This window comes from Desulfofustis glycolicus DSM 9705, assembly GCF_900130015.1.
In the GTDB taxonomy this organism is placed as follows: Bacteria; Desulfobacterota; Desulfobulbia; order Desulfobulbales; family Desulfocapsaceae; genus Desulfofustis; species Desulfofustis glycolicus.
The window spans coordinates 56,621-171,963 of the sequence record NZ_FQXS01000003.1; the positions used below are offsets into that span (position 1 = coordinate 56,621).

The following is a 115,343-nucleotide window of genomic DNA, read 5'->3' on the forward strand; positions in this document are numbered from 1 at the left end:
TTGCCGGAGCCGAGCATGATAATATGCCCACCCTGCAGATCGTCCCGGCGATAGAGGTTGGCGTACCATGCCGGCGGCTGCGTCGCGACAAAATTGGTCTGCAATCGGTCCGGTTCATCGTCGCTCAAAGTCGAGCCGACGATCTGTTTGACAGCACCATCATGCAAATCGATGCAGGGTCGAAATCTCATTGCTCCCCCTTAACGAAAAAAAGCGGGTCGCCCCGACCGGGACCACCCGCTTTCTGATCTTTTCTACCGCCCGGCCGGGCGGTACAATCGGTCAGCCTACGCCTTTTTGATCAACATGGTGGATGGATCGAGTGTCAGCGTCGTGCCGGGTTCGACCTGGCAATAGGCGCACTTGAGAATGTCCAGATGGATGTGATCGCCGTGCGGCTTGATGACCAGCACCACCTCGAACAGATCGTCGATCGCATGGCAGGGGGCCGGAACACCGTCCGCGGAAACGCGCTCATCCTCACGATGGCACACTGCCGAAAACCAGATAACGGCAATGCCGAGATCGGCCATCAGCACCTTCAAGTCCTCCATCGCCTGGCGGCCGTTGCCGTCGAAATCGTAGCCGTCGATGATCAGGCAGTCGGGCTGAAAGATCTCCTGCTGAATCAGGTCTTTCAATCGCTCCTCCAGCATCGGCCGGCTGAACACGTTCTCTTTGAACGTCATGATCATTCGCCGCCGGGCCACCTCGGTCCGCGCTTCTTCGGACAACCCCTCGACCATCAGCGACAGGATCTCGTCATACCGGTCACGGGTCTTCTCGATCGACTCGCCGATGGACACGTGCAGGACCCGATTGCCCCGCAGCATCGAATCCAGAGCAATCTGTACGAGAATTGCCGTCTTGCCGAGGCCGGCCCTGGCCATGACCAAGCCGAGGCTCTGCCTGCCCTCTTCCGCTTTATTGTCCAGCCCCAACACCCGCAGCGGATTGCTGGTGATCAGATCTTCTCTATCCATGGCGCTCAACTCCTCTCTGTTAACAACGGGACGAACCTGTCGCCGACTCTTCACTCAGTGAACGAAGCGGCGTGACACAAGTCAACACCACGTTTCAATTATTTTTCTTTTCCTGCTCGTATTTCTTGATCAACTCTTCGCCGACGCTTTTCGGCACCTGCTTGAAGGTGGCAAACTCCATGGTAAACTCTGCCTTGCCCTGGGTTAGAGAACGCAAGATCGTGGAATAACCGAACATCTCGGAGAGCGGCACCTCTGCCTCGACCACCGTGTAGTTGCCTTCTTCAACGGTACCGATAATCATGCCGCGCCGCTGGTTGAGACTGCCCATCACCGCACCCTGGAACTCGGTCGGCCCTTCCACGGCGACCTTCATGATCGGCTCCATGATCACCGGATGGGCCTTGCGATACGCTTCCTTGAACGCCCCGATAGCGGCCAGTTGGAAGGCAACGTCCGAGGAGTCCACCGAGTGCGAGGCACCATCGTTGATGACCGCCCGAACCCCGGTAATGGCGGCGCCGCAGAGGATGCCTTTTTCCATGCTTTTCTGAAACCCCTTGTCGCAGGACGGGATATATTCGCGGGGAATGGTACCGCCGACGATGGAGTCGACGAACTCGTAGTCGCCTTCTTCCAGCGGTTCGAGATAGCCGGCCACCCGCCCGTACTGGCCCGAGCCGCCGGTCTGCTTCTTATGGGTGTAGTCGAAATCGGCGCGGGCGGTGATGGTTTCGCGATAGGCGACCTGCGGTGCCCCGGCGGTGACCTCGGCCTTGTATTCGCGCTTCATCCGCTCGATATAGACGTCGAGGTGCAACTCGCCCATGCCGGATATAATAGTTTCTCCGGTCTCATGATCGACAAAGGTCCGAAAGGTCGGGTCTTCCTTGGTGAACCGGTTGAGCGCCTTGGACATATTGGTCTGTGCCTTGTTGTCCACCGGAATAATGGCCAACGAGATGACCGGTTCGGGGATATGCATGGAACTCATGGAGGCATCTATCCCTTCTACGGTAAAGGTGTCGCCGGAGGCGCAATCGACGCCGAACAGGGCGACGATATCGCCGGGACCGCAGCCGTCAATCTCCTCCATTTCATCAGCGTGCATCCGCACCAATCGACCGATCTTGACCTTTTTACCGGTCCGACTGTTATAGACGGTATCACCTTTATTCAAGTTGCCCTGATACGTCCGAACGTAGGTCAACTGACCATACCGCCCGTCTTCGAGTTTAAAGGCGAGCATGATCAGCGGGTCGTCCGGGCTGTTGGTCACCGCAAATTCTTCCTCGTTCTTGCGCAGGTCAAGGGCGAAGTTCTGGACATCGGTCGGGCAGGGCAGATAGGCGTCCACCGCGTCGAGCAATGGCTGGATGCCTTTGTTCTTGTAGGCGGAACCGATAAACACCGGGGTAAATTCAAGCGACAGCGTCCCTTTGCGGACCGCGTCGTAAACCAGCTGGGTGTCGATCTCTCCCCCTTCCAGCAGAGCCTCCATCAATTCCTCGGAGTACATCGACAATTCCTCGAGCAACTCCTGGTGACGCTCCTGCGCCTCGGCCTGCATCTCAACCGGAATCACGGATTCACGAATCTGCTCACCACTCTTTCCCTCAAAATAGAGCGCTTTCATGGTGATCAGGTCGACAATGCCGGAAAACTCAGCCTCAAGACCGATCGGCAACTGCATCAACCGCGCGTTGAGATCAAGTTTGTCGCGTAATTGTCCGGCCACCCGCTCGGGGTTGGCCCCGGTGCGGTCGCACTTATTGACAAAAGCGATCCGCGGCACCCGGTATCTGCTCATCTGCCGGTTCACGGTAATCGACTGGGACTGGACCCCACCGACCGAGCAGAGCACCAGGATGGCCCCATCGAGCACGCGCAACGCCCGCTCCACCTCGATGGTAAAATCGACATGACCGGGGGTGTCGATAATATTGATCTCAATATCCTTCCACGAAGCGTAGGTGGCGGCGGACTGGATGGTTATGCCACGCTCCTTCTCTAGCTCCATGGAGTCCATCTTGGCACCGACGCCGTCTTTCCCGCGAACCTCGTGGATGGCATGAATCCTGTTGGTATAAAACAGAATCCGCTCGGTCAGGGTGGTTTTTCCCGAATCAATATGGGCGCTGATACCGATATTGCGAACCTTCGATAAATCTCTAGCCATGGTTATTATCCTCTACCATTTACCTGCACACCGACGTAAAAAGCATTTCTCCCGTCGCCTTGCCGGGAGAAAAGAAAAAAAAGAAAGGAGTTACAGACGCTGCAACCCCTTGCAATGCTCAGTCAAAATTCCCGCTTGAATCTATATTCGGATGGGATCCCGTTGGTCGAGTCGCGCTTTCCCCAACCAATCAATTATGAAAAACCTGTTATTATAGCACTGCCGATCAATATTTCAATAAAAAAGAACGAGCATGCCGGTCAGCACTACCAGATAAATGACGGTCATACCGGTTCCGGCCCGCACGTAATCGATAGTCTGGTAGCCGCCCGGCCGCATCACCAACGCGTTGACCTGGTGGGTCGGCAGCACGAAGGTGTTGGAGGCCGCCAGCGCAACCACCATCGCCGCCAGCCGCGGATCACTGCCGACCTCGACGGCCATCGCCATGCAGAGCGGCACCAGGAGCACCGTTGCCCCGACGTTGGAGATGACGAGCGTGAAAAACGAGGTGAGCACCCCGACGATAAGCAAAAATACGACTTGCGGCACCTCGCCGACCAGGTTGATGATCGTTACCGCCACCCATTCAGCGGCACCGGTTTTCTGAAAGGCCAGGCCGAGCGGGATCAACCCGGCCAGTAGGAAGACCGTCATCCAGTCGATGGAGCGATAGGCCTCGTCGATGGTCAACACCCTGGTCAGGATCATACCAAGGGCTCCAACCAGCAAGGAAATCGACAGGGACAGCTTGATCGGGACGCCGAGCGCGGCACTCGCCGGCTCGAGCCACAGGACCAGGGCCGCCGCGATAATCAGCCAGGCCACCGCCAAGCCGGCCCGTTCGCTCCTGATTTCGTCCCCTTTGATCTCGGTGGTGAAGGTGAAACAATTGCGCTTCTGCAACTCCCGGAATTTTTCCCAGCGCCCGAACATCAGCAGCGCATCGCCGGGTTTGATCACTTCTCTGGTAATCTGGTCGAACTGACAGACCCCCTCGCGGCAGAGCACCACCGGCACTACCCCGTTGGTCTTACGAAATCGCCGCTCACGCATGGTGTGCCCGGCCAGCAGCGAGCGCGGGGTGACGATTCCTTCGACAATGCCGGCATTATTGACGGAGAAGTCCTCGGCAAAGACATCGAGTTCTCCCTTGTAGATCAGCCCGAAATCCTCGGCGCAACGGCGTACATGTTCCTCGTTGCCGACCATGGCCAGCGTCTCTCCGGAACGAATCAGCTCGTCGCGGGTCGGCGCATAGTTTTTCTGTTTTTTCTCCGGCATATAGACACCGGCGATGGTCACGTGGTAGCGGTCTCGGACATGTAGCTCCTCAAGCGTGAAGGAGCCGAAGGTGTCCGGTACCTCGACCTCGTAGACTCCGGCCACCTCCTGGTAGGTATCGACCAGCGTGGACGGCATCAGATGGTTGTCATCCCGTTCGTCGGCCCGCCGCGGCATGATCAGATTGCCGAAAACAATAAAATAGGCAATTGCCGAGACCACCAGGGCGATGCCGATCGGGGTCTGGGTAAACAGGCCAAGCGGTTCGACCTTGACCGGCAGGATACCGATATCATTGGCCTGCGCAATGAGGTCATTGAGCAAAATGGTCGGACTCGCCCCGACCAGAGACATGGTACCACCGATAATCGCACAAAAAGCCATCGGCATCAGGATTCGAGACGCCGGTATACCGGTCTGCCGGCCGATTCGAATGACTGCCGGCATGAACAATGCGGCCGCCCCGATATTTTGCATAAAGCTGGAAATAAATGCCACCGTGGCCGAAATCAGCGTCTTGATACGGTTTTCCGACTTACCGGCGACCTTCAGTAGGTTCCTGGCCAGGACGTTCATGCAGCCGGTCTTATCCAGACCCGCTCCGATGATGATCACCGCGATAATGGCCACGACCGCGTTGCTCGACAAGCCGCTGATCGCTTCCTGCGGCGATACCAGGCCGAGCAACGGCAGGATCACCATCATGATGATGCCGACCACATCAACACGCACCCACTCAAAAACGAACAGCAACACAGCCAGCAGCAGGACACCGAAAACCAACCCCATCTCCAGGGTGAACGCAATCTCCTTGGAATGCTCCTCCGCCGCTCCCGCCGAGACTGGAGCAAAGATAAACAAGAACAAAAAGATGCAATTGACCGCCAGCGATAGAAATGTCATTCTCATGCCGCGTCGCTCCTCGTGGTCATTCACTGTCTTCTCACCAACCGCAGCAACGCCGCACCTGGTCCGCACCTGCTGCTTTTAGCGAAGATTATAGAAGGTGTTGACGTAATCATCCTTGCCGGTCAATGGCTGCTCGAACCGGACAGACTCAATACCATCAAAAGACAAGGCCTGTTTCGTGAACCGCTCACGCAACTCCGTACTGCTCTTCAACGTGTCGCCCGTCGAGGCCACTACCAGGATCGAACCTTCCAGACGGCAGGTTGCCGTCGGCGCGTGATCGGCAAGAGCCGCCTCCAGTTCGGCAAGCTTCGCCAGGAGCTGCAGTTTCGCGAGCGATTCCGGGGTCGTCTGAAACACCGGCTTGGAGGACAGATCGGCAAGGATATCGACCGCATCATCGATCGTCACAGACTTGATATTGATGACCATGTCGTACAGGCGACTGTCCCAGGTGTCCACCCCGTAGACTTGTCGGCCCCACTTGCGTCGCTCTTCGTCATCTTTTACGAGCAGTTGGCGCGCCTCCTGCTCACCGATATTCTCGCGAGCCATCTCCTCTGCGACGCGCTCCTTCATATCGGCAATGATCCGAACCTTGATGACATGCGAGATATCCTGCAGAAAAAAGTGCCCGGCCAAACCGTGATAGACGATATTGTCCCGGAGCATGTGCGACAGCAGTGCACTCCGAAAGTATTTCAGATAGCGGTCCTTGCCGTGCCGAAACTTCTCGAGAATGGTCGGTGAATCGTGCAGCGCTCTGATCAGTTTGATCTCCGGGATATTGAATTCCTTGGATGCCTCCAACAGGATATCCCGCGATGCGCACTGGTAACCAAGACGCTCTGCCAATTTTTCTGCGACATGCTTGCCGCGGCTGTAGGAACCGCGGGAAATGGTAATGATCGGCACTTCTGCCTCCTTGTGTTGATGTGATCAGGGGTATCTGCAACTAATTCTCGTTTCCTTGTCTGGAACTTTCAGGGAAGCATACTGACAATAAGACATCAATCGGGAGAAAGATAGTTCAGAAATTAAGCATATAATTAAACGACTAGCGCATTCCTTTACCACGCGCAACAAGAAAGTGGCGGGTCCAGAAAATTTCTCTGCAGCCACCACTCCAGAACAGCATCACCCGCCGGTGGCGCACCTCACTTGAAGAAGGCCAGCAACGCGGACAATGTGGTCAGTGGATGAGGCGGGCAACCGGGGATATAGAGGTCGACCGGAATAATGCTGTTGAGATCGCCGACGATTTCAGGGCTCCCCCAGAACGGTCCGCCGGAAATTGAGCAGGCGCCGCTGGCGATAACCACCTTGGGCGACGGTACCGCCTCGTAGGTGGCGAGCAGGGCCGCCCGCATGTTCTTTGTAATCGGACCGGTGACATGGATGCCATCGGCATGACGCGGTGAAGCGACAAAATCGATTCCGAACCGGGAGAGATCGAAAAACGGGGTATTGAGCACGTTGGTGTCGGCCTCACAGGCATTGCAGCCACCGGCGGATACCTGGCGCAATTGCAACGAACGGCCGAAGAGTTTTTTGAAGTGGGTTTTCGCATGACCGGCCAGATCGGGCAGGTTGCCATCGGTTATCAGATCCTCACGGGATACGGCCCCCATGTCGAAATCCTGGCTGAAGTTGACAAAAGCCCCGTCGGCAACGGTCTCACACTGCCCGCAGAAGGTGCAGCGCCCCAGGTCGATGCACCGCTCCCCGGCACGGATCGCCTCCTGCGGGCAGCACGCGGCACAGGCCTCAACCACCGCCATCGGGCAGTCCTCGTTCACCACCGGACGGCCCCGGTACCGGTGATAGAGATTGATCGGCACACGGGGGTACTTCGAGGTCTTGCATCCCTGCTCTATCCTGTTCTTGATTACTTTCCACATGATCAAACCTTATCAAAGCAAAGATGCCGGATCACCGTTGAGAGCCGGCACTACGGTTTCACTCCGTCACAGATCAAAGCCGCAATAGGACAAATTGAAGCTCTTGTTGCATAACGGAAAATCGGAAATTTCCTGGTTGCGCAGGGCCATGGCCAATCCGGTCCAGTTGTGAAACGACGGATCCTTGATCTTGTAGCGTTCGATCTCCCCTGTCGCCCCGGTCAGCAGGCAATGGGACACCTCGCCCCGCCAGCCTTCGTTAATGGTCACCACCATCGCATTCGGGGCCAACGTCCGCTCCTGCATCAGCACCGGACCGGCCGCATCCACGCCGTCGCTGAGCATGGTTCGGATCACCGAGATCGAGTGCATGATCTCTTCCCGGCGCACCTGGGCCCGGCTGTAGACGTCACCGTTGGTCATCTCGTTGCGGCAGGCCGGAACCTCAGCGTAACATTCGGTCGGAAACTGCACCCGGGCATCATAGGCGATCCCGGAAGCCCGGCCGGCATAGCCCACCAGACCGAGTCGTCCGGCCACTTCGGCAGAGACGGTACCGGTATGCTCGAAGCGGGCCTGTACTGAGTGGGCGGTAAAGAGCAGGTCGCAGACATGGCGGATTTCCGGTTCGGCTTCAGCCAGCTTGTCGGCGATTATCCGCCGCTGCTCGTCGGTCATCACCTGGGAGACGCCACCCGGCCGTACCAAGCTCTTGCCGAATCGATTGCCGCAGAGGGTCAGCAACAGGTTCAAGAATTCGCCTCTGATCCTGCCGAAATAAGCGGCCGGCGGATTGAAGGCGACATCGCCGCTGAGCGCACCGAGATCACCGACATGGTTACAAATCCGCTCCAACTCCAGCGCGATGGTACGCACGACACGAGCGCCGCGGTCGACGCTGAGACCGGCGAGCGCTTCGATGGCCTGGCAGCAACAGAGATTATGGCCGATGGCGGTGTCTCCGGCAATCGCTTCGCAGATGATCGGCAATCGCTTGAGTGGCACCCCGGTCAGCAGCTTTTCGGCACCGCGATGCTGATAGCCGAGTTGAATTTCCAGGGAAAGAACCTCTTCGCCGGCGCACTGAAAGCGAAAATGTCCCGGCTCGATAATGCCGGCATGCACCGGACCGACGGCAACCTCGTGGATGGCCGATCCGTCGACCTGAAAATAGGGGTAATTCCCCGGGGTCTCCTGGCGGTAGTCATTGCCGAAGGCATCGGGCAGACCGGTCTCATTGGCGTGATAGCGTACCATTTTCAGCCAGGGATGGCCGAGCGGAATAATACCGAACTGTTCGGCAATCTCACGCTCGAAGAGATGGAATTTTTCGCTGGTGGCGGCGGTCAGCGACGGAAAGTTCCGCTCGACCACGGTGCCAAGGGCATAGAGACCGTCGTTGCGAACGATCGCCAGCAACCTGGTCTCGCTTCCCTGCCGATGTCCAAACAGCTGAACGATGGAGCCGCCGTCACCGATAAAAGAGGACATCTCGGCAGAAAACCGGGCCAGGGGCACGCAGGGGATCTGTTCTCTCCCGATCGCCTCGCCATGACGTATGGCCAGCAGGTTATCCATGGATCGTCCCCCCGATCACGCTGATAGTGTTGATAATAGTCTGGTAGATCTCGTCGGGCAGCCAGACGCACAAAATGATGGAGGCGGCCAGCAGCACATAGGGCGGCATGACCCGAAAAAACCCTTCGCCGACAAGGATCTCGACCTGGTCACCGCCGCCGAACGACATATCGGTAACAATTTGGGCCATTCCGGCTACAATCAACACCAGGCTGGCGATAAAAACGATGGCCGCCAGATAGTGCCCGGCCTGAAACGCCCCGAAAATGATGCACAACTCACTGATAAACAGGCCAAAGGGCGGCAGTCCGGAAATACCGACAAAACCTGCGAGAAACGACACCGCGGTCTTCGGCAGAAAACGGGTCAGACCGCCGACCAGCGCGACCAGCTTGCTGCCGAAGCCAAGCAGAATGTTGCCGCTCGACAGAAACAGCGACGACTTGAGCAGAGAGTGATGGATCAGGTGCAATAGCGCGCCGTACAGGGCAATCCCGCCGATGCCGACACCGAAGGCTATAATCCCCATGTTCTCGATGGAGGAATAGGCCAGCATCCGCTTGTAATCGGGTTGGCGTAGGATGAAAATACCGGCGACCACCATCGAGACCAGGCCGAATCCGATCAGCAGATTACTGGAAAACGATCCGAGTCCGGCAAGGTGCATTAGGGTGTGAAATTTATAGACCCCGAGGAAGGCACAGTTAAGCAGCGCCCCGGAAAGCAGCGCGGAAGCCGGGCTCGGGGCTTCACTGTGGGCATCGGGCAGCCAGGTATGCATCGGCGCCAACCCCATCTTGGTGCCATAGCCGATAATGATGAAGATGAAACCGAAGCTCAGCCAGAACGGATCGAGGCGCTCGGCCACCGCATTGAGCGAGGTGAAGGTGAGCGGCACGTTGATCGCAGCAACATCCATAGACAGGGTCACGAAAAAGCACCCGAGCAGGGCCAGGGCGATGCCGACCGAACAGATCAGCACATATTTCCAGGTCGCCTCCAGGGCCCGTTTCGAACGGTTGATAAAAATCAGCGGAGCGCTGACCAGAGTGGTCGCCTCAATGGCGATCCACAGAACGATCAGATGATCGGCCAGCGCGACCATGCTCATCGTACCGAGGAAGAGGAGCATGCAGCCGATAAAGATCGGCTCGCTCTGCATCGACGTCTCTGCCATATAGGAAACAGCGTACATGGCGATAAAAAGGAAGATAAAGGAGGTGACCAGCAGCACCAGCATCCCCTCCGGCGACCGCCCGAAAAAGGCGCCGAAGATCGGCTCAAGTTTACCCATCCAGCCCATCACACAGACCTGGAGATGCAGCAGGGCGGTAACAACCAGCACCCCCCGGCCCAGATTCACCGGCAGGAAGAGCGCGATGATACCGGTCATCATCGGCAGCAGGAAGATAAATTCAATCATCGGTTCAGTCCTTTAAACGTCGCATCAGGGTAGTGTCGACATCGTCGAAGGCATGGTTGATGTTATGCAGGATGATGCCCATGATCATCACGCCGACCAGCAGATCGAGCAGCACCCCGAACTCGACCACATAGAGGGTGTGCGATTGTTTGGTAAGCGCGGTGCCGATCAGGTAGATGCCGTTTTCCAGCATCAGGTAGCCGATCACCTGGGTGATCGCCTTCGTCCGGCCCATCATCAGGAACAATCCGGCGGCCAGGGTGGTGATCGCCGTAATGAGTAACAACTCATGGCCGGCCGGCAGGGACACCTGCAGCCGGGAGGTGATGTAGCCGGACAGCAGAATACACACCAACCCGAAGAACAGGGAAGCGTGGTAGCCGATCAGCGGCTCGATCTCGCGGGTGATCGAGACCTTGCGCACCGCCATGAACAACAGACCGGGAATGAGCAACCCCTTGATCAAGATCATGATCTGAAAAAAAATCAGCCCGCCGCTGCCGAGATTGCTGTGATGTTCGAGAAACAGCGGGGTGAGCGACACCATGACTCCCTGCAGGGCCATGATCCTGACCAGGGCAGACAGCCGGTTGGACGCCAGCGACAACAATACCGACAGCAGGATGATGACGAGAATGGTGTTGGTCATGTTGATCATTGGCTTATCCCCATAGACAGGATCACCGCAAAAAACGCCAGGGTAAAAGACGTCAGTATATATTTGGGCACCAGATTCATCTTCAGCCGGGCCATGATCGATTCGGTAATACCGATTGCCACGTAGACCAGGGCGACCGCTCCATAGAACAGGGCCATCGCGAGGACTGGGCCGAACTGGTGGAACGGGTAGATGAGCATGGCGACAAAGGAGGCATAAAACAGCAGCTTGCAAAACGAGCCGTATTCGATCAGAGCCAAGTCCGGACCGCTGTGGTCGAGAATCATCACCTCGTGGATCATCGTCAATTCCAGGTGGGTGGCCGGATCGTCCACCGGGACCCGGGAGTTCTCGGCGAGCAGGACCATAAACAAGGCAACGATCACCAGCAGCAGTAACGCGCCGGCCGGGGCCGTCTGGGAAATCGCTTCCGGTCCGGTGAAATAGCCGGCCAGACTGAGAGAGCCGTTCATCCGGTAGAACAGGATGAGCATGGTAAAGATACTCGCTTCGGCCAGGGTACCGAAAAAAGCCTCACGGGCGGCACCCATGCCCTCGAAGGGTGACGCCGTATCAAGCGCGGCAATCACCATGAAAAAGCGGCCCAGCCCCATCACGTAGAACAGGACGATCACGTCACCCTGGAAAAAAAGCAATGGCGCCACACCGCCGAACGGAAAAAACAGCAGTGCCATCAGCGCCGTCGCACAGACGACGATCGGTCCCATGCGGAAGACCAGACTGGTGCTGGTGCTGTAGACAAATCCTTTGCGCAGCAGCTTGACCAGCGTGTAATACTTGATCAACAACGGCGGCCCCTTCTTACCGGCAAAAAAAGCCTTGACCTTGAGTATGATACCCGGGAACAGTGGTGCGACCAGCAGCGCCACCCCGAAGGAAAGAATGGACTCCATGCGTTACCTCGACAGAAAAAGAACAATCAATGTCATCACCGGTTTGATCAAAGAAAGAAGATCAGCAGCAAGACGGCAATGGTGCCGATGATATAGCCGATATAGAGCTGAATATGGCCGTGCTGTATCCAGCGCAATTTCCCGAGGACAAAGGCCACTGGAGATACAAGAAAGCGGTGGAGCGCGATCTCGGCGATATCGTCTACCCGTGACGCGTAGGCAGCCTGTTTCGGGAAGATGGTATCGATTCCCGACCAGATCGTCCTGATCCGGGCGAACGGCCGATAAAACGAGACGATGCTCAGCGCATAACTGGTCCCGCTATACTGCATCCTGACCGTCGGCCGGGTAAAGCCGCATCCCCAGGTCGGACCACGGGCGACCTCCTTTCGCAGCGAAAAGGCTTTTCTGACCGCCATGATCAGCAGCACCATAAGCAGCAGCAGCCGGGAAGCCCAGGCCAGGTTGGTTCCGACCGTGGCGACCAGGACATGATCGACGGTCAGAGCCGGCACCATCTGGGCCACCGTGCGGAAGACCGCGTTGATGAACGGCTCGGGAAACACGCCGATGACCAGACAGAAGCTGGCCAGCAGCAGCATCGGTAGACTCATCCAGCTGCCGGCCTCACCGACCGACCGCAGCTCCTCGTGCCTCGGCTCGCCGAGAAAAACGATGCCGACCACTTTGGTAAAACAGGCTGCGGCAAGACCGCCGATAACCGCCAGCGAAATAATGGCCAGCATCACCAGGATCAGGTTCGCCCCGGTTTCCGACAACCCGTGAAAAGCGGCAAAATAGATCAGGAATTCGCTGATGAAGCCATTACCCGGCGGCAATCCGGAAATCGAAACCGAACCGGCGATAAAACTCCGGCCGGTCACCGGCATCTGTTTGATCAGGCCGCCCAGATCATCGACGTGGAGCAGTCCGGTCGCCTTGACCACCGCCCCCGCCCCCATGAAGAGCAGGGATTTGAAGATGGAATGGTTGAACACGTGGAGCAGGCCGCCGGCGAAACCGAAGCCGGCCATGACCGGGTTCCCCAGGGTCGCGCCGAGCATGCCGAGACCGAGCCCGATCATGATGATGCCGATATTCTCGACGCTATGATAGGCGAGCAGTCGCTTGATATCATGTTTGCCCAGGGCATAGAGGACGCCGAGCACCCCCGAGGCCATGCCAAGCACCAGAACCGCCTGGCCGATCAGCGGATCTTGGCTGCCGAGCAGCAGATAGGTCCGGACGATCCCGTAAATCCCCATCTTGATCATCACGCCGGACAGCACCGCCGAGATATGGCTCGGTGCAGCCGGGTGGGCGTGCGGCAGCCAGATATGCAGCGGGAAGACACCGGCCTTCGAACCGAACCCGGCACAGGCCAGAAAAAACACGAGCAGCTTGATATCAGCGGGCAAGGTCGCGGCACCGGCGAACAGGAAACTGCCGGTGCTGCCGAAAATGATGGCAAAAGCGGCACTGATCAACAACACGCCGGCCTGGGAGAAGACGAGGTAGAGGTACGCCGCCTTTCTTGTCGTCTCCTTTTTAAAATCATAGAGCACCAGAAAAAAAGACGACAGGGACATCACTTCCCAGGCCAACAGGAGGGTGAGCAGATTGCCCGCGACCACGACCAAGGCCATAGCCACCAGCAACAGATTGAGAAAGAACACGCCGACCATTGTTTTCAGAGACGCTCCGGCGTCATCCTGATAGCCGATGTTATAGACCGCCGCCAGCGGGCAAATCAGGAAAATCGGCACCAGGAAAAAGGCGGAGAGGCTGTCGACGCTGCAGGACAGGGGAAAAATCTGCAGCCAGGTCAAAGACCAATCGGCCGCCGGCCCATCTGACGGCAGGGCCAGCGAGGCGAGGCCGAGGGCGCAGCCAGCCACCGTCAACAGCAAGGAGAATCCTTTGGCGAACAGGAACTGTCGATGAAAGATCAGCGCAGCAACGCCACCTGTTAAAACCAGGCCCAGGGCCGCAAAAAAATAGTTCATGTCAAACCGGTCCAGCTATCGTTGAATGAATGCGGCTCGCGCTGCACCCGGCGATCGCCGGACCGCTGCCTTCCGCTGTTGCTCGTAATTACCAGGACGTTTGGGGAGCTTGGAAAATTCGGAATTTCGTTCAATCTCCCCTTTTGCTCTCGCCGTCACTGCGGCGTACGGATATCATGCAGCGGAGAGTTGAGCATCCTGCCGATCTGTTCCTTGATATCAGCCATATCGACGTTCTCCTTGCTTTGCGCCATCAGCATCGCAAATAATTCGTCCTGTTCGAGCGGGTGCAGAAACTCTTGCCGGGCCTTTTCGCGTAGCTGGATATGAGCGGCCCAGGGGACGAAATAAGTGGTTTCCGGGTTGCCGTCGAAGGCTGAAATATCGATATTAAGCCCGGCCAGATAGATCAGATTCTTTCCTTCATACGCTCCGCCCTGGCGAATTGACTCGACAGTGCGGGCAAACTCCATCTGGATATTGATCTGTGCCGCTTTGAGCTGCGGACTCTTATGGGTAACAATCTGCGGCATGAACTCGATGAGATTGCGTTCGAGATGAATGGATTCATCGGTGCCATGCAGTTCTTCACGGAAAGAGAACAGATCCGCGGCCAGATGGTTGCCGATCGGCTCGCCGCTTCCCTCCTGCCACTGATAGCCGGCGGCATACAGGCGGTTCCTGAAGTGTTCGGAAACCTCGTAGGAGTGCGAGGTGGTGTGGGTCGCCGCCGGCACGATGCGATTGTTCTCGTCGGCCTTGACGATACGATCGAGCCGCAGCACCAGGCCGTCAGTAATCGGTTTGGAGGAAAAATCGATCAGCGAGTCGCGGGCCTTGATCAAGTATTGTCCTTTCTCACTGCGCCGCAGGAAGATCCGCTGCTGGGCAAACTGATACTGCCGCAGGTAGGGTTCGATGACCAGCGTGATTTTACCACAGGACGGGGAGATCACGTTGCGCTCGAGCAGGGGGCGTTTATAGGTGCCGTAGAGGCCGGTAGTGGGATCGTAACCGACATGACTGGCCTGCAGGATCAGCGAATCTTCACCGTGATGGGCATGGGGCCCGTGCCGATCGACGGCCATGATCCCGCCGACCCGACCATGATCGAAGGGAAAGACACCAAAATGCTTGCTCAGCAGGATAATCGGAAAGCCCTGGTTTTCATCGGAACAGAATGCCCGGGAGGGCATTACGAAGTGCCGCTTAAAGCCCAAGGAGAGGCAGAGGTTGTAGAGACGCGGAACAAATTCCGGATAAGGAATCGCCAGCCCTCTCACTTTAAAGGGGGCGACATCACGTTCGATACAGGCAGTCGATGGCGTATTCGTCATGGCATACCTCAGTTGAAAGTGAGTCGACAACGGCTCATATTCCCGGTGGCGACTTATCCTGGACGGAGAGCGCCCGCCCCTTGTGTTTGCCGACAATTCGCCGGAAACGGCAGATACTGGAGCGGTTCGGTCGTTTCATCGAACTCCGGCCTGCCGGCGCAGCGGCAGTTCTTCGACTTCGATGGTAAAACCATACCACGGGCCACCATCCGTCCGCTCGTCAGGAATGGCGACGACCTCACATTCGGCGATCCTTGCGGTCAGGTAGTCCATCCACGATAAGGCCTGATTTTTTGAAAAAAACGGCCCGGTTTCCGTAACGACGGAACGATCGGCTGCCCGGCGTCGGTACAGCTCGTCCGCATCGTCCTGATTTTGATAGATTCCGATAATGATCTTCATGGGCTCCCTTCGCTGAAGGTTGATTCAGAGCGAACACTGTCTGCAAAGCATAATACGTGCCAACAAGTCGCACCATCCGACTCTGTTCGGCTAACAGTCCGGCCGGTCAGGCGAACAGCAATAAATCGCTCCGGGAATCAGCGGCAGGCAGCGGGAAAACCGGCGACACGTTGCACAGTTCGCCGGGGCACAATGGTGCAGCGGGGCATATTGCCCCAGCGCAGGGGAACTCAACTACTCAACTCGATTTGTTTAAACGCCGGTAGAGTGTTTTTCGGTCAATCTCGAGGATCTGGGCGGCCAGGCTTTGGTTCCCTTCGGTGACACCAAGGATATAGTTGATATAACGATTGGTCATCTCTTCAAGAGACACCAGATCGGCGGGATGATACACCGATTCGAGGAGGTGGTGTTGGGATGTTATCTTTTCCGGCAGATCCTCCGGGGTGATCAGCTGATGGTCGGCCAGGGCGACAGCGTGTTCCATCGCATTGCGCAACTCACGGACATTGCCCGGCCACGAGTAATTGAGGATTTTTTTTGCCGCCGCCTTGTCGATGCCGGTTACCTGTTTGCCCTGCCTGGCACTACAATCGCTGATGAACCGGGCGGCCAGCAGCAACCGGTCCGCCCCACGCTCACGCAAGGGCGGAACCTGTGCGGTGATCACGTTGAGCCGATAGAACAGGTCCTCACGAAATTCCCCTGCCGCGACGGCAGCTTCGATATCCCTGTTGGTCGCGGCCAGGATTCTCACGTCGAAGGGATACTCGCTATTGGTGCCGATCGGTCGTACCCGGCGCTCCTCAATAACACGCAGGAGCTTTGGTTGCAGGGATAGTGGGAAATCGGCGATCTCGTCGAGAAACAGGGTACCGCCATCGGCCTCCTGGAACAGTCCCTTGCGATCACTGCAGGCGTCGGTGAACGCCCCTTTGACATGGCCGAACAATTCACTTTCCAGCAAGGTTTCCGTCAACGTCGAGCAATTGATGGCGACAAACGGCTGCTGCTTCCGGCGGCTCAGGTTGTGCAGGGCGCGCGCGGCCACTTCCTTGCCGGCACCGCTCTCTCCGGTGATCAATACGGAAATACCGGTATCGGCGATTTTCGTCAGACGTTGAAACAACTCCCGCATTACCTGACTTTCCCCGATCATACAGTCCAGATTGGGGGCCGTCTCTGCAGCGCGGCTCAGGACGGTCAGCTGCTTGTGCAGCATCCGGTACTGAACGGCTCGATCCAGCGCCAGAGCAAGCATATCCATGTCCACCGGCTTGGTGATAAAATCGTACGCTCCGGCCCGGATGGCCTCGATCGCCATGTCCATGTTGCCAAAAGCGGTCATGACCACCACCGGCAGGTCCGGTGTGTCGGCCGAAACCCGCTGGCACACCTCCATGCCGTTGATATCCGGCAAGTTGATATCAACCAGGATAACGTCCGGCTGCCCGCTGTCGATCGCCGCCAGACCGGACATCCCGCTCTGGTAGGCAACGGCAGAAAAACCGCGACGCCCCAAGGCGACAGATAGCATATCACACATGTCACGATCGTCTTCGATGATCAGGATCGATGCCTTCATGCCGATGGCTCCGCGCAACAAGGGAGGATGAACCAAAAGCAGGCACCCCTCTCCGGCCGAGTACAGGCCTCCAGCCAGCCTCCCTGTTCTTCCGCCAGTTCCCGGGCGATGGAAAGGCCGAGCCCGGTGCCGGAACCGGTTTGTTTCGTGGTGAAAAACGGCTCAAACAGATGCTCACGATGATGTTCGGCAATCCCCGGCCCGTCGTCGACAACGGCAATTTTCAGTACCCGCTTTCGTCTTCCGTCGGTCCGCTCGACCGAACAGACTTCCTCGTTGGCTACTGCAATCGTTATGCTTCCGGGCTCGGTCATGGCCTGCAGCGCATTGACGACCAGGTTCGTGACGATCTGCTGCACCTGTCCGCCATCGACGCAGACCAGCGAATCGGTGCCTGGTTCGACGGCCAGGGTCAGGGTGGCGTGTTGACGGTCGGCCAGCGGCTGCAACAATCCGACGACCTGGCGCAGGATCACCTCTGCGCTCTGGAGGGCCTTCTGCGTCGTTCCCCGCCGGGAAAAATCCAGTAATTGTCTGATAATCGTCGACATTTTTTCGGCCTGCTGCCTGATGATCCGGGCATATTCCCGGGTTTCCCGACGATCAAGGTCCTCTTTGACGATCATCGCCGCCCGTCCGTCAACGACATTCAGCGGAGTCCCGAGCTCATGGGCGATACCGGCCGTAATCCGGCCGATCGTCGACAGTTTTTCACTGTGCCGCAGCTGTTCCAAGGTCTTGATTCTCGCCTCGTGTTCGAAGTGGATCTTTCCTTTGGCGATCAACAACCGGGTGCACATGTCATTCATGGTTCTGGCCAGATCAGCCAGTTCGTCACTGCCTTTGACCGGCAGGTCCGGATCAATATCGCCTTTGCCGATACGGACCGCCTTGGCCGACAGCCGCTCCAGCGGTCCGCGAATCTTGACATGGATAAACACGTAGAGGATGATGCCACTGATGGTGGCCAGCAGCGCCGTTATCACCAGAGAACGAATCAACATCTTCCTGGTGTAGTCGGCCAGTGGCGCCAGCGACTGGGTCAACTCCAGGACTCCCCGCCGTCCTGACGGGACGTCGGTCGGTACATAGGTCACCCGGTAGCGCTCTTTCTGTTGCGTCGTTTCGATCAACGAAACGATTCCTCTGCCGGAATCGGCTGTTGCCTCCGCTCGTGCAGCGATGACCGTGCGCCGCTCAGCCGGCAGGTCGTCCAGGAAAAACCAGCGAAATCTGATCCGTTTATTGGCCGCGTTGGCGTTTTCGATCAATCTCATCGCCCGGTGCTCACCGTTTTCCTGCCAGGTTTCCGTAATCATGCCGGTAACGATGAGACCAATCTGCTCGGCTTGATCGGCCATGTCGGCATCAAACTGCCTGATCGCCGTCTCGTAACTGATATTGCCGTCGATGGCAAGCAGGATGACGATGCTGATCAACAACCAGCTATAGAGGGCCAGGAACAGCTTCATGGTCGGATTCTGCGCAGAAAAGCAAAGGAGCCGGCCCCCTGCCCGCCGGAGCGAGCAGACCGGCCGGCCCCGGTCTGGTCCAGTCCCGACCACATGTGGGGCGGGATCTGTTCGCCCGGCCGGCACCATGCGCCGAGCCGGGCGGAACCGTTGCTACGTCAACCGTGCCTTCTTGATGTTTTCCTGATCTTCAAGCGGCAGATATTGCGTTAACGGGCAATTATCACAGCCCCCTTCGGGCAAATCCGTCCCGCGATGAATTTTCTCGACCAAGTCAGCGGTGGCTGTCTGGCTGTCGGCGTAGATATTATCCTTACCGATCTCATCATACAGGCCGGTCCGGTCCATTACGTCGATAACTTGACCTTTGAGGCCGCAAATGGCAAAGCCGAGGCCGGCGCTACGCACTCGTTTTACCATCATTGCCAGAGCTTCCTCGCCAGAGGCATCCATGTCGTTGACTCCGCGTGCATCGAGCAAGATATACCGCAAATCAGGCCTATCGTTACGAAACTTCAAAACCTGCTCATCGAGATAGCTGGCATTGGCAAAAAACAGTGCGCCGTCAAAGCGGACAACGGAAATATGCCGACAGCCCTTGAGCCGATAGTAATCGGCCGACTTCAGCACCTTCTCCTCACTCATGGACAGGCTGGCAACCACCGGCCGCATCGATTTGTAGAGGAAAATCACCATCGACAAAGCAACACCGATCATAATTCCTTTGTCGAGATGCGGTGCGAAATAAAGCGTGACGGCAAAGGTGATCACCGAGATCGCCCCGTCATACCACTGTGCTTTCCAGGCATGGACAAACCCTTTCACATTGAGCAGTCCGATCACCGCCATCATGATGACCGCGGCCAGAACCGCCTGCGGCAGATGATAGAGCAACGGCGTAAAAAACAGCAGAGTGATGACCACCATCAATGACGTAACAACGGCAGAAATCCCCGTCAGCGCCCCGGCCTGGAGGTTGACAGCGGAGCGGGAAAACGAACCGGAGACAGCATAACTGGAGCCGATGGAGCCGATCATGTTGGCCAGGCCCTGGCCGATCAGCTCCTGGTTGGGATCGAGCTTCTGACCGGTCTGGGCGGCCATCGCCTTGGCGATGGCAATTGCTTCCATAAAACCGAGCAATGAGATGATAACCGCCATCGGCAGCAATTTAAAAAACGTCTTCCCATTTAACTCAGGAATAGTGAATGTTGGGAGACCTTCAGGAATTTTACCGACAATTGCGCCACCACCGATCATCCTCAGACTATCCTGATCAAGTTGCTTATTGCCGACCGCAAGTCGCCAGGTCTTGCCAACTGTTTCCACTCCCACCGGCGCGGCTCCCCTGTTATAAAAAGCGAAGGTGCCGCCGCCAACGGCTGCAGTAAACTTCATACTTCGCAGTTCCTGACGAGCATCCTCCACGTGTTGCTTGGCTTCTGCAAGGTGGATACTGATGATCTCGATTCGGCTGCGCAGTTCAACCGATTCGACGGATTCACCGCCATGTCCGCCACGCTCCTGTTCAGCAGCGTGGACATCTTCCAGTTGCAGCCCAATCTTTGCCCGCTCATCCCCGAGTCTGTTTACCTCGGCGAACGCGTCATTGAACTCCTTCACTTTCTCGGCAACACCGGGGGTCTGCAATGCCGATACATCGACATATTCGTCCTTGTTGAACCCCGTGAAATAGGAGATCAGCGTGGTAACCGCCACGGCTATCAGCACATTGGGGATGCGTGGATTGATCTTACGCAGAGTTACCATGATTGCGACTGCTCCGACACCGAAGAGCAGCGTTGGGAAATGTGTATAGTCGATGGCAGCCTGCGTCACTCTGATCATGGTCTCATAGTGATGAGGGGCACTATCGACATAGACGCCAAAAAATTTGGAGAACTGGGAGGTGGCGATAATGATCGCGGCGGCATTGGTAAAACCGTTGACCACCGGGTGTGACAGGAAATTGACCACCAGACCGAGCCGCAAAACGCCAAGCAGAAACTGAAAGAGACCAACGGTTAAAGCCAGCGCGATCGAATAGGCGATGAATTCCGCAGAACCTGCCGTCGCCAGGGGTTCCAGGGAAGCCGCAGACATCAGGGAAACCACGGCCACCGGCCCGGTTGCCAACTGCCGGCTGGAACCGAACAGCGAGGCGATCATCGGCGGCAGAAACGCCGCATAGAGGCCGTAATAAGCGGGCAGGCCGGCCAGTTGCGCATAAGCCATGGACTGCGGGATTAAGACCAGCGCCACCGTAATACCGGCCAACAGGTCAACCCGAAACTTGCCGATACTGTAATCTTTGAACCATTCGAAAAATGGAAGAAATTTATAAATCATGAGAGATCTCTTTGCCGTTGCTTCACGTTCAATTGTTGGAAGTATCCTCGAGAACGACCACTTTGCCGCTGCCAAGATCGTAGTACATGGCAATCACCTTGACCGTGCCGTCCTTGACATGGTCGGCGATGATCGGTTCCGATTCGGCGATGCGGCGTGCGATCAGTTTGGCTACTTCACGGGATGTGTTGTTGACCAGATCACCGCTCTTGTCTTTGACCATTTTAGCGGCAGCCTGAATCGGCGGGGCGAGCGTGGCGATGTGACCGTCGAGCTTCTTGCCGCCCATCACGGCAGAAACAGCTCCGCAGGAGGAATGCCCCATGACGACGACCAGCGGCGTCTGCAAAATGGATACGGCATATTCGATACTGCCGAGAGTGTGGTCGCCGATGATGTTGCCGGCGACACGGACGACAAACAGATCACCGATACCCTGGTCGAAAATATCGACCGGGGGGACACGAGAATCTGCACAGGTCAGGATGGTGGCAATCGGGGTCTGGCCGTCGACCGTCAGTTGCCGGCTCTCTTCACAATGATTCGGATGCAGCAGTTGCCCCGTGACGAACCGCTGATTGCCTTCGAGCAGTTTCGCCAGGACCATTTCGGCGGTGGGGCGTGGATGTGATTCTCGTCCCATTGGTAACTCTCCATAGTCTGATAAAAATTACACATCAAATTCAATACGCATCTGCATATGTTGTTGGCGTGCGGCAATGAATGCCCATTCAGTTTTCAACGTGCCTAATCAACGTTTTTTTTGGGAAAAAGTCAAGCTCAAATTACATCTCTGCAATCCGCGAGAGCCCTCGTGAAAGGCGGACGAATAATCGGTCCTGTCCGTGTTGCCCCCCCAGGTTTACAGCTTGACCGGCTAATCGGTGCTCACGGCAAAGAAGATCTCGACAGCAGGCACTAATCGGGCTACCCTCTCGACTACCATGAAAGCCGTTCTCACAGCCCCCGCTCTCTTCATCATCCTCGCCGTTTTACTGCTCTGTGCGTTTTTCCTGCCGGACCTGCTCGGGCCGATAGCCGGCACGGGGATCAGCGCGGTGATCGTTCTTTTGGCCCTGCTCGTTTACCAACGGTGGTGTCGGCAGGACGAAGCGGCTACCGCCGATGACCAAGAGGCAAAGAAAGACAAGCCGTCGACCTGATCTGCGCCCACCTGATCACGACTCACGGGTCCCTTAGAGGCAGCGACGGTCTTGTCATCGAACCGACAATGATTAATGTGAGCCGGAATATCCCGACCAGAAACAAGCTCTGATCAACTAAATTAAAGGGGAGCTTGAAAAATTCGGAATTTCGTTCAAGATCGAGGCGCGCAAGAAAATTTTACCGCAGGCATAGATGATATTCCGAGGATAAAATTTGATTGCGCAACGATGAGATTGGACGAAATGACAATTTTTCAAGTTTCCCTAAAGACAGGGGGAATTGCCATGTTTATCGATCTGTTGCGTTCACGAAGAAGCATCCGTCAATTTGAGAAACGACCGGTCGATCAGGAAAAAATCGACATGTTGATCGAAGCAGCCCTGCGCGCACCGACCTCGCGCGGTCTCAATCCCTGGGAGTTCATTTTCGTCACCGAGCCGGACACACTGGAAAAACTGGCCGGTGCCAAAGCGCACGGTTCTTCATTTGTCAAAAACGGTGCGCTGGCCGTGGTCGTCTGCGCCCATCCCGAAAAATCCGATGTCTGGGTAGAAGACACGGCGATCGCTTCGATCATCCTGCACCTGGCCGCCGCCGACCTCGGCCTGGGCAGCTGCTGGGTCCAGATCCGCAAACGCGACCATGACGACCAGACAACTGCCGAAGATTACGTCAAAAATCTGCTCTGCTTGGACCCGTCACTGGTCGTCGAAGCAGTGATCGCCATCGGCTATCCGGCCGAAACGAAAGGTGGGCACGATCGCACGAAATTGCTTGACGAACGGATTTCGTTTGAGCGATACGGAGAAAAACGGTAGGGACCCGATCAAGATGTCTTGTCAATCTGCTGCATATCCGAGATGATATCGGATATGTCTTTCTTCTTTTTGTGGAAGATGCGGGCCAACTCGTCGGCACTGGAGGGCAGTTCCCCTTCGGTCTGGTAAATTTCCAGCAACTCGTTGTAATACTTGTAAAAGAAGAGAAACAGATCCTGACTGCAGGGCTCCGAGAACTGGTTGGTGACGACTTTTTTCAGCTTACCATCCTTGTCCATGATCATCTTGGTTATCTGGAACGGTTCGATGGCGCGTTGATACAGTTTGGTGACCTGTTCCACATCATTTGATCCCTGCAAGTCGAAGAACTCCTCTTGAAAGACCGAAATGGCCGAATAGGCGAAACGGGTGATCTTGTTCTGGTCAAAGACTTTTTCCGCCTTGGTCAAGGCACTTTCAAAAAACCCTCTGGCGGTGGTGCTGTCTTTGAGGATCTGGTCACGCAGTTCACTGATTCGTTTGCGGATAATTCGCTCGATATCCTGTTCACGATCGCGCACCTCCGCTTCCCGCTTTTCCATATCGCGGATCTGGCGGAGCAGATCTTCATTGAAATCACGAAGCGCCAGTTTCATGATGGTGACATCGAAGTAGCGCTGCAATTCCTGGCCGATCTGCATTATCGTCCGGATTTCTTCAGCCTGGTCCATATCCAACTCGGATATGAACTCCCCGTCGAGGTGATCGGTAACATCGGATACCCGTTCACGATCGTTGATCAGGGCCTGCGCCGCCTGTTTGGCGGCAGCGGTGACATTGTAGGCCACCATGCCGACGATCTTTTTCAGCCGATCGTTACCGGCCGCCAGATATTTGCTGACCGTTTCTGCTCCGGGCAGTTGTTCGGGATGCTCCATAACACGTTACACTCGATTAATCCGCAGGACCGCTCTTGTGGCTTCTTGTCGGCGATCGGACCGATTGCCGCCGCCTTTCGGCCCCTTTAATACCGGAAAATGATGGTCGATAAACGACGGTATGTCAAGACAATACAGACCCGGGCAGTTGCGATAACCACCCTGTCCGGTCAGGTGATCTTGGCCCCGGGACCGGCAGGGCTGGCCGGTTGTCGAGACGCCAGCATCCCGGGAACCGGGGGGAAGGGAGAACCGGGCTCGAAGGAAGTGATTTTCGTATAAATCAGGTTGACATATTCGCGATGGTATGGGAATAAAATCGGTACGATCCGAACATAGTCATGCCTCAACGACGACATCATCACCTCGCTTTACTCACTTTTCTTCATGGAGGGAACGGCACTATGACTGCAGAAATCATCAGCGGAACCGAGATCAGCAAGGCCATCCTCGCGGAAATCAAACAGGAAGTCGCAGAGATGAAAGCAAAGACCGGCAAGGTCCCCGGCCTGGTCACCATCCTGGTAGGCGAAAACCCGGCGTCGATCAGTTATGTCACCCTGAAGGTGCGCACGGCGCTCGATCTCGGCTTCAACGAAATCCAGGACAACCAGCCGGCCGATATTTCCGAAGCAGACCTGCTCGCCCTGATCGACAGATACAACAACGATCCGGAAATCCACGGTATCCTCGTGCAGTTGCCGCTACCCAAGCACGTCGACGAGAAGAAAGTTCTCAACGCGATCAACCCCGACAAAGATGTCGACGCTTTCCATCCGGTCAACGTCGGACGCCTGATGATCGGCGGCGATGAAGTACGCTTCCTGCCCTGCACGCCGGCCGGTATCCAGGAATTGATCGTCCGTTCCGGCACCGAGACCAAAGGGGCGGAAGTGGTGGTCGTCGGACGTTCCAACATCGTCGGCAAGCCGATTGCGATGATGATGGCCCAGAAAGGCGTCGGCGCCAACAGCACGGTGACCATTGTCCATACCGGCACCAAGAACCTGGCGGCCCACTGCAAACGGGCCGATATTCTGATCGTTGCCGCCGGTGTGCCGAACCTGGTCAAACCGGAATGGATCAAGCCCGGCTCAACAGTTATCGACGTCGGCGTCAACCGAGTCGGCAAAAACGAGCAGACCGGCAAAGCAATCCTCAAGGGCGACGTCGACTTCGATAAAGCCAAAGAAATCGCCGGTAAAATCACCCCGGTACCAGGCGGTGTGGGACCGATGACAATCTGCATGCTGATGCGTAACACCCTGCGCTCTGCGCAGAAGAGTATCTGATCTTTATCCGATAACAAACCCGGCCGGCGCCTACGCCGGCCGGGCCTTCACGGCACCGGCGTCCATCTGCAGCCGGTCTGCCTGAACCGGTTCGCCTATGTTTGCGCTGATCAAATACCTGCTCTACCTGTCGTTATGGTTGGTTTCGGCAACCATCGCCGGCTTCTTCGTTTATTTCACGCTCACGCAGGCAACCGATTACCGCCTCCTGCTCGACCGACCGGACCTGGTTACCCCCGAACAGATCATCGCGGCGGCCGTACTGGTCATCATCCCGGTGGCCCTGATACTGCTGTTTGCCCCGCTCTTCCAGATCACCCCGAAACGAAACTGGTTCTCCTCGTTTCTCCGCCTGCTGCTGGTCATGCTCATGGCGGGTTTTATCGGCTACCAATTGCTCGATGGGCGCAAGGTGTACCAGCTCTATACGCAAAAAGACCTGATCGTCAGGCAACCGGAAGCGGGCAAAGCGTCGTTTCTGCTGACATCACTGCATAACGGTTCGCTTGGTCCGATACCCACCACCGCGCCGATGGAGGAAGCGAATTACGCCCGGCAGATCGAAACCCACCGGCGGGACATCGAGACATCATGGCAGACGATTGCGCCCTATCGGCTGGTTATCGATCAATTGGCCGAACTGTCTGTCCTGCCCTACCCCGCGCAACCGATTGAGATCGTCACCTCGGCAGGCGGCGCCGGCAACCTGGACAACCTTTGTCGCATCTACCTGGCCCACGCCGTCCTGCAGATCAGGCTCGGCAACCGGGAACAGGGCTTCGAAGAATTACTGACGATCCACCGGGTCGCCAGAAACGGGCTGGCCGGCGCAAATCGGATCAATGATAAAATGACCTGGACGATGGCGCTGCACAACACCATCCGCACCGCTTATCGAATCGTTCTTGATGAGGAGCCGCGTTACGAGGAGATGCGACAACTCGCCCAGGCGTCCCCGCGACTGACCCGTCAGGAAACTTCGTTGCGCGCCGTCTGGCTGAGCCAGTATCTTGACGGCATTGACCGCCTCGACCATCCGGCCAACGAGGTCCTGGCCGATTTCCTTGCCAGGAGAAGCCCTCAAAAACCGCTGTTGCTGCTGATGGCTCCACCCTGGCTGTTCGAGGCGACTTACCGCTTTACCTGCCAGAAAAACCGTACAGCAGCCGACCTCAGATCATTCTGGGAACCGGTCATCGAGCAGGCGCCGGCCAATCCAGCCGCCTTCCGGCAGGCCTGGGCCTCACGCACCGCTTTTGGCGACGGACCGCCACTGCGCAACCTCGGCGGCTGGTATTTCCATCGCCCCCCCGACCTGCGGTCAGAAGAGAAGCTGGTCAACGACCTCTACCGGATAAGCGATATTTTTGCTGCTTTTCTAACCAACAAACTGGAGTTCGGGCAAGATATCGGCGCCCATCTCGAGGGTGGACACCGGCCGGTTGCCACAGAGAATCAGAGGATCATCGGTGCCGGGGCAGACGGAGCCCTCGGCACGCCCGACGACATCGTGCTGGAACCGATATTCTAACGGGTCCAGCCTGTCTCCTACCGTCACCCAAAAAGCGGTAACGGGTTTCGCTGATCAATAATAGGGGTCGACCCGGATCTCCCGCTGGTCGATGTCGTCGATCCCGGCGATATTCTGCTCGATCCGCGCCCTGATAGCCGCTTCCTGCTCCTCCGGCGCTTTGACGTTGATATAAACCGTGCCGCCGATGACGGTAACGCCGGCCTGGGGAAAGTCGAACAAGGCTGCTCTGACCTCGGCAGCCAGAGACAGATCCCTGACTTTGGCCAGCGATTTTTCCGTTGCCTGGTAACAGGGCAGTTGTACGGCCTGGCATATTAATTGCGTGGCATCATCGACACTCATGGCGCTGACGTTGATCACCATATCATAAATGCTTGGATCGATGATATCGATACCGTAGAGAAACAGCGCCCATTTCTGCCGTTCCTCATCGTCATGCTTGAGTTGCAGCCGGACCTGATCGGCGGGAATATTCTGCCGCGTAGCCTCGGCGTCGACCCGTTCTTCAAGATCGGCGATGATACGCACCTTCAGCAGATGGCGAACATCGTAGAAAAAAAACTGTCCGGCAATACCGTGATAAACATAGTTATCCTGTTTGAGATGGCGCAGAATTGCCGAGGAGATGTAATTGACATACCGTTCGCGGCCAAAGGAGTAGCGCTCCAGGATCTGCGTGGCATGCTGGATATTGCGCATCAATTTGATTTCCGGAATGTCAAATTCCTCACTCGAGGCCAGCAGGGAATCCCGGGAAATGCAGCCGTAACCGAGCGTATCGGCAACCTTCTGGGCTACCTCCCGCCCTCGATAATAGCTTCCGCGTGAAATGCAGATAATCGACATGAGATACTCCTTTTTGACACCAGGTAACGGTTATCAATCACCCTCCGACACTCGAGCATCACCTTGATTCCCTATCACAAAAAGGTATGACAGGCATATAATTTTGCCGAAAAAAACAACCCCGTTTCGTGAATTTTCCTGTCATCGCAGATTAGGATGTCTATACTATCAGCTATGATGGTCAACGGATGGTAGTACCTTAAGATTAACATCGAGGAGCAAAACAACCGAAGTGCCATGGGAAGATGCAAAAACCACCCCGACCGGGAAACGTCCTATGGTTGCCTCAAGCATGGCTATTTCCTGTGCGAAGATTGTCTGGCCTGCGGCGACCCGAAACTCTACTGCACACATCGCCCATCCTGTATCATTCACTTTCTGACCAGAAAGAAACGCAAGGACGGTGACGGCACCGACCCTGAATCGGTGTCTCATCAATCGGCGTCTAACCTGTAAACGAGGAGGATCACATGACCGATCAGCATTGCCCCGGTTTCGAAGCCAACAAATCCATCACCGAGGTCACGGTAAAATGCCCCGAGTGCGGGCAAAAAAAAGAGATCTTTTCCGACGAGATGGACAAGAAAGTTACCTGCAGCAGCTGCGGCAAGGCCTTCGACCCGATGCAGAACAAGGTGGAATAATCCGACACCAGGCCGGAGCCCGTCCTGATCATCCGGGCATCACGGGCTCCGGAATTTCAATCTGCCTGATGCGCCGCAACGGCGCATCAATGTTCTGCCAGGCCTATCGACAAATCAGTCGAATCGCACGTCAATGGTGGTGATGCCCATCGCCGTGGTGATGATGATGGTGTGCATGATCAGCCACCGGTCCACCCGACTCGTCAAGCGCCTGCTGCAGCGTTTCGCTGACCGCGTCCATCTGCGCGGCCGCCCGGTCAAGAGCCGCGACGAGTCGATCCTGATGCTCGTCGGCCATCGTTGCCCGCCATTTATTGAATTCGGCGACGTGGCCGCCGTTGTGTTCGATCCAATGCTGGAGAAGAACTCGCAGCTTTTCTCTGTTTTTCATTGCCGTTTCCTCAAGAGTCAGGCCCAGAAGGCCGGTCAGCCGTTTTGCTGTACCAGTACCAAACCGCCCATGAAATCAATCGACCTGATCGCCGCGTTCTTGACTTCCGCCGCCTCGGCAAAGAGCGTTGCAATCCGGATCGTTGAACCATCGACACTGAGGCTGGACACATCTTCGAAACGCTGTTGTTCCGCGCCCTGCTTCTCGACAACCACTTTCATCTGACACATTCCACGCTCCATTTTTCCACAGGCATGATGCCGACATTATTCACGCCGGCATCAGCCGGTTATTTTTCAAGCCGCACTGCGCATACCTTGGCTTCCATAATCTTACTTATGGGGTCCATGGCATCAATGGTCAAGCGATTCGCCGCTGCTTCTTTGTAATGAAAGGGAATAAAAACCACCCGCGGGGGGACGATACCTGAGACTCGGGCCTTCAGCCTGATCGATCCTCGCCTGGAAGTTACGGTCAACAGCCCCGTATCCTCTATGCCAAGACTCGCAGCATCTTCCGGATTAAGCTCGATATAGGGGGCGGGGGAAATTTTGTCCAGACCGGTCGACCGCCTCGTCATCGTTCCGGTATGGTAGTGAAATAGTTGTCTGCCCGTGGTCAGCACAAATGGGTACTGCTCATCGGGCAATTCCTTGGACAACACGTGAGGGACAACGGTGAACAAAGCCTTGCCGCCTTCACGGGCAAACGATTCCCGGTGCAGATAGGGTGTCCCTGGATGATCGTCAGTAGGGCAAGGCCATTGCAGCCCTTCCGTTTCGAGTCGCTCGTAACTCATACCGGCCATTGCCGGCCACAGTGCGGTCAATTCATTGAAAACCGACTCGGCAGTAGCATTCTCAGACACTCCTTCAGGGTCGATTCGCCGATAAACCTGTTTGATGATGGCGAGGTCAGATTGAGCCTGACCAGGCGGATCCAGAGCAATTCTAACCCGCTGCACACGCCGTTCCGAATTGGTAAAGGTCCCTTCCTTTTCGGCAAAGGACGCGCTCGGCAACACAACATCGGCCAATTCGGCAGTTTCGGTCAGGAAAATGTCCTGTACGACTAACAGGTCAAGGTTCTCAAATGCCTTGATGGAATGGTTCATGTTCGGATCAGACAGGGCAGGGTTCTCACCGAAAATGTAAAGGCCTTTCAATGTTCCGGCCAGCATCTTCTCGGTCATCTCCGAAGCGGTCAAACCCGGTTCGGAAGAAAGCGTCCGTCCCCATGCCTTGCCGAACTTCTCGCGGACTTTCGCATCTGCTACTTTCTGATACCCCGGCAGATCGGTGGGCAGGCACCCCACGTCACAGCAGCCTTGAACATTATTCTGACCGCGCAACGGGTTTACCCCGGCGCCATGCTTGCCAAGGTTTCCGGTCACCATCGCCAAGTTTCCGACAGCATGAACATTATTGGTTCCAAAAGAGTGCTGGGTAATGCCCATGGCATAATAAATACCGGCATTTTCCGCAGTGGCATAAATCCGTGCGGCGGAAACGATGTCATCAGCCGGCACGCCGGTTATATTTTCGGCAAATTCGGGCGTGAATTGTTTCAAGCCTTCGGCAAAAGCATCAAACCCTTCGGTGCGTTTTTCGATGAACGTACGATCCTCCCATCCTTCTCTTATAATGACATGCATCAAAGCATTAAGCAGGACTGAGTCGGTACCCGGCATGTGCCGGAGCCATAGAGTGGCAAACTTGACGAGCGGAATGCGGCGCGGATCGGCAACGATGAGCTGTGCCCCGTTGCGCACTGCCTCTTTCATGCGCAAACCGATTATCGGATGATTCTCTGTGGTATTGGAACCGATAACGAGCAGTGCCTTATTATCGGAAATTTCAGCAACCGAGTTGGTCATTGCCCCGGAACCGAATTTTGCGGCCAGCCCGGCCACGGTAGCACTGTGTCAGTAGCGAGCGCAATGATCCACATTGTTGGTGCCGATCCCCGCCCGAAACATTTTCTGAAACAGATAGCCCTCTTCGTTGGTGCAGCGAGCCGAAGCCAGTCCACCGACCGCATCAGGCCCATGTTTACTTTTGATATCGAGCAAACGCGAGGCTACCAGATCTAGAGCCTCTTCCCAAGAAGCCGGCTCTAGACTGCCGCCCTTCTGCCGTCTGATAAGCGGTGTCGTTAAACGCTCGTTGCTGGTTACGAATTCATAACCAAAACGGCCCTTGACGCACAACCACCCCCGATTATGATTATCCTGCCGCGAGGTAACCTTGGCAATACTTTTGCCGTAGGTGTGCAGCGTCAGATTGCAACCACACCCGCAATAGGAACATGTCGTTTCCGTTTTCTCCAAGCCTTGCTGACGCGGATAACCGACCCAGAGCTTGCCGGACAATGCACCGGTCGGGCAAACGGCAATACATTGCCCGCAGAATTCGCACGACAATTCCTTTTCGAACGGTGGTGTGATTTTTGACTCGAAACCCCGATTGGCATAACCGATGGCCCCTACCCCCTGGATTTCTTCGCATACCCTGACACAAAGGCCGCAGAGCACACATTTGTTCTGATCTCGCTGGACAAAGGGGTTCTCATCAATCCGGTCATGAGCCCGCATCTTGCCACGGAATCTGCTGCCCCGCAGATTAAAACGATAGGCCAGCTCCTGCAGTTTGCAGTCGCCGGAACCGATACAGATCATGCAATCATTGGGGTGATCCGACAACAGCAATTCAACGGTCGTTTTACGCAACCGGTTGAGATGCGCACTCTGTGTGGTAACCACCATCTTTTCAGTTGCCGGTGTCGTACAGGATGTAACCGGTTTCGGCATGCCGGCAATCTCGACGATGCAGAGCCGGCAGGCACCATGCGGTTTCAGGCGCGAATCATGGCAAAGGGTCGGAATATCGATTCTCAGTTTTCTGGCTGCTTCGAGAACCGTTGCACCGGCTTCGACCTCGACCGGCTGATTATCAATCGTCAAGCTAATCATAACCGCTACTCCTTTATAACCGCGTTGAATTTGCAGGCATCAAAACAAGACCCGCATTTGATGCACAACGCCTGGTCGACCTGGTGAACCTGTTTCAGTTCTCCGGAAATCGCTTTCACCGCACACGCCTTTTTGCAGGCGCCGCATCCGACACAATGGTCAGGACGAATATAGAAGGTCAGCAGCTTGCTGCATACCTTTGCGGGACATTTCTTCTGGAAAATATGGGCTTCATATTCGTGACGAAAATACTTGAGGGTGCTCAGGACCGGATTGGGCGCCGACATACCCAATCCGCACAGGCTCGCATCGCGAACATCTTCCGCCAACTCCTGGAGCAAGTCGAGATCCGAAGGTTTCCCTTCCCCTTCGGTAATGCGGGTTAGGATCTCCAACAGCCGTTTGGTGCCGATCCGACAAGGAACGCATTTGCCGCAGGATTCTTCCTGGGTGAACGTCAGGAAAAACTTGGCGATATTGACCATACAATCGGTCTCATCCAGGACGACCATACCACCTGAACCCATCATGGAACCGACTGATTTCAAGCCTTCATAATCAACCGGCAGATCAATATGCTGCTGAGGAATACAGCCACCCGACGGTCCTCCGGTCTGCACTGCTTTGAATAAGCGGTCGCCTTCAATACCTCCTCCGATATCATAGATGATTTTCTTTAACGGCATGCCCATCGGGATCTCAATCAGACCGGTGTTACGGATTTTCCCGGTCAAGGCGATAACCTTGGTCCCCTTGCTCTTTTCGGAGCCGATCGAGGTAAACCATTCAGCCCCTCTGTTGATAATCGGTGGAATATTTGCCAGTGTCTCGACATTATTGATAATTGTCGGTTTTCCCCACAACCCTTTATTGGCAGGGAACGGCGGTTTCGCACGAGGCATCCCCCGTTCTCCCTCGATAGACGCAATCAACGCCGTTTCCTCGCCACAGACGAAAGCGCCGGCGCCCAGCTTAATCTTCAGGTCAAGATCAAAAGAAGAACCGCAGATCCCCTTACCGAGGAATCCACGCTCCTTGGCTGCTGCCAAGGCGATTTTCAGTCGCTGCACGGCAAGCGGATATTCGGCACGAATATAAATATATCCTGTGTCGGCACCGATAGCATAGGCCCCAATAATCATGCCCTCGATCACGGCATGAGGGTTTCCCTCGATCACCGATCGATCCATAAAAGCACCGGGATCACCTTCGTCGGCATTACAGATTATGTAGCGCCGATCCGCCTGGTTGGCGGCACAAAAACTCCATTTCAGACCGGTTGGGAAACCGGCCCCTCCGCGTCCTCGAAGACCTGATCTCTTGATCTCTTCGATGGTGTCCTGCGGAGTCATCGTTGCCAGCACCTTTTCAGCTGCCTTATAGCCACCGATTCCAATGTACTCATCGATGGACTCGGGATCGATGTGACCGAGGACTCCGAGAATGATTTTCTCCTGATTGTCATGGAAGGTGTGATAGTCATCTCCGACCAGCCATTGCTCTACCGGCTTGTTGTCGAGGATATGCTCGGCGACCAAGCGTTTGACCATCTTCTCATCAACATATTGATACGTCCAGGATTGATCATCGATGGCGATATCGACGAGAACGTCTCGGGCGCAAAAGCCCCGACAGCCAACCTTGTGAAGCCGACACTTCTCAACTACCCGGGCATTATCAACACCGACCTCCGCAAACTCCTGGCGAAACGCCTCCATCACCGTAGATCCGCCAGCGGCGATACCACCGGTTCCCATACAGACGTTCACTGTTATTTTTCGACTCACGGCTCTATTCCTTGTAAGCTTTTAAATTCTTCAGCATTTTGTCAGGAGACATTTTACCATAGACCTTCTCGTTGACAATCACTACGGGGGCGATGCTGCAGGCACCAACACAATTGACATTTTCCAGTGTGAACAGTCCATCCTTGGTCGTCACCTCGTTTCCCTTCAATTTCAGATCCTCCCTCAGTTTCGAAATGATCCGGGCTGATCCTTTGACGTGACAGACCGTGCCTGAGCAAACGGTCACGATATTCTTGCCCCGTGGGGACATATGAAACTGAGAGTAGAACGTCAGAACCCCATAAAATTTTGCTTCGGGAATATTGGATTTGCGGGCAAACCATTCAACCGAATCCTTTTGAACATAACCAAATTGGTGCTGCAGTTCTTGAAGGATGCTGATGATGTTGTCGCCATTAGCCTGAGCGGCTTTGTAAATGCCTTCCAGGATTTCCTCTTTTTCTTTCTCCATGAGATGATGATCCTCCTGATAATCATGGAAAAATAGGGGACAGGCCCCTATTTTTATGCTAATCGATCTTAGGCCGCGGATAGAGCCCGGAGCGTTCAACGATTTCCGGCACCTTTTCCTCCCACTCGATGGCCATCACATGGAATCCGGCCACGCCCTTGCATTCCTTGAGGCGCTGGATGGTCTCCACGGCAATGGTGATGCCCTCGTCGGCCTGCTTTTTTTTCTCGACCCCCTTCATCCGTTCGATCAACTCGTCGGGCACATCCATGCCGGGTACGTTTTTCTGCAGGTAGCGGGCCATACCGACCGAACGCATCGGGGTGATGCCGGCCAGGATATATACTTTTTCATGGAGGCCACGCTCGCGAACACCCTCCATCCATTTCTCGAACTTGTCGAGGTTATAGATACACTGGGTCTGGATGAATTCGGCGCCGCAGGCCACCTTCTTGGCCAGACGCGGCACGCGGATCTTGAACGGGTCGCCGAACGGGTTGGCGGCCGCGCCGACGAACATGCTCGGCGGTTGCTTGATCTCGTCGCCGCTGAGGAATTTGCCCTCGTCGCGCATATATCGCACCGTCTGAACCAGCTGCATCGAATCGAGATCGAAGACATTCTGGGCCTGGGGATGATCGCCGAAGCGCTGATGATCGCCGGAGAGACAGAGGACATTGTTGATCCCGAACGAGGCGGCGCCGAGGATATCGCTTTGCAATGCGATCCGGTTACGATCCCGGACCACCATCTGCAACACCGGGTCGAGCCCCTGCAGTTTCAGATGAACACAGGCCGCCAGGCTGCAGAGCCGGGTCACCGATGTCTGGTTGTCGGTAACGTTGATGGAATCCACATGATCCTTGATCAACTGGCCCTTGGTGATGATGTGCGAGGCATCGCTGGACCGGGGTGGCCCGCATTCGCTGGTAACCGCCTGGTGCCCGCTCTTCAATACCTTCTCGAGTCTGCTGCCGGTTACTGTCTCGGCCATTAGAAGTCCTCCAGTTTAAAGGTACGGGGGCCGCCGGCCCGATCTTTCGACCAATCTTTGATGGGTTGCACTTTTTCGTAATCATCGAGTCGCCCGAGCGCCTCCAAGCGATCGATGACCAGCTGCCAGGCGCACTCGGTATCTTTCGAGATCTCGCACTTGCCGTGGGTCGAGCCGCCGCAGGGACCGTTGAGCAGCCGCTTGGCACAACGACTGACCGGGCAGACACCGCCGGTCACCCCGAGCACGCAATCACCACAGGCCTGGCATTTCTCGGAAAACAGTCCCGTTTCCGGAACGTCCCCGAGAAAGGTCGTGTTGAGTGCCGGATAGACCGGGGTTTTCGGATATTTGGAGGCCATGAACTGGACGCCGATACCGCAGGCCAGGCTGAGTACCGCCTCCGAGCCCTGGATCAATTCCTCGGCCTTTTCGAAAAATTCATGCTCGCATTGCCGCTCGATACCGCTGTCATCAATCTTGATCTCCAGCCCATCCTGCACCGCCCGCATCCGCAACTGTGAGGCGAGAATCCCGGCTTCCTTGTTACCTCCCTGGTGACAGACGGCGACGCAGGTATTGCAGCCGAACACCGTGAACTGCTTGTGGTCCTTGACCAGCTGCCAGATTTCCTCAAACGGTTTTTGTTGTCCGACGATCATAGCGTTTCAACTCCTTTATTCCATGACGATAGTCCGGTGCACATGCGGCTTCAGACCGTTTCCGCCGACTCGGCGGTAGTGCCGTGTTGCTTGCGCTTCAAGGCCAGCCAGATCGGCGACGGACCCAGAGCGATGATCCGCTGCGAAAACTCGGTGCAGATCTCCGCCCAGCGCGGCCCTTGGGCCGCGGAAAGGTTGTAGAAATGGACCCGCTCCGGATTGATGCCGACGGTGGTCAGCAGTTTCTTGACGCGCTCGATGCGCTTGGCGGCGTTGGTATTTCCTTCCAGGAAATGACATTGACCGGGCAGTCAGCCGGCCACGAAGACGCCGTCGATGCCCCGCTCAAAGGCCCGCAGCACGTAAATCTGATCAAGTTTGCCGGTGCAGGGCAGACGGACGATCTTGACATTGGGCAGATAGGACAGGCGCATAACCCCCGCCAGATCGGCAGCGGCAAACGCGCAATAGTGGCAGGCAAAGGCGATGATGTTGGCCCGCCAGTCGGCGGGGATCTCTTCGGGCCGCTTCTCCGGATTAACCGGCTCCGTGGTGACTTCTCCACCAGGTGTCATGCTCGCGCTCCCTCCCGAAAGTGTGGTTAGTGAAGTTCGGTAACGGAATCGATCATGGCGATGATCTGATCGTCCCGGAAAAAATTGACCTGAAAGGCCTTGGCCGGGCAGATGCCGGCGCAGATACCGCAGCCCGTGCATTTCACCTCGTTATGACTGACCCGGCCATCCTCGTCGATGAACGGCGAGCCAAAAGGACAGGCACGGAAGCAGGCCAGACAGGACATGCAGATATCCCGGTTGTGCTTGGAGATGATGCCGGAGACCTTCAGCTGCTCCTTGGACAGCAGCGCCCCGGCCCGGCCGGCGGCGGCCAGGGACTGACCGATGGTCTCCTCGAGGTTCTTCGGAGCATGGGCCAGACCGGCCAGGAAGAACCCTTCGCTCGGAAAATCGACCGGTCGCAGCTTGACATGCGCCTCCATGAAAAAGTCGTCGATATTGCAGGTCAACTTATATTTCTTGGCCATCTCCGGGGCATCGGGCTGCGGCCTGAGCCCGGTGGAGAGAACGACATAATCGGCATCGATAGTCATCTCCTTGCCGAGTACCTTGTCGGGAAAGCTGACCCGACAGCGCTCGCCCTCGGTCTGCACCGTTGGCTTGTGGTCCGGGGTATAGAGAAAGAACAGCACCCCGAGATCGCGGGCCTGCCGGTAATAATCCTCTTTCAGCCCGTAGGCGCGCATATCGCGATAGAGCACCGCCACCGTCGCCTGCGGCTGCCGCTGTTTGATGGCGATGCTATTCTTCAGCGCATCCTGGCAGCAGATCCGCGAGCAGTAATTGGCCGGTTCCTCGCGGGAGCCGACACACTGGATCATAACGTAACACTCGCCGGCAGCCGGGTCGCGCTCGGCCAACTGGTCCTCGAGCTGGCGCTGGGTGATCACCTTGTCCGAATCATTATAGCCATATTCCACCGGCTGGTATTCGACACCGCCGGTCGTGACCAGAACCGCACCGTGTTCGATAACCGTACCGCTGCTCAGCGTCGTTTTGAAATTGCCGACAAAGCCGTCGGTAACATCGATGGTGGTTCCGAGATGTACGGTAATAGCGGGGTGCTCGCCGACCTGCGCGATGGCTCCGGCCAGATAGGCCTGTACGTCGTCGCCCTCCAGATTACGCCGTACCCGGCGCAGCAGCCCGCCCAACTCGGCTTCGCGTTCCACCAGATGGACCTGGTAACCCTGGGCGGCCAAAGACAGCGAGGCGTTGATGCCGGCAATGCCGCCACCGATGACCAGCGCGGTGTGGGTGACGCCGACCGAGTTCTGCGAAACCGGTTCGAGCAGCCGCCCCTTGGCGATATTCATATTGGTGATCTCGATCGCCTTGTGCGTGGCGATCTCCTTGTCATCCTTGTGGACCCAGGAACATTGCTCCCTGATGTCGGCCAACTCGAAGAGGAACTTGTTCAGGCCGACCTCCCGGATCGTATCCTGGAACAGCGGCGAATGAGTGCGCGGCGTGCAGGAGGCGATAATCACCCGGTTCAGGCCTTTCTCCTTGATCGTCTCCTTGACCTTTTCCTGGCCGTCCGGCGCGCAGGCATAAATCACCGTCTCGGCATGAACCACGCCCGGCTGGCCGGCGGCCGCCTCAGCCACCTGTTTGACATCGACGGTACCGGCGATATTGACCCCGCAATGGCAGACGAAGACCCCGACTCGCGGCTCCTCGCCGCCAATGTCTCTCTCCGGCGGCAGCACCACTTCCTCGATCTCGGTGCCCCGCCGCTCGCCGAGCAGGGACATGGCGCACGAAGCCGCACCGCTGGCCTGGATCACCGTTTCCGGAATATCCTTGGGGCCCTGGTAGATACCGGCCACGTAAATGCCCGGGCGGCTGGTCTCAACCGGTTGCAGTTTCGAGGTGCCGGCAAAGCCGTAGTCGTCGGCCTCGATGCCGAAGGTCTCGGCAAAGGCGCGGGCCTGCTCGTGCGGTTCGAAGCCGATGGACAGGATGGCCAGGTCGAACTCCTCGTTGATCCGTCGCCCATCTTCATCGATATAGTGGATGATCAGATTCTTGGTGGCCGGATCCTCGATAATCTCCGAGACCATGGCCCGCCGATAGATGGTCCCACTCTCGTTCTTGGCCTTGTCGATATACTTGTCGAAATCCTTGCCGAAAGCGCGCAGCTCCATGTAAAACACGGTGGCCTGCACCTCGGGATCGTGTTCCTTGGCGATAATCGCTTGCTTGGCGGCGTACATGCAGCAGACCGAGGAGCACCACGGGTTGGCGTTGTGACTGTTGCGCGAGCCGACACACTGAATCCAGGCCAGTCGTTTCGGGTGCGCCTGATCCGATGGCCGCGCCACCGTGCCGCCGCAGGGTCCCGACGCCGACAGCAACCGCTCGAACTGCAATGAGGTGACCACGTTGGCCAACCGGCCGTAGCCGAACTCCTGCCGAATCGCCGGGTCATAGGTCTTCAATCCCGGGGTCAGGATGATCGAGCCGACGCTCAGGTCGTAGACCCGGTCCTGGTCGGCAAAATTGATGGCCTGGGCATCACAGGCCTTCTCGCACTTGCGGCAGACGTTTTTCGTCAGGTAGAGGCAGTAGCGCTTGTCGATCGCCCGGGTATTGGGGACCGCTTGTGGGAACAGGGCATAGATAGCCTTGCGCTTGTCCAGACCGAGATTGAACTCGCTGGGGATCTTCACCGGGCAGGTCGGCTCGCAGGCGCCGCAGCCGGTGCAACGATCCGGGTCGACATAGCGGGCCGGCTGCTCGACGGTGACGGTAAAATTGCCTTCCTCGCCGGCCACCGCCTTGACCGAGGCCAGAGTGTGCATCTTGATATTGGGGTGCCGGCTGGACTCGACCATGCGCGGGGAGATCATGCACATCGCACAGTCGCCGGTGGGAAAGGTCTTGTCGAGGCGGGCCATGGTACCGCCGATCGACGACTCGTCGCCGATCATGTGCACCAGCAGACCGCTGTCCGCCAGGTCGAGAGCGGCCTGCATGCCGCCGACCCCGGAACCGACGACCAGCACCGAGCCAACTTTCTGCCTGTTCTTCTCTCCGAGGGCGTTGAGGGTCACAGCAACCTCCTTCGGATCAGCCCCTGCCTGCCTGCGTAACCGGCATCTTGGTGATGCAGCATCGGCGGCGGGCGCTGATCGGCTTGATTCGCGTAGACTGTCGTTCGGTGTGCGCTGTACAGCCCTGACATTATCATGGAATTTTCACGGTAAGACAATCTCTTTTTTCACCATCCGCAGGGCTCTTCCTGCCGCAGCCTGCTACAAGGCAGTATTCAGCGCACTCCCTGGTAAATATCAATTCTTCTTCACGAAGAGCCCACCGTTACTGAATAGCGCTCAGCGCTGTCAAGGCCATTCATCACCAGCAGCGGCGCATGATTGGAGGTGAATTGCGGTGGATCACGCCTGATAATAACGGCAATCTGCGGCTGCCGGCGAAATTCCCGGTCGAGAAAGCGGCGTACCCGCCGCCGGTCCCACCCTCGTGGATGGCGGAATCCGGTATAGAGCGCCAGGTCGTCGCCGGAGAAAGGCTCAAGTTCCACCTCCCGCGCTTCCGAGCTGTCCAGCGGCATATTGAAGATGGCCAGGTTGACAAAGGTGATCGCACGTTGGTGCTCACAAACGAAGCGCAACGTCTGCTGCGCGTCGCTCTCGTCTTCGGCCGGGGTGCCGAAGAGCAGGTAGACATAGGTAGCGATCCCCACCTGGCGAAGGTTTGCCAGCACACGGGCAGCGACCTGCAGATCGATCCCCTTGTCCAGACGATCGAGCACCCGCTGCGAACCGGATTCCAGACCGAGCTTGAGCATCACGCAGCCGGAGGCCCGCAGGGTGCGGCAGAAATCAAGGTCTGCCAGCTGCTCGCTGATCCGGGCAAAGCCATACCAGGGCACGCCCGGATGATCCACCGAAAAAGTCGCCAGTACCGCCGGCGGTACCGCATTGTCGAGCAAGTGAAGCAGGGTTGGCCGATACCGTGTCACCAGCCCCCCCACCTCCTCCCGGACCCGAGCCGGCGATTTCATCCGAAACCGGCTGCCCTCGGCCCGCTCCGGGCAGAAACTGCAACGGTTCCAATAACAGCCGGAAGAGCAACTGTAGGGCAACACCAATCCCGGCGAGAGGTAGTCGTCCAGCGCCAGGTCGCTGAAATCGGGGCCGGTCGCCTCGATTTCATGACCGTCATCGCAACCGAGCACTTCGAGCAGCGGCCCTTCTCCCGGTCCGGCGATACAGTAATCAATCAAACCGGAAAACGGTTCCGACCAGCGTGAACTGCACATCCACGAGGTAATCAGCCCGCCCCCCGCCACCACGGTAACCTCGGGGGCCAGTTGCCGCACCAGACCAATCAGCGCAAAACCACTCAACGCCTGGCTCAGGTAATTGATGGAAAGCCCGATATACCGGGGAGCATGCTGCTCAAGCAGATCGATCAGCCGCGATCGGAAGAACGGGTAATAGACGCTGGCCTCCGGCTCACCGGCCATACGCAGCAGATCCGCACTGGCAGTCGGCGAGAACCGCCTATCCTGGTAATCGGCCAGACTCACCCGCACCCGATCATCACCGGCCATCGCCAGCACGCGGCCGATCTCCAGAACCGCTTTGCGATAGCGGGACCCATTTTCATAGGCATCCCCGCTCCGCAGGGCCCGCAGATTGGCCTCCCGGTTTTTCCAGGCTCGGCGCGCCCAGCGATCCCGTGCATCGGGTTCCGATGAATTTTGCAGTAGATAGAGCATCCCCTCCAGCCCAAGATCGGCCACCGGGCAGGTAACACCTTGTTGCCGTAGCGCCCCGGCCAGACCGGCAATACCAGCCGGCGGTTCACCAGGTTTAGCTGCGGGTGGAGAGAGCAGCAGCATCAAAACTTCCTCAAAAAAGAAAAAAAGTATCGCAATCACTAAGCATGCTACCTGATAGACTGCAAAGAAGCACTCGATTCAAGCAAGCTTGAACCAGACGAGCTTTTATAAGCAGAACAGAACCAACTGACTTGAGTAGAAGCAACGCTCATTCAAACCCTATTTCTTGATAAATGAAACTCAATACTCCAAGGGATTGTATCCGCACCGAATCTTGATGCATTCGGCCATCCTTGATTATCGCTGCTTGCCTTGGTCTTTTTCCAGTAATGCCTAACATTATTATTGATCATTTATTCTCTCACATTCACAAACCCGAGCCTCAATTGAAGGCCTTACCTTCATTCCCTTTTCTTTGGTACATAAGGAGAACCGTTGCTCAACAGGAAAGAAACTACCTAAACCACATAACTCTCTATTTCTTAATTACTTTCACTGCATGTAATGTATCATTTTGTACACTTTTTAGGGGCAAACTATTGCCCCATGCTGAGGGTTGAAGGAAAAATGGATACGTTGAGTACGCCTCACCGCATTGCCATCCTGGTAAAACCAAGACCATGACTACTGCGTAACACCATTGATTTGCTGACAATGTTTAAAAATTTTTCCACCCCTCCTGCTGTCGCAACTTGGATACAAACTTCCAGACAGGTAAAAGGATAGCGAGGATCAAGTTGACAAACTTACGCTGTTAAACGAGACCCAACGACCTCTTATTGCAAACTTTTTTCTTTACATACCAATTCTATTCTGCTAGATATCGAAACAGTTTGACTCCCCTAACCACCTGAGAGTTAAGAATTTTTCCTAAATTTGGACATCGTCCGCCTGAAATGACCAGGCTGGACTATCGCGCGTTACATCGAATTACCCGATGGAAAAGGACCCCGAGTTGGTCTCGGGAAGTTGCCTGATCATTTTGAGTTTTCTTTGGCTAGCGGCACATCCCGACATTTTCAAGTAGTTCTTTTTCATCTGCCTTCGAGCATCATCGTCGCTTCATCGTTCTGTGGCAGGTAAACGGTATTCACCTCCGTTTCTGACCAAACGCACAATAGAGGAAAACAAGAATGGACGGATATCTATCCAAAATGGTCACGGCTCTATTCTTCCTGGCAAACATTTTCTTCGCGATAAATGCATACGCTCAGAAATCCATATGCGCGCAGGTTAAAATTGAAATCAGACAAGAAATGACATTTGAGCGGCAGGCCTTCGATGCGCACATGCAAATAAGTAATGGTTGACCACCACCCCCCTCCAGGCTGTTTCCATAGAAGTCCTTTTTTCCAATGAATCCGGGGAACCGGTGAGAAGCAGCTCAAACCCTGACGATCCGGACGCATTGTTCTTCATACGCCCCAGTTCCATGGAAGGTATAGATGACATTAATGGGGGTGGATCTGTCACCGCCAGCACAACCGCTGATATCCATTGGTTGATTATCCCAGCCCCGGCCTCAGTAGAAGGCGCAGCCGTAGACAAGTTGTATTTTGTGGGTGCCCGGTTGACCTATACCCTTGGCGGAGAAGAACAGGAAACGGTGGTGACGCCGGATTCGATACGAGTCAAGCCATTGCCAATGCTAACCCTCGATTACTTCCTGCCGGATGAGGTATACGGTGACGACCCGTTTACCCCGCAAGTCGAACCGTCAGTCCCCTTCTCTTTGGGAGTTCGTATTACCAATAACGGGCAGGGAACAGCTCACGCCCTGAAAATTGACTCAGCTCAGCCGAAAATCGTCAGTAACGAACTTGAGTAACGAACTTGGCTTAGCAGTTGATTTCCTGATAGAGGGAAGTGAGGTTGATGGCGTTGTCGCCCCTGACACGCTGCTGATTGATTTTGCAGACATAGACCCTCAATCGTCCAAAATCGGAAGATGGTTGATGACAAGTTCCCTGTCCGGTCGCTTCGTTGAATTCGATGCCGAATATTCCCATGCGGATGACCTTCGGCGAAACCGGGGACAGACCACGCTTTCTCTCGATAGCTGCCAATTAAGAGTTCACCGGCTTGTCCGGTGTAACGGCTGATTGGCATTTTTTATCTGTTACGCCCCCGTTGACCATCGCTTTGCTTCATGTTTTAAGATCAAACTGTCGAGAACAGCTTTTACGATCTGTTTCTCTTCAGGTTCAAATCGAGATATCGCTTCAAATTGCAATCCAGAAAATAGGGGACATCTATGATAAGTAAAGTCAAGTGGAAAACGGAGATTTCCTGTTGTCCTTACCGTGTTGCCGGATTTATTGCATGGAGTTCGATTTAATTGTGGTCCAGTGGCGAAGAATCCGCAAAAACATTCGCAGCCGTTGGACCACAATTAAATCGAGCGGACTTGGCACTACCCAGCACTCTTTCTGACGGTTGCCGCTTTGTTTTTTTATTCTTTCCTTGGGTCAACAAATGGCTTGTGACCAGACATCTATTTGCAGTATCGGGCTGTACGCCGTCACAGAAGATTGAGTTTCGATCAAAACCCGCCGGTCTTTAAACAGATCAAACGGCGCATCACCCGAAGGTTCGCAACAGACCCCTATTTCGAAAGATCCGGCGGGAAAACCAAGCCGCAAAAGTCGCTCACGCTATTAGACTGCTTCCATTAATGCCTCCTGGGGTATAAATGGGAGTCCATTTTTATCAACAACCAGCAGATAGGCGACCAGCTTACGGGCAACGGCGAGCGTGGCCCGATTTCGATGCCCTTTGGCTATTTCTCGTTCATAGATTGCCGCTAATTGAGAATTCCAGCGCGGAGCCAGCTTTGCGGCTTCAATCAATACAGTCTGTAGATGTTTGTTTCTCTGTTTGGAAATCGGGCCACGTTGATTTTTGCCTGCCGACTGTTTCTGCGCACTGCACAGACCGCAATAACTGACAGCCCTGCTGATACGACCAAACCTGTGTACATCCCCATTCTTAAGAACCCAGGTCAGAGCTGTTACCTCTCCAACTCCGGGAATGCTCATCAACAGATCAACTCGCCGACTGATGAGTTGGTTTGACCGAAGAGCCCGAACTAAAGATTTCTGCATCTTTGTAAAGGCATTCAGGTTGCAACGAGCAATCTCCAGAAGATCAATTACAGATTCCGGGACACATTCCAGGTTGTCTACAAGCTCCCGAAAGTATTTCTCCCCATGAAGCCTTGATTTTGTATATTCAGCGCCAACCTCCATCAAGAGTCCGGCGGTTTTGTTTTTCATCCTGATTGCCTCGCAGACCAGGAAATTTCGATAACGTAAAACCCTCCGCAGATTCCGGTGTTCTTCCGTTGCCATATAGCAGACAGGCAGGAGATTGCAGCGAAGCAAATCGGCAATCATTTCTGCATCAGCAGCATCATTTTTCTTCTTAGCTACAGAAATGACCTTGAGCATCGCCGGGTGAGCAACGGAGAGTTCATCTGCATATTGCAGAAGATGATCATAGACCCATCCGGTGAAGAGTGTGGCTTCCATAGCTCCATGCCAGGAAACTTTCCTCTTCATAGCCCATTGGGTAAGCGTCTGCCGGTTAGCTCTAAAAGCTCCTTGGTCAACAACAGTGCCATCCGCCCGTTTTTCACAGAAACTGATGGCCTTTTTGTGGATATCAAATCCGATATAGTGCATACTTTTCATAAGAGACCTCCTTGTGGCCAATGATTCTGTGCGGTATCTATGCTGTCACGGCTAGCTTTCAAGCCATTCTACCACAGGAGGTCTCCTCATTTTCTCATATCCTTCCTCACTTATGCATTCAAACAGACCACACTTTTGAGATGTTCCTTTCCTGCTTCTCTTTGAACAACTGACTCATGCCTAGACGACCGCGTATCTCGCTCCCCAATGTACCGCTTCACATCATTCAACGTGGCAACAACCGACAGGCATGCTTTTTCGCCGATGAGGACTATCTGTCCTACCTGGAATGGCTCCATGAGTATGCGCATAGCTCAGAGTGCTTCATCCATGCGTATGTCCTGATGACCAACCATGTTCATCTCCTGCTTACTCCGAAAAGCAGCCACAGTGCCGCCAACCTCATGAAACGTCTTGGTCAACGCTATGTTCAGTATTTCAATCGCACCTACCGGCGGAGCGGCACACTCTGGGAAGGCAGGTTTCGCTCAAGTCTCGTGCAGCAAGAATCATATCTTTTCACGTGTCAACGCTATATCGAAATGAATCCGGTACGGGCCAAGATGGTCGAGCACCCAGGGGTGTATCGCTGGTCGAGTTTTCGGGCAAACGCTCAAGGGGAACGATCAGAACTCATAACCCCTCATATGCTTTACCTCAATCTCGGGGTTTCGGACGAACAACGGCAGACCGCATATCGGGAGCTTTTCCGGTATGAGCTTGATCCTGGAGAAATCGATAGGATTCGAGAAGCCACAAACGGCAATTTCACCCTCGGTACCAATCGGTTTCAAGAAGAAGCCAGCAGGATTCTGGGCCGCCGTGTTTCACCAGGAAAAACAGGACGGCCCAGAAAAAAGACTGCCAAAGATTAATCGAAAAACGTGGTCTGTCCCCTCTTTTCCTCAAATCGGAGAACTATGCAATTGCGATTACTCAACGGAGAGCCAAAGTCGAAAAATACTGCTCGTTCAGGCTGGAAAAGATGAAAGAATCCAGCGGAAAATTGATGAAATTGAAAGCGTTTTGTCAAAGAGAAAGATTTGACTCCCTCCTGCCTCTTTCTCAATGATCAAGGATGGCCCGGATCTTGGCGGCAAGTTCCTTCATTTGGTAGGGTTTTCCGATAAATCCCTTGGCCCCGATGGACAGCGCATCTCGCCCCTGTCCGTTTTCCGAATACCCGCTGGCGATGATTACCTTGGCGGATGGATCCTCGGCAAGCAGGTGCAACAGGCAATTGGTTCCGCCCATGCCCGGCATGTTCAAATCAAGCAGAACCACATCGATCTTGCCTTGTTGTTGAGCATGGATCTCCAGAACTCGCTCCCCGGTTTCCGCGGTAAACACTCGATAACCGAATGTTTCCAGGATTTCGCGGGATAATTTTAAAATCTCCGGTTCATCATCCACCACCAGGATGCTCTCATCCCCACCCTGCGGCTCGTCCGAGCTGCTTGGCAATTCTGAGTGCAATCCATCTTGAGCCAGCGCTGGCCAATAGATTTTGAACGTCGTTCCCTGACCCGGCTCGCTGTAGCATTGAATGTGCCCACCATGGCTCTTGACGATACCGTACGTAGAGGCCAAGCCCAACCCAGTTCCTTTGCCGACCTCTTTGGTGGTAAAAAACGGGTCGAATACATGATTTATCGTTTCCCGGGTCATGCCACACCCGGAATCGGTAACCGTTAGCAGAACGTATCTCCCCGGCTCGGCATCCGCTTCCCCGCTGACAGGACCGACATCCAGAACGATGTTTTTTGTTTCCACCAAGAGCTTTCCTCCGTTGGGCATAGCATCGACGGCGTTGGTGCCGAGATTGAGCAAGACCTGCTCAACCTGGACCGAGTCAGCGCTCACCGACCAGAGATTACTGGCCAGATGCCGACTGATCAGGATCATCTTGGGGATAGTCCGCTCCAGGATCTTGATGGCCTCATCCACCTCATGGTTCAAGTCCAGGGGTTTTCTTTGCGTCACGGCCTTGCGACCAAACAGGAGTAACTGCTGAACAAGCTTTCCGGCCCGCTCTATCGACCAGATTACGGTCTTCAGGCGAGGCATGTCGGTATCCTCAGGGTATTTTGAGCTTAGTAGCAACTCGAGATTTCCACCGATGATCTGGAGCAGGTTATTGAAATCATGGGCCACGCCACCGGCCAGAATACCCAGAGACTCCATCTTCTGGGCCTGAAATAGCCGGTTCTGCATTTTTTCCCGTTCTTCTTCGTATTTCTTGCGCTCGGAGATGTCCCGGTCAAAGGCAATACCCAGGAATCGGCCCTTGTACTCGATATAGTTGGTGGTCACCTCGACAGGATAGGGTTGCCCGTTTTTTCTCTTATGACGCCCCTCAAAAGTCATTTTTTCAAGCCGTCTCAGGTCAACCTTATGCTGCTCCCATTTCGAATCCGGGAAATCCGGATCAACGTCAAACACCTTCATCCGCAGCAACTCTTCTTTGGTAAACCCCGTGGACGAGCAAGCGGCCCGGTTCGCGTAAATAAGCGCCCCCTGATGGTCTACCCAAAGAATGCTATCCGGTGCCTGGTCCATTGCGAATTGAGTCAAGCGCAGGGATTCCTCAACCCGCTTGCTCTCGGTTATATCCTGCAGGATAAAGATATAATACGGCTGATCTTCAATCTGAATTGGACGCGCTGAATATAATCCGTCGCGCGGCTCCCCGTTTCTGTTACGGAAACCGAACTCCCGCTGCAAAACGTCTCGGCCTCGCGCCAACTCGCCGACCATGGCCTCCCGCTCCTTTGCGTTAACCCAGAACCCGCTCTCTGACGAGGTTTTACCGATGACATCACTGCGCTGCCATCCTGTGACCTGCTCAAACGCCTGGTTAACGTCGTGCACGACGCCGTCGACCAACCGGACGATGGCCATGCAATTTGGCGCAGACATGAAGACGATGGTAAACTTTTCTTCTGAACACCGTGATTTCTGTTCGGCTCGTCGACGATCGCTAATGTCGGTGATATATCCCTGGAAAGATTCCGTACCTCCTTTTTGTTCTCGGACGACTCGGGCATTGAGGGAAGCCCAGAAAATCGATCCGTCCCGGCGGACCATCCGACATTCGTAGTTGACCACTCGGCCATGGGTCTGCAATTGCTGCCGGAATTGTTCTCTATCGCTGGACTCGGCATAGAGCTGGGAGCCGACTTCGGTCACTGTTTCAATCATCGCCCGAGGGGTTTCAAAACCATAGAGTCTGGCAAATGCCTGGTTGGCATAGAGGATTCGACCTTCGGGCGTAGAAGTGAACACACCTACCGGCGCGTTCATCAGAAGATCGTGCCATTCCTCCAGTCCAGGCGGAATAGCATGAGGGTGATTCATGAACGGGGAACGCTTTGTCGACATGCCAATCGTCTTCGTGACAAGGAAAAAATCATCCTTTCCAAAAAATAAGAGAAGGCCCTTATCACGTTTTCTCAAATATCGCTTTGAAGAACAAGCAAATTCATCTTTCCTTCAGGAAATCAAAACGCTGCTTTGAGCAGGAAAGAAAAGAGCGGTGGCCACCACTTCCCGATCCGGCGGCGACAGACCTCTTTGGCATTCACCTTTATCTATAGCGCATCACGACAAGGAGTTACCCTCGATCCTTGCCCGACCGTCGAGGGCCAACACGCCGGAGCCGTCTTCGAGAATCCGTACCGGATTCAGATCAAGTTCCCTGATCTCCGGAAAATCGGCGAGCAGGCAGGCTACCCGGACGATCAAATCGACATAGGTGGTGTTGTCAATGGCCGCTTTGCCCCGCGTTCCCTCGATGATTCTATACGATTTCAACGTCTTGAGTTTTTCCGCAACTTCATCGTGGGAGGTCGGGCAGAGCGCCCGCTGCGTATCGCTGAAGACTTCGATATAGATACCGCCGTAACCAAAGACCACCACCGGCCCGAAGGAATCGTCCTGGATGCCGCCGACAAACATGTCATGGCCCGGCCCCGCCATGGCCATGACGCGAACCCCTTCGAATCTGGCCTGGGGATTGTACGCCAAGAGACTCGCGGCAAGGTCGGCATAGGTGGCACGCACTTCCTCGTCGGTGCGGATATCGAGCCGGACGCCGCCTGCCTCCGATTTATGGAGAGCGTCCGGAGAGACGACCTTCATGACCACCGGATAGCCGATCTGCCGCGCTGCCTGCACAGCATTGTCACCATCTGTTGCTACGAGTGATGCCGCGACCTTGACGCCATAGGAAGCCAGCAGTTCGAGAACCTCTTCGCCCCGGCTTCCTTCATGGCTATCAAGCCACGCCGCCGCCTGCTGCCGGTCGATCCCGTCGGGGCGTGACGGGATAAAGGCTCCGGCACGTTTTTTTTCGTGAAATTGCTGCTGAATCTTGAGGGCTCTGATCATCTCTTCCGGGGTGTCGAAGATCGGTATGCTGAGGTTGCTCTTGATCTTCGTAACGATCTTTGACGGGCCAAAGAGACAGACGCCGAGCGGCTTATCGGCCGAGCGGATGGCGCCCGTGGTTTCCTGGGACAGGTCGGTATGAAACATCTTACTGAAGATGTCGTTTCCGACCGGCATCCGCGGCCACTGGTTGACGTAGACCGCGCCGTCGACGTTTCCATTGTGCAGCGCGGCATGGAAGATATCGGCGGTCGCCTTTGGATCATACATGTCGCCCATATCGAGGGGATTGGACACATCAATGATCCCGGCGTTGCCATAGGTGGCAACCTCTTCATAGAATTCCCGGCCCGGATCGGCGAAGGCGAAACCCGCTTGGGCACAGAGGTCGGCCATGATCACCGAAAAGCCGCCGGCCGGGCTCATCGCCATGATCCGGTTGCCTCTCATCGGCGGCAGCCGGAAGGCCTTGGTCACCGAGACGAAATCGCTGAAGGTGTCGATACGGATGACGCCGGCCCGCTCCAGGGCGGCGTCGATGACGTCTTCATCGTTTTGCATCGCCGCCGTATGGCTCATGGCTGCCTTACTGCCGGCCCCGGTGGTGTTGGCCTTGTACAGGATCACCGGTTTGGTGCAGGCCGTCGCGGCCTCGACCAGTGCTGCGCCGTTGCTCAGGCTTTCAACATAGAGGCAGATGACCTCCGTATCCGAATCCCGCGCGAAATAGTTCAAAAAGTCGACCTCGTCGAGATCGATCTTGTTGCCGATACTGGCAAACTTTGCCAACCCGAGATGCTCGTCGGCGATCAGATTCCACAGCGACAGCCCGAGGCCGCCGCTCTGGGTGATAACGGACATCCCACCCTGGGGCGGACGATACAGCGGAGTAAAAGGCAGGCAGAGCCCGTTGGCGGTGTTGGCGATGGTCAAGCCATTGGGGCCGACAAAGCGGATGCCATGCTCCCTGGCCGCACCAAGCAGATCTTCGGCCAGTTGTTTCCCACCGCCGCGGGCCTCGTTGAAGCCGCCGGACGGAATGGCCATCCGCCGGATGCCGTGTTCACCGCAGGCCCGAACCACGTCCGGGATGAACCGTGCCGGCAACAGGGCAACGGCCACGTCGGGAACCTCAGGCAGCTCCCGGACATCATGATACATCTTGATGCCGTTGACGTGCCGCTCGGCGGAGCGGGGATTGACCCCGAAAATCCTGCCACGGTAGCCCCACCTGATGAGATTGGCGAGGATGAGGCGTGAGACGTTTTTTTCTTTGGCGGAAAGACCGAAAATAACGATAGACTCGGGATAGAAGAACGTTTCCATGTCGAGAGCAGAGTATCGGAGCTGGGTTGATGATTGTTTCACACCACCGGCAGTTGCCGGCACTTTTCCCTCAGCTACTGTATCCTCCTTTGACGCTTACGTAAACTCTCTTGTTGCACCCACCGATATTTATCACGCCGTTCCATTGCCTGCCGCCATGTGCAGAAGCGCTGATATTCAGGTATCCGTGCCGGTAAAGCCAGATCCCTCTGAACGGAAAACTCGGGCAGGACGATTACCCGAGCGGTATAGCCACAGGACTGTCTCCCCGGTGATTAAGGTGTGTTGCTTGTTGTCACGATCGACCGGAGAGAGTTCGCCTTGAAAAACAAATGGGAATCGGAGAGGCAGTCGGATCAACGGCGCAACGGGACAACCTAGAAAACCGTAACTCGGTTCCTGCCCTGGGCCTTGGAATGATACATGACGTTGTCGGCTCGCGTCACCAACTCCATGACCAAACTCATCGTTAATTTTTTTGAAATGATCAATGTCAAACAATACGATCGAAAACGGCTTTCCGCTTCTTGCCGATGTCTTTTCTATATACCGCAAGGCATCCATGCCACCCCGTCGATTGAGAATGCCGGTCAGTTCATCCGTTCGTGACAGGGATTTCATGGCTTCGGACAATTCCACCATTTTCCCGCGCAGTATCTGAGAAAAAGCATAGCACACAGATATCGCAAAGGGAACGTATCTGACGGCAAACGATCACAAACTCACATCAAAGGGCCGCCAGGCTCGCTCAATTCTTCAATCCATCAGGGAACTTTCCCGGCATGCGAAAATCGCTTCGGCCAGACCGACCCGGCCATCTCCGTTGACATCGGCGCCCGAATCCGGGTAGTCGGGACGCAGGTCGTCGGTCGCAATTCCGGAGACGATCTGCAGGGCAATCATGGCGTCCACCAGCCCGACGCTGCCGTCGCCATTGAGATCGCCGGCCAGCACGGCAGCGGCATACTCGAATGCCCCGACATCGAGAAGACTATCCGACGCTCGCCACATCGCCTCGCCGTCGGCCGGTAACACCCGCTCCGGAGGATGGTTGGAGGGTGGATAGTGCGGAACGGGAAACGGATAGCCGGCAGGTCCGGCAGGCACCTGATCGGTCCGATCACGCAGCGGGCTGTTTGATGCCGGCTTGAAATCAAGAGCGGCGAAGTCGACAAAACCGGGGGCGCTGCCGGTCACGGTCGCGGTCCACTGACCGGGGATGTTGGCGGTTCCCGTCTTGACCCAATTGTTGCTGCCGGCAATCACCGGAGAACCACTGATCCATTCGGCCTCCACCTGTCGAACCAGATCTGGTGCCGCATCGGCACGGTAGAACACGTTATTATGTATCTCCAGGGACTCGATGCCGTCAAAAATACGAAAGATCGCATTGCCATTGGCAATGATGGTATTATTGACAAAGCGGTATCGCCCCTGCGACTGTCCGGTTCCGTCACCGCCTACTCGGGTGATAAAGGATCTGTCGTTGGTCTTGCGCAGCACATTGCCGACCACGTCGGAATCTTCCCGCTTCAACTCTTCCGACCAGCCGTCGGGGGCGCCGCCGGGATCGGGACCGATCAGTTCGAGTTCATGATAGTAGGCACCCTCGATCCAGTTGTAATAGATCTCGTTGCGCTCCGCCCGGGACTTGACATTGTTGCCGCCGCTGCCGTCGTGGATGTAACAGAATTGCATCCTGAAGACACTTCCCGGCCGGTTGACCTCGTCGGTCGCCATGTAGATCTGATGCTGCCGATCGCCGCTGCCGCACTGGTACACTTCGACATATTCGAGCAGCAACGATCCGGAACCACCGTCGGCGCCGAGAATGCCGTGGGCCGGACAATCGTGCACCACCGTATTGCGCACCGTCAGGTCATCGGCCTGGTGATAGATACAGCGTCGCGTGCCACCGGTCACTTCGAAATTTTCGAAGACGTAGTGATCACCTCCCGGGCCGGACAACGGCCAGGTAGTGAAGGCCACGCTGTCGGTGCCGCCGGAAATGACCGGTCGTCTGCCGTTGATGGTAATCCCCCGGATCTCTATCTTCTGATCCGGAAGCCCCGGGTTGGTAAAACTCACTCCGCCCGGATAGCTGTGATCGCCATCGACTTCAACAATATCGCCGGGCGCGTGTACATCGGCGACAGCTTGGAGGGTGGTATACGGCTTGTCGGGACCTACCTGATACCGCGCGCCAAGAGACAGCTCCGCCACGAACGGTGAAAAACAGAGCACCACCAATACAGACATCCCCTGTTTCATTATCACTCCTGCTGCCACCTGTGATACCAGAAAGAACGGCGTGGACCGACAGGTCACGGCGGGCGGCATCTCTCGGAGTCACGCCGTTCTCCGGTTTGGTCGACCGACTGCTCTGCAAGGAGAAATCGGCCACCGTAAATACTGGCGACCGACCTCCGCTTGTCCATTTTTCCTGCTCGTCCGGCAGGTGCAGCGGCGCTGCCGCCAGACGGATTACCCGGCCGCCTCGGTGCAGCTGCCCCTCTCTACCGGCCGGCCAGAACCTGGAGGAGCGAGACGGCATCGGCCAGGCCGACCCGGCGGTCGCCATCCATGTCGAGCAGGTCCAATCCAGGCCCCGCACCGCCGGTCAACACCTGGAGAATGGCGATGACTTTCTCCAGCGAGTAAAACAGAGTACCTTCCTGAAATACGACCACCGAGCCATAGGGAGCAATGGTCACGGAATCGCCGAGCCGCTCACCGGCGGCGTCGAAGAGCGGTGCGGAACCGAGCGGTACCTGGCGGGGCGTCCCACTGTCGTTGATGATAATCCGGGTTACCGGCGAGGTTCCCGACGGACAGGCGCTGGCGTTGGGGTCACGACCGGCGCCTGATGCCTGCCATTGCGGCAGGGTCAACACTGAACTGCCGTTTCTGATGCTCGCCTCGCTGACCTGGTTGCACAGCACGTCATTATCATAGGTACCGAAAGCAAAGGCGGTGTTGGTGCGCATGACCAGCTGGCCGGCAGCGGTTGCCACCAGGATATTTCTCTGGGCCGTATTGTGATAACTGGAACCATTCGCCCCGGCGAGATAGAGCTGGGCGCCCTGATAAGCTCCCGAGCCGTTGTTGTAACAGGTATTATCGCTGACAACCGTGTTGCTTGCATAATGCGGGTAGATGCCGTGCGAGCGGTTATTGGCAAAGGTGTTGCCGGTGACGATATTGCCGCTGAGACGGGGCTGGAAAAAGATGCCCATGCCCATCTGGTTGTCGTCAAAATCGCCGCCGTTGTGTGTCCCCGACGATGGTCCGCGGTTGCCCCAGGTGTCAGTGACGATATTGCCCCGTATGGTATTGCCGGGACTGTTGACGAAGATACCGCCACCGTCGTCCAGGGTCAGCAGGGAACGGCGGATCACGTTATTCTCGACGAAATGGTCGCCGCCCTCCAGATGGATGCCGACGTAACCGGTATCTTCAATGACATTGCCGACGATGTTCAGGCCACGCACGCCGTACGTCCTGACGCCGCAGGCATGGGCGACGCCGTCGCCGCCATAGCCGGCGATCACCGCGGTGTTACGCAGCAGATTGCGGCGAAAGAAGCTCTGCCCCGGATCCCAGCCGTCGTTACCGGTGGTCGCGATGAACTTGAAAGCGAAATCAAGGATGTCGAAAAACTCGTTATTCTCGACCACCAGATCGGTCGAATTCCAGGCCATATTGACGCCGACCTGGCCGATATTTTCAAACCGGCAGTTACGGACGGTAACCCGGTCGGACTGGTTGATGTTCACCCCATCGACCTGCTGGTGACGGAAGGTCAGGCCGTCGATAACGGTGCCGTGATACTTCCAGAGCAGATTGCAGCCGAGTTCACGGACCGCCCCTTCGACCAGCAGCGTGTCGGGGTGAACGCCGCCCGGGGCGTAAAGGTAGACCCGACCCATCGCCGCATCGAAGTACCACTCGCCTTCATGATCCAGTTCACCGAGCACGTTGTCGATATAATAGCCCCAGCCGGGTTGGATGGTAGCGGCCAGGGTTTCGGTCAGGTCTCGGTCCATGGTAATGGTGCCTGCGGCGGTCGAGGAGACGATCTCCCGGGTCTCGAACAGCCAGCTGAAGGTGCGGATACGGATGGTACCGCCGACCCAATAGCCGGCCGGCTTCCCGTACGCACCGAGAACCGGGTCGCTGAAGCGCCGCTTGCTGCTGCCGGTACCGACCTCGAGCCAGCCCTCGTCGGGGTCGGGAAGGACTGTTGCCACATTGGGGTAACGGGCCAGCAACATCCGCCGGTTATCGACAAAGAGGTGCTCAATCGTTTCGCCGGCACCGAGGTTTTTCGAAACATCGGCCACATAAACCGACCCACCATGCAGAGTCCAGCCGGTAATCTCGACGCTGCCGCTGATAACCGGCCGCTCGCCTTCCCCGTAGGCTGCCAGGGTGGCGTCTTGCGTCTCACCGGCCAGATGGATCGTCCCCCGGAAGACATCGCCCCGGCGAAAACGAAACGTCGACCCGCTGGCCACCGAACGACTCAGGCTGTTGACCCTGTCGATCGTCTGCCACGGTACATCGCGGCTCAGCCCGTCATTGTCGTCGGAGCCGTCGGCAGCGATGTAATAGGTAGCGGCGACACACGACAGCGGACCGAGCAACACGGCACCGAGACAACAACAGGTCACGACAATGTGCTTGAGTGTCTGACAAATCACGGCATGCCTCCGATGCCTCTTATCAGGGGCCGGTTACCCGGCTGAGCAGGTAGATAACATCGGCCATTGTGATCTTCTGGTCGCCGTCGGTATCGCCGTCAAGCGAAACCGATGGCGAGTTACCGACCAGCACCTGCAGCCCGACGATGGCATCGGCCGGGCCCAGATCGGTATCGCCGTTAAGATCACCCTTGCGGGCAAACAGGGCCGTCACCGCCCGCTCGCCGGTCATCGTCACCTGACACGATGCCGTGCCGGAACAATCGCCACCCCAACCGACAAAATTCCAGCCATCGTCGGTCGACGCCATCAAGGCAACGGTCGAATGTTCAAGAAATTCTGCAGAGCAATCGGCTCCGCACGAGATGCCACCCGGATCGCTGCTGACACTGCCCCCACCGGTGACGGCAACGGTCAACGGGTGTGTTGCCGCGCCACCGTCCCAGCCGGCCAGTCGGGCAAACAGATGCCAGACGGCTCTTCCCTTGAGAATGCAATTGATGCGCGAATCATGATTATCACCTTCGGAATGTGCGCAGGAGCTGCAACCGCTGTAACCAGTTGTTCCCTTGGTCAACAGATAATATTCATCTGCAGTGGTGCCGGGATCACCCCCATTGGCGGCCAGGTATTCGGATGACCAGCAGGCATCACGCGAACCGTCACCATCCGAGTCGTAATAGAGCGCATCATTCATATACTTGTCCTGGTAGTAATTCCCGTCCGGGTCCCAGCTCTCAATGTCGTTAAAATCGTATAGTATTCTGTCGTACAACTGGCAATGGGCGCGGATCAGTTCGTTCTGCGGATGCGCCCCGGCGGTCAGACCTTGTCCCGAAGATCTTCCCGTCATGAAAACGAAGATAACCGGGTTGGTTGCAGCGCGCGGATGGGGGGACGGAGGAGTGGTCATCATGCTATCCGTGAAGGTGGACCCTCCAGTGCTGAATTGCGCAATCAACCATTCCATACTGCGCAGGTACAAGGCTATGTTGTGTCCCCGGATGTCACACCACGACCACATGATCACATTCACATGGTAATTATCCGTATTGGTCAGATAGGCATACGTATCCTCAGCCCAATTCGTGATGCCGTCGCCATCTCTATCTCCATCGTGGCTCAGGTCTGATTCACCGGGGATGCCATAATTATCGAGGCTCAAACTTTCGGCGGTTCCATGCGTTGTATCTGTCCAGGAATAGGTGGTGCCAAAGGCAGGATATGCCTCAAGAGCATTCATCCCGGTTATTACCTGACTGCCATGCGACGTATGATTATACGCGATATGCAGATTCTCCTTGGCCGCAGTTATCCACTGCTCGGGAATTGCAGACAAATCGGTGTGCTGATGTCCGACCACAAAACCAAAAGCCGACCCTGCCCAAAGGGATAGAATCGGAACCCATAGAAACATGCTCCCTGCTCGCAACGATACACTCATCTCTCCCCTCTCTTTCAAGACTTGGTCCCACCTGGCCGAGACGATACCTGCCGATCGTCCCGGTCTCTTCCCATCAGGTTAAAGCAATAAATATGCCATATTAGCCATAACGGCCAGACGGGACCGGATACCCTCCCGCTGCTCCTCAACCGAGCAAAACAGGAAACATCGTTTGCGTTTTTCCATCTTACCGTAAACTATGTATTCATGTTGGTGACAACAAAGATGACAATTATTGGCTGCCCCTGACATAAATCGGTTAATCGGAAAGATATGCCTACCGCCTGCAGGGCCATTCTTGCCGACTGGTCGGTGCCATGATATGGTGCCGCCATACGGCAGCAGACGCTATGCATCTCTACTATCGATGAGAATGCCGCCCGTTTCGTGGTTTCCTTGACCACGGCCAACCGGAGGGATCCTCACCCAGGGTGGAGATAAAGCCTCGCCCTTGGACCAGGACCACTACTCAGCCAATGCACATTCATATCGCCAATCGTGGATCGGACCATTTCCTGAAAGCCAGCTACCCGGTGCGAGTCGGCATCTATACGGAAGTTGCAACCGATTCCAGCATCCTGCATTTCAATCTCAACCAGGAGATCATCCGCGCCCAAGGCACGGACGGTAACTGGCCGCATCCGCAGGAGTGGCTGCAGCGCACCGCCGGCAACGACTGGGTCTACTACTCGACCGGCGGCTATACCGGCGTCTTTGAGACCACCGGCGAGTACTACCTGCCCAACCTGCCGTACATAACCAACAACGCACTGGGCGGCTCACCGCTGCACAACCGGACCGTTGCCGCACTGATACAATCCTGGCACCCAAGCCTGCTCGCGCTGCAGGCCGCCGGCGACCGATTACCGGCAGAGGCGAGCGCCTTTCTGGCAAACGCGGTCAGAAACGATCCGCTTCACCTGGCTCGGCGGGCACAGGACTTGTTTGCGATCATCGGCGGCCGACCATCCGTGCTGCCGCCTGACTCCAGGCATGTGGATTACCGGGTCATCCCGCTCACCGTCTGCCGCGGTTGCCTCTATAAATGCAGCTTCTGCCGGGTCAAGAACGACACTGCCGTCACGCCGCTGTCACGCCGGGAAATCGACGGCCAGCTCGATCGACTCGTCGTCTATTTCGGCGACGAGCTGGCCAACTACAACAGCGTCTTTCTCGGTGAGCACGACGCCCTGCTGGCCAAACCCGAGCTGCTCTGTCATGCCGTCGAGCAGGCCCACGCCCGCCTCGGCCTGGCCGACTCGGCGATCGCCGGCAGCAACGTCTTCATGTTCGGTTCGGTCGGCTCGTTGCTCGGGACGCCCCGGAAATTGTTTGCCGAACTCGACGCGCTGCCCGGCCGGATTTACATCAATCTCGGCCTGGAATCCGCCGACCAGGCCACCCTCGACCGGCTCGGCAAGCCCCTGACATCGGCGGCAATCCGGCACGCCTTCACAACCCTTCTCGAAATCAACGAATCGTTTCCGTCCATCGAGATCACCGCAAACTTCGTTATTGATGACAAGCTCGGCAAAAATCACTACAATTCACTGATCTCGTTGATCAGGGACGGCGTTGACCGGACACGGGACAAAGGTGCCATCTACCTCTCCCCGCTCCGCTTCGACAGCCCGTCCCGGGCCCGTCTCTTTACGTTTTACGAGTTGAAGCGGCACAGCAGGCTGCCGCTTTTTCTCTACACCATTCAGCGACTCTAGCAGACCAAGCCGCCGTTACCATCAAGGAGCACCCATGAACGACGCTCAGCACACGCGAAAAGCCATCCTGGCCGCCCGCGACCACCTCAATTCCGAAGAAATTTCCGCCAACAGCGAGGCCATCCGCCAGCGGCTCCTGGCCAGCGACGAAATCACTGACGCCGCCACGATTTGCAGCTACGTAAGTTTCCGCAGTGAGGTGCATACCCTGCCGCTGATAGAATCCCTGCTGGCACGAGGCAAGCGGGTTGTCGTACCGCTCACCAGAGTCAGCGAACGAAGGCTCGACCTGGTCGCCATCGACGATCCGGCAAACGACCTGGCCCCCGGTTATTGCAACATCCCCGAACCCCGCGAGGCCTTGCTGCCCAGGCATCTGGTCGACCCGCAGGATCTCGACCTGATCATTCTACCGGGATCGGTCTTCGATCTGCGGGGCGGCCGCTTCGGTTACGGCGGCGGCTACTATGATCGGTTGCTTGCCCAGGTCCCCGGCGCAGGCCGGATCGCTCTCGCGTATGAGCTGCAGGTGGTCGATAGACTGCCGCTGGCCGAACATGACGAACTGCTTGATCGGATCGTGACGGAAAAGCGGATCATCAACGGGAACCGGCACCGGTAACAAGTCGCAATCTACTCCAAGCGACCCGACCGCTCTTTTTTTTATAGCGCTTCCGAGAGTTGAGGTCGCAGCGAACGATGCTGCTTACCGTCGCAACCCCACAAATCGGTTGGCTCTCCCGGAGGCTGCATCGCCAATGCCCGGCCGGCCGAAGAGCCATGACGAAAGAGATTCGGACAGGACGCTGTCAAGTTCGGCAACCAGGCTCGACGATGTCGTAAGAGAATTGACTTTTACCACCTCCGCCGGTAGATTCGATAGCGTTGCCCGAATCCATGGCGACGGCAACCATACATGATCCGACAAGATATGGTTTTTTTTTGCACATGGCTTCATGTCAACCACGGACTTTGAGCGCCTGTCCATAGATCAATCACGGCCGCACGGGGTATACCGCCCTCCAGGAGGTGCCATGACCTGACCTTTGCCGACCAGACCGTATTTCCGCCGCACGGCAGGAGCCATGAGGACGTCCGATACCTGACCGGACGTTTCGCAGCAACCACATCTTGCGGGAATGATTATGAAGATCCTCCTTGGAATAGCCCTTCTGATTTTTCTGGCCGGAATCTTGTACCGCGGTCGCAGCTGGTTTTCGCAGGGTATTCAACCAACCGGCCAACCACAGTCGCCGGCAAGCCGGATCCCGACGGCACTGCGCGGCCTTGGCGCAACCCTGGCAAGCACCGACCTGCTGGTGCTGGGCAAGACACTGATCACCGATGTTCTTTTGCAGAAACGGCTCCTGGCCAAGAGTGTCAGGCGCTGGCTCGCCCACAGCCTGATTTTTGTCGGCTTCCTGCTGCTGCTCTTTATGCACGGCCTCGGCACCGGCGTCAGCGAATTCTTCTTTCCCAGTTATTATTCGACCCTGCAGCCTTTCCTCACGTTGCGCAACGTTTTCGGCCTGCTGGTTCTGGTCGGTCTGGCCATTTCGCTGCACCGGCGACTGACCGATAAACCGCAGCGAGTCAAGAGCCTGGCCAGCGACTGGCTGGCCCTGACCTTTGTGGCAACCATCATCATCAGCGGCTTTCTGCTGGAAGGGGTGAAAATATCATCATTTGACGCCTACCAGGCGATGGTCGACGACTATGGCGATGTCGCCGACGAGGCGGAGGAACTTGCTCTTGAGACCTATTGGGCCGCCGAGCAGGGACTGGTTCCAGTCAACGCGGTCAAGCCGTATGACTCGGCGTTGGTCGAGGCCGGTCGGGAGATCAGCTCGCGCAGCTGCACCGAATGTCACGCCCCGGCGACCGGTGCCTTCGTCAGTTTCTCGGTTGCCAAGGTGATCGGGCCGCTCGCCTCGGCACTCGGCGATGGCGGCGTCGTCACGGTCCTTTTCACGCTGCACCTGCTCAGCTGCCTGGCCCTGCTCGCCTGGCTGCCGTTCAGTAAGATGTTTCACGTCATCTCGGTACCGGTTTCCCTGCTCATTAATGGCGTACTCGGCTTCAAAAAAGACCCAGCCGAACCGGCCAACACGCTCACCCGCCAGATGATCGGCCTCTCTGCCTGCACCCATTGCGGTGCCTGCAGCGAACTCTGTTCGGCGCTGATGTTCTATGAATCATTCCAGAACGACTTCATCCTGCCGTCCGAGAAAGTTCAGCTGCTCAAAAAAGTCGCCGCCGGGCAACCCGTCGACCGGGCCACGTTGACCCACCTGCAGAAAGGTCTCTATATCTGCACCAGTTGCGACCGCTGTTCGACGGTCTGCCCATCGGGCATCAATCTGCGCGAACTTTTCGTCAGTGCCCGCTATTACCTGCTCGGCCGTGGCATTCCGGAAACCTCGCTGCTCAGCCATTTCTCGTTTCCGCTGGCCCTGGCCCGACGCTTCGCCGACGAGCACCTGCAGGCCTTGAAAAAACTCCACGAGCTGTTCAACCAGCGCTTCCGGAAGCTGGCCGACCTGTCCGGCCTGAGCTTGGCGTCAACGCCGGCCTCGGTCGGCACCGACAGTTACCGAAGCTGCTATACCTGTCAGCGCTGCACCAACATCTGCCCGGTGGTGAGGCTCTACGACGACCCGGTGGAGCACCTCGACCTGTTGCCGCATCAGATCATCTACAGCCTCGGCATCGGCAACCGGGAACTGGCCATGGGCGCCCGGATGATCTGGAGCTGCTCCACCTGCTACCTCTGCCAGGAGCACTGCCCGAACCAGGTGGAGCTGACCGATATCTTCTATCGGCTCAAGAATGCTGCGATCAAGACCATCGACTCAGGAGGCACAGCATGAAACTGGCGTTCTTCCAGGGCTGCAACATCCCGATCCGTATCGAACAATATGCCGTTTCCACTCAGGCCGTGCTGCAACGATTCGGGGTCGAGCTGGCGGTTGTCCCCGAATTTACCTGCTGCGGCTATCCAGTCCGCAACGTCGACGAAGAATCCTATATCATGCCGTCGGTCCGCAATCTGGCCATTGCCGAAAAAATGGGCCTCGATATCATGGTTATCTGCAATTGCTGCTTTGCCAGCCTGCAGAAAGCCAGAAGCGTGCTGGCCGGTGACCCGCAACTGGCCGGCAAGATCAACCAGTTGCTCGCCAAAGAGGATCTGCATTATACCGGAACCGGCGAGGTCAAACATTTTTTGACGGTGCTGCACGAAGACATCGGCGTCGAGGAAATTAAGAATCAGTTGGTCAACCAGTTCAGTGGCCTCGACCTGGCGGTGATTCTCGGTTGCCATATCCTCAGACCGCGCGAAGTGACGCAGTTTGACGATTCGTTCGTGCCGGCAATCACCGACGACCTGGTCCGTCTGACCGGCGCCACCTGCCTGGACTGGCAGGGCCGACTCGAATGCTGCGGCGCCGCGCTGGCCGGTCTGAACAACGAGGTCGCAGACCGTCTGCTCAACGAAAAGATAAACGGCGCCCGCGCTGCCGGTGCCGCCTTTATGGTCCCGATCTGCTCTTATTGCCACCTGCAGTTCGACACCAACCAACTGCAGGTCAGGGCCGGCGGGCCGGATTACGAGACCCTGCCGGTCCTGCTCTATCCCCAACTGCTCGGCCTCTGCCTCGGAATCGACGAGAAGATCCTTGGTATCGAGCAGAACAATACCGTCAACGACCGCGTTCTCGACCAGCTGAGGGACCTGCTCGGCCCACCGGTCGAGGATAAAAAGAAAAAGCGCCGCAGCGCTAAAACAGGAACGACTCATGAGTAAAATCATCGCTTTTGCCGGTAAAGGCGGCGTTGGCAAGACCACCGTGGCCGCCCTGGTCATCCGTCATCTTGCCAACAGCGGCCAGACACCGATTCTCGCCGTGGACGCCGACCCGAACAGCAACCTCGGCGAGACCCTCGGCCTTGCAGTGCCGACCACCATCGGCGACATCAGGGAAACCTTCATGCGCGACCCGCAGGGCGTGCCATCCGGCATGGATAAGGCCATCTACCTGGAGACCCTGGTCGAGCAGGCCCTGATCGAGCAGCCGTCGTTCGATCTGCTGGTCATGGGCCGCCAGGAAGGACAAGGATGCTACTGCATGGTCAACAACATCCTCAACCGCTTTACCGATCGACTGGCCGGCAGCTATCGCTACATGGTGGTCGATAACGAAGCCGGCATGGAACACTTGAGCCGGCGGACAAGCGGCCGGGTCGACAACCTCTACCTGGTCACCGACTACTCCCTGCGCGGATTGAGGGCCGTCGGCCGAATCAATGCGATGCTTGACAGCCTCAAACTACAGGTGCAGGATCTCGGCATCGTCGTCACCCGGGCACCCACGCAACTCAATGACACCTTCCTCAGGGAAGCGGAAGAGATCGGGCTGCCCATTGTCGGGATCATTCCGGACGATCCGGCCCTACTCGATTTCGATATGGAAAAACGCTCACTGCTGGAATTGCCCGATGACTCACCGGCAGTGCAGGCCGTCGACCGCCTGCTCGCCGCCACCTGCCCGGCCTGAAAGCCGTCCATAATAACGGATTACCGGCACGTCGCCGGGAGGAAAAGCCCATGGGAGAACAGGTCACCGTCTTTGCCGCCTACCCCTTCAAGGTCGGCCAAAAAATCCGGATCGAAGGTTCCCGGAGAGGGGGCGATTGGGAGGTCATCGGCGTCGACGAACACACCGTCACGCTGCGTTGCCCCATTTCCAAACGAGAATTCACGTGGCCGATCTTCTGCTATCACGTCGCCGACGAAGCAGACGCCGCGTGGCCGAAGCCCTGAAAGTAATGGGGTGTTTTATCACTACCCCCCGATGACGGGACGTCACAACGAACCCTGAAAACCAGACTACGGGCTTCCCCGCGCTTAACGAGGTAATCGCAATCAGTTCACATGCACAGCGCGGCGTGCAGCGCCCGCTGGGCGTCTGCAAACTCCTTACGCTCGACGACGAACTGCATATTGGTCTGGCGAGTGGTCTGCGACACCGCCAGTATATTGATCCCTTTGCTGGCTAGGGCTTGCGCCCCCTTGGCCAGGATACCGGGCTGACCGATATTGGAACCAATAGCACAGACGATGGCCACCGGCCGACTGGTCACCGTCTCGAACAGATCACTCAATTCGGCAATCAAGTGCGGCGAACTGTCTTTTTCGGCAATGATCAGATCGATGGTATTGGCGTTTGTCATCTTGCTGATATAAGAAACCTGATGTCGGGCCACTACCTCCATAATCCAGCCGTCGAAACCGACTTCGCCGACCATCCGGGCATCGTGGATGACCAGACAGAGAACATGATCCGAACCGGTAACGATCTCAACTTTTGATTTTGGAGCAATAAAGTCGTTGGTGATGAGTGTTCCGGGATGATCCGGGTCGAAGGCATTTTTCACCCGGATCGGTATCGATTTCGTTTCCAGCGGTTTCGACGCCTTCGGATGGATGGCCTCCATGCCCACATCGGCCAGCTGATCGGCAACATCGTAGTTGGTGTTGCACACCGGATGGGCGTTTTCGGCACCGATGACCAGCGGATCTCCGGAACAGAGGTGGTATTCCTTGTGAATAATCGCCTCGGCGGCGCCGAGCAGCACGGCGACCTTGGAAAAGGTCACCTCAGAATAGCCGCGGTCGAATTCGCGCATGATGCCTTCCGTGCCTTTGGTGTAGCCGGTGGCAAAACAGACGGTCGAGAACGGGTCGATCTCGTCGAAGCAATCCTTGATCCGTTGGTCGATGGTCAACTGCCGCCCGTCATCCCAACCGCTCAGGTCGACATAGGTCGAATCGTAACCGAGATTTTTCAGGATATTGGCGGAATTGAAGGCACTGTGCATCTCGCCGAGCGAGGCCAGCAGCTCGCGTGCCGCCAGCAGGAGCTCGGTGCGGGTGACATAGCCGGAGGCTAGCACGTTTTCCATGCTGCGCAGGATGTTGATCGACAGATCGATCCTGTCGCCGATGAAATCGTTGGCCTCGGCCAGGCTGAGACCCGCCGGCACCAGACTTTCGTTGATCTCGATCAGGCGATCGCGCAAGGCCAGCATCTTGCGGGGATAGTTCTCCTGGTCCTCGAAGAGTTTGTAGATCCCCGGCTGGCCGGTCTTCTTGTGTTCGAGCAGATCATTGGTCACTCCGGCGTAGGCGGATACCACGTACACCCGACCATAAATATCATCTTCTTTGCGCAGGATGATATTTTTCAATATCTCCTGAAAACGAGCCATCGAGGTACCGCCTATTTTCTCAACACGAAGGTTATGCCGTTTCATTGTCGTTCCGCTCACTTCATTGGGGAACCTTGAGATATTGCCACTTCGCTCAAACTCATCGTTGCGCAATTCAATTTTATCCTCGGAATATCATGAATATACCTGCGGAAAAAATTTTCTTGCGCGCCTCGATGTTGAACAAAATTTCGATTTTTTCAAGCTTCCCATTGATTATGGTAGTTCACCCCGAGACGCAGTCGGCTTTTATCTGCCTGGTGAGAAGCGATTCCGGGGAAAATCAAAGCACAGGACCCGAACCGATGATGGACGGGATTTTTCGAACCTAGCCGAAAAGCGCTTCGAGAACAACTGATTTTGCTTTTTGCACCGACGAGCACTATGCTGTATGCAAAATACCCGGCATTGCGCCGCACCGCCGGCCACCGGGCCGGCATCGGCAGAGAACGTCCGGTCTGCCCGGCAAAGTCGGTCGTTTCTGGGGAATCCCTATGTTCTGGAGTTTTTTGCTCTACTTGTTCTACGGCCTGTCCTTCTTTACGCTTGGCGTGGCAATCCTGTCCCGGGATGTTCGCTTCAGCCAACTGGCCATTGCCAAAATTCTCTGGTTGCTCGCCACCTTCGGTATCGTCCACGGTTTTCACGAATGGCTTGAACTGCTCGACCTGCTCGACCTCGAATTGCAGGGTCCAGTCTTTTCCCTGTTCAGGTTGATTGTCGTCAGCATCTCTTTCTTCTGCCTGCTTTACTTCGGCCTTTTTCTCAACCTGATCACCATCTCCGGTGAACAAGCCCTGCAGACCACCGCTCAGGCAATCAAAGCCCTGATCGGCGGCTGTGCCCTTACCCTGGTCGGCACCGCCATCTATCTGGATCTTTCAGGCGGCTCGGATATCACCATTCGCCGGATGATCGCCTTTCCCGGTGGACTGTTGGCCGGTGTCGGCCTGATCGCCTACTCTAGAACCGTTCGTCCCTATTCCGACGGTGTCGCCAGGAACTTCGTGTTGGCCGGCAGTTTCATGATCTGTTACGCGGTGTTTACCGGCCTCTTTCCTTCTACCGCGACAATTCCCGGTATCGGTCTGCAGGTGATCGTTCTGCGCGGCATCAGCGCCCTGCTGATCATGTATTTCACCATTCGCGCGCTGTCGGTCTTCAACCTGGAGCAGCACATGCAAATACAGGACAAATTGCTGCGTTTCTCAGAATCGGAAAAGCTGGCCTCAATGGGTTTCCTGGCAGCAGGCATTGCCCACGAGATCAACAACCCCCTGACCAACGCCTCACTCAACCTGGAAATGCTCAAGGACCTCATCAAAAGAGAGCCGAAAACCGAACGCAAACTCGCCGCCATCGAACGCAACATCGAACGCGCCTCACGTATCGCCCGGGAGCTGCTTCATTTTTCTCGGGAGAAACAAACCGTCATGGAAGCGGTCGATCTCAACCAGGTCATCGAGGGCACCCTGCACCTGATTAAAAACCATCAGCTCAGTTCGATCATCCATTTCTCCCCCCGGGACATCCCTTCCATCCGCGGCATCCCCTGGAAACTGGAGGAAGTCTTCATCAATCTGCTGATGAACAGCCTGGACGCCTGTACCGCAGGGGACCGGATCGACGTCGAGACCTGTTACAATTGCCCCAGGGTCATGGTCATCATCTCCGACACCGGACACGGCATCGCCGAAGAACATCGGCGCAAGGTGTTCGACCCGTTCTATACCACCAAGGAGATCGGCAAGGGCACCGGACTCGGCCTGTCGGTCTGCTATACAATCATCAAACAACATAACGGCGACATTTCGCTGATGAGCAGCGAACATGGCGGCGCCGTCGTTACCATCACCTTGCCGGAGACATCCCATGACCACTGAAACAATCATCGTTGTCGATGACGATCGTGACCTTCGCGAAGGTATCGTCGAAATCCTCACCGGCGACGGATTCACGGCCATCGGCTGTGAAACGGCGGAGGCGGCGCTCAGCGCCATCAAACTGCATCGGCCGCAGGTCATTATCGTGGACAACATGATGCCCGGCATGGGCGGCATGTCGTTGATGCCGGTCGTCAAACGTGATTACCCGGGTGTGAAGATCATTATGATCACCGCCTTCTCCACCGTCGATAATGCGGTCGCCGCGATGAAAAGCGGAGCCGACGACTACCTGGCCAAACCCTTCAAGCGCGACGATCTGCTGATGGCAGTCAAACGAAGCCTCGAATCGCTCAGATTCGAAGAGCAGCTGACCGATCCCTGCCTGGATGAAGCACTGTCCTGTCTGTCCAACCAGATCAGGCGCCAGATCCTGGCAACACTCTCCACGCAGGGGAAAATGCGGTTCATGGACATCACCCGATATCTGGGTATCAGCGATCACACCAAGGTCAATTTTCATCTCAAGAATCTGCGCAGCAACAATCTGATCACTCAGGATCGGGGGAAAGCGTACCTGCTGACGGCGCAAGGAGAGAAGATGGTCGGCTGCCTCGACCTGCTCTCCCGGAAATTTTCTAGTTGAATCCCTCAGCATGAGGTAACGACGAACACTTACAAACACCGGGATTGCCGGCACGATTGGTCCGTTAAAAGTGAGCGCGGGACAGGTTAAATCCTGTCCCGCCGTTGGCTGAGATGCGGTTGGCCGTCAGCCCTGGTAAGGGGGATAATCCGTGTAGCCTTCCGGGCCGGGCGTGTACCAGCGCGACATATCTTCGTATAGCGCCAGTGGCCAGCCATGCCGCAGCCGTTCCACCAAATCCGGGTTGGTAATAAAGGGTCGCCCAAACGCGGCAATATCGGCTAGGCCGGAAGTCAACCGCTGCTTGGCACCCTCTTTATCATATCCGCAATTACCGACAATCGTGCCGTTATAGATGGTGCGAAACTCGGCGAGGGTCATCGGCTCACCCTTGCCGTGAAAACCGAAGGCCAGGCCATCCATGATATGGAGGTAGGCCAGGTTGAACCGGCTGAGTTCACGTACGGCAAAGAGATACGTCTCCCGAAAATCGTCACTGCCCATATCGTTGAATACCCCATTGGGCGACAATCGCACCCCAACCCGCTGTGACGGCCAGACCTCGGTAACGGCGGCAAGCACTTCAGCCAGGAATCGAAACCGGTTCTCCAGCGAACCACCATACTGGTCGTCACGCCGATTCGTTTTGCTGTCGAGAAACTGATTGAGCAGATAGCCGTTGGCGCAGTGCACTTCGATACCGTCAAAACCGGCCTGGCGGGCATAGACCGCCGCCTGCCGGTAATCAGCCACCGTCGCTTCGATTTCCGCTACGCTCATCGGCCGGGGCGTCTCGTAATCTTTTTTCCCCTGCGGGGTCCGAATCTGATCGCCGTTGAGCTCCACGGCCGAGGCGGAAACCGGCAGGTCGCCACCGTGAAAGTCGCTGTGCGACGCCCTGCCGCAATGCCAGAGCTGCAGAAACAGCGCCGCGCCGGTCGGCTTGATCCGCTCGGTAACCACCCGCCACCCCGCCGCCATCTCCGGGGTATAAATGCCGGGCGAACCGATCCAGCCGATCCCCTGACGAGAAACCACCGTCGCCTCGGTGATAATCAGTCCGGCCGAGGCGCGCTGGGCATAATGTTCGGCCATCAACTCGTTGGCCACCCGGCTGTCACCTGCCCGGCCTCGGGTCATCGGCGCCATGGCGATCCGGTTCTTCAGTTGAAGATCACCGAGTTGATAGGGTTGAAATAAGATCGATGCATCCATAAGCCCTCCTGTTGAGCAGATAGTTTGATTTTCGTACTGCGCAACAAACTATAATACGCCTTGGTGAAAATGGTGCAGGGCAGCGCCATTTGATCAACTCCCGGCAATAAGCTGTGAAGTATTGTTCACAAGATTCCTCCTTTTTGTTGATATGTTTCATCTGGAACCATTATCAATTTGCTCCTACACTGTTACCATCACCAATCGCTCCATCACCCCAAACAACGGAGGAACCAATGTACAAGACAGGACTTTTGACCATCGCAGGCATGTTCGCCCTGGCCGGCAGTGCCGTTGCCGCAGACCAGATTCTCACGACCGGCAAGACGGCCGGCCCGATCATCCTCGACGGTATGGCCGATGCCGCCTGGCAAAACGCCACACCGATCACTGTCACCCTGGACAATCTCCCCTATGAGCCGGATAACGGCTACGAGGGGATGCGCGAGACCGATGTGGTCATCAAATCACTCTATGACGACACCAATATCTACTTCCTGATCACCTATAAAGATCCGACCAAAAGCCTCGAGCGTTTTCCGTGGGTCAAGCAGGCCGACGGCAGTTGGAAGAAGCTGGCCAACAAGGACAGCACCGGCCATGACAACACCTATTACGAGGACAAACTAGCGCTGTTCTGGGACATCAACACCCCGGGGTTCGCCGAGGAAGGCTGCATGATCTCCTGCCATCTCGATGAACCCGGCGACACCTCGGCCGGCCGCAAATATACCGCCGCCGAGGGACAGACCATCGATATGTGGCACGCCAAATACGTACGGACCCTGCCGATGGGCATGTTCGACGATCAGTATGTCGATCACAACACCGACCCGAAACAAAATGCCGGCTGGGGACGCAAAAGTGACACCGGCAAAGGCGGCTACCAGAACAACGACAATGGCGACAAGAGTGCACCGGCCTTCATGAACCTCAATCCCAACGAAGACGACCAATACTATATCATTCCAAGCAAAAAGGTTCCCTTCGTCGACACGTTCAAGGAAGGGGACATCGTGCCCGGCATCGACATCATGCCGATGATGGGCGGTCGCGCCGACATCCTGGCTCGTAATCATTACGATAACGGGACCTGGACCCTGGAGGTCGTCCGGGCGCTGAAAACGGAAGGTGAAAACGTCGATACCCAGGACGTGCAGTTCTCCGACCGCTCCAAAAGCTACCCGTTCGGTATCGCCGTCTTCGACAACTCACAGATCAACCATCTCTTTCACTTAGAGACGCTGGAGCTGAAGTTCAAATAAATCGAAAGCGCACCACGTTCTTCTCGCCGCTCTGATCACCGCTTCGGCTGGGGACCGCACTACCGTTCCCCAGCCGAAGCCTTTCCTGCTCCTCACCCATCCTTTTCTTTCCGCCTAACGCAACCGACCGCCACAGCCTCAGTACCAGACCACCCGGCGCGACGAGAATAAATACTTCGACCGAGCAAACCTCCCGTGGCAACTTTCGTGTGAAAATTGAAATTGACAATAACGAAAATAACTGAAATACTCTTCGAAACAGCTTTTCTCCGCGTTCGTTCACCAGTATGCAGGATCCGCCATGGAACCGATATCCGAGCGGCAGAATTCCATTCTCGCCCTGGCCCGCGAAAGCGGTCGGGTAGAGGTGGAAGCACTGGCCGCGGCGTTCAAGGTGTCCCCCCAGACGATCCGCAAGGACCTCAACGAATTATGCGACCGCCAGCTGCTGCAGCGCATTCACGGCGGCGCCATCGTCGGTTCGAGCATCGAGAACGTCAGTTATGAGGCCCGGCGGCTGCTCGCCCCGGCTGCCAAGAAAGCCATCGGCAAACGCACCGCCGAACTGATTCCGAACAATAGCTCGCTGTTGATCAATATCGGCACGACCACCGAACAAGTTGCCCACGCCCTGTCCGACCACCGCGGACTCTTGGTCATATCAAACAATATCAATGCTATAGAAATCATGAAGCATTTTTCCGGCGTCGAGCTGATCATCGCCGGCGGGCATGTGCGCCGGTCGGATGGCGGCATCGTCGGTGACGCTGCAGTCGATTTCATCAACCAATTCAAGGTTGATTTCGCGGTAATCGGCGTCTCGGCGATCGATGAGGACGGCGTACTGCTCGATTACGATTTTCGCGAGGTGCGGGTCGCCCAGGCGATCATCCGGAACGCCCGTCACGTGATTTTAGTTACCGATGCAATGAAGCTGAAACGGACCGCACCGATCAGGATCGGCCACATCTCCCTGATAAACACCATCGTCATCGACGATAAGCTGCCGCAAAAACTGCATGATATCTGTTCCGAAGCAGGGGTTGCCGTGGTTCGAGCCCCCGTCTGAGCACGGTGCCTCCGACGAACGGCATCCGTTCCAACCATACCCCAAAAGCGCTCATATCTTATCGATATCACAAGACACACGACCCTGGTCAGGAGTTTTTTCCAGGTTTCCAACATTTTCACTTGATTCATCGTTTTATTTCGGTTAATCGGTACCTATGCTTGCATTCGAAACCAATCAACAGTCTATCTGAAACAAGTTCCATCCATAATCCTTCTGCCACGGAGTAGTGGCGATGCGGACAACCACCTACGATCTTGCCGTCATCGGAGGCGGTATCAACGGCTGCGGGATTGCCCGGGATGCCGCCGGCAGAGGTCTTTCGGTCTTTCTCTGCGAACAGAACGACCTGGCCAGCGGCACCTCTTCCGCATCTACCAAACTGATCCATGGCGGGCTCAGATACCTTGAATACTACGAATTCCGGCTGGTCCGGGAAGCCCTGCGAGAACGTGAAGTGCTGCTCAATGCCGCACCGCACATCATCTGGCCGCTCCGTTTTATCCTGCCGCACCACCGGGGGCTTCGTCCCGCCTGGCTGATTCGTCTCGGGCTCTTCCTCTACGACCATATCGGCGGGCGCAAGCTGCTGCCGAAAACGAAAAAAGTCGATCTGCGCCGCGACATCGCCGGCATGGTGCTGAAACCCGGTTATAGCCTGGCGTTCGAGTATAGCGACTGCTGGGTTCTTGACAGTCGACTGGTCATTCTCAACGCGATGGATGGTGCCGCCCGGGGAGCCGACATCCGCACCCGCTGCAGGTTGCTCAGCGCCCGTCGCGACCAGGGTGGCTGGCTGCTGTCCCTGGTCGACCAGACGTCCGGAACAGAATATCAGGTCCGTGCCAGGACCCTGGTCAACAGTTCCGGCCCCTGGCTCGACCAGCTCCTGACCCATATTGATCACGGCCAGACCCCGGAGCACATCCGCATGGTCAAGGGCAGTCATATCATCGTACCCCGCCTGTTCGACCACCAGCGAGCCTACATTTTCCAGAACAGTGACGGCCGGATCATCTTTGCCATTCCCTACGAAGAGCGGTTCACGCTGATCGGCACCACCGACGTCGACTATACCGGCGCCCCGGAAGAGGTGCGGATCAGCCCGGAAGAGACCGACTATCTGTGCCGGTCGGCGTCCGAGTATTTCCGTGCCCCGATCACGCCGGCCGACGTGGTGTCCTCGTTCTCCGGCATCAGACCGCTGTTTGACGACGGCAGCAACGAGGCCAAGGCGGCAACCAGGGATTATGTCCTGAAGCTCGACGGCGAGCGTGATGTTCCGGTACTGCTGTCGATCTACGGCGGCAAGATCACTACCTATCGTCAACTGGCCCAGTCGGTACTGAACCGGTTGGCCCCCTTCCTGCCCGCCATGGGCGGTGACTGGACCGAAACAATGCCGCTTCCCGGCGGCGATTTTGCGCCGGACCGGTTCGAGCAGGAGGTTGACCGGCTGCTCGGACATTGCCCGCTGCTGGACCGCCCCCTGGCAACCCGGCTGACGCGCTGCTACGGCACCAGGGCGCGGGACATGACCGAACGGCTGACAACCGGAGCCGACCGCGGCCCGGCCTTCGGTCACGGCCTCTATGGCTTCGAGGTTGACTACCTGATCCGTTACGAATGGGCCCGCAGCGCCGAGGATATCCTGTGGCGGCGCACCAAACTCGGACTGCTCTTCGATAACGACGAAACGGCCGCGCTGCAGGACTTCGTCGACAAACACCCGGAGATCACCGCGCACCGTTAATCAACGAGGAGAACCAGATGCACCTCAGTCTTCGCCAGGTCTGCAAGAAAGTCGGCAACCAGTTCCATATCGCCGATGTCTCGTTGACCTTTACCGCCGGCACCCTCAATATTCTGCTCGGGCCGACCCTGTCTGGCAAGACCTCGCTGATGCGGCTCATGGCCGGACTCGACCGGCCAACCTCCGGCTCGATTCACGTCGACGACCGTGATGTCACCGGCGTGCCGGTGCAAAAACGCAACGTCGCGATGGTCTACCAGCAGTTCATCAACTACCCGAACCTGACGGTCTACGAAAACATCGCCTCTCCCCTGCGGTTGGCCCGGCTACCGAAACACGAGATCGACCGAAGGGTCGACAAGGTCGCCGACCTGCTCAAGCTGGCCCCGCTGCTGCACCGCTCACCGCTGGAACTGTCCGGCGGCCAGCAGCAACGCACCGCTCTGGCCCGGGCTCTGGTCAAGGAGGCGGCGCTGGTGCTGCTCGACGAACCCCTGGCCAACCTCGACTACAAGCTGCGCGAGGAACTGCGTGAAGAATTGCCGCGCATCTTCACCGCCACCGGCTCGATTTTCGTCTATGCCACCACCGAGCCGTCCGAGGCCCTGCTGCTCGGCGGTGCCACCGCGACATTGCACGAGGGGCGGGTCACCCAGTTCGGCCCGACCGTCGATGTCTACAACCGGCCGGAAAACCTGATCAGCGCCGAACTCTTTTCCGACCCGCCGCTCAACACCCTGCCGGTCACCAAACTGAACAACTCGATGCTCTACAAGAGCCAGGTCGAACTTCCGCTCATCGACCGGATGCCCGAGCTGCCTGACGGCACCTACACCGTCGCCTTCCGCCCCCACCACCTCTTTCTGCAGCGCCCGTCGCCAGCGGCCATCGGGGTACGGGCCGAGGTGGTGATTGCGGAAATTACCGGCTCGGAGAGCTACATCCACGTCGATGTCGCCGGTGTGCGCTGGGTCCTGCTGGCGCCGGGAATCCATGCTCACGAGGTCGGCAGCGCCATCGAGGTTTTTCTCGAACCGACGACCTTTTATATCTTCGACCGCCACGACCGGCTGGTCGTCAGCCCGAAACTCCAAACCACGCGGTAACCGGAGGAGCTCATGGCCACGATCACCCTGAACGATATCGCCCACTGCTACAGCGGTCCGTCGGACGACCCGGACGACTATGCCCTGAAGCAGCTCAACCTGGCCTGGCGCGACGGCGGCGCCTACGCGCTGCTCGGCCCGTCCGGCTGCGGTAAGACCACGCTGCTCAACATCATCTCCGGCCTGCTCATCCCGACCAAGGGCCGGGTATTGTTCAACGAACAGGATGTGACCAGCCGGCCTACCGAGCAACGCAACATCGCCCAGATCTTCCAATTCCCGGTCATCTACGACACCATGACCGTTTTTGAGAACCTGGCCTTCCCATTGAAAAACCGAGGGCGAAGCAAAAAAGAAATCGATCCCCGCGTCATCGAGCTCGCCCGAATGCTCGACCTGGAGGACAATCTGCACACCAAGGCCTGCCACCTGACCGCCGACGCCAAGCAGAAGATCTCGCTGGGTCGCGGCCTGATCCGCCAATCGGTCAACGCCATCCTTTTCGACGAGCCGCTGACGGTCATCGACCCGCAGCTCAAATGGCAATTACGCGCCCAACTCAAATCCCTGCATAAACAATTCGGCTTCACGATGATCTACGTGACCCACGATCAGACCGAGGCCCTGACGTTTGCCGACGAGGTCGTCGTCATGTACGAGGGCGAGGTCGTCCAGGTCGGCACGCCCGAGGCACTGTTTGAACGGCCGGAGCACACCTTCGTCGGCTACTTCATCGGTTCGCCCGGCATGAATATCGTGCCCTGCGCCGTCGACGGCGACCGGTTGCGACTCAACGGCCACGAGATTCGCCTGGGACAACGCTATCCGGCACCGCCGCCGGGTGCCCGGGTGGAACTGGGCATCAGGCCCGAATATCTGCGGCTGCAGCCACCCGACCGGGACGGGTTGTCGGTTGCCATTGTCCGGGTCGACAATGTCGGCCGCCATCAGGTGGCTCGGGTGGCACTCGGCGAGCAATTGTTCAACGTCGTCGCCGCCGATCTGTCCGGCCTGACCGGTGATCGTGCCAGCCTGGTGATCGATCCGGCCCGGGCCAACGTCTACGTCAACGATCAGCTGTACCGAGGAGCGACATCATGATTGCCAAACAGCAGAACCAGAAGGCCTGGTTCATGGTCCTGCCGGTCTTTCTGTTGGTCGCCTTCAGCGCCGTGATCCCGCTGATGACCGTGGTCAACTATTCGGTGCAGGACACCTTCGGCAATAACCAGTTCTTCTGGGCCGGCGTCGACTGGTTCCGCAACCTGGTCCATTCGGAACGATTTCACAGCGCCTTTCTCAGGCAACTGCTCTTTTCCGGCATTATCCTGGCCATCGAGATCCCGCTCGGTATCCTGATCGCACTCAGCATGCCGCGCCGCGGCTGGGGCGTGCCGGTCTGTCTGATCACGATGGCCCTGCCGCTGCTCATCCCCTGGAACGTGGTCGGCACCATCTGGCAGATCTTCGGCCGGGTCGATATCGGCCTGCTCGGCTACAGCCTGACGGCGCTCGGCATCGACTACAACTACACGCAGGACCCGCTTGCCGCCTGGTTCACCGTCGTCATCATGGACATCTGGCACTGGACGAGCCTGGTCGTCCTGCTCTGCTACGCCGGCCTCTGCTCGATTCCCGACGCCTATTACCAGGCAGCCCGGATCGACGGAGCCTCGCGACTGGCCATCTTCCGCTATATCCAGCTGCCGAAGATGCAGCGGGTCCTGCTGATCGCCTTTCTGCTGCGTTTCATGGACAGCTTCATGATCTATACCGAACCCTTCGTCATCACCGGCGGCGGCCCCGGCAATTCGACCACCTTCCTGTCCATCGACCTGGTTAAACTCGCCGTCGGCCAATTCGACCTCGGCCCGGCCGCCGCGATGTCCCTGATCTACTTCCTGGTCATCCTGCTGCTCTGCTACGTGTTTTACACGGTGATGAGCAATATCGGCATGGAAAGCACCAATCACGGAGGTTCCTGAGATGCGCTTCAAGTGGCTGATCCCGGCAATCTACATCCTGTTTCTGCTGTTGCCGATCTACTGGCTGGTAAACATGAGCCTGAAGACCAACGACGAAATCCTGTCGGTGTTCTCGCTGTGGCCGCACAACCTGACCCTTGACAACTACCGGGTGATCTTCACCGATGCATCCTGGTACTCCGGCTACATCAACTCGATGATCTACGTGACGATCAACGTGATCATCTCGGTCAGCTTCGCGCTGCCGGCCGCCTACGCCTTCTCCCGCTACAGCTTTGTCGGCGACAAGCACCTGTTCTTCTGGCTGCTGACCAATCGCATGGCGCCGCCGGCGGTCTTCGCACTGCCGTTTTTCCAGCTCTATTCGTCGATCGGCCTGTTCGACACCCATATTGCCGTGGCCATCGCCCATTGCCTGTTCAACCTGCCGCTGGCGGTCTGGATCCTGGAAGGCTTCATGTCCGGAGTGCCCAAGGAGATCGACGAGACGGCCTTTATCGACGGTTATTCCTGGCCCCGGTTCTTTGTCCGCATCTTCATCCCGAACATCGCTTCCGGCATCGGCGTAACCGCCTTTTTCTGCTTCATGTTCTCCTGGGTCGAACTGCTGCTGGCCCGGACCCTGACCGCGGTCAACGCCAAGCCGATCTCGGCGATCATGACCCGTACCGTCTCCGCCTCCGGCCTGGACTGGGGCGTTCTCGCCGCCGCCGGCGTTTTGACCATCCTGCCCGGCACCCTGGTCATCTGGTTCGTCCGCAACCACATCGCCAAAGGGTTCGCCCTGGGCCGCGTCTGAGGGAGGAGCAATTATGAATCTGAATTGGATGGCCTGGACCGTACCGACCGCCACCTTTTTCATTGTCATCTTCTGCCTGCTGGTAGCCATGACCGTCTGGGAGATCCGGCGGCCCGGCGGCGCACCGCGCGTCGGTCTGTTGCGCTTCGAGACGACCCGCGGCGACCGGTTGTTTATTTCCCTGCTCGGTTCGGCCTATATCCACATCCTGTGGCTGGCGCTTTTCCCCGCTCTCAGCTTGTGGTGGGCCTTCGCCTTTTCCTTCCTGTACGCCCTGGCGGTGTTCAGGTGGGTTTAATTGTCCTGGTAGCACCGTTCCGCACCCCCCGCGGGTACCTGCGGAAAAACCGTACCATCAAAGAGGAGGTTAACCGATGATCAGAACATTCGTAGCAGCAACCGCAATGACTGCCTTGCTGGCCGGCCCGGCCGGTGCCCTGGCAGGCGTTGAGGAAGCAAAGAAATGGATCGATGACGAATTCCAGCCATCCACGCTGTCCAAAGAGGCGCAGCTGCAGGAAATGGAATGGTTCATCAAGGCGGCCGAACCGTTCAAGGGCATGGACATCAAGGTGGTTTCCGAGACCATTACCACCCACGAGTATGAATCGAAGACCCTGGCCAAGGCGTTCTCAGAGATCACCGGGATCAACCTGACCCACGACCTGATCGGCGAGGGCGACGTCATTGAGAAGCTGCAGACCCAGATGCAGTCCAACAAGAACATTTACGACGCCTATATCAACGACTCCGACCTGATCGGCACCCACTTCCGCTACCAACAGGTGGTACCGCTCAGCGACTGGATGGTAGGCGAGGGTCAGGACGTCACCAACCCCGGTCTCGATGTCGACGATTTTCTCGGTATCTCCTTTACCACCGGGCCGGACGGCAAGATCTACCAGTTGCCCGACCAGCAGTTCGCCAACCTCTACTGGTTCCGTTACGACCTGTTCAAACGACCCGAGTTGCAGGCACAATTCAAGGAACTCTACGGCTACGACCTCGGCGTTCCGGTAAACTGGTCGGCCTATCAGGACATCGCCGAGTTCTTCTCGGAAAAAGTCAAGGAGATCGACGGCAAACCGATTTACGGCCACATGGATTACGGCAAGAAAGACCCGTCCCTGGGCTGGCGTTTCACCGACGCCTGGCTGTCCATGGCCGGCGCCGGCGACGAAGGTATTCCCAACGGCCTGCCGGTGGATGAATGGGGTATCCGGGTCGATGGTTGCCGTCCGGTCGGCTCATCTGTCAGCCGCGGCGGCGCCACCAACGGTCCGGCCGCCGTCTACGCGCTGACCAAGTACATCGACTGGCTGAAGAAATACGCCCCGCCCGAGGCCGCCGGCATGACCTTTTCCGAATCCGGTCCGGTACCGGCCCAGGGCGCCATTGCCCAGCAGATCTTCTGGTACACCGCCTTCACCGCCGACATGGCCCGGGAAGGAACCCCGGTGGTTGACGAGAACGGCAACCCGAAATGGCGAATGGCACCGTCGCCGCACGGCCCCTACTGGACGGAGGGGATGAAACTCGGTTACCAGGACGCCGGTTCCTGGACCCTGATGAAGTCCACCCCGGTCGATCGCCGCAAGGCGGCTTGGCTCTATGCCCAGTTCGTCGTATCAAAAACGGTCAGCCTGAAAAAAACCCACGTCGGCCTGACCCCGATCAGGGAAAGCGATATCTGGCATGAGTCCTTTACCGAACGCGCCCCGAAACTCGGTGGTCTGGTCGAATTCTACCGCAGCCCGGCCCGGGTACAGTGGACGCCGACCGGCACCAACGTCCCCGACTACCCGAAACTTGCACAGCTCTGGTGGCAGAACGTCGCCGATGCGGTTACCGGCGACAAGTCCCCGCAGGAGGCTATGGACGCGCTGGCCGAGCAGCAGGATCAGGTCCTGCAGCGACTGGAGCGAGCCGGCATCCAGGGTGAATGTGGCCCGAAACTCAACCCGGAGCAGGATCCGTCTTACTGGTTCAACCTGCCCGGCGCACCGAAAGCGAAATTGGCCAATGAAAAGCCCCAGGGCGAGACCGTCGATTACGACGAGCTGGTCAAGAGCTGGGCGGCAGCCGCCAAGAAATAATCACTGGCAGCTGCTTGATTGACGGTGGGACAGGTCAACACCTGTCTCACCGTTGGTTGTTTTGCGGGGGACAGGTTGAAACCAGTCCCGCCGTTGGTTTTTGATTGTTGCGCAAGGAGCACACTATGCCGTCGCATTTACTCGCCATCGATCAGGGTACCACGTCGAGCCGGGCCATCGTCTTTAACGATCGCCTGGAAATCATCGCCTCAGCCCAGCAAGAGTTCTCGCAATATTTCCCGCACTCGGGCTGGGTCGAGCACGATGCCGAAGAGATCTGGGACTCCACGCTGGCCACCTGCCGCCAGGCCCTCGAGCGCTCCGGCCTGGCCGCGGCCGACATTGCTGCAATCGGTATCACCAACCAGCGGGAGACCGTCGTCGTCTGGGACCGGCAGACCGGCAAAGCGATTCACAAGGCGATCGTCTGGCAGGACCGACGCACCTCGGGGCTCTGCGACGAGTTGCGCGCGGCCGGCCACGACCCGATGATAACCGCCAAGACCGGACTGCTGCTCGATTCCTATTTCTCGGCGACCAAGATCAAATGGCTGCTCGACCAGGTCCCCGGCGCCCGCGAAGAAGCGGCGGCCGGCCGGCTCGCCTGCGGCACGGTCGATAGTTTTCTGCTCTGGCGGTTGACCGCCGGCAAGGTGCATGCCACCGACGCGACCAACGCCTGCCGGACCATGCTCTACAACATCTACGAAAATCACTGGGACGAGGAATTGCTCGCGCTGCTCGACATTCCCGCCGCGCTGCTGCCCGAGGTAAAAAACTCCTGCGACGATTTCGGCTCGACCGAACCCGCTCTCTTCGGCAGCTCGATCGCCGTCGGCGGTATCGCCGGTGACCAGCAGGCGGCCCTGATCGGCCAGGCCTGCTTTCGCCCGGGCATGATCAAGTCGACCTACGGCACCGGCTGTTTTATCGTCCTCAACACCGGCGAACGTCCGGTGGTATCCACCAACCGGTTGTTGACCACCATCGGATACCGTCTCGACGGCCGCAACACCTATGCCCTGGAGGGTTCGATTTTTGTCGCCGGAGCCGCGGTGCAATGGATGCGCGACGCGATGGGCATCATCGAATCGGCGGCCGACACCGGCAAACTGGCTCGCCAGGCCGACATCAATCAGGACGTCTATCTGGTTCCGGCCTTCACCGGTCTCGGCGCCCCCTACTGGGATGCCGACGCGCGCGGGGCTATCTTCGGCATCACCCGGGCGACCGGCCCGGCCGAATTGTCCAAGGCGGCCCTGGAATCGGTCTGCTTCCAGACCCGTGATCTGCTCGAGGCGATGCGCGGTGACTGGCCGGCAATGGGTGACACGGTGCTCCGGGTCGACGGCGGCATGGTCGCCTCCAACTACACCATGCAGTTTCTCGCCGACATCCTCGATGCCCCGGTCGATCGACCGGCAATACTTGAAACCACCGCCCTCGGAGCCGCCTACCTGGCCGGTCTGTTCAAGGGTCTGGTACCATCGCCAGAACGGTTCGTCGATGACTGGAAACGCGACAAACGATTCACCCCGGCACTGGACGAAGAGATCCGCAACCGGAAATATGCCGGCTGGCAAGATGCGGTCCGCCGGACCCTGACGACATCATAATCGCCCTCAATCTGCTGCTCTGAGCGCAGCAGGAAGACGACGAACTGCGACATGGCCGGTTGGCCGGCGATGGAGCAAAACCGACGATGACTTTCGTTATTTGTTTTTTAGGGTTTCGTTTGAGCGTTAATATATTTTCACTTGAACTTTTCCGGCCGACAGGATACAACAGGCCATGAGTCAGACATCCTTCTTCCGCCGCGTTTTTCGGCTGAATCATAGCTCAACAGCAGCATTCATTGACTGATATGGAACCGAGCACCTCCCGCTTTTCCGAACCCGCGCACGACACGGTGGAGACCGATGTGCTGATCGTCGGCGGCGGTATGACCGGTGCCGGCATCATGCGCGATCTCGCACTGCGCGGTATCCACAGCACGTTGATCGATCGCCGGGATCTCTGCGCCGGCGCTTCCGGCGGCAACCACGGTCTGCTCCATTCCGGCGCCCGCTATGTATCCAATGATCGCGAGTCGGCGGTCCAATGCCGCCGAGAAAATGTGCTGCTGAGACGCCTCGCCCGACGATGCATCGAGCCTACCGGCGGCCTGTTTGTCGCTATCGACGGCGACGACCCCGATTTTGCGGCCGCCTTCCCCCAGTGGTGCAGCGTCGCCGGCATCGCCTGTGAACTGGTAACCCCGGACGAGGCGCGCCGGCTGGAACCCCATCTTTCAGAACGGATCATCGCAGCCTACCGGGTGGACGACGCCACCGTCGATCCGTTTCGCCTAGCCCTGCAGCACGTGGCCCATGCCGGCAGCCTGACCGGCAGCAGCTATCGTCCGCACAGCGACCTGATCGCTTTTGATCACGACAACGACCAACTCACCTCGGCCATCTGTCGCGACAGCCGGACCGGCGCTCTGCTGCGCATCCGCGCCCGGCAATTCGTCAACGCCGGCGGCGCCTGGGCCGGACGGATCGCGCAGCTCGCCGGTTGCCCGGACGTGCACCTGCGCTACTCCAAGGGGACATTGTTGATCAGCCATGACCGGCTGACCAATCATGTCGTCAACCGCCTGCGCCCCCCTGCGGACGGTGATATTCTGGTACCCGGCGGCACCGTTTCGGTGCTCGGCACCACCTCGCTCCGCATCGACGATCCGGATCTGGCCGTCCCGACCGTGGCGGAAGTCGATCGCAACATCGCCGAGGGCGCCATGATGCTTCCCGTTCTGGCCACCACCCGCTACCTGCGCGCCTTTTCGCGGGTGCGACCGCTGCTGCCGGCAGGAGACGACGGTGACGACCGTCACGCCGTTCGCGGCTTTGCGCTGTATGATCACCAGGGCGACGGCCTCACTAATTTCTGCACCATCACCGGCGGCAAACTGACCACCTTCCGGCTGATGGCTCAGCAGGCCGCCGACCTGGTGGCCGCCCGGCTCGGCAACACCACCTCGGGCCGAACCGACACCACCCCGCTGCCGGAAGACGACAGCTGCCGCTGGACCGAACCGGGCGCCGCCCCACGCTACTGGCACCTGGCCGGCAACCGTGACGACATGGTCCTGTGCGAATGTGAAATGGTACCGCAGTCGGCCATCGACGAGATCGTCCGCTGCGCTCCCGGCGCCGAAGAGGAGATGACCCTCGAGGCCATCGCGCTGCGCTCGCGGGCCGGCAAGGGCCCCTGCCAAGGCTCTTTCTGCGGTATCCGGATCGCCTCCTATCTCTACGATCGCGGTCATTACCGCGATCGAACCGGCCTGCAGCACATGCGCGATTTCTTCAACGAGCGCTTCAAGGGCATGCGCACCGTTATCCGGGGACCGCAGGCAGCCCAGATGGAACTCGCCGAAGCCCTGCACTGCGGGGTACTCGGCCTCGACGCGCTGGACGATGAGGACGATCGCGACCCGCTGACGCAGCGACTGGAAACCGGAGCAACCGATGACTAAAGAGCGGCGTCACGTTTCCTGTCAACTAGCGGTCGTCGGCACCGGACTGGCCGGGTTTGCCGCCGCCGTCTTCGCCGGTAATCGCGCCCTTGATACCGCCCTGACCGGCAATACCGGGGCGCTCGCCTATACCACCGGCTACCTCGATCTGCTCGGCGCCATGGACGGCGGCGGACCACCGTTGGATGATCCATGGCAGGCACTGCAGACCCTGCAGGCCACACAGCCCGAACACCCGCTCTGCCGTTTGTCACCGGCTTCGATTCACGCGGCGTTTACCGAATTCACCTCCTTTCTCGGCAGCGCCGGCCTCAACTATTCGCCGCCGGGAAGGCGCAACGAAACGGTCCTGACCCCGGTCGGAACCCTGAAAAAAACGCTGTGCGTTCCGTCAACGATGGCACCGGGGACGACCGCACTGACCGACAAGAAACCTTGTCTGGTCGTTGATTTTCACGGACTCAAGGGGTTTTCCGCCCGTCAGGTGGTCGCCAACCTCGGCGGCAGTTGGCCCGTCCTGAGTGCGGCGCGCCTCGTTTTTCCGGGCATGGAGCACGGCGAGATCTACCCGGAGGTCATGGCCCGGTCCCTCGAAACAGCCGCCACCCGTGCGCACCTGGCCGAACTGCTGCGCGAGGTGGCCGGCGACGTAACGACGGTCGGCCTGCCGGCGATTCTCGGCATTCATCGGCCGGACCGGGTTCGGGCGGAGTTGGAGAAGCTGTCCGGACTGCGCATCTTCGAGATCCCGACCATGCCGCCGGCGGTACCGGGCATCCGCTTGCGTGAACTGCTCGAGCAGGTCCTGCCGCAGCGCGGCACAACGCTGATTCCGCAACAAAAGATAAAAACACTCAGTTTCGAGAAAGACGCTGTCCGGCTCGATCTCGCAGACAACTACGGTCCGATCGTCATCGAGGCCCAGGCAGTGATCCTGGCCACCGGCCGTTTCCTCAGCGGCGGCCTGGCCGCCGACCCAAACGGCATCAGGGAGCCCCTGCTGGATCTGCCGGTCAGCCAGCCCGGCTCGCGTGCCGACTGGTTCCGGGAAGGCTATACCGACCGGCGCGGCCACCCGATCAATCGGGCCGGCCTCAGCGTCGATGACAGTTGCCGGCCGCTGACCGCAGAAGGCCGGCCCTTTGACCGGCGGCTCTTTTGTGCCGGCATCATCCTCGCCAACCAGGACTGGATCCGCAGCCGCTGCGGCGCCGGGGTGGCCATCGCCAGCGCCTACCGCTCGGTTGAACAAGTCCGGCAGCTGCTGGGTGATTGAAGAAGCACCTTGAGAGAACGACTATGGCCGCAGAAACACCCACTCCTATTCCGATCATCAACTTCAAGCAGCAGGCGCTGCAACTGCTGCCGGATGGAGCCAGTTTCGACGCCTGCCTGACCTGCGGGCTCTGCTCTTCCGGCTGCCCCGCCGCCGGTATCGAAAATATGGACCCGCGCAAGTTCATCCGCATGGCCATGCTCGGCATGAACGAGACCCTGTCGACCACTCCCTGGATCTGGTGCTGTACCATGTGCCGACGCTGCCAGCATGTCTGCCCGATGAGCATCGACATCTCCCAGCTCGTCCTCCTGGCCCGCAGCAACTGGCCAAACGACCGGAAACCTGCTGGCATCGTCCGCTCCTGCACCCTGATCCGGTCCACCGATTCGACGAGCGCCATGGGCTTGCCGCCGGAGGATTTCGTCTTCGTCGTCAACGATGTGCTCGATGAAGTCCGGGCCACGCAGCCGGCCTTCGCCCATCTCCAGGCACCGATAGACAAACAGGGCGCCCATTTCTTCGTCAACCAGAACTCCCGGGAACCGATGAGTGAACCGGACGAGATGGTACCGTTGTGGAAAATCCTCGATCTGGTCGGTGCCGACTGGACCTATTCATCGAAGGGGTGGGCGGCGGAGAATTTCTGCATGTTCGCCGGCGACGAAGCCGCCTGGTATGACGTCACCAGAAAGCGCATCGAGGCGGTGGACGATCTCGGTTGCTCCGTCTGGCTGAACACCGAGTGCGGCCACAGCTACTACGCCCTGTGGAACGGCATCAACCGCTTCGACCTTGACGTCGGCTTCCGGCTGGAAAGCCTGATCACCTATTACGCCCGCTGGATCAGGGAGGGCAAACTGCCGGTCAATAGCGACTGGAACCGCCGCGCCATCAAGTTTACCGTTCAGGATCCCTGCATGATCGTGCGCAAGGCTTACGGCGAATCGATCGCCGAGGACATGCGCTTCGTCGTCCGGTCACTGGTCGGCGCCGACAATTTTATCGACATGCAACCCAACCGCAGCGCCAATTATTGCTGCGGCGGCGGTGGCGGCTTTCTCCAGGCCGGGATGAACGAGCAGCGGCGCAGCTACGGCAAACGCAAATTCGACCAGATCCAGGCCACCGGCGCGGCCTACGTCCTGACCCCCTGCCACAATTGCCATTCCCAGATGGAAGACCTGGCCGATGCCTGGCACGGCGACTATCACGTGGTTCATTTCTGGACACTGATCTGCCTGTCGCTCGGAATCCTCGGGGAAAACGAACGTACCTACCTGGGCCCGGACCTGCTGGCATTGCTCGATTGAACCAGCCGCGGAAAAACCACTTCGCCGAAAAGACAATGAGAATCTGCCCCGTCGCCGGGGCAGGATCTTGAAGCAGCCTTTGACGCCGCTGCAAATACTCGTCTGGATAATGCGTGCTTTTTGCTCTTGAGACTCGCCTGTCGACAGATGGCATAGCTTCCAAGATGATTGCGGTGCGCCTTGCAGCCCTCCTGGAAAAGAGGGCCGTAAAGAAGAGCGGTCAAATCCTGCATACCGGTTGAGCCAGACTCCTACAGATAACCCGGGATCAAACGGACCGCTCGGGAAAACGCTTTATCCGTATAGTGAGCGCAAACATGTTCGGTCCCTTTCCGAGCCCGCTCCCCGAAGTGTTCAGGATCGGAAAATATCTCTTCGATCGCCTGGCAATAATCCTCAACCCGTGGGTGGGTACCCAGCAGAACCCCCCGTTCGTTATTGACGACTTCACGAATTCCGCCGATATCCGGAGCGACGACCAGCAAACCTGATCTGCATGCTTCAAGGATGACGTTCGGCATTCCTTCCCAGATGCCCGTGTAAAGAAAAATCCCAAACGGCATATCTTCAATGGCGTCGAAACCGTCGAAACCTCCTCGATAATGGATATTCGATTTCTTCCGCAGCACCTGAAGCAAATGCTCCCCTCCCAACACGTTTATTCCGTATGCATAGAACGCTCGCCAGGGCAAACGTTCGGATATGGCCACAAGCAGGTCCGGCTTCTTGTCCCGATCGACCCGCCCCGCCCAGAGAATCAGGTCATTGCCTGCTCCCGGCGGCTGGAAACGCTGGCGGACACGTGTCGGATGGCGAAGCACATGGAGGGTTTGTTTCTTCAGGCCATAGAGGCACTCGAGTCTCGCCGCCGCCACGTTATTATCGCTGATCACTCCAGAGAGATGGGGGAGCAGGGAGCCGAGCAGCACGGCATACCCCGGATCCGAAGAGACCCTGACCGGGGGGATGGAAAAAATGGAGACAAAAAGGCAAGCGTGGGCCGACAACATCGATCCGTACCTGGAGAAGCACTGCCATCCTGCCCAGGAATAAAAAAGGTGGAGGCACCGGCCACGGCTGTTCAGCAGAAAGCGGGCAAGCACTTCGACCCGTTCATCAGGCTCCAGATCCCGACCGACATCGCCAAGCGCCGCCACCCGGCAACGGGGGGAGCGCCGAATTTTGTTCGGCCGACGCGGCGAAGGCTCAGTGGTAACGATACAGACGCGATTGTTCGGATCTCTGAGGACTTCTTCGACACAATAGTCCATGCTCAATCGGCTGCCACCCGGCTGCAAACCATTGGTGATGAACACATGTGTCGGGTGGCAACCGCCGAATAGTTCACGACTCATGCTGTAATAGACGCGGGTCAGGTGGTATAAACGAAAAAGTTGGTTGGGGTCGTGATTGGCGACAGTGCTTTGCAGGAAACGAAAAATCCAGGAGAACGGACGGAATCTACTTATGGGGCGCAGGCTGTTGACGGCTCTTCGAACCAGCTGCTGTTCTGCCTGAGCAAGCGTGGCAACGTCGTCTCCCTGAGAAATCAGCCTTCGTTTCACTGCAAGCAACAGCATCGTACTGATCCTGATCAGCCAGAAAAGCACCACCTCCCTTTGCTGCGGGATCGAGATGGCGGCCCCGCTCAATGACGGTTCCCACCGGGCCAGCACGTTCGCATCCCGCGACAAATGCGCTGCCAGCGTTCTCATCTCTGAGGCTTTGCGCAGTGAGCGAATCACCACCGAAATCATCGAACCGGGCAGCATCGGTAAAGATTCCGGGAAGGCGGGGAGCGTTCGCCAAACGACTTTCCTGCCCAGGGCCACGATCGATTCACCGTTTCGGCACTGCTCCCTCGGAAAAATTGCACATGTCCTGACTGTTCGGTGCCGGTAACCGGATCGAACCAGGTGATCATTCCACAGCCACCAGGCCGGTCCGCAGCCCGAATCCTCCGGGGTGTGAGGATACGGGATCTGGAGGAAGACATCGCGGCAGGCAACGACGGGTAGTCGCCACCCTTCGCAAAACTGCAGAAAGGCGTCCTTCCAACCGCGTTCACCCTGCTCCGGTTGAGGTGAGACAGTCATTCCCTCCTCACCACCGACAGAGCATCCGGGATGGTATACATCGGTCTGCTCCCCGCGTTCCAGAGCGATCGCTGCTTCCCGGAGCCATCCCGGAGACAGAAGATCGGAGCCGTTGAATATCGCAATGAAACGGCCGCCGCTCCGTCTGATTCCTTCGTTGAGCGCCCGTCCGGTGTCCCGGTAAGCCACCGTATCGACCGATACGCACGGATGAAGTCCTGCCAGGCGCCGGAGAGCGGATGCGGTGATGGGTCCGGGACACTGGGCGACAACGATGACCTCGGAGCTGTGGCCATGCTTTTCTAGTTCGGAACACATTCCGAGAATGGCCTGAATCGTTTGATTGACGAAATAACCTTCACGGGAAACGGAGACGACGCAACTGACATCGACTCTGTCACCCGCCACCTCGCCGACCCGGACTCCGCTGCCAAACCTGACGGGAAGACAGGCAACCCGGTCGGAGCCGCCCCAAGGCTTCGGGCAGGGTGGCAAACCAAGCGACCCGGCAAGCGCCAGCCCGAGTTGCAACTCCGTATCATTCGCTGTTTCTGTATCCGGGCGCAGCACCTGGCATGCTGCCCCGTTGAAATAGTCAGCCAACCAGCAGGCCAACCGCTTCGATTCGCACAGCACATGGGTGTAGCGCGCGAGAGAGGCGATCAGGCCTCGCCACTGCAGGTGTGCCAGCGGGTCGAAGCGTGGGGGGTAGCGGCCGCGACAGACCCTCAGGGTTTTCGTCGTACCGTTTTGGAATGCTCTCCCGTACAGACCGACCAGGTCATCGATTTGCTGGCTCTCGAGATTGATCATCGCCAGTGGTGCCACCTGCAGCAGAAAACGCGTCAAGACATCATAGCGCAAGCGGGCCGGCAAGCAGGCAAAAGGCGGCATTCCACCGAGCGCGGCGAACCGGACCGACACGCCGTCGCCCGACCGCTCGCAAACGACAGAACCATGCCCTGCACCCGTACCCACGGCCAGGCAGAGCACGTCGATACGGCAGTCGTTGCACTGGCAGAGACAATGCACCATGCTATCGACAAGGCACACAGCCTGTTGATCAAACCTCTCGGCGAAGATGACCACGGCGCTGCTTTCCCGGTTGACCAGATCGATGAGAAACTCGTACACGACCGCCACCGGTGGATAATACTCCGGGGTGACGAGAGGCACAGTCTCGAGCCAACGGTAGAGTGGGTAGACGGAGAGATCCCGATCACATGCCGCCTCCACATCTCGTTTCAACCAAGGCGGAATCCCGGTCAGCCTCGTTCTCGGGCTGCTCAAGAGCGGCTGATCCTGGGCCAGCGTCAGGGTCAGCGAAGGAGGCCGCTGCTGACGAAGTTTCTCGACAATCTCCTTGTCAAACAGGTCCGTCCGGGGAAAGGTAATACCGGGAAGCAACCCGAGACTGACATGATTTTCCTGCCTTCGATAAAAATAGCTGGTTTCGGGGACGATCACATGGCGAACCCCGCCGGCCACCGTTTCACAGGTCCATAACCAATCTTCCGCAGCCAGACCGCACCGTTCGTCTCTTTCCCTGTAGGGGTATTTGCGAAACAGTTCGGTCGGAGCGATGGTGTCGGTCGCATACTGCCATGAGGAAATCAGATAGAGCGGGTGGAACAAAGGGCTCGCGGTTGGAATCTGCACCCTTCCTTCCCGGGCGCTGCCAAAGGTCATCCGGACTTCCGCGTGCCCGACAACCGGCTCACCCGCAAACCGTTCGAGATGACATACTCCTCTCCACAACCAGTCATCGGAGAACAGATCATCCCCATCGAGAAACGTGACAAACGGCGTGGCCACGTGCGCAATCGCATGGTTCCTGGCCAGAGATAGGTCCCCAAAATCGACTTCGAATACCGTGTCGAGGTTTTCGGCAAACGGCTCCAGGTACGTTCTGGTGAGGACATCGCTGCGATCCAGAACCACATAGATCCGGCAGGGGACGCTCTTTTTGGCCGCACGCCCACAGGCGCTCACCGCGCTGGCCAGAGATGCCCCGACCAGGTGGTGCTCACGATGGCATGTCACAATGACGGTAAGAACAGGTTCTGCCGACATACCTTTACCTTCTGTTCTCGCAAAATCGTGACATACCGGATGGATATGCGTACCTGCAGAATTGACGGATCAAACGCTTGCCACCGGACTGTGCATGGTGAACCCAGGAACGTCTGACAACGCACGACCGGCCTGATGCCGGACAACATTGATTCCTTTTCAGCAGGAACGAGCAAAGATCTAGTGACATCGGTTGGCTGTTTGGTATCGGTATGCTATAGAGATCTGAGCAATCGCATGATCGGATTCCATGGAGGCGGTGATGTTGTCCCGGAACATCTTGAAGGTCGACGATTCCTTTATTCTCGAGACATTCGACTCGGAGATAGTCCTCTATTCGCCACACAAGAACCAGGCAGCCTATCTGAACGAGTCGGCCCACCTGGTCTGGTTGCTCTGCCGGGAGCAACGAACACTCGGCGACATCATTGCCGTCTTGGAAGAAGCGTACCCGGCCGCACGGCAGCAGATACGAGAAGACGTACTCACGGCGGTCGAGGCCCTCATTGCGCTCGGGGCCGTTGCCCTTGACGGTTGAGAAAGAGCGTCAGCCGCCTCGCCGCAGCAGATTGGCGGCAGCCAGTTCAACCTGCTGCTACCACCCCACAACCCGGCACGCACATTCCCAATAAAAACGATATCAGGAAATCGATCCTCCCATCGCACCGAAGGACAAAACCGGGACTTCGACCGGTCAGGACGGTGTTGTAGACGGAGTTGGTGTGGTCGTACTTCCGGCCGGCACGGTTATGGAACAGCTCGCCGCACCGCTTGCGCCGGCAACACTCGTCACCACCGAAATCGACTGGATTCCGGGAGATGACGTAAAGTCAATGATGACGCTGAAGGTACCGTCTGCTGCGGTCACCGATGCACCACTGACAGGACTGCCGGCACCGCTCGGTGTCGCCGTTATCTGCACGGCCAGACCGCCGAAGGGGGGAGAAACGAAGCCGCTCACCCGGATGGAGACCGAACTGGAACTGTTCGTACCGCTGAGCAGTTGTATTGAGCATGGGTCATGCAAAAGGAAACCGCTCGCGGCCGCATGGGCTGGCAACAAAACCTGTTCGACGATCGGCCTCGACCAGTCGACCGGCATGAGATGGTAGGCAGTCAACGCGGAGATCCCGGAAACAATGGTCTTTACGGCCGTTCTTCGTTCCGAACTCAGGGGGTCGGCAGCTGCTTTTTCCGTCAATTCATCCTTTCTGCGGCGTGAGTCCATAGAGCCCTCCCTCTTTTCGGTAGACTCAAATCCTGTGATTTCGGAGCCAATCATCGACGACAGGGCAACCGTCGAAAATCCTAACAGATATACAGCAACAGCACAACGAAAACCAATGGCATCTTTATCTCTTCTCCGCTATCTTTGCTGCACGCTCGATGTGAAACCGTGACGCTGCTGTCCGATTCTTCGCCCTCATCAGACCACGACCGAGCCGGGCCGGGAGATAGAGATCAAACGTGAAGAGTCACTCCATACAGCATGAGCACCCCACAAATCATCCGAACAAACAATCATTTCCATGAACAACTATCGCTACGAATTTTCCATCTGCATGATATTTCGCAACGAGCGCTGCGTTCTTCGGGAATGGCTGGACCACCACCTGCTGTTCGGCTGTCAGCATTTCTATCTAATCGACAATGGCAGTACCGACGCGAGCAGTCTGCTCGTTCAACCCTATGTCGAAAAGGGGCTCGTCGACCTTGTTCATGACCCACGGCCCTATCGCCAATGGTTTGCCTACGACGAACACTTCTTGCCCAAAATACGCAATGAGACGAAATGGATCGCCGTTATCGATGCCGATGAATTCCTCTATCCGCGCCACGGCGGTACACTTGCAGAAACCCTCCGCGCCCGGGAAGATATCGACGCCCTCGCCGTCCCGTGGCTGCTCTTCGGCTCGAACGGGCACCTTGCGCAACCGGAGCAGATCGTTGACTCCTTTCTGCAACGGGCGGACTACGATCAAATCGGCTGGACAAGCTTCAAGACCGTCGTGCGCACCGAAGCGTTGGCAGCCCCTCCCGCCAATCACCTGCTTAGTTGGGATGCTTCGGTTATGGGGATTCACAGCCACCGAATCAAACCGGGCGCGGTCTTCAAGCCGAGCTTCCAGCCGGAGGACACCGAGTTGCTGGGCGGAGAGCGGCCATACTGTTATTACTTCCGTGAAGCCTCTGTAGATTCATCGTCTCTGGTCATCAATCATTATCGTTCGATGTCGTTTGAATACTACTGTACCATCCAATGTACGCGGCCCTCGGCATGCACGTCCGCATACGATATTGCGGAAGGCGACACGACGTATTTCCGGGAAAACGACTGCAACGATCGTCAGGACACAACACTTGCGTCGTTAACACGGACTCTGCGCGCGCGTTCGCCAGCGTCTGTTCGATCCTGAGAGAAGACCTGTTGCCTGATGCAATTTCTTCCCCAGCCAGATGGCGCACGACAATAAAACTATTGCCAACCACAAAACAACGGATTATTCTCCGTTCAGCCGATAACCCATCAGCATCGTTTCCAATCCCGAAACGTCGAGGAGGCACGTCGGATCCCGGAAACCACGCTACACAACCAGATTGAGTACCCTTTAAATATTACACTGGAGCGCGTTATGTCGACACAAAAAGAGACTGTAGTCCCCACCACGGACGGTGCTGCTGCCCCCGACAGCCTGGGCAGAAGAAAAGCAGTCAAGACCCTGATAGCCGGTGCGGGGGCACTGGCGGCCTATCACGTCCTTCCTGCCAAGTGGAGCAAACCATTCATCGGGTCGATCTTCGTCCCGGCTCACGCCGCCACGAGCGGCCCGGCCGCCCTGACACTCAACGACCCATGCACCATCGTTCTGCTGCGCGGGGATCGCTCTTCGGATACCAACGATGTCAGGGTCGAGGGTTTCGTCACCCCGGCGACGCCGGGTCTGGCCGTGAGCATCGAAACACACGCTTACATGGGTCCTGGCAATACGCTGCCTGCCCCGGGATTCACAAACAACACCACGACCGACGCGGCCGGCACCTTTTCGGTAACGGTTACGGTCCTTGGCGGTCCAGGAAAATATTCGATCGGCGCCGTCACCACGGTTACCGGGGCCAGCGGGTCGGCCTCCTGTTTTGTTACCGTACCGGAAACGACCACCACAGCGCCGCCGACAACAACGGGCACATCCACAACGAGTTCGACACCTCCTCCATCGACGACAGTAGTATAATCAGCAAGCCATTTTCTCTGCTATTCCCGTGTCGAACAGCCTGCAGGAGGGATGATGATCGCAGCGACATCATCGCTCCTGCTTTCCGGGTTCCGCTGATGTCAAAGGATCGATCGTTGCCGTTTGCCCCGGTCACTGCCAGGGTGCATTCCGTTCCTGCCGGCAATCCGAAAACAGCCACATCATCACCGCTGGCTGGAACATGAAATCCCGATCGGTCCGTTTTACCTCGGTCGTATTGACCTTTGTTTTTCCCGAGGAATGTGACGACCGGATGGCGTTTCTCCTCGATGCACTGCCTCCTGCAGACCCCGAGCTGGCAGACTCGACCATTGAAATCCACAACGACTCAGGATCAAGTCAGTTTTCGCTGGTCTCGGCCGGCCTCGCCGCACCGGTCCCGCTCACCGACGAGCTGTTTGTCGAGCAGGTGGCGCAGACAGCGATCCGGCTGTTCGCTTCACACCTCCTGCAGGGTCCGGCCTTCATGGCTGCGGCAGTGCAATTGGAGCACGGGTGCATTGTCATCCCGGGCCGGGCAGATCCCGGCAAATGGCAGCTCGCGGCCTGGCTCTGCGCTCAGGGATATACCCACCTGTCGACCGACCTGGTCGTCCTGGACCATGGTTCCGGCACCCTACGCGGGCTTGCCTTTCCCTTTCTGGTCGACCCGGCACAGGCACGTGAAGTCGCCCCTCTGTTGAAGCCGTTGGCAAAATACTATACCCGGTGCGGCAACAATCACCTTTTTCAGCTTCAAGACACCGTACGTGACGAAGCCCGGGAGGAACGTATCCCCTCTCTTCTTTTGTTTCCCAAATTCGTCCCGGGCACTCCCCTCAAAGTGTCTCCGCTTTCCCCAGCACAGGCCAGCATGGGGCTGATGGGGTGTCTGCTCAACGCACAACAACTCGGGGCAACAGGCTTTTCCCGGACAGCCCGCCTGGCCAAGGAGATCCCGGCCTTGACCGTCTCCTTCGGGAGCGCCGACGATCTGGACCTGCTCGACAGTCATTTTCTGACAACCGTCGTTGATCACAAGCTGAGCCCGGCGGCTCTTACGTCGCTGCTCCAGCCTATCCGGCCCGCTTCTTCAGAAGAAACAACGCCGGCTGGCACTATGGCGCCAGTCACCATGCACCCGCTGCCCGAACCGCATCCCACCTGCCCCCGAAAACGTTTGACCATCGGTATGGCGACATACGACGATTATGACGGCGTGTATTTCTCCGTCATGGCCCTCTGCCTGTATCATTCCGAAGTCATCGACGATGCCGAAATCCTCGTGCTAGACAACCACCCCGACGGACCCTGCGGAGAACCGTTGCGGCAATTGGCACGTTCCGTCCCCAACCTCAGATACGTGCCGCTGTCCGCCCATGCCGGCACCATGGTCCGGGACTATCTCTTCCGTTATGCCGCGGGAGATCTTGTTTTGTGTATCGACGGCCATGTCCTGATCCAGCAGGGGGCGCTCAAGCGTCTTCTCGACTACTGGGCATTGCACCCGGACAGTCGCGACCTGTTGCAGGGACCGCTCGTTTACGACGATCTGGCAACGGTCCAGACCCACTTCGAACCAAACTGGCGAAGCGGCATGTTCGGTACCTGGGCCTGCGACTCCCGCGGAGAAGCCCCGGACAATCCACCCTTCGAGATTCCCATGCAGGGGCTTGGTCTGTTTGCTTGCGCCCGTAAAGCCTGGCCGGGATTCAATCCCCGTTTCCGAGGATTCGGCGGCGAGGAGGGTTACATTCATGAAAAAGTCAGGCAAAACGGCGGGAACGTCCTGTGCCTTCCCTTCCTCAGGTGGGTCCATCGCTTCGCTCGACCGATGGGCGTCCCCTACCCCCTCATCTGGCAGGATCGGATATTCAATTACCTGGTGGGCTGCAAAGAACTCGGTCTCGACGATACCCGGGTCCGCGAGCACTTCGCCGGGCTTCTCGGGGCGGACAGCACCGCTCGGGAATACCAGGCGATTGACGCTGAACTGAACTCCCCCTTCTTCTTTTTCGATGTCATCTGCTGCTTGACGAGCGATCAGGAATCGAGATCGTTTCGCTCTCTGACCGGGCAACTCACCACGTTTGGCATCATGCACCGGGTCCGCTTCTTCCGTTCGTCGGATAGACAGGACGAGCAGGTCGACCGAGCCCTTTCACATCGCCGCATCATTCTGATGGCAAAGCAGTTGGGAGTCGGCAACATCCTCGTTCTCGAGGAGGGACGGCTCTTCCGCGACGACGCTGCACAGCGCTTGCATGATAATCTCTCGATGATTCAGGATAAACCCTGGCAGATCTTCTTCTTCGACGAAGAGCCACAGCGCACGATGTGCGGAGTTGTTTATCACGAGTCGGTTTTCGACAGGATACTGCAGGACCTTCCCGGCACCGAGGAGGCTCTGCGGCACTGGATTGTCGACAACACGTCGGTCAGTCAATTCCTGCGCTCGCTTCCAAACGTTTACTTCGCCGACCCGGCGATCGTAGAGGCGACTATCTCCTGAGAAATTGCCGGTCCGTCATTGCGCCAAAAAATCAAAGAGAACCTTCACGGCCCGGCCATCCCCGGCCCGGGCAAAGGCCTGGCGGGCGTCAGCCGGTGAGTGGCAGGCGCTGATCAGCCGCTCGAGCGGCAGTTCCGGGACAGCGCTCAGCATCGCCAAGGCGTCGGTGAAACGACCGCAGCGGGATCCGACCATCGTGATTTCCTTGACCACCAGCGGCGCCAGGTCGATCTCACCAGGCCGGGCTACGGTGGTCTTCAGCACGATCGTGCCCCGGGGACGACAGAGCGACAAGGCTCGGGCCAGACCCTGCGTGCGACCGGTGGCCTCGATTACGATATCGGCGCCGGACGCCACCGCAGCCCCGTCTACAACTGTTTTGATACCGCGCCAGCCGGCCAGGGCCAGCTTTTCCGGGTGATGCCCGACGATGGTCACCTCCGCCGCAACCGTGGCCAGCACCCAAGCGCAGAGGATGCCCAACCTGCCATCGCCGAGCACCACCACCCGTTCAGCGCCGGTCAGCACGACCTGCTCGAGGATTTCGCAAGCCGCAGCCAGCGGCTCGGTGAGCACCGCCCGCCGGTCGGATATGGCCGCATCGACCGGGTGCAGATTGCCGATCGGCAGCGTGCAGAATTCGGCCATACAGCCATCCAGTCCATTGATACCCATGGTTACCCGCTGCGGACAATGGCGCCCCAGCCCTGCAGCGCACCAGCTGCAATCGCCGCAGGCCGCATTGATCTCGCCGACAACCCGCTCACCCAGCAAGAATTGATCTTCACACTGTTCTACCCGGCCGACAAACTCATGGCCGAGAATGCCGCGAAACCCCCGGTAGCCGTCGACGACCTCCAGATCGGTTTGACAGATGCCGGCCAGCCGCACCCGGATCAAGGCCCAGCCTTGCCGCAGCTCAGGTGCGGGATAATCGCTCACGAAATGCACTCCGTTGTCACAAACGATCGCTTTCATCTTCTCTCCGTCAAAACCGGCTCGAACCAGACCACATCTCGATCAACACACCCCACCACGCGACGAGTAGAAACGAAACGTGAGAAAAGGTCAAGACATCGGCCGCAATCTTCGGACAACGCTCTTTTCGGAGAATTTTTCGTGAATTGGCGTTACAGATCGTATAGGCTGGAGTGATGAAAACAAACGACGACACCTCGCTCTCGCTGGCGATCCCGATAGAAACGGTGTTCATCCCGGTTGCCGCCACGTTTGCCGAGCAGGCGGCACGCGGGCTGGGCCTTGACCAGCGGGCGGCCACCGCGATGCGCCTGGCAACCGAAGAAGTTACGGCCTTTCTCTGTCGGATCGGCGCGCAGCGCCGCCGTGTCACGATCGAGTGCAGCGCCGGCAGCTATTTTGTCGAAGAAAAGATCACCATGCCGATTGACCGCCTGCAGTTGCGCGCCTTCAACCTGGCGGCGCGGCTCGACTTCGAAAATGAAGCCGACCTCGACCAGATGGGCCTGCTGATCGCCTCACGGATGACCGACCGCTTCTGGATGAGCCGTTCGGAAAATGGTCACCTGGTCCTGTCCCTCGTCAAGGAATTCAGCTATCCGGAAATCGACACCGACACCGACATCCAAGTTCCGGGCGGCATCGAGCGCTGGACTGTTAGCACCCCAGACAGCGCCCGAATCAAATGGTTTGCCCGCCTGGTAAACCACTGCTATCCCCCCGATTTGTTTCCCGCCGAATTCCGTTTCCCCGGCAAGCTGGCGGACATGGCAAACGGCGGCGACTGCCAGGTTCTGACGGCGCTTGGGCCGGCCGGCGAGATGGCCGGAGGTATGGCCTGGCGCTGGATCGGCAGCAGAACCGTGGAGTTGTTCGGCCCTTATTGCTTCGCTGCGGGCGGCGCGCCGGAATTGGCCAGGAACCTGCTCGAAATCTGCATCAACAACGTGGCCCGGACACCGGCCCTGGCCATGATCTGCCGCCGGCCGACCGCCGAACTACCGGACGGCTACCTGGAGCCGCTGACCGCCCCCAGGCTACCATACGACGATACCGATCGGGCGGCGCCCCCTGCTACCGGGCCGGCCCGGTTCCGGCTACTCTACGAAGAGACCGGAGCCGTGGTCTGGGCCCATCAGGCGCTGCACGATTTTCTCGGTGAAACCTACCGCCGTCTCTATATCCCTCGAGACATCCAGACCGCCGATCCCGACGACGGCGAATCCCGGGATCCTTTTTCGGTGCTCAGCTGCACCATCGATCGACGCCTGCGCAGTGGCGTGCTGAGGCCGATCTGGCCCGGCGAGGACAGCCGCGCCAACTTGGCCGCTCATCTGGATCTGTTGCGCGATGAACAAATCCGCACCATCAGTCTGGAAATGGATCTCGGTCACGCCTGGCAGGCGATCTTCGTCCCCGGTCTGCTGGAACTCGGCTTCACGCCGACCATGATTCTGCCGCACGCCGGTCACGGCGATCTGCTTATTTTCGAGCTGGAAGCATCGTAATGAGAGGTTCCGCGACAGGTGCACGGCCGGATCTCGAACACCTCGTGCCGGAGTATATCAAGGCCTTTCAGCCCTATATCCCGAGCAAGCCCGACGACGTCCTCTGCAAGATGCTCGGCTGCCCGCGCCTCTATCGCCTGAACAACAACGAAAATCCGCTCGGCCCGCCTCCGGCCGCGCAGAAGATCATCGCCGGCTACCCGCCACCTCGGGCCGCCATCTATCCGAGCGGCGACGCCTATCACTTGCGCTGCCGGCTGGCCGACCGGTTCGGGCTCCATCCGGACCAATTCCTGGTCGGCAACGGCGCCAACGAGGTGATCTCTTTTGTCATCAAGGCTTTTTGCCAGGAAGGCGACAATATCGTCACCGCCGATCGGACCTTTGCCGTCTACGAGTGGGTGGCCCTCTTCTCCGGCTTCGGAGCGCACCTCGTGCCGCTGAGGGATTTCGATTTCGACGACGAGGCGCTGCTCGAGCGGGTCGATGCCCGCACCAAGATCCTGTTTGTCTGCAATCCCAACAACCCCACCGGCACCTATTGGTCCGAGCAGCGCCTGCGCCGTTTTCTCGACCGGTTGGCCGGGCGGCAGATCGTCGTCATCGACGAAGCCTATGCCGAATTCGTCGAGCAGGCCGATTTCCCCGATGGCCTGCAGCTATTGGCCGATTATCCGAACCTGGTGGTGTTCAGGACGTTTTCCAAGATGTATGGCCTGGCCGGCCTGCGTATCGGCTACCTGGCCGGTTCCCGCGAGGTGGTCGACATCATTCGCCGGACCTGCGTGGTCTATTCGGTCAACGGACTGGCCCAGGAGGCGGCGCTGGCGGCACTCGCCGATCACGATCATATCCCGGCCACCCGGCAGCTGGTCGCTGAGGCAAAAGCCGGACTGACCGCAGAACTGGATGGTCTCGGTCTGAGTTACGTCAACGGAGAGGGGAACTTTCTGATGGTCAAACTGCCGATGAACGATGCGCTGGCCTATCGCCGTCTGATGGCCCACGGCGTGATGATCCGCAGCATGACCGGCTTTCGTTTTCCAAACTGGATCCGTATTTCCATCGCCGGCCCCCAGGCGATGAGCGCCCTCGTCGAGGCTTTACAGAAGGTTCTCAGCAATGACCGATAACGACCGGACGGTGGCGATCGGCGAGTCGATGATTCGCCCGGACGCGCTGACCAAAGTGCGCGGCGAGGAACGGTTCGCCGTCGACCACTACCCGTCTGGCCTGCTCTGGGCCGGCGTCAAGCGTGCCGGCATCCCGCACGGCCATCTCCTTAGCGTCGTCACCGACGAGGCCGCAAAAATCCCCGGGGTCTGCGCGGTGCTGACCGCGGCGGACATCAACGGCACCAATCGTCAAGGGGTGATCCGCAAGGACCAGCCGGTACTCGTCGACGAGCGCATTCGCCACTGCGGTGACCCGGTGGCTCTGGTCGTTGCCGAAACCCAGGAGATTCTGGCCGTCGCCCTGGAACAGATTCGTTTCGAGGTGGAACCGCTGGAACCGGTTTTCGATCCCTGTGCGGCCCTGCGTAGCGACGCACCGCTGCTGCACCCCGATCACCCTGACGGTAACGCACTGTTTACTGCCCACATCACCGTCGGTGCCGGCGAGAACGGATTTGCCGACTGCGCGGAGATGGTCGAGGGCGAATTCGACCTGCCTCGCCAGGCCCACGCTTTTCTCGAGACGGAAAACGGTTGGGCCCGCGCCGATAACGATGGGCGCGTCGAGATAACGGTCTCCACCCAGACCCCGTTCCGCGACCGCTCGGAAGTCGCCGAAGCACTGGGACTCAGCGTCGATCGCGTGCGGATCATCGCCCCCTATTGCGGCGGCGCCTTCGGTGGTAAAGACGGTATAACCGTACAGAGCCTGCTGGCGCTGGCGGCGCTGCACTGCCCCGGCCGGCCGGTCAAGATGTGGTGGCGCCGCGAGGAGAGTTTTCTCGCCGGCGTCAAGCGGCATCCCGCTCGTTTGCTCTACCGGCTCGGCGCCGACCGCAGCGGGACACTGGCGGCACTGTCGGTCGAGGCCTGGTTCGACACCGGTCCCTACGATCACCTGGGCGGGGTGGTAGCCGCGCTCGGCATCGAACACGCCGGTGGTCCGTACCGGATTCCCCATGTCGACTTGAAGACCCGGGCCGTCTATACCAACAACCCCGTTTCCGGGGCCTTCCGCGGCTTCGGCGTCCCCCAGGTAGCCGCCGCTATGGAATCAATGATGGACCTGCTCGCCCGGCGGCTGCAGCTTTGCCCGCTGGAACTGCGTCGGCGCAACGCCCTGGTGAGAGGCGATCACTGTCCCGCCGGCAGCACCCGGCAGGGCTCGATCGGTCTGACCGCCTGCCTCGATCGCCTGGCCACTCATCCGCTCTGGACTACCCGGGAACAGTGGCGTGCCGCCGCCGGACCGCACCGGAGCCATGGTACCGGCATCGCCGCGGTCGCCCACGGTATGGGCTACGGCCCGCTCGTTCCCGATACGGCCACGGCTGCCATCGAACTGCTGCCGGACGGCCGCTTCAGCGTCCAGGCAGGCGTCGTCGACATGGGCCAGGGCAATGCTGCTACCTACCTGCAGATGGCCGCCGACATTCTCAATCAGCCGCCCGACCGGCTGCTGCTCATCCTTCCTGACACCGACCGGACATTTCCCTGCGGGTCGTCATCGGCCAGCCGCACGACATTCACTTATGCCAACGCTCTGATTCCGGCCGCCCGGAAGCTGAGAGAGCTGCTGCTGGCCAGGGCTTCGGAAATGATGCTGGTCCAGGATCATCGCGAGATGCTGCTCGTCCCCGGGGCAGTCCGGCATCTGCCGTCCGGCCGCGATATCGAACTGGCCCGGCTCGGCTCACTGTTGTCCCGCGACGAACGGTTCGTCAGCCACCACTACCGTGCCCCCGCCGCCAGGGAAACACCAAGCGATAACAGCAATCTCCGCCTGCACGGGTTCCCCCACCTGATCTTCTCCCACGCAGTGCACCTGGCTCGCGTAGAAGTGGACGAATTGACCGGCCGGGTGAGCGTTGCCGCCTACCTATCGATCAGCGATTGCGGCCGGATCATCAATCCCGTGGTATTTTCCGGCCAACAGGAAGGAGCGGTCGCCCAGGGCATCGGTTACGCCCTCTGCGAGGACGTCCTTGTCGACCGGGGGCAAATCCGCACCGCCGATCTGGCCACCTACATCCTGCCGACATCATTGGACGTGCCGCCCCTGGAAACCCTGGCGGTATCGCTGTCCGAGCATGACGGCCCCTTTGGCCTCAAGGGCGCCGGCGAGATTGGCATCGACGCGCCGGCACCCGCCCTGGCCAACGCTGTTGAAGACGCCTGCTCTATCAGGCTGACCCGCTTCCCGCTGACCGCCGAACGCGTCCTCGGCGCCCTGACCGAGCGTAACAACCCGAGACGATCATGAAACTGTCCTGTTCTATCAACGGAGTCGCTCGTACCATCGATGTTTCCGCCAATCGCCGGACCGTCGACCTGCTGCGCGAGGACCTCGGCCTGACCGGTACCAAAGAAGGATGCGGCACCGGCGAGTGCGGTGCCTGTACGATCCTGGTGGACGGCCGCAGTCGTCTCTCCTGCCTGATGTTGGCCGGCCAGCTTGAGGGACGCCGAATCACCACCATCGAAGGACTTGCCGAAACAGAGCAATTGCACCCGTTGCAGTCTTCCTTCGTCCGGCACGGCGCCGTGCAATGCGGTTTTTGCACGCCGGGCATGGTTCTGACCGCAACCGATCTGCTCGATCAGCAGCCCCATCCCGATCGGAGTGAAATTGCCCGGGCAATCAGCGGTAACATCTGCCGCTGTACCGGCTATCAGAAAATCATTGACGCCATCGAATATGCCGATAACCATTCACCGCCCGTCGCGGCTGCTCCGACTCCGGCACAGTCTCGGCAGCAGCGCGTGGAACAGGCGCACCCGACGCAAACCATCACGGATCGGCCGGTCTTCTTTCCGGAGTCGATCGACCAGCTGTGGCGGCTCATCGCCGCCCACCCCGACGCACGGCTCTTCTGCGGGGGCACCGACCTGCTGGTCTGGCTGCGGGCCCGGCGGGTCGATCCGCCCGCCCTGATCGGACTGGAGCGCCTCGACGAATTGCACACCATTGCTGCCACCGGCGATGCCATCCGGATCGGCGCCGCCACCAGCCACGCCGAGCTGCTCGCCAACCCGCTGATCACCGAGACCCTGCCGGTCCTGGCGCAGGCCCTGCAGCAGCTCGGTTCGCCGCATATCCGCCGCATGGGCACCATCGGCGGCAATCTCGTCACCGCCTCGCCTGCCGGCGACACGTTGCCGCCGCTGTCCGTTCTTGACGCGAGCGTCGATTTGGTGTCCGCCGACGGTAGCCGCATCTTGTCGTTGACCGACTTTATCAGCGGACCGGGAACGACCGCCCTTCTTCCCGGCGAAATCCTCCGCTCGGTTATCGTCCCGCTCCCGCCACCGAAGGCCTTCCATCATTTCGAAAAAGTCGGGCTCCGGTCGGCCCTGGCCTGCTCGGTGGCCAGCCTGGCCGCACTCATCGAACGCGCACAAGATGGAACCATCCGCCAGGTTCGTCTCGCCTGGGGCAGCGTCGGGCCGACGGTCACTCGTCTGCCGGAAATCGAGGCGGCCCTGCGCGGCGAGTCGCTCAACGAGACGACATTCGCCGCTGTCCTGCCGGCTGTTCACCAAGCACTGTCACCGATCAGCGATGTCCGTGCCGGCGCCGATTACCGCCGTCAGGTCGCGGCGAATCTTCTCCTGCGGCTACCGGAGATGTTGAGCGAGTCGTCCGCACCGGCGCAGCGCCCAGCAGACACCGTTGCTGCGTCTCGGCGACTTGCTTGAGCAACAAACCAGACTCCGACCCCAATGACAGAGCGGGCAGCCGGGTCTCTGCGTTTTTGCCTCCCTGGTTCTCTTGTCGATTGTGCTCGCTGTTGAGGTTGCCCGACCGGGAAAACGATCAACGGCCAATCGCGTATCGCTGCATCTTGTTGTAGAGCGATCGCCTGGAAATTCCCAGCATCTCACTGGCGCGGCTGCGATTCTGACCGGCGTGTTCAAGGGTTAAGATAATCAATTCCTTTTCCACTTCCGCGATGGTCATACCGACGCGAATAGTCATTTTCGTGTCTTCGTTGCGATATTGGCTGATGCGCGGCGGGAGCTGCCGCAAATCGAGGATATCGCCGGTGGCGGAAATAACCGAGCGTTGGATAACGTTTTTCAGTTCCCGGACATTCCCGGGCCAGGGGTACGACTCAAGACAACTGATAAAACCGGGAGAGAGGCCGCGAATTGATTTCCCGAAGGTATCGCAGGCGTTCTTGATGAAATGATCGACCAGCAGGTGGATGTCCCCATGGCGCTCCCGTAGCGGGGGCATCGCCACATGAAGGACATCGAGACGATAATAGAGGTCTTCTCTGAAATTACCTTTCCGGATCTCTTCGGCCAGGTCGGCATTTGAGGCGGCGATCATCCTGACGTTTACGCCAATACTCCTCTGGCTGCCGATACGGCAATATTCGTTGGTCTCGAGCAACCGCAACAGACTGATCTGCATCTTTTCGTCGATCGTGGCAATTTCATCCATGAACACCGTGCCTCCTTCCGCCACCTCGAAGCAGCCCTTGCGCAGCGATGTCGCACCGGAAAAAGCACCTCGTTCATGCCCGAACAATTCACTGGCGACCAGGTCCGTCGGCAGCGCGCCGATGTGCACCGGCACGTAGGGGCCATGTGCCCGTGAACTGAGCTCATGAATGGCCAGCGCGGCAAGCTCCTTGCCGGTTCCGGTCTCCCCGGAGAGCAAGACCGGGATATCGGTGGCGGCGGCCTGGCGGATCTGCCGATACACCTGGCGCATGGCGGTCGATCGCCCGATCATCCTTTCAAAGGTGGTCTTCTCTATCTCCGAGCGCAGCAGCAGGTTGGGCCCCAATTGCGGGCGCCGGGACAACGCCGTTTCGACGAGGAGTTTCAATTCCTCGTCGGTCACCGGTAGCAGAGAGTAGTGGAAGACCCCGGCCCGCAGGGCCTGATGGGCCATCTTCAGCCGCCCGGGAGGGGCAAAGAACAGGACAGGGGTGCCAGGGCACTTGACACAAATCAATTCCAGCAATTCCAAGGCATCATCGGGCTGCCGATGGGCAACTGAACTGGAAAAAAGCATCAGATCGAAGGCCTCTCGCTCAAAGCGATCACCGACGTCATCAAGACTGCGCGCAAACGATAGAGAAATGCGCTCTTCTCCGAATATATCAATCACCTGCCGGGCAAGACCCCGCCCTTCATCGACACAGATGATTTTTATCTTCTCCGCTGTCTCGTCGCTCATCGATCCTGTTCGTTCAGGGAATGTGTCCGTTTGTATAATTTTTGCGCAAATCGACTCATCTTTCCACCCTCTGGGCTATCGTCTCGTGGTGGAGTTTTAACATTGTTTGCGAATATTACAAGTAGGTCATCGGAAATGAATAATGACCGTTCTTCCCCGTCTGGCGTGGGCGCGCACCAAGCCTTGTCGAGAAGTGAAGGAACGATCATGATTTGAGCATATTTTTTACACTATCCGGTGTTGTGAAGGATTGGCTGGTAGTTTTCTGCCCAGCACCCGCCGAATCGCCGTCACTTCCCGGCAACGACTCCTGCCGGCCGCACGGGGTCTCAGTTATTTATTATGATCTCCATAAAGTTCGGATGACCGCGCCGGTTGCGAACTTATTGAAGCTTGTCCGGTCGGTGAAAACGGAGAGCTTTTCCGTTGGTTGAGGGCCGATCGTAGCGATATGCGTTGTTGGTATACTTTTTGCTTATCTGATCCGGATACGCTTGAGCTTCCCCGGTCCCGCCGCACCTGGTGGGCCGCAACCACGACACCTATTTCAGGAGAAACATAGTATGAGCAAATTGCACAACAAACATGTCTTTACCAGCGAATCGGTCAGCGAAGGACACCCGGACAAGGTATGCGATCAGGTCTCGGATGCCGTTCTCGACGCCTGCCTCGCCGTCGATCCCGACAGCAGGGTTGCCTGCGAAACGGCAGTGACCACCAACTTTCTGATTAACCTTGGCGAGATAACGTGCAGCGGATGGGAGCAGATCGATCCGGAAAAAATTGCCCGCCAGGTCGTCAGGGAGATCGGTTACGACAACGAAGAGCTGTTGTTTTCCAGCGACAACTTCGAGTATCTGTGCCGCATTCATTCCCAATCTGGCGATATCGCGCAGGGCGTCAGCGAAGGCGAAGGGCTTTTTAAAGAACAGGGCGCGGGCGACCAGGGCATGATGTTCGGTTATGCCACCTCGGCCACACCATCTTTGATGCCGGCCCCCATCCATTACAGTCATCGACTGCTGGAACACCTGCAGGCTATTCGCAAGAGCGGACAGATCGGCTATCTTCGTCCCGACGCCAAGACCCAGGTCTCGGTTCTCCATGAGAACGGCGCACCGGCTCGCATCACCTCCGTTGTCATCTCCCAGCAAACAGACGAGATCCCGTTGTCGAAAATCCGGGCAGACCTGATCGAGATCAGTCGTCAGTTCCTCGCCCCGTCCGGACTACTCGACAATGCCACCGAATTCTATATCAACCCAACCGGCAAATTCGTTATCGGCGGTCCCCACGGCGATGCCGGCCTGACCGGAAGAAAAATCATCGTCGACACATATGGCGGCGTCGGCTGCCACGGCGGCGGCGCCTTCAGTGGCAAGGATCCTTCCAAGGTTGACCGGTCCGCCGCCTATTACGCGCGCTATGCAGCAAAAAATATTGTCGCCGCCGGGATCGCCGACAAATGCGAGATCCAAGTGGCCTATGCAATCGGCATTGCCCGGCCGCTCTCCATCAATGTCGACACCTTCGGCACCGGCAAAGTCGACGACGAACAGATCCAGGAGGTCCTCGAATCAGAAGAGCTGTTCAACTTCAGGCCGGCGGCAATCATCAACGATCTGCACCTCACCGAACCCGACGGCTGGAGCTACCGCGACACCTCCGTGGCCGGACATTTCGGCAGAGACAAGTTCTCCTGGGAACGAACCGACCGGGTTCAGGCCCTGCAGGAGGCCCTCGGCGTTGCCGTCATGCAGGTCGCCTGAATACAGGACGTCCCCCGGATGCCGTGCCGGCGGCCCAACCACTGCCGGCCGGCCTTCGCACTAGGGTGCAGCATCCCCGAGGTGAACAAACCTCATCTCAAAAGTGGCGAAGCAGCACGTTTATCTCATGAACCAACAAGGAATACTCATGAACGCTATCAGTGAAACAGATGCTCCAAACCATAACGATCGACTGACCCCGATTTCGACCATCGTCGCTTCTGGCGACTCCATCCCGAATGATGATTTTCGGGTCGCCGATATCTCGCTGGCCGACTGGGGACGCCGCGAAATCGACATCGCCGAGCAAGAGATGCCGGGCCTGATGGCGACCCGGGAAAAATACGGCCCGCAGAAACCCTTGCAGGGTGTCCGTATCATGGGCAGCCTACATATGACCATCCAGACCGCGGTGTTGATCGAAACCCTCACCGCGCTCGGCGCCGATGTCCGCTGGGCGAGCTGCAATATTTTCTCGACACAGGACCATGCCGCAGCGGCCATCGCCCGTGCGGGAGTACCGGTCTTTGCCTGGAAAGGTGAGACCCTGGAAGAATACTGGTGGTGTACGCTGAGGGCCATGACCTGGCCGAACGGCAGCACGCCGCAGCTCATCGTGGACGACGGTGGTGACGCCACCCTGTTGATGCACATGGGCTTTGGCGGCGAAGAAGACCCGTCCCGTCTCGCGGCAGCCACCGACAACAAGGAACAGCAGGTCATCAAGCGCCTCCTGCAGGAAGTCCAGCAGGCCGATGAAGGCTTCTGGCACCGGGCTGTTGCACAATGGCGAGGTGTCTCCGAAGAAACGACCACCGGCGTGCATCGACTCTATCACATGCAAAAAGACGGTTCCCTGCTGGTTCCGGCCATCAACGTCAACGATTCGGTGACCAAATCAAAATTCGACAATGTCTACGGCTGCCGCCATTCACTGGTCGACGGCATCTGCCGGGCCATGGATGTCATGCTGGCCGGCAAGACCGCTATGATCTGCGGCTTCGGCGATGTCGGCAAAGGATCCGCTGACTCACTGGCAGGACAGAAATGCCGCATCCTGGTTTCGGAAGTCGACCCAATCTGTGCCCTGCAGGCCTGCATGGCGGGATACACCGTCTGCCGGGTCGAGGACGCTCTCAAGACAGCGGATATCTTTGTCACCACCACCGGTAACAGGGACATCATCACCGCCGAGCACATGAGCGGTATGAAGGACCAGGCCATTGTCTGCAACATCGGTCACTTCGACAACGAGATAGAGGTGGACCGGCTCAACAAGTGGCCCGGAATCACCAAGGTCCAGGTAAAACCCCAGGTAGACAAATACACCTTCCCGGACGGTCATTGTATCTACCTGCTGGCGGAAGGGCGCCTGGTCAACCTGGGATGTGCCACCGGCCACCCGAGTTTCGTCATGTCCAACAGCTTCACCAACCAAGTGCTGGCCCAGATCGATCTCTGGCAGAATCGGGAAACACGGCAGGTCGGCGTAGCAACCCTCGACAAGAAACTCGATGAAGAGGTGGCCCGGCTGCATCTCGATAAACTGGGCGCCGTCCTGACCGAGATGAGCCAGGAGCAGGCCGACTATATCGGTGTCCCGGTCGATGGACCGTATAAAACGGACCACTACCGTTATTAACACTCCTCACATATCGCCGGGGAGAAAACAGACGCCAAGTCCATGCCCGGCAACACTCGTCAAAATCTGCACCGGAGGAACCATGACCCAGGAAACCCCACAACTATGGAAAGATACCTACGAAGCTTCGACACCGGAGGAACTGCTGGCCGCCTACGGCAAATGGGCCCACCTTTATGACCGGGACACCCTTGAGGTTATGGGCTATGTCGGTCCCCAGGTAGCCGCCGATATGCTCGACGTTCACCTGCCGGCCACCGACAGCAGAGTCCTCGACGCCGGCTGCGGCACCGGGTTGGTTGGAGAAATATTGAACCAGCTGGGCTACGAGCATGTCGATGCGATGGATTTTTCCGCCGACATGCTCAGCGAAGCGGAAAAAAAAGCGGTCTACCGCAGGCTCTACCGGGAAGACATGAACGGCAGGCTGAATCTTCCAGACAACAGTTACGATGCCACCATCTGTGTCGGCACCTTCACCTTCGCCCACGTCGGACCGCATGCCTTTGATGAATTGGTCCGTATCACCCGTCCCGGTGGACATATCTGTTTCACCATCAGAGACGGAGCCTACCAGCAATACGGCTATCGCCGGAAGATGCTGGGATTGGAAGCGGCCCGCCACTGGCAGCTCCAGGAACTGCGCGAGGAAGATTATCTCGTCAAGGAAAACGTCACCGCCAAATTCTGCACGTATCAGGTCTTGACCGGATAACCCCGGACGGTGCCGATGGCACGGTCCGCCCGCGTCGCATCACCGCTCATTCGCTCAACTCAGCAAAGGAGTACCTCATGGTCAGCGAGAACAAGACCCTCAATAAAGTTTATACCGCCAAGAATCACCAACAACTCATGGATGCCTACAAGGAGTGGGCCACCGATTACGAAAGCGATACGGTCAACCGTTTCGGCTATGTGGCCCATGTCGCGTCAGCGGAGGCCCTGGACAAGGTACTGCAAGACAAAGAGGCCGCCATCCTTGATGCCGGCTGCGGCACCGGGCTGGTTGGAGAAGAACTGGTCAGGCGCGGCTACACCGCCATCGATGCTCTTGACTACTCAAGGGAAATGCTTGAAGAAGCCAGACGGAAAAATATCTATCGCCGCCATCTCCAGGCAGATTTGAGTAAACCGCTCGATTTTGAAGAAAACACCTACGATGCAGTCGTCTGTGCCGGCACCTTCACCTACGGTCACGTCAAGGCACACGCTTTTGACGAGCTGGTCCGTATCACCAGACCAGGCGGTATCATCTGCTTCACGATCCGCGAGGGTGCCTATGAAGATTACGGCTATCGTCAACGGATGATCGAATTGGAGCAACAGCAGGCCTGGGAGCTGCTCGGCATGGAAAATGCCGACTACCTGAAGAACGAAGGTATCACGTGCAAGATGTGCACCTATCAGGTGACCGGCTGACGGGGCAAAATGCAGGAGACGGTGCCGCAGCTCCCGCAGCCGTTACCTGACGGACAACCGCCCCCCTTACGAAGCGACGGTCGCGTTTTGTCCGGCAACCGCTTCGCTGATCGGAAAGCTGAGAATGAACATAGTCCCCTGACCGGGCCTCGATTGAACATCAATATAGCCTTGGTGCGCCTCGACGACTTCCTTGACCAGCGACAAACCGAGCCCCGAACCGGTGATATGGCGGGTGGCCTTACCTTTTACCCGATAAAATCGGTCGAAGATGTGGGACAGATCGTCCGGATTGATACCGATCCCGGAATCTTTGAAGAGCAGGTTGGCAAAGCCCCCGGAAACGGTCGTGGAAATATCCAGCCGACCGCCTTCCGGCGTATACTTGACCGCGTTGGAAACGATATTCATGATGGCGGTGCGCATATGGTCATAATCGACATTGAACCGCCAAGGCTCCGGGCAAGGGGTGAAGCTGACCTCGATCTTTTTTGCTTCGGCCTGGGGCCGCATCACCTCGACGATCTCCTCGATCAATTCATGGCCGCTGGTCGGTTCGAGATTGAATACCACGGTACCGCTCTCCAGCTTTGACAGGTTGAGCAGGTTTTCGATGAGCCGCAGTAGGTCCCGGGTGCGCACGGTCATCCGGCTGTGCAGTTGATGACAGGAAAAATCCGCCTCGTGCGGGCAGTCCATCTGAAGCGCGTAGATCATCTGCTCGATGGAAGCGAGCGGCGATTTGAGTTCGTGAGCGACCATCGCGACGAAATCGGACTTCATCTGATCGATTTCCTTCAGCGTCGAGATATCTTCAAACGTCGTCACCGACCCGAGAATCATCCCCGACGACGACATCACCGGAGCGCAGTGGGCCCTCAGGCAGCGGCGGGAAACGGTGCCGGCGGCGCATTCCCGGGTAACCACCCGACCGTTGTCGATGGCCTCCCGCACCATCTGCACCACTGCCGGATCACTGATCGAGTCGGCCAGCGGCTTGCCAATCACCGGGTCGGTCTGGATCTCGAGCAGCTTGATGGCTGCGGGGTTATGGTGAACAACGACGCTTGCCGGATCGGTGATCAGCACCGCTTCGACCATACAGCCGAACACCGTCTTGAGCAGGCTTTTTTCTTTCTGGATCGCTTCCAGGCTCAGCGTCCGCTCCTCGCGCAAACGCTCCGTTTCGGCCTCAAGACGGAGCTTGTCGACGGCACGCTCGACGACAATGCGGATATAGTCGGGGGTAAACGGCTTGCCGACGAAATCGAATGCGCCCTGCTTCATCGCCGTCACCGCTTTGGAGACGGTGGCAAAGCCGGTGATAACGATCACCTGGATCGACGGCCGGTGCTCGCGGATCCAGTCGAGTACGGTAAAACCGTCGATGCCCGGCATCATCAGATCGAGCAACACTACCTCGTAACCGTTCTGCTCGATCATCGAAAGGCCGCTCTCGCCGCTGTCGGCTTTGGCGATCTGATACCCCCTGCCGGCCAACGATCGCTCGACGCCGTCGCGAATCACCTTTTCATCATCGATGATCAGAATACGCATGGTGTCCATGCTCATCTCCCTGAAGCCGGAAACTTATGCCGCCTTTGCCGTGCCGGGTATCTTGTCACCCCCGTAGCCGGTCAACTCAGCCAGCTCTTGACCCGGTCGAGCAGCTCGTCGGGCTCGACCGGCTTGGGCATATAATCCTCGGCCTCGCTCTCCAGCATGTCCCGGTGGGTATAGGTACTGGTGGCGACGCGATCGGCCACCGCCGTCAGCAGGATGATCGGAATATCGCTGGTACTCTCGTCGGCCTTGAGTTTGGCACAGGCCTCATGGCCATTCATCACCGGCATCATCACATCGAGCACGATCAGGTCGGGCCGTTGCTCGGCTACCGCATCGAGTCCCTCCTTGCCGTCGTAGGCGACGTTGACGTCGTAACCGCCTTTTTCAAGAATGACTTTTACCGCCGCGACAAAATCCGGGTCATCGTCCACCAGTAGAATCAGCTTCTTCTGAGTCATGAATTTCCTCCTTTGGATGGTATGCTCCGATGCGTGACTAACGCTCCGTTTCTCCTTCATCAACGACGGGACGAGGCAGCAGCCCGGCACCGCCGATAATCTCGTTGAGTTTTTCTTCCCACTCGATGGCCATCACGTGTACACCGGCAATCCCTTCCATCTCCTTGAGTTGCTGGATCTGCTCGATGCACATCTCAATCCCCTTGGCCGCCTGCTTTTCTTTCGGCTCGTCGGCCAAACGCTTAATCACCGGCTCGGGGATATCGATGCCGGCCACCATCTTGTTCATGAACTTGGCCATGCCGACCGACTTGAGTGGTGTCACCCCGGCCAGTATCTTGACCCGTTCGTGCAGCCCCATCTTCTTGGCCTCCTCCATGTATCGCGTGAAGGTATCCATATTGTAGATGCACTGGGTTTGGACGAAGTCGGCACCGGCGTCGGCTTTCAACTTAAAGCGGGGAACCCTGATCTCGAATGGATCGGCGAACGGGTTGACGGCGCAGCCAATGAAAAATTTCGGCGCCCCGTCGAGTTTTTCGCCGGACGGAAAGACTCCGTCGTCACGCATGGTCTTGACGAGGTGGATCAACTGGATCGAGTCGATGTCGAAGACGTTTTTGGCCTGCGGATCATCGCCGAATTTCTGGTGGTCGCCGGACAGGCAGAGCAGATTGCGCACCCCGAGCGCCGAGGCGCCGAGCAGGTCGGACTGCAGCGCAATCCGGTTGCGATCGCGGACCACCATCTGCAGCAACGGTTCGGTGCCGCTCTGCCGGACCAGCAGGCAGCCGGCCAGTGAACTCATCCGTACCACCGAGGTCTGGTTGTCGGTGACGTTGCAGGCATCGACGTTGCCCTTGACGAATTCGGCCTTTTTCAGCACCTTTTCCGGATCGGCCCCGCGCGGTGGGCCGCACTCGGCGGTAACGGCAAATTGTCCGGCGGCGAGCACCCGCTCCAGATTGCTTCCCGATTTCATTATATCATATCCTCCCTGATGATCCGCCGCGGACCCCCGTCCCGTGCACTGCTCCAGCCCTTGTACGGTTTCAGTTTGCCGTAGTTCTCCAATTGGTCGAGCGCCTTGAGCCGGTCGATGATCAGCTGCCAGCCGCAGGGAACGTCCCGGGACACCTCGCAGATGCCGCCGACCGATCCGCCGCAGGGCCCGTGGAACAGGGATTTGGCGCAGCGGGTCACCGGGCAGATGCCGCCGGTCAGGTGCAGCACGCAGTCGCCACAGCCCTGACAACGCTCGGCCCACTCGCCCTGGCGTTCGGTGACCCCGAGAAATCCGGTGTTGATACCCGGCAAAAGCGGCGTCCGGGCGAACTTCTCGGCCATGAACTGGATGCCTGCCCCGCAGGCGATGGACAGCACCGCCTGGTAATCCTCGACGTAGGGTCGCATCGGATCGAGGTACTCCGGATCGCATTGCCGCTCCAGGCAGACCTCCCGGATCTCCAGGGGGCGGCCACCCGCCTCGCGGGCCAGCCGCAGGGTCGAGGCGAGCACCTGTACCTCCTTCTCACCGCCGACCCGGCAGACGGTCACACAGCCGAAACAGCCGGCGACGATGATCTTCTCATAAGGCTCGATCATCTCCAAAATCTCTTCGATGGGCTTAGGTGTACCGGTAATCATGTCGCGGCTACCTCCTCGGTGCTCTCTTGGTTCTGTTGACCGCGCGCCAGGTTGATCGGGCTCGGGCCGAGCGTCTGCACCTGGTCGACGAACTCGCCGGTAAAGCGCGCGAAGGCGGCGCCTTCGCCGGCACTGAGGTTGTACATGCGGACGCGCTCCGGTCCGAACCCTATGGTCTCAAGAATGCCGGCCACCCGGCCGACCCGGGCCCGAGCCCGGATATTGCCGTTGACGTAGTGACAATCGCCTTCCAGGCAGCCGATCACCATCACCCCGTCGGCTCCCTTCTCAAAGGCCCTGAGCAGCACGGCCTCCTCGATCCTGCCGGTGCAGGGCAGCAGCACGATGCTGATCGACACCGGGTACGAACGTCGCTCCGAACCTGCCAGGTCGGCGGCGGTGTAGGCTCAGTGACGGCAGGCGAAGACGATGACATCGGGGATAAATGCACTCATCATGCGCTCCTTGGCTCGGCTATGGGCTCGGCGGACTGGTAGGAACCCAATTTGGCGTAGAGATTGTCGTCGCGAAAGCGGCCGAGGGTGATCGTCTTGGCCGGGCACTCGGCAACGCAGATACCGCATCCCTGACACAGGGCCGGATTGATGTAGGCGGTATGCTCCTCGGTGATCACCGGTACCCCGTACGGGCAGGCCCGCACGCAGGTCAGGCAGACGGCGCAATGGGCGGGATCGACGACGGAGAAGACCCCCGACAGGGTCAATTTGTCCTTGGCCAGGATGGTCGCCGCCCGGGCCACTGCCGCCTGGGCCTGGACGATGGTCTCGCTGACGTTTTTCGGGCCGTGCGCAGTGCCGGCTAGGAAGACACCCTCACTGGCCAGATCAACCGGCCGCAGCTTGGCGTGGGCCTCGATGAAAAAATTATGCTCATTGCGCGGGATGCGAAGCATCGTCGCAAGTTCCTCGGTATCGTTGGGCACCAGGCCGGTGGAGAGCACCAGCAGATCGGGCCGCAGCGTGACCGGGCGACGGATGGACGGGTCGAAGGCGACGATATCGAGTCGCTCGCCCGCCACTCCGACTTGCGGCGTGTGCTGCTGTGGGTCGAATCGGATGAAATTGACCCCGGCCAGTCGGGCCCGGCGATACTCGAGTTCGAACAGGCCGTAGCAGCGCATGTCGCGATAGAGCACGTCGATCCGGATATCCGGGTTGAGCTGTTTGAGATGCAGGCTATTCTTTACCGCCTGGTTGCAGCAATTTCGCGAACAATAGTCGAGATGCTCGCTGCACCGCGACCCGGCACACTGCAGCATGACGATGCTCGACCAGCCGACCACGCGCCGCGGCTCCCGGGCCAGTATCGCCTCGAGATCGGTCTGGGTGACAACCTCGTCCCGTTCGCCGAGGCCGTAGAGGGCCGGCCGGTATTCCCGGGCGCCGGTGGCGACCAGGGTGGCGCCGTGCCTGATCGTGCGGCTACCGCCGCTGGCGGTCATGATCTCGCTGTCGAATGAGCCGACAAAGCCGTTCTGCTCGATCAGCGCCGCTTTGGTGAACACCCTGATCCGCTCGTTTCCGAGCACCCGCTGGCGGAGCGATTCCAGGTACGGCGCAAACTTTCGACCATCCAGGCTGCGCTGCAGCTGCCGCACCTGGCCGCCGAGCTCTTCCTGCTGCTCCACCAGATAGACGGTAAAACCCTGGCCGGCAGCCTCGACGGCGGCGCTCATGCCGGCCACCCCGCCGCCAATCACCAACAGGCTCGGTTCGACGGCAAACTCCAGCTCGCTGAGCGGCTCGGCCTGAGATACATTGGCCACGGCCATGCGCATCAAGCGCTTGGCCTTCTCGGTGGCCTTTTCCGGTTCAAGCGGGTGCACCCAGCTGCATTGATCACGGATGTTAGCCATATCGAAAAAGTATTTGTTGATGCCGGCCTGGCGCAGCGTTGACATGAACAGCGGCTCATGGGTCCGCGGTGAACAGGCGGAGACCACCACCCGGTTCAGGTTGTGCTCGCCGATGAGATCCCTGATCCGCTCCACCGAGTCCTGCGAGCAGGTATAGAGCGGATGGTCGGCGAAGACCACATGAGGCAGCGACCGGGCATAGTCGGCCACCGCGGCCACGTCCACCACCGAAGCGATATTACTGCCGCAATGACAGACGAAGACGCCGATGCGCAGCTCCTCATCCGGTTCGACCACTTTTTCCGGCGGCAGCTCCTGCCGGACCAACTGGCTGCCCCTGGCGCCGGCGATGCCGACCGCAGCCGCCTGGGCGGCGCCGGATGCCTCGCTGACCGTTTCCGGAATATCCTTGGGGCCGTTGCAGGCGCCGCTGACAAACACTCCGGGCCGCGACGCGGCAAGCGGCGTAAACCCGTCGGTCCGGGCAAAACCGAAACCGTCTAGTTCGATGCCGAGCCGACCGGCCAATTCCTTGTTCTTCTCGGAGACCTGCAGTCCCACCGACAGGACCACCAGGTCGAACACCTCGGCGACAACCGCGCCGCTGTCATCGGCGTAGCGCAGTTCAAGGTCGCCGGTCAGCGGATCTTCAAAGACCCGGCTGACCATGGCCCGGACCAGACGGACCTGGTTTTCCTGGACCCTGTTGATATAGCGGTCGAAATTTTTGCCAAAGGAGCGCTGGTCGATATAGAAGATGGTCGGCTCGATCGAGCTGTCGTGCTCCCGGGCGATAAAGGCCTCCTTGGCGGCATACATACAGCAGACCGATGAGCAGTAATCGCGGTTGCAACTGTGATCACGGGAGCCAACGCACTGGATCCAGGCGATCGTGCGCGGATGCTTCCCGTCACCCGGCCGCACGACGCTGCCCGAGGTCGGCCCGGAGGCGGACAGCAGCCGTTCGAACTCGATGCTGGTGACCACGTTCTTGTAGACACCATAACCGAACTCGCCGCGCATCCGGGCATCAAAGACCTCGATGCCCGGCGAGAAGATTACCGAGCCGATGGTGATCTCCCGCTGCCGCTCGACCTGGTCGTAATCGATGGCCCCAACACCGCAAACGCTCTGACAGGTGCCGCAGGCCCCGGTATTGAGCCGCACGCAGCTGACCGCATCGATCACCGGTACCCGGGGAACGGCCTGGGGATAGAGAATATTGACCGGCTTGCGCAGGTTGAGGCCTTCGTTGAAGGCGTTGAGCAGCGGCCGCACCGGCTTGTCGGTCAACCACTCGACCTCGAGAAACTCGACCGGGCAGACCGAGGCGCAGGCCCCGCAGACCTGGCAGATATCGCGACCGACCTCGATACCCTCCTCGACCATGGTCAGCGCCCCGATCTCCATGACCTTGCGACACATCAGCACACACAGCCCGCAACGGATACAGTCGCCGCGCAGCCGGCCGCCGCGCTGCTTAATGATTTCCTGCGAGCGCGCATAGAGTGCAGCGCCGAGACTCTTGTCGAGATCGGGGGCCTGGTCGACGGTAATGGCCTGGAACTGCTCCGGACAGGCCGCATAACAGGCACCGCAACCGATACAGCGATCCTGGTTGATGACCGCGATCTCCTTTTTCTGCCAGCTCACCGCGCCGTGCAGGCAGGCCCGGAAACAGGCGCCGCAGCGCGAGCAGCGTTCGGCATCGACGGTAAAAGTCCAGACGGCCATATCACCTGGAGACACCGGTGCTACGCCGGGCAATACCGTCTTGTCTCTGGCCTTGGGTCGTTTTTTCTTCTCGTCGGGGAGAGGTGGCTCGGCAAACCAGGAGATTCTCGTTACCGGACAGGCCAGCTCACAGAGGCCGCAACCGGTACACTTGTCCGCATCGAC

General features: G+C 58.0%; 90 protein-coding genes (2 of these 90 running past the window's edge). 42 read left to right on the forward strand and 48 right to left on the reverse strand.

Annotated features, from left to right (window positions below; all coding sequences use genetic code 11):
* From hisA to BUC26_RS03725, 17 genes are all read right to left on the reverse strand, one after another.
* Nucleotides 1–191, reverse strand: the beginning of a protein-coding gene (gene hisA, locus BUC26_RS03645) for a phosphoribosylformimino-5-aminoimidazole carboxamide ribotide isomerase (RefSeq protein WP_073373484.1). Its footprint begins 595 nt before the window's first position; 191 of the gene's 786 nt are visible here — the first part of the coding sequence; it begins with the start codon at nt 189–191; the stop codon falls past the left edge of the window.
* Nucleotides 192–287: 96 nt separating this feature from the next.
* A complete protein-coding gene (locus BUC26_RS03650) occupies nt 288–983 on the reverse strand; it encodes an AAA family ATPase (protein WP_073373485.1) in 696 nt (231 codons plus the stop codon).
* A 94-nt stretch (nt 984–1,077) separates the two neighbouring features.
* Nucleotides 1,078–3,162, reverse strand: a complete 2,085-nt coding sequence (fusA, locus tag BUC26_RS03655; protein ID WP_073373486.1) for an elongation factor G — start codon at nt 3,160–3,162, stop codon at nt 1,078–1,080.
* 234 nt (nt 3,163–3,396) lie between these two features.
* The gene (locus tag BUC26_RS03660; protein WP_244155777.1) at nt 3,397–5,355 is read right to left on the reverse strand and encodes an SLC13 family permease; all 1,959 of its coding nucleotides are present in this window, start codon (nt 5,353–5,355) and stop codon (nt 3,397–3,399) included.
* A 78-nt stretch (nt 5,356–5,433) separates the two neighbouring features.
* Entirely contained in the window at nt 5,434–6,270 is an 837-nt protein-coding gene (locus tag BUC26_RS03665) for a cytidylate kinase-like family protein (protein WP_073373487.1), read from the reverse strand.
* A 242-nt stretch (nt 6,271–6,512) separates the two neighbouring features.
* A complete protein-coding gene (locus tag BUC26_RS03670) occupies nt 6,513–7,256 on the reverse strand; it encodes an NADH-quinone oxidoreductase subunit B family protein (protein ID WP_073373488.1) in 744 nt (247 codons plus the stop codon).
* A 66-nt stretch (nt 7,257–7,322) separates the two neighbouring features.
* Nucleotides 7,323–8,834 carry a hydrogenase large subunit gene (locus BUC26_RS03675; protein WP_073373489.1) on the reverse strand — a complete coding sequence of 504 codons (1,512 nt, stop codon included), beginning with the start codon at nt 8,832–8,834 and terminating at the stop codon, nt 7,323–7,325.
* Complete coding sequence (locus BUC26_RS03680; RefSeq protein ID WP_073373490.1) at nt 8,827–10,257, reverse strand: proton-conducting transporter transmembrane domain-containing protein; 1,431 nt, start codon at nt 10,255–10,257, stop codon at nt 8,827–8,829. The genes BUC26_RS03675 and BUC26_RS03680 overlap by 8 nt, the downstream gene beginning before the upstream one ends.
* A 4-nt stretch (nt 10,258–10,261) precedes the next feature.
* Nucleotides 10,262–10,915: a hydrogenase gene (locus BUC26_RS03685; RefSeq protein WP_073373491.1), complete on the reverse strand. Its 654-nt coding sequence runs from the start codon at nt 10,913–10,915 to the stop codon at nt 10,262–10,264.
* Nucleotides 10,912–11,829 carry a respiratory chain complex I subunit 1 family protein gene (locus BUC26_RS03690; RefSeq protein ID WP_073373492.1) on the reverse strand — a complete coding sequence of 306 codons (918 nt, stop codon included), beginning with the start codon at nt 11,827–11,829 and terminating at the stop codon, nt 10,912–10,914. Before BUC26_RS03690 ends, BUC26_RS03685 begins: the two co-directional genes overlap by 4 nt.
* 47 nt (nt 11,830–11,876) lie before the next feature.
* A complete protein-coding gene (locus tag BUC26_RS03695) occupies nt 11,877–13,835 on the reverse strand; it encodes a proton-conducting transporter transmembrane domain-containing protein (RefSeq protein ID WP_073373493.1) in 1,959 nt (652 codons plus the stop codon).
* 155 nt (nt 13,836–13,990) lie between these two features.
* Nucleotides 13,991–15,172: a hypothetical protein gene (locus BUC26_RS03700; RefSeq protein ID WP_073373494.1), complete on the reverse strand. Its 1,182-nt coding sequence runs from the start codon at nt 15,170–15,172 to the stop codon at nt 13,991–13,993.
* A 135-nt stretch (nt 15,173–15,307) separates the two neighbouring features.
* Nucleotides 15,308–15,574: a hypothetical protein gene (locus BUC26_RS03705; protein ID WP_073373495.1), complete on the reverse strand. Its 267-nt coding sequence runs from the start codon at nt 15,572–15,574 to the stop codon at nt 15,308–15,310.
* Nucleotides 15,575–15,812: 238 nt separating this feature from the next.
* Nucleotides 15,813–17,159, reverse strand: a complete 1,347-nt coding sequence (locus tag BUC26_RS03710) for a sigma-54-dependent transcriptional regulator (protein ID WP_073373496.1) — start codon at nt 17,157–17,159, stop codon at nt 15,813–15,815.
* Entirely contained in the window at nt 17,156–18,631 is a 1,476-nt protein-coding gene (locus BUC26_RS03715; RefSeq protein WP_073373497.1) for a sensor histidine kinase, read from the reverse strand. Before BUC26_RS03715 ends, BUC26_RS03710 begins: the two co-directional genes overlap by 4 nt.
* Before the next feature lie 153 nt (nt 18,632–18,784).
* Nucleotides 18,785–20,980 (reverse strand): SulP family inorganic anion transporter, encoded by a 2,196-nt coding sequence (locus tag BUC26_RS03720; RefSeq protein ID WP_073373498.1) that lies wholly within the window; start codon nt 20,978–20,980, stop codon nt 18,785–18,787.
* A 28-nt stretch (nt 20,981–21,008) separates the two neighbouring features.
* Nucleotides 21,009–21,623, reverse strand: a complete 615-nt coding sequence (locus BUC26_RS03725) for a carbonic anhydrase (protein ID WP_073373499.1) — start codon at nt 21,621–21,623, stop codon at nt 21,009–21,011.
* Between the two features lie 301 nt (nt 21,624–21,924).
* On the opposite strand from BUC26_RS03725, the gene BUC26_RS03730 reads away from it, so the two are divergent.
* Together BUC26_RS03730 and BUC26_RS03735 are read left to right on the forward strand one after the other, a co-directional pair.
* Complete coding sequence (locus tag BUC26_RS03730) at nt 21,925–22,143, forward strand: hypothetical protein (RefSeq protein WP_073373500.1); 219 nt, start codon at nt 21,925–21,927, stop codon at nt 22,141–22,143.
* A gap of 288 nt (nt 22,144–22,431) precedes the next feature.
* The gene (locus BUC26_RS03735; protein WP_073373501.1) at nt 22,432–22,965 is read left to right on the forward strand and encodes a nitroreductase family protein; all 534 of its coding nucleotides are present in this window, start codon (nt 22,432–22,434) and stop codon (nt 22,963–22,965) included.
* A gap of 8 nt (nt 22,966–22,973) precedes the next feature.
* On the opposite strand, the gene BUC26_RS03740 is transcribed toward BUC26_RS03735, so the two are convergent.
* Nucleotides 22,974–23,843, reverse strand: a complete 870-nt coding sequence (locus tag BUC26_RS03740; protein ID WP_073373502.1) for a hypothetical protein — start codon at nt 23,841–23,843, stop codon at nt 22,974–22,976.
* A gap of 404 nt (nt 23,844–24,247) precedes the next feature.
* On the opposite strand from BUC26_RS03740, the gene folD reads away from it, so the two are divergent.
* A complete protein-coding gene (folD, locus tag BUC26_RS03750; RefSeq protein ID WP_073373504.1) occupies nt 24,248–25,135 on the forward strand; it encodes a bifunctional methylenetetrahydrofolate dehydrogenase/methenyltetrahydrofolate cyclohydrolase FolD in 888 nt (295 codons plus the stop codon).
* A 97-nt stretch (nt 25,136–25,232) separates the two neighbouring features.
* Nucleotides 25,233–26,666, forward strand: a complete 1,434-nt coding sequence (locus tag BUC26_RS03755) for a hypothetical protein (protein ID WP_073373505.1) — start codon at nt 25,233–25,235, stop codon at nt 26,664–26,666.
* Nucleotides 26,667–26,720: 54 nt separating this feature from the next.
* Here the strand turns inward: BUC26_RS03755 and BUC26_RS03760 are convergent, their stop codons facing one another.
* A complete protein-coding gene (locus BUC26_RS03760; RefSeq protein WP_073373506.1) occupies nt 26,721–27,515 on the reverse strand; it encodes a cytidylate kinase-like family protein in 795 nt (264 codons plus the stop codon).
* Nucleotides 27,516–27,752: 237 nt separating this feature from the next.
* Between BUC26_RS03760 and BUC26_RS03765 the strand changes: the two genes are divergently transcribed.
* Nucleotides 27,753–27,971, forward strand: a complete 219-nt coding sequence (locus BUC26_RS03765; protein WP_073373507.1) for a hypothetical protein — start codon at nt 27,753–27,755, stop codon at nt 27,969–27,971.
* A gap of 14 nt (nt 27,972–27,985) precedes the next feature.
* Nucleotides 27,986–28,159: a TFIIB-type zinc ribbon-containing protein gene (locus tag BUC26_RS22895; RefSeq protein WP_073373508.1), complete on the forward strand. Its 174-nt coding sequence runs from the start codon at nt 27,986–27,988 to the stop codon at nt 28,157–28,159.
* 130 nt (nt 28,160–28,289) lie between these two features.
* On the opposite strand, the gene BUC26_RS03775 is transcribed toward BUC26_RS22895, so the two are convergent.
* From BUC26_RS03775 to BUC26_RS03825, 10 genes are all read right to left on the reverse strand, one after another.
* Complete coding sequence (locus tag BUC26_RS03775; protein WP_073373509.1) at nt 28,290–28,550, reverse strand: DUF8180 domain-containing protein; 261 nt, start codon at nt 28,548–28,550, stop codon at nt 28,290–28,292.
* Nucleotides 28,551–28,585: 35 nt separating this feature from the next.
* Nucleotides 28,586–28,780, reverse strand: coding sequence for a CooT family nickel-binding protein (locus BUC26_RS03780; protein WP_073373510.1), 195 nt, complete (start codon nt 28,778–28,780; stop codon nt 28,586–28,588).
* Between the two features lie 59 nt (nt 28,781–28,839).
* Nucleotides 28,840–31,521: a formate dehydrogenase subunit alpha gene (gene fdhF, locus BUC26_RS22630; RefSeq protein ID WP_084540429.1), complete on the reverse strand. Its 2,682-nt coding sequence runs from the start codon at nt 31,519–31,521 to the stop codon at nt 28,840–28,842.
* 5 nt (nt 31,522–31,526) lie between these two features.
* Nucleotides 31,527–33,278 carry an NADH-quinone oxidoreductase subunit NuoF gene (nuoF, locus tag BUC26_RS03795; RefSeq protein WP_073373512.1) on the reverse strand — a complete coding sequence of 584 codons (1,752 nt, stop codon included), beginning with the start codon at nt 33,276–33,278 and terminating at the stop codon, nt 31,527–31,529.
* Nucleotides 33,279–33,312: 34 nt separating this feature from the next.
* Nucleotides 33,313–33,780, reverse strand: coding sequence for an NADH-quinone oxidoreductase subunit NuoE family protein (locus tag BUC26_RS03800; protein ID WP_073373513.1), 468 nt, complete (start codon nt 33,778–33,780; stop codon nt 33,313–33,315).
* 58 nt (nt 33,781–33,838) lie between these two features.
* On the reverse strand, nt 33,839–34,774 hold the full coding sequence (locus tag BUC26_RS03805) for a methylenetetrahydrofolate reductase (RefSeq protein WP_073373514.1): 936 nt from the start codon (nt 34,772–34,774) through the stop codon (nt 33,839–33,841).
* On the reverse strand, nt 34,774–35,436 hold the full coding sequence (locus BUC26_RS03810; RefSeq protein ID WP_073373515.1) for a methylenetetrahydrofolate reductase C-terminal domain-containing protein: 663 nt from the start codon (nt 35,434–35,436) through the stop codon (nt 34,774–34,776). The genes BUC26_RS03805 and BUC26_RS03810 overlap by 1 nt, the downstream gene beginning before the upstream one ends.
* A gap of 50 nt (nt 35,437–35,486) precedes the next feature.
* Complete coding sequence (locus tag BUC26_RS23830) at nt 35,487–36,011, reverse strand: hydrogenase iron-sulfur subunit (protein WP_167369255.1); 525 nt, start codon at nt 36,009–36,011, stop codon at nt 35,487–35,489.
* Between the two features lie 26 nt (nt 36,012–36,037).
* The gene (locus BUC26_RS03820) at nt 36,038–39,073 is read right to left on the reverse strand and encodes an FAD-dependent oxidoreductase (RefSeq protein WP_073373516.1); all 3,036 of its coding nucleotides are present in this window, start codon (nt 39,071–39,073) and stop codon (nt 36,038–36,040) included.
* 248 nt (nt 39,074–39,321) lie between these two features.
* A complete protein-coding gene (locus tag BUC26_RS03825; protein WP_073373637.1) occupies nt 39,322–40,887 on the reverse strand; it encodes a B12-binding domain-containing radical SAM protein in 1,566 nt (521 codons plus the stop codon).
* Between the two features lie 1,246 nt (nt 40,888–42,133).
* On the opposite strand from BUC26_RS03825, the gene BUC26_RS03830 reads away from it, so the two are divergent.
* The gene (locus BUC26_RS03830) at nt 42,134–42,655 is read left to right on the forward strand and encodes a hypothetical protein (protein ID WP_143165898.1); all 522 of its coding nucleotides are present in this window, start codon (nt 42,134–42,136) and stop codon (nt 42,653–42,655) included.
* Nucleotides 42,656–42,665: 10 nt separating this feature from the next.
* Here BUC26_RS03830 and BUC26_RS22900 read toward each other — a convergent pair whose 3' ends face one another.
* Nucleotides 42,666–42,893, reverse strand: coding sequence for a hypothetical protein (locus BUC26_RS22900; RefSeq protein ID WP_143165899.1), 228 nt, complete (start codon nt 42,891–42,893; stop codon nt 42,666–42,668).
* Nucleotides 42,894–43,484: 591 nt separating this feature from the next.
* Nucleotides 43,485–44,519 carry an IS110 family RNA-guided transposase gene (locus tag BUC26_RS03835; protein ID WP_073373518.1) on the reverse strand — a complete coding sequence of 345 codons (1,035 nt, stop codon included), beginning with the start codon at nt 44,517–44,519 and terminating at the stop codon, nt 43,485–43,487.
* A gap of 176 nt (nt 44,520–44,695) precedes the next feature.
* Here BUC26_RS03835 and BUC26_RS03840 point away from each other — a divergent pair, with 176 nt between their 5' ends.
* Complete coding sequence (locus tag BUC26_RS03840; protein WP_073373519.1) at nt 44,696–45,394, forward strand: transposase; 699 nt, start codon at nt 44,696–44,698, stop codon at nt 45,392–45,394.
* Nucleotides 45,395–45,584: 190 nt separating this feature from the next.
* Here BUC26_RS03840 and BUC26_RS03845 read toward each other — a convergent pair whose 3' ends face one another.
* From BUC26_RS03845 to BUC26_RS03870, 6 genes are all read right to left on the reverse strand, one after another.
* Nucleotides 45,585–47,900, reverse strand: coding sequence for a PAS domain S-box protein (locus BUC26_RS03845; RefSeq protein WP_084540431.1), 2,316 nt, complete (start codon nt 47,898–47,900; stop codon nt 45,585–45,587).
* 219 nt (nt 47,901–48,119) lie between these two features.
* On the reverse strand, nt 48,120–50,276 hold the full coding sequence (locus tag BUC26_RS03850) for an acetate--CoA ligase family protein (RefSeq protein ID WP_143165900.1): 2,157 nt from the start codon (nt 50,274–50,276) through the stop codon (nt 48,120–48,122).
* 135 nt (nt 50,277–50,411) lie between these two features.
* Nucleotides 50,412–50,876: a GGDEF domain-containing protein gene (locus tag BUC26_RS03855; RefSeq protein ID WP_073373522.1), complete on the reverse strand. Its 465-nt coding sequence runs from the start codon at nt 50,874–50,876 to the stop codon at nt 50,412–50,414.
* A 114-nt stretch (nt 50,877–50,990) separates the two neighbouring features.
* Nucleotides 50,991–52,505, reverse strand: coding sequence for a dockerin type I repeat-containing protein (locus tag BUC26_RS03860; RefSeq protein WP_073373523.1), 1,515 nt, complete (start codon nt 52,503–52,505; stop codon nt 50,991–50,993).
* A 245-nt stretch (nt 52,506–52,750) separates the two neighbouring features.
* Nucleotides 52,751–54,937 carry a right-handed parallel beta-helix repeat-containing protein gene (locus BUC26_RS03865; protein WP_073373524.1) on the reverse strand — a complete coding sequence of 729 codons (2,187 nt, stop codon included), beginning with the start codon at nt 54,935–54,937 and terminating at the stop codon, nt 52,751–52,753.
* A gap of 22 nt (nt 54,938–54,959) precedes the next feature.
* Nucleotides 54,960–56,180: an InlB B-repeat-containing protein gene (locus BUC26_RS03870; RefSeq protein ID WP_073373525.1), complete on the reverse strand. Its 1,221-nt coding sequence runs from the start codon at nt 56,178–56,180 to the stop codon at nt 54,960–54,962.
* Nucleotides 56,181–56,857: 677 nt separating this feature from the next.
* On the opposite strand from BUC26_RS03870, the gene BUC26_RS03875 reads away from it, so the two are divergent.
* The 6 genes from BUC26_RS03875 to BUC26_RS03900 all read left to right on the forward strand — a co-directional run bounded on the left by BUC26_RS03875 (nt 56,858) and on the right by BUC26_RS03900 (nt 62,924).
* Nucleotides 56,858–58,099, forward strand: coding sequence for a radical SAM protein (locus tag BUC26_RS03875; protein WP_073373526.1), 1,242 nt, complete (start codon nt 56,858–56,860; stop codon nt 58,097–58,099).
* 34 nt (nt 58,100–58,133) lie between these two features.
* The gene (locus tag BUC26_RS03880) at nt 58,134–58,721 is read left to right on the forward strand and encodes a 5-formyltetrahydrofolate cyclo-ligase (protein ID WP_073373527.1); all 588 of its coding nucleotides are present in this window, start codon (nt 58,134–58,136) and stop codon (nt 58,719–58,721) included.
* A gap of 523 nt (nt 58,722–59,244) precedes the next feature.
* Entirely contained in the window at nt 59,245–60,969 is a 1,725-nt protein-coding gene (locus BUC26_RS03885) for a 4Fe-4S dicluster domain-containing protein (protein WP_073373528.1), read from the forward strand.
* Entirely contained in the window at nt 60,966–61,907 is a 942-nt protein-coding gene (locus BUC26_RS03890; RefSeq protein ID WP_073373529.1) for a CoB--CoM heterodisulfide reductase iron-sulfur subunit B family protein, read from the forward strand. Before BUC26_RS03885 ends, BUC26_RS03890 begins: the two co-directional genes overlap by 4 nt.
* The gene (locus tag BUC26_RS03895) at nt 61,900–62,658 is read left to right on the forward strand and encodes an ATP-binding protein (protein ID WP_073373530.1); all 759 of its coding nucleotides are present in this window, start codon (nt 61,900–61,902) and stop codon (nt 62,656–62,658) included. Before BUC26_RS03890 ends, BUC26_RS03895 begins: the two co-directional genes overlap by 8 nt.
* A gap of 50 nt (nt 62,659–62,708) precedes the next feature.
* The gene (locus tag BUC26_RS03900; RefSeq protein ID WP_073373531.1) at nt 62,709–62,924 is read left to right on the forward strand and encodes a hypothetical protein; all 216 of its coding nucleotides are present in this window, start codon (nt 62,709–62,711) and stop codon (nt 62,922–62,924) included.
* 107 nt (nt 62,925–63,031) lie between these two features.
* Here the strand turns inward: BUC26_RS03900 and BUC26_RS03905 are convergent, their stop codons facing one another.
* Nucleotides 63,032–64,417, reverse strand: coding sequence for an aspartate kinase (locus tag BUC26_RS03905; protein ID WP_073373532.1), 1,386 nt, complete (start codon nt 64,415–64,417; stop codon nt 63,032–63,034).
* Nucleotides 64,418–64,866: 449 nt separating this feature from the next.
* On the opposite strand from BUC26_RS03905, the gene BUC26_RS03915 reads away from it, so the two are divergent.
* Both BUC26_RS03915 and BUC26_RS03920 read left to right on the forward strand, forming a co-directional pair.
* Nucleotides 64,867–66,255, forward strand: a complete 1,389-nt coding sequence (locus tag BUC26_RS03915) for a sensor histidine kinase (protein WP_073373534.1) — start codon at nt 64,867–64,869, stop codon at nt 66,253–66,255.
* On the forward strand, nt 66,245–66,901 hold the full coding sequence (locus BUC26_RS03920) for a response regulator (RefSeq protein ID WP_073373535.1): 657 nt from the start codon (nt 66,245–66,247) through the stop codon (nt 66,899–66,901). The genes BUC26_RS03915 and BUC26_RS03920 overlap by 11 nt, the downstream gene beginning before the upstream one ends.
* Nucleotides 66,902–67,027: 126 nt before the next feature.
* Here BUC26_RS03920 and BUC26_RS03925 read toward each other — a convergent pair whose 3' ends face one another.
* Nucleotides 67,028–68,116: an alkene reductase gene (locus BUC26_RS03925; RefSeq protein ID WP_073373536.1), complete on the reverse strand. Its 1,089-nt coding sequence runs from the start codon at nt 68,114–68,116 to the stop codon at nt 67,028–67,030.
* A 236-nt stretch (nt 68,117–68,352) separates the two neighbouring features.
* Between BUC26_RS03925 and BUC26_RS03930 the strand changes: the two genes are divergently transcribed.
* From BUC26_RS03930 to BUC26_RS03990, 13 genes are all read left to right on the forward strand, one after another.
* Nucleotides 68,353–69,381 carry an ethylbenzene dehydrogenase-related protein gene (locus BUC26_RS03930; RefSeq protein WP_073373537.1) on the forward strand — a complete coding sequence of 343 codons (1,029 nt, stop codon included), beginning with the start codon at nt 68,353–68,355 and terminating at the stop codon, nt 69,379–69,381.
* A 301-nt stretch (nt 69,382–69,682) separates the two neighbouring features.
* The gene (locus BUC26_RS03935) at nt 69,683–70,450 is read left to right on the forward strand and encodes a DeoR/GlpR family DNA-binding transcription regulator (protein ID WP_073373538.1); all 768 of its coding nucleotides are present in this window, start codon (nt 69,683–69,685) and stop codon (nt 70,448–70,450) included.
* Between the two features lie 235 nt (nt 70,451–70,685).
* The gene (gene glpD / locus BUC26_RS03940; RefSeq protein ID WP_073373539.1) at nt 70,686–72,203 is read left to right on the forward strand and encodes a glycerol-3-phosphate dehydrogenase; all 1,518 of its coding nucleotides are present in this window, start codon (nt 70,686–70,688) and stop codon (nt 72,201–72,203) included.
* 17 nt (nt 72,204–72,220) lie between these two features.
* A complete protein-coding gene (locus BUC26_RS03945; protein WP_073373540.1) occupies nt 72,221–73,309 on the forward strand; it encodes an ABC transporter ATP-binding protein in 1,089 nt (362 codons plus the stop codon).
* Between the two features lie 12 nt (nt 73,310–73,321).
* Entirely contained in the window at nt 73,322–74,410 is a 1,089-nt protein-coding gene (locus BUC26_RS03950) for an ABC transporter ATP-binding protein (RefSeq protein ID WP_073373541.1), read from the forward strand.
* A complete protein-coding gene (locus BUC26_RS03955) occupies nt 74,407–75,294 on the forward strand; it encodes a carbohydrate ABC transporter permease (protein ID WP_143165901.1) in 888 nt (295 codons plus the stop codon). The genes BUC26_RS03950 and BUC26_RS03955 overlap by 4 nt, the downstream gene beginning before the upstream one ends.
* Nucleotide 75,295: 1 nt before the next feature.
* Nucleotides 75,296–76,093, forward strand: a complete 798-nt coding sequence (locus tag BUC26_RS03960; RefSeq protein WP_073373542.1) for a carbohydrate ABC transporter permease — start codon at nt 75,296–75,298, stop codon at nt 76,091–76,093.
* Nucleotides 76,094–76,106: 13 nt separating this feature from the next.
* Nucleotides 76,107–76,391, forward strand: coding sequence for a DUF2160 domain-containing protein (locus BUC26_RS03965; RefSeq protein ID WP_073373543.1), 285 nt, complete (start codon nt 76,107–76,109; stop codon nt 76,389–76,391).
* A gap of 76 nt (nt 76,392–76,467) precedes the next feature.
* Entirely contained in the window at nt 76,468–78,189 is a 1,722-nt protein-coding gene (locus BUC26_RS03970) for an ABC transporter substrate-binding protein (RefSeq protein WP_073373544.1), read from the forward strand.
* 125 nt (nt 78,190–78,314) lie between these two features.
* A complete protein-coding gene (gene glpK / locus BUC26_RS03975; RefSeq protein WP_073373545.1) occupies nt 78,315–79,805 on the forward strand; it encodes a glycerol kinase GlpK in 1,491 nt (496 codons plus the stop codon).
* Between the two features lie 248 nt (nt 79,806–80,053).
* Entirely contained in the window at nt 80,054–81,709 is a 1,656-nt protein-coding gene (gene glpA / locus BUC26_RS03980) for an anaerobic glycerol-3-phosphate dehydrogenase subunit A (protein WP_143165909.1), read from the forward strand.
* Nucleotides 81,702–82,985 (forward strand): glycerol-3-phosphate dehydrogenase subunit GlpB, encoded by a 1,284-nt coding sequence (gene glpB, locus BUC26_RS03985; protein ID WP_073373546.1) that lies wholly within the window; start codon nt 81,702–81,704, stop codon nt 82,983–82,985. Before glpA ends, glpB begins: the two co-directional genes overlap by 8 nt.
* 23 nt (nt 82,986–83,008) lie before the next feature.
* Nucleotides 83,009–84,298 (forward strand): (Fe-S)-binding protein, encoded by a 1,290-nt coding sequence (locus BUC26_RS03990; protein WP_073373547.1) that lies wholly within the window; start codon nt 83,009–83,011, stop codon nt 84,296–84,298.
* 251 nt (nt 84,299–84,549) lie between these two features.
* Here BUC26_RS03990 and BUC26_RS03995 read toward each other — a convergent pair whose 3' ends face one another.
* Complete coding sequence (locus BUC26_RS03995) at nt 84,550–88,467, reverse strand: glycosyltransferase (protein ID WP_073373548.1); 3,918 nt, start codon at nt 88,465–88,467, stop codon at nt 84,550–84,552.
* 262 nt (nt 88,468–88,729) lie between these two features.
* On the opposite strand from BUC26_RS03995, the gene BUC26_RS04000 reads away from it, so the two are divergent.
* The 5 genes from BUC26_RS04000 (at nt 88,730) to BUC26_RS04020 (ending at nt 94,212) form a co-directional block, all read left to right on the forward strand.
* Nucleotides 88,730–89,005 carry a PqqD family protein gene (locus tag BUC26_RS04000; RefSeq protein ID WP_073373549.1) on the forward strand — a complete coding sequence of 92 codons (276 nt, stop codon included), beginning with the start codon at nt 88,730–88,732 and terminating at the stop codon, nt 89,003–89,005.
* 184 nt (nt 89,006–89,189) lie between these two features.
* Nucleotides 89,190–89,579, forward strand: coding sequence for a hypothetical protein (locus BUC26_RS04005; RefSeq protein ID WP_073373550.1), 390 nt, complete (start codon nt 89,190–89,192; stop codon nt 89,577–89,579).
* Between the two features lie 417 nt (nt 89,580–89,996).
* Entirely contained in the window at nt 89,997–90,884 is an 888-nt protein-coding gene (locus BUC26_RS04010) for a glycosyltransferase family 2 protein (RefSeq protein WP_073373551.1), read from the forward strand.
* A 216-nt stretch (nt 90,885–91,100) separates the two neighbouring features.
* A complete protein-coding gene (locus BUC26_RS04015; RefSeq protein WP_073373552.1) occupies nt 91,101–91,700 on the forward strand; it encodes a hypothetical protein in 600 nt (199 codons plus the stop codon).
* Nucleotides 91,701–91,902: 202 nt separating this feature from the next.
* Nucleotides 91,903–94,212, forward strand: a complete 2,310-nt coding sequence (locus BUC26_RS04020) for a glycosyltransferase family 2 protein (protein WP_073373553.1) — start codon at nt 91,903–91,905, stop codon at nt 94,210–94,212.
* Nucleotides 94,213–94,227: 15 nt separating this feature from the next.
* Here BUC26_RS04020 and BUC26_RS04025 read toward each other — a convergent pair whose 3' ends face one another.
* On the reverse strand, nt 94,228–95,190 hold the full coding sequence (locus BUC26_RS04025; protein WP_073373554.1) for an MDR/zinc-dependent alcohol dehydrogenase-like family protein: 963 nt from the start codon (nt 95,188–95,190) through the stop codon (nt 94,228–94,230).
* Between the two features lie 176 nt (nt 95,191–95,366).
* On the opposite strand from BUC26_RS04025, the gene BUC26_RS04030 reads away from it, so the two are divergent.
* The 4 genes from BUC26_RS04030 to BUC26_RS24055 are packed head-to-tail and all read left to right on the forward strand — an operon-like array spanning nt 95,367 to nt 101,572.
* Complete coding sequence (locus tag BUC26_RS04030) at nt 95,367–96,698, forward strand: hypothetical protein (protein ID WP_073373555.1); 1,332 nt, start codon at nt 95,367–95,369, stop codon at nt 96,696–96,698.
* The gene (hisC, locus tag BUC26_RS04035) at nt 96,698–97,831 is read left to right on the forward strand and encodes a histidinol-phosphate transaminase (protein WP_073373556.1); all 1,134 of its coding nucleotides are present in this window, start codon (nt 96,698–96,700) and stop codon (nt 97,829–97,831) included. Before BUC26_RS04030 ends, hisC begins: the two co-directional genes overlap by 1 nt.
* Nucleotides 97,821–100,136: a xanthine dehydrogenase family protein molybdopterin-binding subunit gene (locus BUC26_RS04040; protein ID WP_073373557.1), complete on the forward strand. Its 2,316-nt coding sequence runs from the start codon at nt 97,821–97,823 to the stop codon at nt 100,134–100,136. Before hisC ends, BUC26_RS04040 begins: the two co-directional genes overlap by 11 nt.
* A complete protein-coding gene (locus tag BUC26_RS24055) occupies nt 100,133–101,572 on the forward strand; it encodes an FAD binding domain-containing protein (protein WP_073373558.1) in 1,440 nt (479 codons plus the stop codon). Before BUC26_RS04040 ends, BUC26_RS24055 begins: the two co-directional genes overlap by 4 nt.
* Nucleotides 101,573–101,690: 118 nt before the next feature.
* Here the strand turns inward: BUC26_RS24055 and BUC26_RS04050 are convergent, their stop codons facing one another.
* Entirely contained in the window at nt 101,691–103,067 is a 1,377-nt protein-coding gene (locus tag BUC26_RS04050; RefSeq protein ID WP_073373559.1) for a sigma-54-dependent transcriptional regulator, read from the reverse strand.
* Nucleotides 103,068–103,630: 563 nt separating this feature from the next.
* Between BUC26_RS04050 and metK the strand changes: the two genes are divergently transcribed.
* From metK to BUC26_RS04070, 4 genes are all read left to right on the forward strand, one after another.
* Nucleotides 103,631–104,836, forward strand: a complete 1,206-nt coding sequence (gene metK, locus BUC26_RS04055) for a methionine adenosyltransferase (protein ID WP_073373560.1) — start codon at nt 103,631–103,633, stop codon at nt 104,834–104,836.
* Between the two features lie 148 nt (nt 104,837–104,984).
* A complete protein-coding gene (gene ahcY, locus BUC26_RS04060; RefSeq protein WP_084540435.1) occupies nt 104,985–106,478 on the forward strand; it encodes an adenosylhomocysteinase in 1,494 nt (497 codons plus the stop codon).
* An 82-nt stretch (nt 106,479–106,560) separates the two neighbouring features.
* Complete coding sequence (locus BUC26_RS04065) at nt 106,561–107,193, forward strand: class I SAM-dependent DNA methyltransferase (protein WP_073373561.1); 633 nt, start codon at nt 106,561–106,563, stop codon at nt 107,191–107,193.
* A gap of 77 nt (nt 107,194–107,270) precedes the next feature.
* Nucleotides 107,271–107,897, forward strand: coding sequence for a class I SAM-dependent DNA methyltransferase (locus BUC26_RS04070; RefSeq protein WP_073373562.1), 627 nt, complete (start codon nt 107,271–107,273; stop codon nt 107,895–107,897).
* A gap of 66 nt (nt 107,898–107,963) precedes the next feature.
* Here the strand turns inward: BUC26_RS04070 and BUC26_RS04075 are convergent, their stop codons facing one another.
* The 6 genes from BUC26_RS04075 to BUC26_RS04100 all read right to left on the reverse strand — a co-directional run.
* Nucleotides 107,964–109,463 carry a sensor histidine kinase gene (locus BUC26_RS04075; RefSeq protein WP_073373563.1) on the reverse strand — a complete coding sequence of 500 codons (1,500 nt, stop codon included), beginning with the start codon at nt 109,461–109,463 and terminating at the stop codon, nt 107,964–107,966.
* 71 nt (nt 109,464–109,534) lie between these two features.
* Complete coding sequence (locus BUC26_RS04080; protein WP_073373564.1) at nt 109,535–109,921, reverse strand: response regulator transcription factor; 387 nt, start codon at nt 109,919–109,921, stop codon at nt 109,535–109,537.
* 37 nt (nt 109,922–109,958) lie between these two features.
* On the reverse strand, nt 109,959–110,903 hold the full coding sequence (locus BUC26_RS04085; RefSeq protein ID WP_073373565.1) for a methylenetetrahydrofolate reductase: 945 nt from the start codon (nt 110,901–110,903) through the stop codon (nt 109,959–109,961).
* Nucleotides 110,903–111,568, reverse strand: coding sequence for a methylenetetrahydrofolate reductase C-terminal domain-containing protein (locus BUC26_RS04090; protein WP_073373566.1), 666 nt, complete (start codon nt 111,566–111,568; stop codon nt 110,903–110,905). Before BUC26_RS04090 ends, BUC26_RS04085 begins: the two co-directional genes overlap by 1 nt.
* Complete coding sequence (locus BUC26_RS04095; protein WP_084540437.1) at nt 111,565–112,023, reverse strand: hydrogenase iron-sulfur subunit; 459 nt, start codon at nt 112,021–112,023, stop codon at nt 111,565–111,567. The genes BUC26_RS04090 and BUC26_RS04095 overlap by 4 nt, the downstream gene beginning before the upstream one ends.
* Nucleotides 112,023–115,343 carry the 3' portion of a 4Fe-4S binding protein gene (locus BUC26_RS04100; RefSeq protein WP_073373567.1) on the reverse strand. 333 nt of this gene lie beyond the right edge of the window, so only the last 3,321 of its 3,654 coding nucleotides appear in the window; its start codon lies off the right edge, out of view — the gene reads right to left on this strand; the stop codon is at nt 112,023–112,025. The genes BUC26_RS04095 and BUC26_RS04100 overlap by 1 nt, the downstream gene beginning before the upstream one ends.

Bases quoted from the DNA above. Each gene is read 5' to 3' on its own strand.
- BUC26_RS03805 (WP_073373514.1), bottom strand. From the start codon at position 34,774: ATGGCCGAGACAGTAACCGGCAGCAGACTCGAGAAGGTATTGAAGAGC.
- BUC26_RS03680 (WP_073373490.1), bottom strand. From the start codon at position 10,257: ATGATTGAATTTATCTTCCTGCTGCCGATGATGACCGGTATCATCGCG.
- glpD (WP_073373539.1), top strand. From the start codon at position 70,686: ATGCGGACAACCACCTACGATCTTGCCGTCATCGGAGGCGGTATCAAC.
- BUC26_RS03965 (WP_073373543.1), top strand. From the start codon at position 76,107: ATGAATCTGAATTGGATGGCCTGGACCGTACCGACCGCCACCTTTTTC.
- BUC26_RS03740 (WP_073373502.1), bottom strand. From the start codon at position 23,843: ATGGAGCATCCCGAACAACTGCCCGGAGCAGAAACGGTCAGCAAATAT.
- BUC26_RS03945 (WP_073373540.1), top strand. From the start codon at position 72,221: ATGCACCTCAGTCTTCGCCAGGTCTGCAAGAAAGTCGGCAACCAGTTC.
- BUC26_RS03800 (WP_073373513.1), bottom strand. From the start codon at position 33,780: ATGGAGAAAGAAAAAGAGGAAATCCTGGAAGGCATTTACAAAGCCGCT.
- BUC26_RS03925 (WP_073373536.1), bottom strand. From the start codon at position 68,116: ATGGATGCATCGATCTTATTTCAACCCTATCAACTCGGTGATCTTCAA.
- BUC26_RS22895 (WP_073373508.1), top strand. From the start codon at position 27,986: ATGACCGATCAGCATTGCCCCGGTTTCGAAGCCAACAAATCCATCACC.
- BUC26_RS03885 (WP_073373528.1), top strand. From the start codon at position 59,245: ATGAAGATCCTCCTTGGAATAGCCCTTCTGATTTTTCTGGCCGGAATC.
- BUC26_RS04090 (WP_073373566.1), bottom strand. From the start codon at position 111,568: ATGATTACCGGTACACCTAAGCCCATCGAAGAGATTTTGGAGATGATC.
- BUC26_RS04080 (WP_073373564.1), bottom strand. From the start codon at position 109,921: ATGACTCAGAAGAAGCTGATTCTACTGGTGGACGATGACCCGGATTTT.
- BUC26_RS03780 (WP_073373510.1), bottom strand. From the start codon at position 28,780: ATGTGTCAGATGAAAGTGGTTGTCGAGAAGCAGGGCGCGGAACAACAG.
- BUC26_RS24055 (WP_073373558.1), top strand. From the start codon at position 100,133: ATGAAACTGTCCTGTTCTATCAACGGAGTCGCTCGTACCATCGATGTT.
- BUC26_RS03695 (WP_073373493.1), bottom strand. From the start codon at position 13,835: ATGAACTATTTTTTTGCGGCCCTGGGCCTGGTTTTAACAGGTGGCGTT.
- BUC26_RS03950 (WP_073373541.1), top strand. From the start codon at position 73,322: ATGGCCACGATCACCCTGAACGATATCGCCCACTGCTACAGCGGTCCG.
- BUC26_RS03875 (WP_073373526.1), top strand. From the start codon at position 56,858: ATGCACATTCATATCGCCAATCGTGGATCGGACCATTTCCTGAAAGCC.
- BUC26_RS03755 (WP_073373505.1), top strand. From the start codon at position 25,233: ATGTTTGCGCTGATCAAATACCTGCTCTACCTGTCGTTATGGTTGGTT.
- BUC26_RS03960 (WP_073373542.1), top strand. From the start codon at position 75,296: ATGCGCTTCAAGTGGCTGATCCCGGCAATCTACATCCTGTTTCTGCTG.
- BUC26_RS04025 (WP_073373554.1), bottom strand. From the start codon at position 95,190: ATGAAAGCGATCGTTTGTGACAACGGAGTGCATTTCGTGAGCGATTAT.
- BUC26_RS04075 (WP_073373563.1), bottom strand. From the start codon at position 109,463: ATGGACACCATGCGTATTCTGATCATCGATGATGAAAAGGTGATTCGC.
- BUC26_RS03710 (WP_073373496.1), bottom strand. From the start codon at position 17,159: ATGAAGGCATCGATCCTGATCATCGAAGACGATCGTGACATGTGTGAT.
- BUC26_RS03930 (WP_073373537.1), top strand. From the start codon at position 68,353: ATGTACAAGACAGGACTTTTGACCATCGCAGGCATGTTCGCCCTGGCC.
- BUC26_RS03810 (WP_073373515.1), bottom strand. From the start codon at position 35,436: ATGATCGTCGGACAACAAAAACCGTTTGAGGAAATCTGGCAGCTGGTC.
- BUC26_RS03670 (WP_073373488.1), bottom strand. From the start codon at position 7,256: ATGTGGAAAGTAATCAAGAACAGGATAGAGCAGGGATGCAAGACCTCG.
- BUC26_RS04030 (WP_073373555.1), top strand. From the start codon at position 95,367: ATGAAAACAAACGACGACACCTCGCTCTCGCTGGCGATCCCGATAGAA.
- folD (WP_073373504.1), top strand. From the start codon at position 24,248: ATGACTGCAGAAATCATCAGCGGAACCGAGATCAGCAAGGCCATCCTC.
- BUC26_RS04050 (WP_073373559.1), bottom strand. From the start codon at position 103,067: ATGAGCGACGAGACAGCGGAGAAGATAAAAATCATCTGTGTCGATGAA.
- BUC26_RS03955 (WP_143165901.1), top strand. From the start codon at position 74,407: ATGATTGCCAAACAGCAGAACCAGAAGGCCTGGTTCATGGTCCTGCCG.
- BUC26_RS03730 (WP_073373500.1), top strand. From the start codon at position 21,925: ATGAAAGCCGTTCTCACAGCCCCCGCTCTCTTCATCATCCTCGCCGTT.
- BUC26_RS03935 (WP_073373538.1), top strand. From the start codon at position 69,683: ATGGAACCGATATCCGAGCGGCAGAATTCCATTCTCGCCCTGGCCCGC.
- BUC26_RS03660 (WP_244155777.1), bottom strand. From the start codon at position 5,355: ATGAGAATGACATTTCTATCGCTGGCGGTCAATTGCATCTTTTTGTTC.
- BUC26_RS03705 (WP_073373495.1), bottom strand. From the start codon at position 15,574: ATGAAGATCATTATCGGAATCTATCAAAATCAGGACGATGCGGACGAG.
- BUC26_RS03690 (WP_073373492.1), bottom strand. From the start codon at position 11,829: ATGGAGTCCATTCTTTCCTTCGGGGTGGCGCTGCTGGTCGCACCACTG.
- BUC26_RS03735 (WP_073373501.1), top strand. From the start codon at position 22,432: ATGTTTATCGATCTGTTGCGTTCACGAAGAAGCATCCGTCAATTTGAG.
- BUC26_RS03765 (WP_073373507.1), top strand. From the start codon at position 27,753: ATGGGAAGATGCAAAAACCACCCCGACCGGGAAACGTCCTATGGTTGC.
- hisC (WP_073373556.1), top strand. From the start codon at position 96,698: ATGAGAGGTTCCGCGACAGGTGCACGGCCGGATCTCGAACACCTCGTG.
- BUC26_RS03835 (WP_073373518.1), bottom strand. From the start codon at position 44,519: ATGAAAAGTATGCACTATATCGGATTTGATATCCACAAAAAGGCCATC.
- glpA (WP_143165909.1), top strand. From the start codon at position 80,054: ATGGAACCGAGCACCTCCCGCTTTTCCGAACCCGCGCACGACACGGTG.
- BUC26_RS03840 (WP_073373519.1), top strand. From the start codon at position 44,696: ATGCCTAGACGACCGCGTATCTCGCTCCCCAATGTACCGCTTCACATC.
- BUC26_RS04020 (WP_073373553.1), top strand. From the start codon at position 91,903: ATGAAATCCCGATCGGTCCGTTTTACCTCGGTCGTATTGACCTTTGTT.
- BUC26_RS03920 (WP_073373535.1), top strand. From the start codon at position 66,245: ATGACCACTGAAACAATCATCGTTGTCGATGACGATCGTGACCTTCGC.
- fusA (WP_073373486.1), bottom strand. From the start codon at position 3,162: ATGGCTAGAGATTTATCGAAGGTTCGCAATATCGGTATCAGCGCCCAT.
- BUC26_RS03855 (WP_073373522.1), bottom strand. From the start codon at position 50,876: ATGGTGGAATTGTCCGAAGCCATGAAATCCCTGTCACGAACGGATGAA.
- BUC26_RS03870 (WP_073373525.1), bottom strand. From the start codon at position 56,180: ATGAATGCTCTTGAGGCATATCCTGCCTTTGGCACCACCTATTCCTGG.
- BUC26_RS03700 (WP_073373494.1), bottom strand. From the start codon at position 15,172: ATGACGAATACGCCATCGACTGCCTGTATCGAACGTGATGTCGCCCCC.
- glpK (WP_073373545.1), top strand. From the start codon at position 78,315: ATGCCGTCGCATTTACTCGCCATCGATCAGGGTACCACGTCGAGCCGG.
- BUC26_RS04015 (WP_073373552.1), top strand. From the start codon at position 91,101: ATGTCGACACAAAAAGAGACTGTAGTCCCCACCACGGACGGTGCTGCT.
- BUC26_RS03715 (WP_073373497.1), bottom strand. From the start codon at position 18,631: ATGAAGCTGTTCCTGGCCCTCTATAGCTGGTTGTTGATCAGCATCGTC.
- BUC26_RS03915 (WP_073373534.1), top strand. From the start codon at position 64,867: ATGTTCTGGAGTTTTTTGCTCTACTTGTTCTACGGCCTGTCCTTCTTT.
- BUC26_RS04040 (WP_073373557.1), top strand. From the start codon at position 97,821: ATGACCGATAACGACCGGACGGTGGCGATCGGCGAGTCGATGATTCGC.
- BUC26_RS03720 (WP_073373498.1), bottom strand. From the start codon at position 20,980: ATGATTTATAAATTTCTTCCATTTTTCGAATGGTTCAAAGATTACAGT.
- BUC26_RS04000 (WP_073373549.1), top strand. From the start codon at position 88,730: ATGTTGTCCCGGAACATCTTGAAGGTCGACGATTCCTTTATTCTCGAG.
- BUC26_RS03675 (WP_073373489.1), bottom strand. From the start codon at position 8,834: ATGGATAACCTGCTGGCCATACGTCATGGCGAGGCGATCGGGAGAGAA.
- metK (WP_073373560.1), top strand. From the start codon at position 103,631: ATGAGCAAATTGCACAACAAACATGTCTTTACCAGCGAATCGGTCAGC.
- BUC26_RS03895 (WP_073373530.1), top strand. From the start codon at position 61,900: ATGAGTAAAATCATCGCTTTTGCCGGTAAAGGCGGCGTTGGCAAGACC.
- BUC26_RS04070 (WP_073373562.1), top strand. From the start codon at position 107,271: ATGGTCAGCGAGAACAAGACCCTCAATAAAGTTTATACCGCCAAGAAT.
- BUC26_RS04085 (WP_073373565.1), bottom strand. From the start codon at position 110,903: ATGAAATCGGGAAGCAATCTGGAGCGGGTGCTCGCCGCCGGACAATTT.
- BUC26_RS03990 (WP_073373547.1), top strand. From the start codon at position 83,009: ATGGCCGCAGAAACACCCACTCCTATTCCGATCATCAACTTCAAGCAG.
- BUC26_RS03775 (WP_073373509.1), bottom strand. From the start codon at position 28,550: ATGAAAAACAGAGAAAAGCTGCGAGTTCTTCTCCAGCATTGGATCGAA.
- ahcY (WP_084540435.1), top strand. From the start codon at position 104,985: ATGAACGCTATCAGTGAAACAGATGCTCCAAACCATAACGATCGACTG.
- BUC26_RS03905 (WP_073373532.1), bottom strand. From the start codon at position 64,417: ATGAAACGGCATAACCTTCGTGTTGAGAAAATAGGCGGTACCTCGATG.
- BUC26_RS03970 (WP_073373544.1), top strand. From the start codon at position 76,468: ATGATCAGAACATTCGTAGCAGCAACCGCAATGACTGCCTTGCTGGCC.
- BUC26_RS03900 (WP_073373531.1), top strand. From the start codon at position 62,709: ATGGGAGAACAGGTCACCGTCTTTGCCGCCTACCCCTTCAAGGTCGGC.
- BUC26_RS03845 (WP_084540431.1), bottom strand. From the start codon at position 47,900: ATGTCGACAAAGCGTTCCCCGTTCATGAATCACCCTCATGCTATTCCG.
- BUC26_RS03825 (WP_073373637.1), bottom strand. From the start codon at position 40,887: ATGCTGCTGCTCTCTCCACCCGCAGCTAAACCTGGTGAACCGCCGGCT.
- BUC26_RS03685 (WP_073373491.1), bottom strand. From the start codon at position 10,915: ATGATCAACATGACCAACACCATTCTCGTCATCATCCTGCTGTCGGTA.
- nuoF (WP_073373512.1), bottom strand. From the start codon at position 33,278: ATGGGAACCGGTGGTATCGCCGCTGGCGGATCTACGGTGATGGAGGCG.
- BUC26_RS04010 (WP_073373551.1), top strand. From the start codon at position 89,997: ATGAACAACTATCGCTACGAATTTTCCATCTGCATGATATTTCGCAAC.
- BUC26_RS04065 (WP_073373561.1), top strand. From the start codon at position 106,561: ATGACCCAGGAAACCCCACAACTATGGAAAGATACCTACGAAGCTTCG.
- glpB (WP_073373546.1), top strand. From the start codon at position 81,702: ATGACTAAAGAGCGGCGTCACGTTTCCTGTCAACTAGCGGTCGTCGGC.
- BUC26_RS03880 (WP_073373527.1), top strand. From the start codon at position 58,134: ATGAACGACGCTCAGCACACGCGAAAAGCCATCCTGGCCGCCCGCGAC.
- BUC26_RS03860 (WP_073373523.1), bottom strand. From the start codon at position 52,505: ATGAAACAGGGGATGTCTGTATTGGTGGTGCTCTGTTTTTCACCGTTC.
- BUC26_RS03650 (WP_073373485.1), bottom strand. From the start codon at position 983: ATGGATAGAGAAGATCTGATCACCAGCAATCCGCTGCGGGTGTTGGGG.
- BUC26_RS03890 (WP_073373529.1), top strand. From the start codon at position 60,966: ATGAAACTGGCGTTCTTCCAGGGCTGCAACATCCCGATCCGTATCGAA.
- BUC26_RS03725 (WP_073373499.1), bottom strand. From the start codon at position 21,623: ATGGGACGAGAATCACATCCACGCCCCACCGCCGAAATGGTCCTGGCG.
- BUC26_RS03995 (WP_073373548.1), bottom strand. From the start codon at position 88,467: ATGTCGGCAGAACCTGTTCTTACCGTCATTGTGACATGCCATCGTGAG.
- BUC26_RS03760 (WP_073373506.1), bottom strand. From the start codon at position 27,515: ATGTCGATTATCTGCATTTCACGCGGAAGCTATTATCGAGGGCGGGAG.